Origin of the sequence: Pseudomonas sp., assembly GCF_046581935.1 — a bacterium.
In the GTDB taxonomy this organism is placed as follows: Bacteria; Pseudomonadota; Gammaproteobacteria; order Pseudomonadales; family Pseudomonadaceae; genus Aquipseudomonas.
This window is the reverse complement of the sequence record NZ_JAYGFK010000016.1, coordinates 56,185-168,979: the sequence shown is the minus strand read 5'-3', so window position 1 is coordinate 168,979 and position 112,795 is coordinate 56,185. Positions and strand designations below refer to the sequence as shown.

General features: G+C 59.1%; 108 protein-coding genes (2 of these 108 running past the window's edge). 52 read left to right on the top strand and 56 right to left on the bottom strand.

Annotation, left to right across the window (positions count from 1 at the left end):
* The 3 genes from VCA57_RS14790 to VCA57_RS14780 all read right to left on the bottom strand — a co-directional run.
* Window positions 1–1,635: the 5' portion of an acyl-CoA dehydrogenase C-terminal domain-containing protein gene (locus VCA57_RS14790; RefSeq protein WP_411185817.1), read on the bottom strand. It extends 138 nt beyond the left edge of the window; the window shows 1,635 of its 1,773 coding nt (coding positions 1–1,635); its start codon is at window positions 1,633–1,635; its stop codon lies beyond the left edge, outside the window.
* Window positions 1,636–1,753: 118 nt separating this feature from the next.
* Entirely contained in the window at window positions 1,754–3,124 is a 1,371-nt protein-coding gene (locus tag VCA57_RS14785) for a solute carrier family 23 protein (protein WP_411185816.1), read from the bottom strand.
* Between the two features lie 129 nt (window positions 3,125–3,253).
* Window positions 3,254–4,876, bottom strand: a complete 1,623-nt coding sequence (locus tag VCA57_RS14780; RefSeq protein WP_411185815.1) for an acyl-CoA synthetase — start codon at window positions 4,874–4,876, stop codon at window positions 3,254–3,256.
* A 235-nt stretch (window positions 4,877–5,111) separates the two neighbouring features.
* Between VCA57_RS14780 and VCA57_RS14775 the strand changes: the two genes are divergently transcribed.
* Complete coding sequence (locus VCA57_RS14775; RefSeq protein ID WP_411185814.1) at window positions 5,112–7,394, top strand: PAS domain S-box protein; 2,283 nt, start codon at window positions 5,112–5,114, stop codon at window positions 7,392–7,394.
* A gap of 26 nt (window positions 7,395–7,420) precedes the next feature.
* Window positions 7,421–8,062 (top strand): response regulator transcription factor, encoded by a 642-nt coding sequence (locus tag VCA57_RS14770; protein WP_411185813.1) that lies wholly within the window; start codon window positions 7,421–7,423, stop codon window positions 8,060–8,062.
* Between the two features lie 19 nt (window positions 8,063–8,081).
* On the opposite strand, the gene VCA57_RS14765 is transcribed toward VCA57_RS14770, so the two are convergent.
* The 5 genes from VCA57_RS14765 to VCA57_RS14745 all read right to left on the bottom strand — a co-directional run bounded on the left by VCA57_RS14765 (window position 8,082) and on the right by VCA57_RS14745 (window position 12,136).
* Entirely contained in the window at window positions 8,082–8,693 is a 612-nt protein-coding gene (locus tag VCA57_RS14765; RefSeq protein WP_411185812.1) for a class I SAM-dependent methyltransferase, read from the bottom strand.
* Window positions 8,694–8,712: 19 nt separating this feature from the next.
* Window positions 8,713–9,063 carry a DUF5629 family protein gene (locus VCA57_RS14760; RefSeq protein WP_411185811.1) on the bottom strand — a complete coding sequence of 117 codons (351 nt, stop codon included), beginning with the start codon at window positions 9,061–9,063 and terminating at the stop codon, window positions 8,713–8,715.
* A 19-nt stretch (window positions 9,064–9,082) separates the two neighbouring features.
* Entirely contained in the window at window positions 9,083–9,724 is a 642-nt protein-coding gene (locus tag VCA57_RS14755) for an oxidoreductase (protein WP_411185809.1), read from the bottom strand.
* Window positions 9,725–9,802: 78 nt separating this feature from the next.
* On the bottom strand, window positions 9,803–11,530 hold the full coding sequence (locus VCA57_RS14750; protein ID WP_411185808.1) for a C13 family peptidase: 1,728 nt from the start codon (window positions 11,528–11,530) through the stop codon (window positions 9,803–9,805).
* 150 nt (window positions 11,531–11,680) lie between these two features.
* A complete protein-coding gene (locus VCA57_RS14745) occupies window positions 11,681–12,136 on the bottom strand; it encodes a MaoC family dehydratase (RefSeq protein WP_411185807.1) in 456 nt (151 codons plus the stop codon).
* Window positions 12,137–12,352: 216 nt separating this feature from the next.
* Between VCA57_RS14745 and VCA57_RS14740 the strand changes: the two genes are divergently transcribed.
* The 3 genes from VCA57_RS14740 to VCA57_RS14730 are packed head-to-tail and all read left to right on the top strand — an operon-like array spanning window position 12,353 to window position 14,022.
* Complete coding sequence (locus tag VCA57_RS14740; RefSeq protein WP_411185806.1) at window positions 12,353–12,712, top strand: CidA/LrgA family protein; 360 nt, start codon at window positions 12,353–12,355, stop codon at window positions 12,710–12,712.
* Window positions 12,713–12,714: 2 nt separating this feature from the next.
* Window positions 12,715–13,425, top strand: a complete 711-nt coding sequence (locus VCA57_RS14735) for an LrgB family protein (protein ID WP_411185917.1) — start codon at window positions 12,715–12,717, stop codon at window positions 13,423–13,425.
* Window positions 13,426–13,434: 9 nt separating this feature from the next.
* Complete coding sequence (locus tag VCA57_RS14730) at window positions 13,435–14,022, top strand: LON peptidase substrate-binding domain-containing protein (RefSeq protein ID WP_411185805.1); 588 nt, start codon at window positions 13,435–13,437, stop codon at window positions 14,020–14,022.
* On the opposite strand, the gene VCA57_RS14725 is transcribed toward VCA57_RS14730, so the two are convergent.
* The gene (locus VCA57_RS14725) at window positions 14,016–15,332 is read right to left on the bottom strand and encodes a bifunctional DedA family/phosphatase PAP2 family protein (protein ID WP_411185804.1); all 1,317 of its coding nucleotides are present in this window, start codon (window positions 15,330–15,332) and stop codon (window positions 14,016–14,018) included. The two genes, VCA57_RS14730 and VCA57_RS14725, sit on opposite strands and share 7 nt — an antisense overlap.
* Window positions 15,329–16,045 (bottom strand): DNA-3-methyladenine glycosylase, encoded by a 717-nt coding sequence (locus VCA57_RS14720; RefSeq protein ID WP_411185803.1) that lies wholly within the window; start codon window positions 16,043–16,045, stop codon window positions 15,329–15,331. Before VCA57_RS14720 ends, VCA57_RS14725 begins: the two co-directional genes overlap by 4 nt.
* 109 nt (window positions 16,046–16,154) lie before the next feature.
* On the opposite strand from VCA57_RS14720, the gene VCA57_RS14715 reads away from it, so the two are divergent.
* On the top strand, window positions 16,155–17,009 hold the full coding sequence (locus VCA57_RS14715) for a class I SAM-dependent methyltransferase (RefSeq protein WP_411185801.1): 855 nt from the start codon (window positions 16,155–16,157) through the stop codon (window positions 17,007–17,009).
* Here VCA57_RS14715 and VCA57_RS14710 read toward each other — a convergent pair.
* Entirely contained in the window at window positions 17,006–18,241 is a 1,236-nt protein-coding gene (locus VCA57_RS14710; protein WP_411185800.1) for an alpha/beta fold hydrolase, read from the bottom strand. The genes VCA57_RS14715 and VCA57_RS14710 overlap by 4 nt on opposite strands.
* A 263-nt stretch (window positions 18,242–18,504) precedes the next feature.
* Here VCA57_RS14710 and VCA57_RS14705 point away from each other — a divergent pair, with 263 nt between their 5' ends.
* The 11 genes from VCA57_RS14705 to lipB all read left to right on the top strand — a co-directional run bounded on the left by VCA57_RS14705 (window position 18,505) and on the right by lipB (window position 28,703).
* Window positions 18,505–19,770: a glutamate-5-semialdehyde dehydrogenase gene (locus tag VCA57_RS14705; protein WP_411185799.1), complete on the top strand. Its 1,266-nt coding sequence runs from the start codon at window positions 18,505–18,507 to the stop codon at window positions 19,768–19,770.
* Window positions 19,770–20,444, top strand: coding sequence for a nicotinate-nucleotide adenylyltransferase (gene nadD, locus VCA57_RS14700; protein WP_411185797.1), 675 nt, complete (start codon window positions 19,770–19,772; stop codon window positions 20,442–20,444). Before VCA57_RS14705 ends, nadD begins: the two co-directional genes overlap by 1 nt.
* Before the next feature lie 40 nt (window positions 20,445–20,484).
* Window positions 20,485–20,856: a ribosome silencing factor gene (gene rsfS / locus VCA57_RS14695; RefSeq protein WP_411185916.1), complete on the top strand. Its 372-nt coding sequence runs from the start codon at window positions 20,485–20,487 to the stop codon at window positions 20,854–20,856.
* A 12-nt stretch (window positions 20,857–20,868) separates the two neighbouring features.
* Entirely contained in the window at window positions 20,869–21,336 is a 468-nt protein-coding gene (rlmH, locus tag VCA57_RS14690) for a 23S rRNA (pseudouridine(1915)-N(3))-methyltransferase RlmH (protein WP_411185796.1), read from the top strand.
* A gap of 13 nt (window positions 21,337–21,349) precedes the next feature.
* Complete coding sequence (gene mrdA, locus VCA57_RS14685) at window positions 21,350–23,239, top strand: penicillin-binding protein 2 (RefSeq protein ID WP_411185795.1); 1,890 nt, start codon at window positions 21,350–21,352, stop codon at window positions 23,237–23,239.
* Between the two features lie 38 nt (window positions 23,240–23,277).
* Complete coding sequence (rodA, locus tag VCA57_RS14680) at window positions 23,278–24,381, top strand: rod shape-determining protein RodA (protein ID WP_411185915.1); 1,104 nt, start codon at window positions 23,278–23,280, stop codon at window positions 24,379–24,381.
* A 17-nt stretch (window positions 24,382–24,398) separates the two neighbouring features.
* Window positions 24,399–25,409: a lytic murein transglycosylase B gene (mltB, locus tag VCA57_RS14675; RefSeq protein WP_411185913.1), complete on the top strand. Its 1,011-nt coding sequence runs from the start codon at window positions 24,399–24,401 to the stop codon at window positions 25,407–25,409.
* On the top strand, window positions 25,409–26,422 hold the full coding sequence (locus VCA57_RS14670) for a septal ring lytic transglycosylase RlpA family protein (RefSeq protein ID WP_411185794.1): 1,014 nt from the start codon (window positions 25,409–25,411) through the stop codon (window positions 26,420–26,422). The genes mltB and VCA57_RS14670 overlap by 1 nt, the downstream gene beginning before the upstream one ends.
* Before the next feature lie 121 nt (window positions 26,423–26,543).
* A complete protein-coding gene (locus VCA57_RS14665; protein WP_411185793.1) occupies window positions 26,544–27,704 on the top strand; it encodes a D-alanyl-D-alanine carboxypeptidase family protein in 1,161 nt (386 codons plus the stop codon).
* Window positions 27,705–27,774: 70 nt separating this feature from the next.
* The gene (locus VCA57_RS14660; RefSeq protein WP_411185792.1) at window positions 27,775–28,050 is read left to right on the top strand and encodes a DUF493 domain-containing protein; all 276 of its coding nucleotides are present in this window, start codon (window positions 27,775–27,777) and stop codon (window positions 28,048–28,050) included.
* Window positions 28,050–28,703, top strand: a complete 654-nt coding sequence (lipB, locus tag VCA57_RS14655; RefSeq protein WP_411185791.1) for a lipoyl(octanoyl) transferase LipB — start codon at window positions 28,050–28,052, stop codon at window positions 28,701–28,703. The genes VCA57_RS14660 and lipB overlap by 1 nt, the downstream gene beginning before the upstream one ends.
* Window positions 28,704–28,761: 58 nt before the next feature.
* On the opposite strand, the gene lipA is transcribed toward lipB, so the two are convergent.
* From lipA to leuS, 6 genes are all read right to left on the bottom strand, one after another.
* Window positions 28,762–29,814, bottom strand: a complete 1,053-nt coding sequence (gene lipA / locus VCA57_RS14650) for a lipoyl synthase (RefSeq protein WP_411185790.1) — start codon at window positions 29,812–29,814, stop codon at window positions 28,762–28,764.
* Window positions 29,815–29,944: 130 nt separating this feature from the next.
* Entirely contained in the window at window positions 29,945–31,222 is a 1,278-nt protein-coding gene (locus VCA57_RS14645) for a lytic murein transglycosylase (protein ID WP_411185789.1), read from the bottom strand.
* A gap of 70 nt (window positions 31,223–31,292) precedes the next feature.
* Window positions 31,293–31,451: an alternative ribosome rescue factor ArfA gene (gene arfA / locus VCA57_RS14640; RefSeq protein ID WP_411185788.1), complete on the bottom strand. Its 159-nt coding sequence runs from the start codon at window positions 31,449–31,451 to the stop codon at window positions 31,293–31,295.
* A gap of 75 nt (window positions 31,452–31,526) precedes the next feature.
* The gene (holA, locus tag VCA57_RS14635; RefSeq protein ID WP_411185787.1) at window positions 31,527–32,558 is read right to left on the bottom strand and encodes a DNA polymerase III subunit delta; all 1,032 of its coding nucleotides are present in this window, start codon (window positions 32,556–32,558) and stop codon (window positions 31,527–31,529) included.
* Window positions 32,559–32,597: 39 nt separating this feature from the next.
* A complete protein-coding gene (lptE, locus tag VCA57_RS14630) occupies window positions 32,598–33,209 on the bottom strand; it encodes an LPS assembly lipoprotein LptE (protein ID WP_411185786.1) in 612 nt (203 codons plus the stop codon).
* Window positions 33,210–33,281: 72 nt separating this feature from the next.
* Window positions 33,282–35,894: a leucine--tRNA ligase gene (gene leuS / locus VCA57_RS14625; protein WP_411185785.1), complete on the bottom strand. Its 2,613-nt coding sequence runs from the start codon at window positions 35,892–35,894 to the stop codon at window positions 33,282–33,284.
* Between the two features lie 199 nt (window positions 35,895–36,093).
* Between leuS and VCA57_RS14620 the strand changes: the two genes are divergently transcribed.
* Window positions 36,094–36,537, top strand: a complete 444-nt coding sequence (locus VCA57_RS14620; RefSeq protein ID WP_411185784.1) for a hypothetical protein — start codon at window positions 36,094–36,096, stop codon at window positions 36,535–36,537.
* Window positions 36,538–36,564: 27 nt separating this feature from the next.
* On the top strand, window positions 36,565–37,344 hold the full coding sequence (locus tag VCA57_RS14615; protein WP_411185783.1) for a YdcF family protein: 780 nt from the start codon (window positions 36,565–36,567) through the stop codon (window positions 37,342–37,344).
* 15 nt (window positions 37,345–37,359) lie between these two features.
* Here VCA57_RS14615 and VCA57_RS14610 read toward each other — a convergent pair whose 3' ends face one another.
* The 6 genes from VCA57_RS14610 to VCA57_RS14585 all read right to left on the bottom strand — a co-directional run bounded on the left by VCA57_RS14610 (window position 37,360) and on the right by VCA57_RS14585 (window position 44,246).
* Complete coding sequence (locus VCA57_RS14610; RefSeq protein ID WP_411185782.1) at window positions 37,360–38,331, bottom strand: peptide ABC transporter ATP-binding protein; 972 nt, start codon at window positions 38,329–38,331, stop codon at window positions 37,360–37,362.
* A complete protein-coding gene (locus VCA57_RS14605) occupies window positions 38,331–39,305 on the bottom strand; it encodes an ABC transporter ATP-binding protein (protein ID WP_411185781.1) in 975 nt (324 codons plus the stop codon). The genes VCA57_RS14610 and VCA57_RS14605 overlap by 1 nt, the downstream gene beginning before the upstream one ends.
* Window positions 39,306–39,315: 10 nt before the next feature.
* On the bottom strand, window positions 39,316–40,215 hold the full coding sequence (locus tag VCA57_RS14600; RefSeq protein WP_411185780.1) for an ABC transporter permease subunit: 900 nt from the start codon (window positions 40,213–40,215) through the stop codon (window positions 39,316–39,318).
* A 132-nt stretch (window positions 40,216–40,347) separates the two neighbouring features.
* Window positions 40,348–41,358 (bottom strand): ABC transporter permease subunit, encoded by a 1,011-nt coding sequence (locus VCA57_RS14595; RefSeq protein WP_411185779.1) that lies wholly within the window; start codon window positions 41,356–41,358, stop codon window positions 40,348–40,350.
* A gap of 225 nt (window positions 41,359–41,583) precedes the next feature.
* Window positions 41,584–43,182, bottom strand: coding sequence for an ABC transporter substrate-binding protein (locus tag VCA57_RS14590; protein ID WP_411185778.1), 1,599 nt, complete (start codon window positions 43,180–43,182; stop codon window positions 41,584–41,586).
* A 350-nt stretch (window positions 43,183–43,532) separates the two neighbouring features.
* Window positions 43,533–44,246, bottom strand: coding sequence for an SIMPL domain-containing protein (locus VCA57_RS14585; RefSeq protein ID WP_411185777.1), 714 nt, complete (start codon window positions 44,244–44,246; stop codon window positions 43,533–43,535).
* 240 nt (window positions 44,247–44,486) lie between these two features.
* On the opposite strand from VCA57_RS14585, the gene VCA57_RS14580 reads away from it, so the two are divergent.
* The 3 genes from VCA57_RS14580 to VCA57_RS14570 all read left to right on the top strand — a co-directional run bounded on the left by VCA57_RS14580 (window position 44,487) and on the right by VCA57_RS14570 (window position 47,343).
* Complete coding sequence (locus tag VCA57_RS14580) at window positions 44,487–45,740, top strand: ATP-binding protein (protein WP_411185776.1); 1,254 nt, start codon at window positions 44,487–44,489, stop codon at window positions 45,738–45,740.
* Window positions 45,741–45,752: 12 nt separating this feature from the next.
* Window positions 45,753–46,313, top strand: a complete 561-nt coding sequence (locus tag VCA57_RS14575; protein ID WP_411185775.1) for a response regulator transcription factor — start codon at window positions 45,753–45,755, stop codon at window positions 46,311–46,313.
* An 88-nt stretch (window positions 46,314–46,401) separates the two neighbouring features.
* Entirely contained in the window at window positions 46,402–47,343 is a 942-nt protein-coding gene (locus VCA57_RS14570; RefSeq protein ID WP_411185774.1) for an AEC family transporter, read from the top strand.
* 24 nt (window positions 47,344–47,367) lie between these two features.
* Here the strand turns inward: VCA57_RS14570 and VCA57_RS14565 are convergent, their stop codons facing one another.
* From VCA57_RS14565 to gatC, 6 genes are all read right to left on the bottom strand, one after another.
* Window positions 47,368–47,745 (bottom strand): carboxymuconolactone decarboxylase family protein, encoded by a 378-nt coding sequence (locus VCA57_RS14565; protein ID WP_411185772.1) that lies wholly within the window; start codon window positions 47,743–47,745, stop codon window positions 47,368–47,370.
* Window positions 47,746–47,748: 3 nt separating this feature from the next.
* On the bottom strand, window positions 47,749–48,846 hold the full coding sequence (locus VCA57_RS14560; RefSeq protein WP_411185770.1) for a calcium/sodium antiporter: 1,098 nt from the start codon (window positions 48,844–48,846) through the stop codon (window positions 47,749–47,751).
* A gap of 100 nt (window positions 48,847–48,946) precedes the next feature.
* Window positions 48,947–49,396 (bottom strand): septal ring lytic transglycosylase RlpA family protein, encoded by a 450-nt coding sequence (locus VCA57_RS14555; protein ID WP_411185769.1) that lies wholly within the window; start codon window positions 49,394–49,396, stop codon window positions 48,947–48,949.
* A 75-nt stretch (window positions 49,397–49,471) separates the two neighbouring features.
* Window positions 49,472–50,920 carry an Asp-tRNA(Asn)/Glu-tRNA(Gln) amidotransferase subunit GatB gene (gatB, locus tag VCA57_RS14550; RefSeq protein ID WP_411185768.1) on the bottom strand — a complete coding sequence of 483 codons (1,449 nt, stop codon included), beginning with the start codon at window positions 50,918–50,920 and terminating at the stop codon, window positions 49,472–49,474.
* 11 nt (window positions 50,921–50,931) lie between these two features.
* Window positions 50,932–52,383 carry an Asp-tRNA(Asn)/Glu-tRNA(Gln) amidotransferase subunit GatA gene (gene gatA, locus VCA57_RS14545; protein ID WP_411185767.1) on the bottom strand — a complete coding sequence of 484 codons (1,452 nt, stop codon included), beginning with the start codon at window positions 52,381–52,383 and terminating at the stop codon, window positions 50,932–50,934.
* Between the two features lie 15 nt (window positions 52,384–52,398).
* Window positions 52,399–52,686, bottom strand: a complete 288-nt coding sequence (gene gatC / locus VCA57_RS14540; RefSeq protein WP_160089142.1) for an Asp-tRNA(Asn)/Glu-tRNA(Gln) amidotransferase subunit GatC — start codon at window positions 52,684–52,686, stop codon at window positions 52,399–52,401.
* A gap of 264 nt (window positions 52,687–52,950) precedes the next feature.
* Between gatC and mreB the strand changes: the two genes are divergently transcribed.
* The 9 genes from mreB (at window position 52,951) to VCA57_RS14495 (ending at window position 64,158) form a co-directional block, all read left to right on the top strand.
* Window positions 52,951–53,988 carry a rod shape-determining protein MreB gene (mreB, locus tag VCA57_RS14535; RefSeq protein ID WP_411185766.1) on the top strand — a complete coding sequence of 346 codons (1,038 nt, stop codon included), beginning with the start codon at window positions 52,951–52,953 and terminating at the stop codon, window positions 53,986–53,988.
* 136 nt (window positions 53,989–54,124) lie between these two features.
* Entirely contained in the window at window positions 54,125–55,036 is a 912-nt protein-coding gene (mreC, locus tag VCA57_RS14530; RefSeq protein WP_411185912.1) for a rod shape-determining protein MreC, read from the top strand.
* Window positions 55,033–55,521, top strand: coding sequence for a rod shape-determining protein MreD (gene mreD / locus VCA57_RS14525; RefSeq protein ID WP_411185765.1), 489 nt, complete (start codon window positions 55,033–55,035; stop codon window positions 55,519–55,521). Before mreC ends, mreD begins: the two co-directional genes overlap by 4 nt.
* A gap of 45 nt (window positions 55,522–55,566) precedes the next feature.
* Window positions 55,567–56,187, top strand: a complete 621-nt coding sequence (locus VCA57_RS14520; protein ID WP_411185764.1) for a Maf family protein — start codon at window positions 55,567–55,569, stop codon at window positions 56,185–56,187.
* Window positions 56,188–56,249: 62 nt separating this feature from the next.
* Window positions 56,250–57,707, top strand: a complete 1,458-nt coding sequence (rng, locus tag VCA57_RS14515; protein ID WP_411185763.1) for a ribonuclease G — start codon at window positions 56,250–56,252, stop codon at window positions 57,705–57,707.
* 22 nt (window positions 57,708–57,729) lie between these two features.
* The gene (locus VCA57_RS14510; protein ID WP_411185762.1) at window positions 57,730–61,563 is read left to right on the top strand and encodes a YhdP family protein; all 3,834 of its coding nucleotides are present in this window, start codon (window positions 57,730–57,732) and stop codon (window positions 61,561–61,563) included.
* A gap of 73 nt (window positions 61,564–61,636) precedes the next feature.
* Window positions 61,637–62,485 (top strand): carbon-nitrogen hydrolase family protein, encoded by an 849-nt coding sequence (locus VCA57_RS14505; protein ID WP_411185761.1) that lies wholly within the window; start codon window positions 61,637–61,639, stop codon window positions 62,483–62,485.
* Between the two features lie 2 nt (window positions 62,486–62,487).
* Entirely contained in the window at window positions 62,488–63,945 is a 1,458-nt protein-coding gene (gene tldD / locus VCA57_RS14500) for a metalloprotease TldD (protein ID WP_411185760.1), read from the top strand.
* Window positions 63,946–63,948: 3 nt separating this feature from the next.
* Window positions 63,949–64,158, top strand: a complete 210-nt coding sequence (locus VCA57_RS14495) for a hypothetical protein (protein WP_411185759.1) — start codon at window positions 63,949–63,951, stop codon at window positions 64,156–64,158.
* Window positions 64,159–64,244: 86 nt separating this feature from the next.
* On the opposite strand, the gene yjgA is transcribed toward VCA57_RS14495, so the two are convergent.
* On the bottom strand, window positions 64,245–64,763 hold the full coding sequence (gene yjgA, locus VCA57_RS14490; protein ID WP_411185758.1) for a ribosome biogenesis factor YjgA: 519 nt from the start codon (window positions 64,761–64,763) through the stop codon (window positions 64,245–64,247).
* A 103-nt stretch (window positions 64,764–64,866) separates the two neighbouring features.
* Between yjgA and pmbA the strand changes: the two genes are divergently transcribed.
* Window positions 64,867–66,213, top strand: coding sequence for a metalloprotease PmbA (gene pmbA, locus VCA57_RS14485; RefSeq protein WP_411185757.1), 1,347 nt, complete (start codon window positions 64,867–64,869; stop codon window positions 66,211–66,213).
* A 180-nt stretch (window positions 66,214–66,393) separates the two neighbouring features.
* On the opposite strand, the gene VCA57_RS14480 is transcribed toward pmbA, so the two are convergent.
* The 10 genes from VCA57_RS14480 to VCA57_RS14435 all read right to left on the bottom strand — a co-directional run bounded on the left by VCA57_RS14480 (window position 66,394) and on the right by VCA57_RS14435 (window position 73,518).
* Window positions 66,394–66,666, bottom strand: a complete 273-nt coding sequence (locus VCA57_RS14480) for an HPr family phosphocarrier protein (protein WP_411185756.1) — start codon at window positions 66,664–66,666, stop codon at window positions 66,394–66,396.
* Between the two features lie 12 nt (window positions 66,667–66,678).
* Complete coding sequence (gene rapZ / locus VCA57_RS14475; RefSeq protein ID WP_411185755.1) at window positions 66,679–67,536, bottom strand: RNase adapter RapZ; 858 nt, start codon at window positions 67,534–67,536, stop codon at window positions 66,679–66,681.
* Between the two features lie 2 nt (window positions 67,537–67,538).
* Window positions 67,539–68,012, bottom strand: a complete 474-nt coding sequence (gene ptsN, locus VCA57_RS14470; RefSeq protein ID WP_411185754.1) for a PTS IIA-like nitrogen regulatory protein PtsN — start codon at window positions 68,010–68,012, stop codon at window positions 67,539–67,541.
* Between the two features lie 15 nt (window positions 68,013–68,027).
* On the bottom strand, window positions 68,028–68,336 hold the full coding sequence (hpf, locus tag VCA57_RS14465; protein WP_411185753.1) for a ribosome hibernation-promoting factor, HPF/YfiA family: 309 nt from the start codon (window positions 68,334–68,336) through the stop codon (window positions 68,028–68,030).
* Window positions 68,337–68,530: 194 nt separating this feature from the next.
* Window positions 68,531–70,051, bottom strand: a complete 1,521-nt coding sequence (locus VCA57_RS14460; protein WP_411185752.1) for an RNA polymerase factor sigma-54 — start codon at window positions 70,049–70,051, stop codon at window positions 68,531–68,533.
* A gap of 137 nt (window positions 70,052–70,188) precedes the next feature.
* Window positions 70,189–70,914, bottom strand: a complete 726-nt coding sequence (gene lptB, locus VCA57_RS14455; RefSeq protein WP_411185751.1) for an LPS export ABC transporter ATP-binding protein — start codon at window positions 70,912–70,914, stop codon at window positions 70,189–70,191.
* Between the two features lie 2 nt (window positions 70,915–70,916).
* Entirely contained in the window at window positions 70,917–71,459 is a 543-nt protein-coding gene (gene lptA / locus VCA57_RS14450) for a lipopolysaccharide transport periplasmic protein LptA (RefSeq protein ID WP_411185750.1), read from the bottom strand.
* Entirely contained in the window at window positions 71,446–72,015 is a 570-nt protein-coding gene (gene lptC, locus VCA57_RS14445; protein ID WP_411185749.1) for an LPS export ABC transporter periplasmic protein LptC, read from the bottom strand. Before lptC ends, lptA begins: the two co-directional genes overlap by 14 nt.
* 7 nt (window positions 72,016–72,022) lie before the next feature.
* Entirely contained in the window at window positions 72,023–72,544 is a 522-nt protein-coding gene (locus tag VCA57_RS14440; protein ID WP_411185748.1) for a KdsC family phosphatase, read from the bottom strand.
* Window positions 72,544–73,518 carry a KpsF/GutQ family sugar-phosphate isomerase gene (locus tag VCA57_RS14435; protein ID WP_411185747.1) on the bottom strand — a complete coding sequence of 325 codons (975 nt, stop codon included), beginning with the start codon at window positions 73,516–73,518 and terminating at the stop codon, window positions 72,544–72,546. Before VCA57_RS14435 ends, VCA57_RS14440 begins: the two co-directional genes overlap by 1 nt.
* Window positions 73,519–73,762: 244 nt before the next feature.
* Here VCA57_RS14435 and VCA57_RS14430 point away from each other — a divergent pair, with 244 nt between their 5' ends.
* The 10 genes from VCA57_RS14430 to hisC all read left to right on the top strand — a co-directional run bounded on the left by VCA57_RS14430 (window position 73,763) and on the right by hisC (window position 81,639).
* Window positions 73,763–74,572: an ATP-binding cassette domain-containing protein gene (locus VCA57_RS14430; protein WP_411185746.1), complete on the top strand. Its 810-nt coding sequence runs from the start codon at window positions 73,763–73,765 to the stop codon at window positions 74,570–74,572.
* A complete protein-coding gene (mlaE, locus tag VCA57_RS14425; protein WP_411185745.1) occupies window positions 74,572–75,369 on the top strand; it encodes a lipid asymmetry maintenance ABC transporter permease subunit MlaE in 798 nt (265 codons plus the stop codon). The genes VCA57_RS14430 and mlaE overlap by 1 nt, the downstream gene beginning before the upstream one ends.
* Complete coding sequence (gene mlaD, locus VCA57_RS14420; protein WP_411185744.1) at window positions 75,369–75,842, top strand: outer membrane lipid asymmetry maintenance protein MlaD; 474 nt, start codon at window positions 75,369–75,371, stop codon at window positions 75,840–75,842. The genes mlaE and mlaD overlap by 1 nt, the downstream gene beginning before the upstream one ends.
* 12 nt (window positions 75,843–75,854) lie before the next feature.
* A complete protein-coding gene (locus tag VCA57_RS14415) occupies window positions 75,855–76,487 on the top strand; it encodes a phospholipid-binding protein MlaC (RefSeq protein WP_411185743.1) in 633 nt (210 codons plus the stop codon).
* Window positions 76,484–76,792 (top strand): lipid asymmetry maintenance protein MlaB, encoded by a 309-nt coding sequence (locus VCA57_RS14410; protein ID WP_411185742.1) that lies wholly within the window; start codon window positions 76,484–76,486, stop codon window positions 76,790–76,792. Before VCA57_RS14415 ends, VCA57_RS14410 begins: the two co-directional genes overlap by 4 nt.
* Before the next feature lie 132 nt (window positions 76,793–76,924).
* The gene (locus VCA57_RS14405) at window positions 76,925–77,164 is read left to right on the top strand and encodes a BolA family protein (RefSeq protein ID WP_411185741.1); all 240 of its coding nucleotides are present in this window, start codon (window positions 76,925–76,927) and stop codon (window positions 77,162–77,164) included.
* 12 nt (window positions 77,165–77,176) lie between these two features.
* Window positions 77,177–78,442 (top strand): UDP-N-acetylglucosamine 1-carboxyvinyltransferase, encoded by a 1,266-nt coding sequence (gene murA, locus VCA57_RS14400; RefSeq protein WP_411185740.1) that lies wholly within the window; start codon window positions 77,177–77,179, stop codon window positions 78,440–78,442.
* A gap of 4 nt (window positions 78,443–78,446) precedes the next feature.
* Window positions 78,447–79,082, top strand: a complete 636-nt coding sequence (gene hisG, locus VCA57_RS14395; RefSeq protein WP_411185739.1) for an ATP phosphoribosyltransferase — start codon at window positions 78,447–78,449, stop codon at window positions 79,080–79,082.
* 121 nt (window positions 79,083–79,203) lie between these two features.
* A complete protein-coding gene (hisD, locus tag VCA57_RS14390) occupies window positions 79,204–80,514 on the top strand; it encodes a histidinol dehydrogenase (protein ID WP_411185738.1) in 1,311 nt (436 codons plus the stop codon).
* Between the two features lie 72 nt (window positions 80,515–80,586).
* A complete protein-coding gene (gene hisC, locus VCA57_RS14385; RefSeq protein WP_411185737.1) occupies window positions 80,587–81,639 on the top strand; it encodes a histidinol-phosphate transaminase in 1,053 nt (350 codons plus the stop codon).
* Between the two features lie 92 nt (window positions 81,640–81,731).
* Here the strand turns inward: hisC and algW are convergent, their stop codons facing one another.
* Entirely contained in the window at window positions 81,732–82,874 is a 1,143-nt protein-coding gene (gene algW, locus VCA57_RS14380; RefSeq protein WP_411185736.1) for a Do family serine endopeptidase AlgW, read from the bottom strand.
* Between the two features lie 110 nt (window positions 82,875–82,984).
* On the opposite strand from algW, the gene VCA57_RS14375 reads away from it, so the two are divergent.
* From VCA57_RS14375 to cysN, 3 genes are all read left to right on the top strand, one after another.
* Window positions 82,985–83,743 carry a Nif3-like dinuclear metal center hexameric protein gene (locus VCA57_RS14375; protein ID WP_411185735.1) on the top strand — a complete coding sequence of 253 codons (759 nt, stop codon included), beginning with the start codon at window positions 82,985–82,987 and terminating at the stop codon, window positions 83,741–83,743.
* 141 nt (window positions 83,744–83,884) lie between these two features.
* Complete coding sequence (gene cysD, locus VCA57_RS14370) at window positions 83,885–84,802, top strand: sulfate adenylyltransferase subunit CysD (protein WP_411185734.1); 918 nt, start codon at window positions 83,885–83,887, stop codon at window positions 84,800–84,802.
* Window positions 84,803–84,815: 13 nt separating this feature from the next.
* Window positions 84,816–86,717: a sulfate adenylyltransferase subunit CysN gene (gene cysN, locus VCA57_RS14365; protein ID WP_411185733.1), complete on the top strand. Its 1,902-nt coding sequence runs from the start codon at window positions 84,816–84,818 to the stop codon at window positions 86,715–86,717.
* 93 nt (window positions 86,718–86,810) lie between these two features.
* Here cysN and VCA57_RS14360 read toward each other — a convergent pair whose 3' ends face one another.
* Together VCA57_RS14360 and VCA57_RS14355 are read right to left on the bottom strand one after the other, a co-directional pair.
* Entirely contained in the window at window positions 86,811–87,338 is a 528-nt protein-coding gene (locus VCA57_RS14360; RefSeq protein WP_411185732.1) for a thermonuclease family protein, read from the bottom strand.
* Between the two features lie 187 nt (window positions 87,339–87,525).
* Window positions 87,526–87,963, bottom strand: a complete 438-nt coding sequence (locus VCA57_RS14355) for a YhcB family protein (RefSeq protein WP_411185731.1) — start codon at window positions 87,961–87,963, stop codon at window positions 87,526–87,528.
* Window positions 87,964–88,111: 148 nt separating this feature from the next.
* Between VCA57_RS14355 and VCA57_RS14350 the strand changes: the two genes are divergently transcribed.
* The 4 genes from VCA57_RS14350 to VCA57_RS14335 all read left to right on the top strand — a co-directional run bounded on the left by VCA57_RS14350 (window position 88,112) and on the right by VCA57_RS14335 (window position 93,024).
* On the top strand, window positions 88,112–88,741 hold the full coding sequence (locus VCA57_RS14350) for an alpha/beta hydrolase (RefSeq protein ID WP_411185730.1): 630 nt from the start codon (window positions 88,112–88,114) through the stop codon (window positions 88,739–88,741).
* Window positions 88,742–88,781: 40 nt separating this feature from the next.
* Complete coding sequence (locus VCA57_RS14345; protein WP_411185729.1) at window positions 88,782–90,128, top strand: tryptophan--tRNA ligase; 1,347 nt, start codon at window positions 88,782–88,784, stop codon at window positions 90,126–90,128.
* Window positions 90,129–90,306: 178 nt separating this feature from the next.
* Window positions 90,307–91,401 (top strand): cell division protein ZapE, encoded by a 1,095-nt coding sequence (zapE, locus tag VCA57_RS14340; RefSeq protein WP_411185728.1) that lies wholly within the window; start codon window positions 90,307–90,309, stop codon window positions 91,399–91,401.
* Between the two features lie 282 nt (window positions 91,402–91,683).
* A complete protein-coding gene (locus tag VCA57_RS14335) occupies window positions 91,684–93,024 on the top strand; it encodes a DEAD/DEAH box helicase (protein ID WP_411185727.1) in 1,341 nt (446 codons plus the stop codon).
* Window positions 93,025–93,089: 65 nt separating this feature from the next.
* On the opposite strand, the gene VCA57_RS14330 is transcribed toward VCA57_RS14335, so the two are convergent.
* The 4 genes from VCA57_RS14330 to VCA57_RS14315 form a co-directional block, all read right to left on the bottom strand.
* Window positions 93,090–93,452, bottom strand: coding sequence for a VOC family protein (locus VCA57_RS14330; RefSeq protein WP_411185726.1), 363 nt, complete (start codon window positions 93,450–93,452; stop codon window positions 93,090–93,092).
* 84 nt (window positions 93,453–93,536) lie between these two features.
* Window positions 93,537–93,992 carry a PAS domain-containing protein gene (locus VCA57_RS14325; RefSeq protein ID WP_411185724.1) on the bottom strand — a complete coding sequence of 152 codons (456 nt, stop codon included), beginning with the start codon at window positions 93,990–93,992 and terminating at the stop codon, window positions 93,537–93,539.
* 11 nt (window positions 93,993–94,003) lie between these two features.
* On the bottom strand, window positions 94,004–94,972 hold the full coding sequence (locus VCA57_RS14320) for a response regulator (RefSeq protein ID WP_411185723.1): 969 nt from the start codon (window positions 94,970–94,972) through the stop codon (window positions 94,004–94,006).
* Window positions 94,973–95,092: 120 nt separating this feature from the next.
* Entirely contained in the window at window positions 95,093–96,337 is a 1,245-nt protein-coding gene (locus VCA57_RS14315; protein WP_411185722.1) for a TIGR03862 family flavoprotein, read from the bottom strand.
* Between the two features lie 115 nt (window positions 96,338–96,452).
* On the opposite strand from VCA57_RS14315, the gene VCA57_RS14310 reads away from it, so the two are divergent.
* On the top strand, window positions 96,453–97,586 hold the full coding sequence (locus tag VCA57_RS14310; protein ID WP_411185721.1) for an aminotransferase class V-fold PLP-dependent enzyme: 1,134 nt from the start codon (window positions 96,453–96,455) through the stop codon (window positions 97,584–97,586).
* A gap of 148 nt (window positions 97,587–97,734) precedes the next feature.
* On the opposite strand, the gene VCA57_RS14305 is transcribed toward VCA57_RS14310, so the two are convergent.
* The 7 genes from VCA57_RS14305 to VCA57_RS14275 form a co-directional block, all read right to left on the bottom strand.
* On the bottom strand, window positions 97,735–99,357 hold the full coding sequence (locus VCA57_RS14305; protein WP_411185719.1) for a type I restriction-modification system subunit M: 1,623 nt from the start codon (window positions 99,355–99,357) through the stop codon (window positions 97,735–97,737).
* A complete protein-coding gene (locus tag VCA57_RS14300) occupies window positions 99,350–100,588 on the bottom strand; it encodes an anticodon nuclease (RefSeq protein WP_411185718.1) in 1,239 nt (412 codons plus the stop codon). The genes VCA57_RS14305 and VCA57_RS14300 overlap by 8 nt, the downstream gene beginning before the upstream one ends.
* On the bottom strand, window positions 100,585–101,898 hold the full coding sequence (locus tag VCA57_RS14295; RefSeq protein WP_411185717.1) for a restriction endonuclease subunit S: 1,314 nt from the start codon (window positions 101,896–101,898) through the stop codon (window positions 100,585–100,587). The genes VCA57_RS14300 and VCA57_RS14295 overlap by 4 nt, the downstream gene beginning before the upstream one ends.
* Window positions 101,891–104,926, bottom strand: a complete 3,036-nt coding sequence (locus tag VCA57_RS14290) for a type I restriction endonuclease subunit R (RefSeq protein WP_411185715.1) — start codon at window positions 104,924–104,926, stop codon at window positions 101,891–101,893. The genes VCA57_RS14295 and VCA57_RS14290 overlap by 8 nt, the downstream gene beginning before the upstream one ends.
* A gap of 182 nt (window positions 104,927–105,108) precedes the next feature.
* Entirely contained in the window at window positions 105,109–105,933 is an 825-nt protein-coding gene (locus VCA57_RS14285; protein ID WP_411185714.1) for a class I SAM-dependent methyltransferase, read from the bottom strand.
* A gap of 13 nt (window positions 105,934–105,946) precedes the next feature.
* Complete coding sequence (ampC, locus tag VCA57_RS14280) at window positions 105,947–107,113, bottom strand: class C beta-lactamase (RefSeq protein WP_411185713.1); 1,167 nt, start codon at window positions 107,111–107,113, stop codon at window positions 105,947–105,949.
* Window positions 107,114–107,170: 57 nt separating this feature from the next.
* Window positions 107,171–108,091: a histone deacetylase gene (locus VCA57_RS14275; RefSeq protein ID WP_411185712.1), complete on the bottom strand. Its 921-nt coding sequence runs from the start codon at window positions 108,089–108,091 to the stop codon at window positions 107,171–107,173.
* Window positions 108,092–108,273: 182 nt separating this feature from the next.
* Here VCA57_RS14275 and tesB point away from each other — a divergent pair, with 182 nt between their 5' ends.
* The gene (tesB, locus tag VCA57_RS14270; protein ID WP_411185711.1) at window positions 108,274–109,143 is read left to right on the top strand and encodes an acyl-CoA thioesterase II; all 870 of its coding nucleotides are present in this window, start codon (window positions 108,274–108,276) and stop codon (window positions 109,141–109,143) included.
* Window positions 109,140–109,727: an HAD family hydrolase gene (locus tag VCA57_RS14265; RefSeq protein WP_411185710.1), complete on the top strand. Its 588-nt coding sequence runs from the start codon at window positions 109,140–109,142 to the stop codon at window positions 109,725–109,727. Before tesB ends, VCA57_RS14265 begins: the two co-directional genes overlap by 4 nt.
* A 129-nt stretch (window positions 109,728–109,856) precedes the next feature.
* Here the strand turns inward: VCA57_RS14265 and cueR are convergent, their stop codons facing one another.
* Window positions 109,857–110,264, bottom strand: a complete 408-nt coding sequence (gene cueR, locus VCA57_RS14260) for a Cu(I)-responsive transcriptional regulator (protein WP_411185709.1) — start codon at window positions 110,262–110,264, stop codon at window positions 109,857–109,859.
* Window positions 110,265–110,448: 184 nt separating this feature from the next.
* A protein-coding gene (locus VCA57_RS14255) for a heavy metal translocating P-type ATPase (RefSeq protein WP_411185707.1) crosses the window boundary here: on the bottom strand, window positions 110,449–112,795 show its 3' portion. It continues 47 nt past the right edge of the window; the window shows 2,347 of its 2,394 coding nt (coding positions 48–2,394); the start codon falls outside the window, past its right edge; its stop codon occupies window positions 110,449–110,451.

Below are 112,795 nucleotides of genomic sequence, written 5' to 3'. Positions count from 1 at the left end.
TTCGCTGCACTTGGCCTGCGCCACGGCGGCCATGCGCGCCCACATCCAGGCGTAGGCGGTGTAGCCGAACAGGTGCAGGTACTCCACCGACGCTGCGCCGGTTTCGTGCGGGTTGCCCGCAGCACGTTCCTGCAGCCAACTGCTGGTGCGCTCCAGGCGCTCAACGGCATCCAGCAGCGCGGCGGCGTACGGCGCATCGGGCTGCTCGGCGAAGTGGCGAATCTCGGCGGTGAACTGGCGCAGCGCTACGCCGCCGTTGGCGATGATCTTGCGCCCGAGCAGGTCGAGGGCCTGGATGCCGTTGGTGCCTTCGTAGATTTGCGCGATGCGCACGTCGCGCACCAATTGCTCCTGGCCCCATTCGCGGATGTAACCGTGGCCGCCGAACACCTGCTGGCCGTGCACGCAGCTTTCCAGACCGTTGTCGGTGAAGAAGGCCTTGGCCACTGGCGTGAGCAAGGCAACCAGGGTTTCCGCCGCTTGCTGCTCGCTGTTGTCGTCGCTGAATTTGCTCAGGTCGAGCTGCTGGCCGACATAACAGGCAAACGCGCGGCCGCCTTCGGTAAGGGCTTTCATGGTCAGCAGCATGCGCCGTACATCGGCGTGCACGATGATCGGGTCGGCGGCTTTGTCCTGGGCTTCTGGGCCAGTGGCTGCGCGGCTTTGCAGGCGCTCGCGGGCGTAGTCGCGGGCCGCTTGGTAAGACGCCTCGGCGCAACCAATGCCTTGAATGCCGATGGACAGACGCTCGTAGTTCATCATGGTGAACATCGCCGCCAAGCCTTTATTCGGCTCGCCGATCAGGTAGCCGGTGGCACCGTCGAAGTTCATCACGCAGGTGGCCGAGGCTTTGATGCCCATTTTGTGTTCAATCGAGCCGCAGCTCACGGCGTTGCGCTCGGCCATGCTGCCGTCGGCATTGACCAGCAACTTGGGCACCAGAAACAGCGAGATACCGCGTGCGCCAGCAGGGGCTTCGGGCAGCTTGGCCAGCACCAGATGGATGATGTTTTCGGTGAGGTCCTGCTCGCCACCGGTGATAAAGATCTTGCTGCCGCTGATCTGGTAGCTGCCATCGGCTTGCGGTTCGGCCTTAGTGCGGATGATGCCCAGGTCGGTGCCGGCATGGGCTTCGGTCAGGCACATGGAACCGGCCCAGCGGCCTTCGTACATCGGCGGCAGATAGGTATTTTTCAGCTCTTCACTGGCGTGGGCGTCGATGGCCAGACAGGCCCCGGAACTCAGCGCCGAATACAGGGCGAAGCTGGAACCGGCGGCATAAAGCATCTCTTCAAATGCCACGGCGAGCATCTTGGGCATGCCCATGCCGCCGTAGGCTGGGTTGCCGGACAAACCCACCCAGCCGCCTTCGATATAGGTGGCATAGGCTTCTTTGAAGCCTGCCGGAGTGCGTACATCGCCTGCAATCCATTGCGCGCCTTCTTCATCACCGCTGCGGTTGAGCGGGGCGATCAGGCCGCCAGTCACCTTGGCGGCTTCTTCCAGAATGGCATCAGCGGTATCGGCGTCGACGGTTTCCGCTAGTGCCGGCAGGCGAGCCCATAGGCTCGGGGCATCGAACACTTCATGGAGGACAAAGCGCAGGTCGCGCAGCGGGGCGTTGTACTCAGGCATTGGCAGTTTCTCGCACAGATGCCACGCAGAACGTGGCGATTTAACGGCGCAGTAGGCGATTGCCTGCTGCGCTGTTGCAGGAATAAAAACGGCCCGCAATCAAGTGGGCCGTACACGATCAATCGGCTTCGGCGGGGCCTTTGACGGAGGTTTTTGTGGTGAATTTAAGCAAGTGGGTGCGCTCGACCAGGATGTACAGCGCCGCACCAGCAGCCAGGCCCCAGCCTGCGCCGTATACGGCGAGTACCACACCCATGGTGCCGGCGACGCCGCGCTCGGTGTTGTTGCTCAGCTGTTCAAAGCCGACCATCAGGCAGATATAGCCGGTGAGAATTAGGGTCAGCGACAGGGCAATCGGCAGGACCGGCTGGAAGAAGCTCACCAGCGGCAACATAAACAGCGCAATAAAACCGGTGATCCAGAAGGTACCTGCGCCGCTGTAGATCGAGTCCATGGCTTTGCGGCCGTACTTGTAACGCTCGGCCATAGTTGCCGCCACGGCTGTCCACAGTGGCCCGGCCAAGCCCGGATACGGCGCGAAGAAGGCATGCAGCGCGTTGCGCAGGGCGGTGACCAAATGCACACGGTCGATGTTGTTCTCGATCACTTCGTCAGTGCGCAGTTCATCGGCGCGCTGCATCAGCGATTGGCCGACGATGATGTCGCCAAACGCGATGACATAAGCAATAACCGCAGTGGGCACGGCCAGCAGGAACACATCTAAGCCAGGGAAGCCAACGCTAAACGGCAGGTAGTTCCACATCTCGGCGAAGGCTGGCGCGGTTATGCCGAATTTCACATCAGGCATCTTGTATTCGCCGACGGCGATACCGATGAAAATCGCGATCAACATACCCGGCACCATGCCGTAGTTGACGATTTTGCGCGCCAGCGGCAGGCGCTCGGTGAGGCCTTTGAACGACACTGAAAACATCAGGTATAGGCAGATCAGGCTGCCCAGCACCAGGGAGATCGGCGTGTTGGCCAGGCGACCACCGGTGGAAATTTCGCCCATCAGCGCCGCTATCCCTGCGCCGATGATGATGCCGCCTTTCATCGAATTGGGGATCAGCCTGACCAAGGTGCTGCCCAGGCGGGTGACGCCGAGAAACAGGAAGATCACAAAGACCAGAAACTGCAGGGCAAACAGCGCCTGAATCGCCTCCGGGCCGGGTTTGAAATTGCCGAGAAACAGCAATACAACCGGAATGCCGGGGGTGATCCAGCCGGGCACGAAGGGCACACCGAGCAGCGCCGGCAGCATAAAGCCAACACCACACACCACGACATAGGCGAGGGCCACGTCGTAGGGCAGGCCGAGGTATTTTTCCAACAGCGGGATCATCGCCAGGCTGACCACGAACATGATCAGCGCTTGCAGCATCTCCGCGGTTTCCCAGCGGTAGTGGACAAAGGGCAGGCGCACCTTGAACGGGCCGACTGGCCAGTGCGGTTGTTCGTCGCCGTCACGGCGCTTAAAAATTTGCATAAGGGTTCTCCGTCGGCCGCCAGGGCCGGTTTTATTGTTGTTGTGTAAACGGTGTGTGCTTGCCGTAGCCCGGGTGCAATCCGGGGAACCGGGTGAGTGGTTCTTGGATTGCAGCCGGGCTACGGAGAATCAGAGGGCCTTGGCCATATCACGCAGGACGAACTTCTGAATCTTGCCGGTGCTGGTCTTCGGCAGTTGGGTGAAGACCACGCTGCGCGGCACCTTGAAGCCGGCCAGGTGTTCACGGCAGAAGCTGATGATGTGCGCCTCGCTGACTTGCTGCTGGTCGGCCTTGAGGGTGATAAAGGCGCAGGGCGTTTCGCCCCATTTCTCATCCGGGCGCGCCACTACAGCGGCTTCGAGGACGGCGGGGTGACGGTAGAGCACGCCTTCCACTTCGATGGTGGAGATGTTCTCGCCGCCGGAAATGATGATGTCTTTCAGGCGATCCTTAATTTCCACGTAGCCGTCCGGGTGGCACACCGCCAGATCGCCGGTGTGGAACCAGTCGCCGGCAAAGGCTTCGGCAGTGGCGCTGGGGTTTTTCAGGTAGCCCTTCATCACGGTGTTACCGCGCATAAAGATCTCGCCGATGGTTTCGCCATCGCGCGGGGTCGGCTCGAGGGTTTTCGGGTCAGCCACCATTACCCCTTCCAAGGTCGGGTAGCGCACACCTTGGCGCGCTTTGATCACTGCGCGCTCGTCCAGTGGCAAGGCGTCCCATTCGGCATGCCAGGCGCACAGGGTCACCGGGCCGTACACCTCGGTCAGGCCGTAAACGTGGGTGACCTGGATGCCCATTTCTTCGACCGCACCAATCACTTTGGCAGGTGGCGCAGCCCCGGCAACCATGGCCTTAACCGGATGGTCGATGGCGGCTTTGGCTTCGGCTGGCATATTCACCAGGGCATTGAGCACGATCGGGGCGCCACACATGTGGGTGACTTGCTCGCTGCGAATCAGGGTGAGGATTTTCGCCGGGTCAACGCGGCGCAGGAACACATGCACACCCGCCAGAGCGGTGATGGTCCAGGGGTAGCACCAGCCGTTGCAGTGGAACATCGGCAGGGTCCAGAGATACACCGGGTGGTTGCCCATGGCCCAGGTCATCTGGTTGCCCAGCGAGTTCAAGTAAGCGCCACGGTGGTGGTAGACCACGCCCTTGGGGTTGCCGGTGGTGCCGGAGGTGTAGTTGAGGCTGATCGCTTGCCACTCATCTGCTGGCCACTGCCAGGCAAACTGCGGGTCGCCCTCGGCAAGGAAGGCTTCGTAGTCGAGGTCGCTGACGGCTTGGCCTTCGCCGTATTCCGGGTCATCCACATCGATCACCAGCGGCGGATGATCGAGCATGCCGACGGCGGCGTGGATCACGTCATAGAATTCGCGGTCGGTGATCAGCACTTTGGCCTCGCCGTGCTGCAGCATAAAGGCGATAGCTTCGGCATCCAGGCGCACGTTCAGCGGGTTGAGCACGGCACCGATCATGGGCACACCAAAGTGCGCTTCGAGCATCTGCGGGATGTTCGGCAGCATCACTGCCACCGTATCGCCTTTACCAATGCCACGGCCGGCCAATGCCGAGGCCAGGCGGCGGCAGCGCGCATAGGTTTCACTCCAGTCACGACGAATCGCGCCATGCACCACGGCCGGGTAGTGTGGGTAAACACTGGCGGTACGCTCGATAAAACTCAGCGGCGAAAGGGCGATATGGTTGACGGCGGCAGGCTCAAGGCCCTGTTCATAGATCGACATGCGAGTACCCATGGCAGGTTAGGTGCTCGGGCCAGTGTGCGTGGAGTGCTACGCATAGACCCGGTATTGTTCTGGATGTATTTATATATATCATCTGTGAAATATGGAAGTTAAACCATAGTTGTATAGTATATTTACCATATTAATTCGTAGTGTCTTAGCCCATGGTCGCTTTGCAATTGGCTGCTCGTGGCGTGATGCTCGCGGGCATTGGCTGTAAGGAATGTGAATCCGGATGAATGAGATATCTGTGCAGTTGCATAGCTGGTTGCACATGCAGCGTGAAAGCCTGCCCTTGGCGGTGCGGGCAGATGGCTTGCTGCGCGCGCTGCATGCCTGCCCAGAGGTGCGCCAGGCGTTCTTTTTGCGCTGGCAGGCGAACACGGCGATCTACAGTCATGAAGGCAGTGCGCCGCATTTGCCGCCAGGCTTTGGCGACCCGCTGCAGGCCAGTGACCAACTGCTGTTTGCACGCTTGCAGGAGCAGCCCCGGCTGGACTTGGCCGCGTTACGGCAGCTGCCGTGCTGGCTGGCCGGGCGGGTCCGTCGCGCCGGGCTTAATCATGGTCAAGCACTCGCCTTAGCGCTGGATGACGGCCAGCCCGGTTTGCTGCTGATTGAGTTGCACGAGCAGGCCGGTAGCGACTGGCTCGGTTTGGTTCATCAATTACTGCTGGCCTTGCTCGCCAGTTTGCCGCAGCAGGCGCGTGGCAGCTTGTTGCTGGGCAGTGATCCGCAGCCCAGCTTGCTGTTGGATATCGACGCGCGACCACTGCAACTGAATGCCGCCATGCAAGCGCTACTGGGCGAGCGCGAGTTGGCAGCCGTGACTGCGCTGCTGCCGGTCAACACCCCGCAACTGGTGCGCGCATGCTTGCAGCAGGGGCGGGCCATCGAGGCGGTCGAGGCGCAGCACGCCGGCCAGGTGCTGATGTGGATATTTATGCCCGACCCTGCCGAGCATCAGGTGCTGGCGCGCTGCCGCCCGGCCACCGCTCAGGTGCAGGCCGAACGTGAAGCGGCCAAGGCCAGCCGGCTGTACCGTTTGATTACCGAAAACACCACCGACCTGATTTCCCGGCACACCCCCGATGGCTGCTTTCTCGATGCCTCGCCAGCCAGTTGGACGCTGCTCGGTTACTGGCCGGAAGAGCTGCGTGGCACCTTGGTGCAGGCGTTGTTTCATGAGCAGGATCAGCCGTACTTGGTTGACAGCACCCGAGAGGCATTGGAGCAGGACGGCTATCACACCATGACCTATCGCATTCGCCATCGCGATGGTCATTACCTGTGGTTTGAAACCGCCAGCCGCGCCATCCGCGAAACCTATACCGGCGCGGTGGTTGAGGTGGTCAGCGTGTCACGGGATATCACCGCGCGGGTGCTGGCCGAAGAAAACAAGCGACGTCTGGCCGAAGTGGTTGAAGCCAACACCGACCTGGTGTTGTTTATCGCCCCCAATGGCCAACTGACCTACCTCAATCCCTCTGCGCGGCATGCTCTGAATATTGCCGAGCAGCAGCCGCTACCGGTGCTGGATCAGTTACTGGCCGAGGATGATCTGCTGCGGCTGCAACAAACCGGCTGGATCACCGCTGATAGCCAAGGCGTGTGGAGTGCTGAAGTACGCCTGTTACCGCTGGGCCAACGTGCGCCGCTGCCGGTTTCACTGGTGCTGCTGGCGCATCGTGGGCGTGATGGCGAGCATTACTACTCGCTGGTGGCGCGTGACATGACCGAGCGCGAATTGCGCGAGGCCCAGCAGCGTCGCCATCAAGATGAGCTGGCGCACACGGCGCGATTGGTGACCCTTGGTGAGCTGGCCTCTGGTATCGCCCATGAGATCAACCAGCCACTGGCGGCGGTGGTCAATTACGCCAGCGCCAGTCAGCGCTACCTGAAGGCGTTGGGCGCTAATCCCGAGGCGGCGGATAAAGTGGCCCAAGGGCTGGAGCGAATTAATGAGCACGCCAATCATGCCTCGGAGGTGATCAAGCGTTTGCGCGCCTTCCTGCGCAAAGGCCAGCGGCGAACTCAGGCGCTGGATATCGCCAACGTGGCGCGCGAGGCGGTGCGTCTGTGCCAATGGGAAGCGAGTAATTGGCAGGTGACCATCGCCGAGCACCTGACAGACAATCTGCCGCCGGTGTATGCCGACCGGGTGTTGCTGGAGCAGGTGCTGCTCAACCTGCTGCGCAATGCCATTGATGCCAACCGTGAGGCCCATCCGGGGCAAGTGTCGCGTATCGACCTCAGCGCCGTTGAGCAAGATGGCCAGCTGTGTGTGCGGGTGCGCGATCAGGGGCCGGGCGTGGCGCAGGGCGAGCTGGAGCATATCTTCACGCCGTTTTACACCAGCAAGGCGGAGGGGCTGGGGCTGGGTTTGTCGATGAGTCGTAGCATTATCGAAGGCTTTGGCGGGGCGCTGGAGGCGCACCCGGGGATGCCGGGTGGGCTGTGTCTGGAGTGTCGCCTGCCGCTACTGCACGGCGAGGACGGGGCTATAGCTGCGCAGTGAATGCATAACAACAAAGGGAGTGATGAATGAGCACGCAACAACCGCAACAGGTGTATGTGGTCGATGACGACCAAGGCATGCTCGACTCCACCGTTTGGCTGCTGGAGTCGGTGGGGCTCAAGGCGCTGCCTTTCACCAGCGGGCAGGCGTTTCTCGCCGCCTGTGATGAGCACAGCCAGGGCTGCGTGTTGCTCGATGTGCGGATGCCCGGCATGGGCGGGCTGAATGTGCAGGAGGCACTGCGTGCGCGGGCGATCAAGATGCCAGTGATCTTCGTCAGTGGGCATGCCGATGTGCCCATCGTGGTGCGCGCGTTTCGTGCGGGGGCTGTGGACTTTATCGAAAAACCCTACAACGAACAGCTGTTGCTCGACAGCGTGCAGCAGGCCCTTAGCCATGCGCCGGCGGCCGTGCAGGCGGATCTGCGCTTGCAGGGCGTCGAGCAGCGCCTGGCCAGCCTGACCCCGCGTGAACGTGATGTGCTGCTGCCGCTGGTGCGTGGTTACACCAACCGCGAGATGGCCGAGCAGTTGGCTATCAGCGTCAAGACCATCGACCTGTACCGCTCAAGGGTGATGAAGCGTATGCAGGCGGAAACTCTGGCTGATCTGGTCGGCATGGCTATCGCGGCGGGGCTGGTGGACGCTTTGCAGTTGCGCGACGTTTAGTGCTGCCTGCCTGTACTGCTCACGCCGCCCAGCCCTGGTAGATGTAAGTCATGGGCTTTGGGCCTTTGAGGTAGCGATTGTTCAGCTCGCCAATATGAAAGCCGCCGGCCTCGATCAGCGCCTTAATGTCGCGGTTGAGGTGGCAGCCACCGGCCAGCGGCTTCCACAGTGGCGTCAGGCGGTTTTGCCAGCGCAGCACGGGCAGCTCGGGCGCTTGCCCGTGCTCGCAGAACAGCAAGCGGCCGCCGGGCTTGAGCACGCGGCGCATCTCCTGCAGAGCGGCCACCGCGTCGGGGATGGTGCATAGGGTGAAGGTGCAGACGATGCTGTCGAAGCTGGCGTCGTCAGCTTGGATCTGCCCCAGTTCCAGGGCAATCATTTCCACCGGAATATTGATGGCAGCGGCGCGTTGTCTGGCCAGCTTTTGCATGGCTGCGCTGGGGTCGACGCCAATGATCACGCTGACCTTGCTGGCATCGTAGAAAGCCAGGTTGAGTCCGCTGCCAATACCAATTTCCAGTACCCGGCCCTGGGCGTGCGGCACCAGTTGCGAGCGGGCCTTCATCACCGCGCCCATGCCGCACGCGAAGTCGATCAGGTGCGGTAGCAGGTAGCGGTCATAAAGGCCCACGCGGGTGTCCTCGCTGGTTTTAGTCGGCGTCGTTGCTGGCGTCGTCCGGCAGGTCGCTGTTGTCGCCACTGACGGCGGCAAAACATTTGATCAGGTGAGTGCCGGCATTGCCGTTGACCCGCCAGGCATCGGCTTCACCGTCGAAGCGTGCCGCCACGACTTGCGCCAGGCTGAAGTGCCATTTGCGTAAGGCGCGGCCATCCATGCATTCGATGCTTAGCAGTGGCGCGTCGCCAGGCGTTTGGCTGCCGGCGAGGTGCTGCGCCAGTTGCTCGTTATCAAGCTGGAATTGCCAGGCATGCAGGTCGTCGATCTCCAGCATGTCGGCATGGCTTAGGGCGCTGATCAGGTCGTGCGGGGTGGTGCTCATAGGGCGATGGCTTCTGTGGTTAGCGGCCGAGGCGGCGCAGTTGGTCTGATTCGATAACGCGGGTGCCGGCGTCTTCTTCCAAGGCCAGACGCCACAAAGCGCGGGCCAGCACGGTGGCCTCAATGCCGCGGTATTTACCGGGTAGCCAGCGCATAAACAGTGCGGCCAGACGCTCGCCAAGGCGAAATTCCTGGCGCACGCCAAGCAATAACGAGGGCCGCACGATTGTTAGTTGTGGCCAGTCCTGCGCACGCAGGGCTTGCTCCATTTCGCCTTTGACCTTGTTGTAGAACACCGCCGAATTGGCATCCGCGCCAAGGGCGCTGATCACTAGCAGGTGGCGAGCACCGAGGGCGCGTGCACGCTCGGCAAAGGCGATCACCAGGTCGTAGTCGACGGCGCGAAAGGCCTCTTGCGAACCGGCTTGTTTGATTGTGCTGCCCAGGCAGCAGAAGGCGCTGTCGACCGGGCCGGTCAGTTGCGGCAGCAGGGCCAGCAGCTCGCCTTGTGGGTTTTCCAGATGGGCATGTTCGGCCAGCGGGCGGCGGCTGGGGGCCAGTACGCGGGTGACTGTCGGCTCGTTGAGCAGCCTGTCCAGCAGATGCTCGCCAGTCAGGCCGGTCGCTCCTGCGAGCAGTATGTGCTGGGGCGTCAAATACATAGCTGGGGTTCTCCGCTCATAAAAAATCAGCTTAACAGGCTGTTGGGCGTGCGCGTGACGTGCCGGTTACCCATGAGTTTAGGGGTTGACCGCAGATTGCGCTTCAAGTGCGCTGTTTAGCGCACGCTTGGCTTGCTGTTCGCGCAGTTTTCGCCATTGGGCGATTACCGCTTTGGCCGGCCATATCTGCGGCTCGGACGGCTCGAAACCCTGCTCTTTTTCACGCTCGGCGACACTGGCCTTGGCCAGTTTGAAGGCGCGCTGTAAGTCGTCGGTCTGTTGCAGCGCCTCGGCAAACAAGGCCCGGCCGAAGTAGGTGAAGTCGTTTTCCTCCGAGCAGCCGAAGGACACCCGGTCAGCCCGTGCAGCGGTGATTACCAGGGTTTTCTCATCCTGCAGCTTGGGGATAAAGCCGCCTGAGTAGCAGGCCGAGATCACCACGATCTTGTTGCGGTCCTTGAGGGGCGCGAGCAGGTTTGCCAGTTCGCTGGCGGGTAGGTCTTCGAGCTGCAGCCGTGGCTGATCTAGATTCAGTTCGTGTTGCGCCGAGCCGTGGCTGGTCAGGTAGATGAAAATCAGGTCTTCCTTGCCGCTGCGCTCGGCCAGCGCCTGGATGCTGCGGGCCAGGCTGGCGCTGGTGGCGAGCGGGCGATCTGCCAGGTGGTCGCGGTGGTTGACCAGGGTGATGCGGCCGTATGCGGCGAAGCGTTCCTGCAGCAGGTCGCCGACATAATCTGCCTCGCGCATAAACACGCTTTGTTTGCCATCGCCGGCCAGGGTCAGGGCATACAGCTCAATGGCCGGGGTCGAGGCGGGCAATTTGCCGATGGCAGCATCGAGCAGCCGGCCTTGCTCCAGCAAACCGATGGCCAGGGTGTCGGGTACGGCTTTGCCCTGTGCATCACGAATCAGCCGGCCGTGCTGCCAGGTGCCGTTCTGCTGGCTGCCGTCAGCTAGGGTCAGGCTGCCGTTACCCTGGTAATCGCCGTAGGCAAAGTGGCCCTGATACACACTGCCGTCGGCCAGGCTCAAGCGGCCTTCGCCGTGGTAGCGCCAATTGCTGAACTGGCCTGCGTAGTGGCTGCCGTCGCTACCTTTGAATTCGCCTTTGCCGGTTAGATTGCCGTCGATGAAGCGCCCACTCCAAACGTCGCCATCGGCGCTTTGGTAGCGGCCCTTGCCGTGAAACTGGTTGTTGCGGAATTGCCCGCTGTAAAGGTCACCATCAACACTCTTGAAACTACCCTGGCCGTTGAGCTGGTTGTTCCTGAAGGTGCCGATGTACTCATTGCCTTCAGCGTCGCTGAGCACGCCTTGACCATGCGGCTCACCCTGGCGGAATTGGCCCTGAAAGCTCGAGCCGTTGCTCCACTGCAATGTGCCCAGGCCTTGGTACAGGCCTTTGCTGAATTCGCCGCGATACTCCAGGTCTTTGCTCTTGAGGTGCCCCTCGCCGCTGGGGTTGCCATCGGCAAAACCACCTTCGTAGCGGCTGCCGTCGCTGTAGCTGAGGTTGCCCTGGCCGTGGAAGCTACCGTCCTGAAATTCGCCACGGTAAAACTCGCCATGATTGCTACGCCATTCGCCGGGGCCGTTGAATTGACCGTCCTTGAACTGCCCCTGGTAATAACTGCCATCGCGGTAATCCAGGCGGCCTGGGCCTTGCAACAGGCCATCAACCACCTCGCCACGGTAGCGGCCACCGTCGGGCAGTACAGCATTGGCAGGCAGCAGCGGTTCACCGTCGCCGCAGGCGACAAGCAGCAGAGCAAGGCTCATGGGAGCCAATAAGGAGAGGCGGTGCATGCGGGAAAGTCCAGGCTAGTGGGCGCAGTTGAGTATGCCTTAAAGCGCTTTCTGTGCCGTGATAGAGCGCGCTTGTCCGCGAGGCAAAATACCAGTGCAGAGAAAAGGCGCGCAGGCAGAGACCTGTGCGCCTTGGGCTGACAGCTGCAATCAGACGAAGCAGAGCGTCAGCGGTTCGGCGATATAGGCCGGTTTTTCCGAGCCTTCAATCTCCAGCACGACCTTGGCTTTGAGCAGCCATTGGCCAGGGTTCTTTTCGTGGGCATCGGTCAGGGTGACGACCAGGCGTACCTTGGAGTTGACCTTGACTGGCTGGATAAAACGCACGCTGTCCAGGCCATAGTTGACGGCCATCTTCAGGCCTTTAGGCATGATCATGATGCCTTCCATCAACTTGGGCACCAGTGACAGCGAAAGGAAGCCGTGCGCGATGGTGGAGCCGAACGGGGTTAGCTTGGCTTTTTCCGGGTCTACGTGAATGAACTGATGATCGCCCGTGCATTCGGCAAACTGGTTGATGCGTTCCTGGTCGATGGTCAGCCAGTCGGAACGGCCGAGTTCCTTTCCGATATAGCTGGGTAATTCAGCGGCGGGTACTGAAGTCATGGTTTCTCCTTGAAGACGCGGGTGTTGTTTTTGGGGGCGTGAATCCTTCTGGCCTAAGATCATCATGGGTTCGGCGGAGGGTCAAGTACCGGTTTGCGGCCCGGCGATGTGCCTGAAAACCCTGCGCAAGCGCTGTAAACCGGCCGTTTGCGGGCTGCTTCTGCTTATAATGCGCCGCTCTGTGCCTAGGATCATACGATTCGGAGATTACCCATCATGCTGCTACGCGGCCTTTCCTGGCTGGTGCTGTGTCAGTTGCTCGGTACCGCGCTGAATGTTTTGTTTATGCCGATGCTGCCGGGGCCGATCATCGGCATGTTGCTGCTATTTGGCTTTTTGTTGCTGCGTGGCGAGGTTGGCGAGCCTCTGCAGCAAGCTGCCAGTAGCCTGCTGAAATACCTGCCGTTACTGCTGGTGCCGCCAGCGGTGGGGGTGATGGCCTATGCCCAGGATATTGTTTCTGACTTCTGGGCGATTACCGGTGCGCTGCTGTTGTCGTTGATGATCTCTATCGTGTTTGCTGGTTGGTTGATGCAGAAACTGATCGACCGCCAGCAGCGCCGGGAGGACGTATGACGTTGGAATGGCACGCCGCTTGGCAGGCGTTGACTCACCATCCGCTGTTTGGCGTGGGTGTCACCCTCGGCGCCTATCAACTGGCGATTGCTGCCTACGAGAAAACCCGCTGGGTGTTCCTGCAGCCGGTGTTGGTGTCGATGCTTGCAGTGATTGGCATTCTCCTGGCGTGCGGTTTGACCTTTGCCGAATACAAGGAGAGCGCCGCCGCGCTGACGCTGTTCCTTGGGCCGGCCACTGTGGCGCTGGCAGTGCCATTATTTGTCAATCTACGGCGCATCCGCCAATTACTCTGGCCGACGCTGATTACCTTGTTGGTGGCGGGCGTGGTTGCCACCGCAATGGGGGTGACCTTGGCCTGGGCCTTTGGTGCCGAGCACATCGTACTGATGAGCATGGCGCCGAAATCGGTCACTTCGCCGATTGCCATGTTGGTGGCCAATCAGATTGGTGGTATTGCCGCCCTGGCGGCGGTCTTCGTGATGATCACTGGGATCATCGGCGCGATCATCGGTCCGTCTCTGCTCAAGCGTTTTGGCGTGCAACATCCGGCAGCATTGGGCATGGCTTTGGGTCTGAGCGCGCATGCGGTCGGGACTGCGCGGGCTTTGCAGGAGGGCGAGGAGTGTGGCGCGTTTGCTGCTCTGGCGATGAGCCTGATGGGCGTTTTCACTGCTGTGTTCTTACCGTTGGCCATCCTGTTCTGGCTCTGAGGATAAATCGTGACCTTGCCGCTGTTTCCGCTCAATACCGTGCTCTTCCCTGGCTGCATGCTCGACCTGCAGATATTCGAAGCCCGTTACCTGGATATGATCAGCCGCTGCATGAAGCAGGGCGAGGGCTTTGGTGTGGTGTGCATTGTTGATGGGGCCGAGGTTGGTGAGGCAGCCGGGCAGTTCTCTGCAGTCGGTTGTGAGGCGTTGATCCGCGACTTCCAGCAGTTGCCCAATGGTTTATTGGGCATTCGTGTCGAGGGTGCTCGGCGCTTTCGCGTGCAGCGCGCTCAAGTGCTGCCGGACCAACTGACCCTGGCTGAGGTGGAGTGGCTGGAAGAGCACCCAGAGCAGCCCTTGGCCGCTGAGCATGCCGATCTGGCGGCGTTGCTCAGCGCACTGAGCGCTCACCCGCTGGTGGCTGCATTGGGGATGCAGAGTGACGTAGTGAGCCAAGACGCGCTGGCTAACCAGTTGGCCTACCTGCTGCCGCTTGAGCCAGAGCAGAAGCTGCAGTTGCTTAGCTTGCAGGGCGCGGAGCCACGCCTGGAGCTGCTGCAACAGCTGCTGGAGCTGTTGCAGGGTAGTGCTCAGTAGCTATACCGCAGCAAGCCCGCCGACAGTTGCCAGGTTGCGATTCCACCGAGCAGGGCGATATTCGTCGGTAGCAGCAGCCACCAAACCTTCGCTGGCAACGCCTGCAGTGGCGCGCGCCATTGCACGATGGCCAGGCTCAAGGCGCAGAAACAGCCTGCCAGCACAGCCCCTGCGATGATGTCGCTGGGCCAATGCACGCCTAGGTATACCCGTGATGCGGCAATTGCTGTTGCCGGCAGGCAAGCCAGTAGCAGCCAGGTCAGGCGCATGCGCGGTGGTTGTCCACGGCCGGCGAGGATGCCGATAAGCAGGAAAAAGGCGAAGGCCGCCGAGCTGTGCCCGCTGGGGAAACTGAAACTGCCCAGCGGGTCCAGCAGCACATCTGGCCGACTGCGCGCGAACAGGGCTTTCAGTGCGCCATTGGCCAGGGCGGTACCCAACATGGCACCGATGGCCAGACACAGTGTGCGCCACTGGCGGCTGGCCAGCAGAATCAGGCACAGCACGATGGCGGCCGCCAACTGCGTGCGAAAGTCGCCCATTCGGGTGATCAGTACCATCAGGGTGTCTAGGCTGGTGCTGCGTTGCTCCTGCACCAGCGCCAACAAACCTTGGTCGAGTGGGCTGAGCTGCGGCCAACTGAGCATCAGGCCGATTAGCAGCGTCAAGCAGGCGCCCGCCGCCAGCAGGCTGGTATGGCGCTGTTTGCGCATGCTGCCTTGGATGCTCAACACCACTACGATGGCTACGCCGGCTGCCACTGCGCCGGCCTCTGGCCAGAACCCTTCGGGCAATGGCAGGCGTAAGGCGGCGCCGGTGGCCCAGCCGGGCAGCATATAGGCCACTGCCCAGCCCGCTGCGGCCAACAGGCTAACGGCGATAAAGCGCGGCAGCGGCATGCTCAGCATGCCTGCCACCATGGGCAGCATGGGACGTAGTGGGCCGATATAGCGCCCGACCAGCAGGCTGGCAACGCCATAGCGCTGGAAATAGCGTTCTGCCGCACTCAGCCATTGTGGGTGGTTACGCAGGATGGGTAAGCGGCGGATGTCTTGCTGGAAGTAGCGGCCGATGGCGTAGGACAGCGCATCACCGAGCAAGCCGCCGACATAGGCCAGCAACAGCGTTTCCCATAGTGACAAGGCACCGTTACCGGCGAGCACGGCAACCGCAAATAACAGGATGGTGCCGGGCACAATGATGCCGGCAATCGCCAGGCACTCGACGCAGGCAATCAGCAGGATCGCCAGGCCCAGCCATTCGGGGTTGGCGCTCAGCCATAGGGTCAAACTGTCGAGCCACTGGCTCATCGGTGGTCATCCTCGGGGTTGAGTAGGTAGAAATCCTTGCCGGCAATCTGTCCACGGCGCAGTGGGTTGCGCGTGCAGTAACGGGCAAAGGCCGCGTCGACAAAGCGGTACGGCAGTTGTTCATCACGGCCGCGGGGGATGCCCAGGCGTGTGCATTGCACGATTTGCTGGGGGCGCTCGCCAAGGTCTTCGACAAATAGGCGCTGCTCATCGAAGGGCTGCGCATCCCAATCCGGTACGTGCAAGCCAAGCGCTTTGCACAGTAGGGTTTGGCCGTTGCAGAGCTTGCTCAGGGCACGTGTTCGGCCCTGGGCATCAGGATTATTGGCCTGCATCAGTGCCAGTGCCTGTTCGCCGCTGTGTATGTCCTGCCATGCATAGGCGGATTTGATCAGCACAGCGTTGCCGGCACCCTGCGCGCTGAAGTTCAGCGAGTCGCCGCCGCGTGCGTAGTACATATAGATGTGCCCGCCATCCATAAACAGCGCGCGGCGTTTGTGGGTGTAGCCGAGGGAGGCGTGGCTGCCTTTTTCGGCCAGGTAATAGGCTTCGGTTTCGATGATTCGCGCGCTTAGCCAAAAATTACCGCACTTATGGCGAATCACCTTGCCGAGCAATTCACGGGCGAGCAGGCGTGCATCGCGGTCGAAGAAGCTGGCCGGCAGGGCGCGGCCTTGGGGCCAGGGCAAACTAAGGTTGGGATCGGTTGGCATGCAGTGTTGTGGGTGCTCGGCAGGACATAGGCTGGCGATTATGCGGCCTCACAGGGGCAGTAAGGAGGCGTTAATAGGCCTCGTGATCATAACAATAAGAGTCTGAATCATGCCTGAACGTGTACGTGCCAGCAGCGCCCATATCAGCCCCAGCGCCCATTACACCGGTTATGTGTGGTATCGCCACCAATTGGCAGATGCGGCTTTTATCACCGGGTTTGGGCGTTTTGTGCATGCTGTGCTTAGCCCGGTTACCTGGGCTGCGCGAGTCGGATTTGGTCTGGATCTCGAACAATTGTTGCTGCAGCGCCACTTGCAGATCGATGCTCGGCTCACTGCGGCGATCGAGCAGGAGGGCGTTTGTCAGGTGGTGGAAATTGCCTGTGGTCTGTCGCCACGCGGTCGGCGGTTTACCGCGCGCTATCCGCAATTGCGCTATATCGAGGCGGATTTGCCGATGATGGCCGCACGCAAGCGCTTGTTGTTGGGGCGCGAAGGTTGGTTGGGCGATCAGCATCAAGTGCGTGCGGTGGATATTTTCGCCACAGAGGGTAAGCAGCGGTTGGGCGCGTTGTTCGCCGAACTGGATCACAGCAAGTCGGTGGTAGTGATTACCGAGGGCCTGGTGAATTACTTTGAGTTGGCACTGATCGAGTCGTTCTGGACGCGGCTGGCCGAGCAGTTGCGCGAGTTCCCCCGGGCTATTTACCTCACCGAGCTGTATCCGGACCTGCGCGAGCACCCGCGTTACCGTCAGTTGCGCTGGGGTGTTGAGCTGGTCGGCCGGCTAACCCGTGGCAACTACCCGCTGCATTACCGTAATGATCAGGCGATTGTGCAGGGCTTCAAGCAATGCGGGTTTAGCCAGGTCACGGTGTTTGATCCGAGCCGCGCGAGCCAGGCCCTTGGGCTGGCACCCTCGCGCGGTGCCGGCTTAGTGCGGGTGATTGAGGCCAGTGTTTAGGCGCAGGCGGCGGTCGGTAGTGGCCGTTGCTGCGGCTGAAACTGCGCGGCTAGCGCTTGACTGGCTTGCTGCTCGCTATGCGAGAAGACAAAGGCCAAGCCTTGTGAGTCTTGGCGCAGCGGCAGTACGGGTTGGGCTGGAAGGTCTCTGCACAGCAGCTGCCAGCCGCGCGTGCCGAGCATCTGCGGCAGATCGCCGCGCAACAGTCCGCCAAAGAAGCCGAGTTGATTGACCTCCACAGGCCATTCGCCGCCATCTGCGTGCTGCAGGCGAGCGTGTCGCTGGCTGGGTGGTAAGCGTGTTTCGTGGCGTTTTTCCAGCTGCAGCAATTGGTTGTGGGCCAGCAGGCTGCTGCCGGTGCTGCGCATTGGCAGGGGTTCACCGCATAAAAACGGGTTGTACAGGCTGGCACATGCCTGGCGCTGCTCGAATTGTGCCAGGTGGTCGGCGTTGTGGATCAGCGCGCAGCTGGCTTGGTCGCAGGCGGCGGCAAAGTGCGCGTGCTCCCAGGGCTGGGTGAAATGGTCATATTCGCCTGCCAGCACCAATGTCGGGCAGCTGGGGTGGCGGTTGAACCCCCGGAAGTTCAGCAGGCGCTGGCTGTTTTGCTGGTAGCGCTCAATGTCCGTCGCAGACAGGCGCTGGATTTGCCGTAGCAGGGCTTTGCGAAAGACCGGTGCAACGCCTATTTGCTCCTGGCGTAACGGGTTGAGCAGGCTGGTCAGGGCTCCGTGAGCAAAGGCCTCACTGCGCCCTTCAGCCAGCAGCGCCAGGCCTTCCTGCAGTAGCAGGCGCGCACCAGGGCGGCCAAAGGCGGTAATGCCGGCCAGCAGCAAGCGAGCACAACGTTCGGGATGGCGGGCGGCAAATAGTGCCGCCAGGGCTGAACCATAGGACAGGCCGATAGGCATCAGCGGTGGCAGGTTCAGTTCTATGGCAAAGGCGGCGATCAGGTCTGCCAACTGCTCCAGGCTGACGTGAGGCACCAGTTGCAGGTTGCTGCCTTGGCTGGGCAGATCGAGGAGGATCACCGGGTGTTCGCCGAGCAGTTCGCTGACTTCATTGGCAAATGAGCGAAAGCTCTGGAATGCACCGCCGAGCAGCAGCACGGGGGGGCGTGGGTCATGGCTGCGGCAAGCGTAGGCCTGGTAATGCAGGTGCAGTTCGCCGAGGTGCAGTACCTGTGGCGCTTCGTTGAGTCGTGCGGCGCAGTAATCGGTTCGGTAATGCATGCTGATCCCACTCCGGCGGTCGGCCGCCTGTTTTGCTTTCAACTGCAAGGTAAACATTTGCGCGGTTTTTGTTTACCTAACCTTCGGGCGGCTGATGGGCTGTGGTGTCACTGTTTCTCTAAGGCGTGCGCCGGCCAAGGCTTGCGACGTTACCGCCGGCGATAGCGAACGGTGTGTTTACCGTCCGCCGCACAGCGCTGGGCGTGGAGCGGCGCGACCGTTATACTCAGCGACTTTTTTCAACCGCCAGACCTGCCAAAACCATGACTGAGTCCGTGCTCGACTATATGACCCGCCTGGGACAAGCCGCCCGCAGCGCTTCGCGTGTGCTCGCGCGTGCCAGTACCGCGCAGAAAAACCGTGCTCTGCAGGCTGCCGCAGCAGCGCTGGACGCGGCTCGCAGCGATTTGACCGCCGCCAACGAGCAGGACCTGGCCGCTGCGCGCGCCAATGGTCTGGAGCCGGCCATGGTTGACCGTCTGGCGCTAACGCCGGCGGTGATCGACTCGATGATCGAGGGCTTGCGTCAGGTCGCCACACTGCCGGACCCGATTGGCGAGATCCGCGACATGCGTTACCTGCCGTCGGGCATCCAGGTCGGCAAGATGCGTGTGCCGCTCGGGGTGATCGGTATCATCTATGAGTCGCGCCCGAACGTGACCATCGACGCCGCCAGCCTGTGCCTCAAGTCCGGTAACGCGACTATTCTGCGTGGCGGCTCTGAAGCCATTCACTCCAACCAGGCCATTGCTCGTTGCATTCAGCTTGGTTTGCGCGAGGCTGGCTTGCCTGCCAGTGCTGTGCAAGTGGTAGAAACTACTGATCGCGCGGCCGTTGGTGCGTTGATCAGCATGCCCGAGTTTGTTGACGTGATCGTGCCGCGTGGTGGCAAGGGCTTGATCGAACGCATCAGTCGCGATGCCAAGGTGCCGGTGATCAAGCATCTGGATGGCGTGTGCCACGTCTACATCGACGTGGCCGCTGATCTCGATAAGGCGATACGGGTTGCCGACAACTCCAAGACCCAGCGCTACTCGCCGTGCAACGCCATGGAAACCTTGCTGGTGCATAGCGCTGTTGCCGCTAAGGTGTTGCCGCCGCTGGCCGCCATCTACCGCGACAAAGGCGTTGAACTGCGTGGCGATGCCGCGACCCGCGCACTGCTTGGCAGTGATGTGTTGGAAGCGAGCGAAGACGACTGGTTTGCTGAATACAACGCGCCGATCCTGGCAATTCGTATCGTCGACTCATTGGATGCGGCGATCGAGCACATCAACCATTACGGCTCGCAACACACCGACTCGATCATTACCGAGAACTTCAGCGATGCGCGGCGCTTCCTCACTGAAGTGGACTCCGCTTCGGTGATGGTCAACGCCTCGACCCGTTTCGCTGATGGCTTTGAGTACGGTTTGGGTGCGGAAATTGGTATTTCCACGGACAAGCTGCACGCCCGTGGTCCGGTCGGCCTGGACGGCCTGACCAGTGAGAAGTACGTAGTGTTTGGCGACGGACATATCCGTACCTGATGGCCCGACGCGACAGCGGTCGACGTACCGACGCGCGACGCATCGGTCTGCTCGGTGGCACCTTTGACCCGGTGCACATTGGCCATTTGCGCAGCGCCGTGGAAGTCGCCGAGGCGTTGCAGCTGGATGAGCTACGGCTGATACCCAGCGCGCGGCCACCGCATCGCACGGCGCCGCAGGTTAGCGCCCTGGATCGCCTGGCCATGGTCCGGCTGGCAGTGGCGGATGCCGATGTATTACGGGTGGATGACCGTGAGCTGCAGCGCGACAAACCGTCCTACAGCATCGACACCTTGGAGTCGTTGCGCGGTGAGTTGGCGGCAGATGATCAGTTGGTTCTGCTGTTGGGGTGGGACGCGTTTTGTGGCCTGCCCAGTTGGCAGCGTTGGGATGAGTTACTGCTGCATTGCCACATTTTGGTATTGCAGCGGCCGGATGCTGATAGTGAAGCCCCGGAAGCGCTGCGTAACCTGCTCGCCGCGCGCAGTGTGAGTGATCCATCGGCCTTTAGTGGGCCGAGCGGTCAGATTGCTTTTATCTGGCAAACACCGCTGGCGGTGTCTGCCACCCAGATCCGCGCGCTATTAGCGAGCGGAAAGTCGGCACGCTTTCTGGTGCCTGACGTGGTACTGGCCTATATCCATGCCCACGGACTGTACCGTGGCGCGAATTGAACACGAGGCAAACGAGTTACTTATGACGAACGCAAAAACAATGCCGAGCGAAGACCTGGCCAAACTGGCCATCAGCGCTCTGGAAGAAATCAAGGCGCAGGACATCACCACCATCGATGTGCGCGGCAAAACCAGCATCACCGATTTCATGCTGATCGCTAGCGGCACGTCCAGCCGCCACGTCAAGTCGCTGGTCGACAACGTGCTGGAGAAGGTTAAAGAGCAGGGCGTACGCCCGATTGGCACTGAAGGCATGGACACCGGCGAGTGGGCGTTGCTCGATCTTGGCGATATCGTCGTGCACGTAATGCTGCCAACCGCGCGCCAGTTCTACGACCTTGAGCGCCTGTGGCAGGGTGCCGAGCAGAGCCGTGCGCAGTTCAGCGCAGAACCTGACGCCGAGCAGCAATAAGGATACGCAGCGGTGCGGATCAAACTGATTGCGGTCGGCTCGCGGATGCCGCGCTGGGTGGAAGAGGGTTGGCAGGAATATGCCAAGCGTATGCCCAGCGAGTTGTCGCTTGAACTGGTGGAAATTCCGCTGACCACGCGCGGCAAGAATGCCGATGTGGCGCGGATGATCCGTCAGGAAGGCGAGGCCATGCTGAGCAAGGTGCAGCCAGGGGAACGCATCGTCACCCTGGAAGTCGAAGGGCGACCATGGAGTACCGAGCAATTGGCGGTCGAGCTCGACAAGTGGCGCCTGGATTCGCGCACTGTCAATTTGATGGTTGGCGGTCCGGAAGGGCTGGCACCAGAGGTGCAGGCGCGCAGTGAGCAGCGCTGGTCGTTATCACCGCTGACATTGCCGCATCCCTTGGTGCGTATCTTGATCGGCGAACAGATTTACCGCGCCTGGACTGTGTTGTCCGGCCATCCATACCACAAGTAGTCAGCAGCCACCGATGCCGCAACCCATTCGTCTTAAAGATCACGAAAAAGACAGTCGCCTTATCCGTAGGCGGGTGGTGGTCGGTGCTATGACGGTTTTGTTGCTGACCTCGATGCTGCTGGCGAGGATGTATTACCTGCAGGTGGTGCAGTTCGATTACCACACCACGCTGGCCGAGAATAACCGTATCCACGTACAGCCGATTCCGCCAAGTCGTGGACTGATCTACGACCGTAATGGCGTGATCATTGCCGATAACCGGCCAAGCTTCAGTTTGACCCTGACCCGCGAGCGCGCCGGTGACTGGCTGCAAGTGCTCGATGCCATTGTCGAAGTGCTGGAATTGGGCCCGGATGAGCGCACGTTGTTCGAACGCCGGGTACGCCAGGGGCGGCGGCCGTTTGAGCCGGTGCCGGTGTTGTTCGAGCTGAGCGAAGAGCAGATTGCCCGCATCGCCATCAACCAATTCCGTCTGCCTGGGGTCGAGGTGGTGGCGCAGTTGGTGCGGCATTACCCGTTAGGTGAGCATTTCGCCCATTCGGTGGGCTATGTCGGGCGGATCAACGAGAAAGAGCTGAAAGAGCTTGATCCGGTGTCCTATAGCGGCACGCACCATATTGGTAAAACCGGCATTGAGCGCTTTTATGAAAGCGAACTGCACGGCGAAGTTGGTTATGAGGAAGTCGAAACCAACGCCCGTGGCCGGGTCTTGCGCGTGCTCAATCGTACCGACCCGAAACCTGGCAAAGACATTGTATTGAGCCTTGATGTGCGTTTGCAGGAGGCGGCCGAAGCTGCGCTTGGCGGACGGCGTGGGGCGATTGTGGCGATTCAACCGCAAACCGGGGAAGTGCTGGCGATGGTCAGTCAGCCCAGTTTCGACCCTAATCCATTTGTCACCGGTATTGGCTTCAAGGCCTATGCCGATTTGCGCGACTCGATTGATCGGCCGCTGTTTAACCGCGTATTGCGCGGCCTTTATCCGCCCGGCTCGACCATCAAACCAATGGTCGCGGTTTCTGGTTTGGATGCCGGGGCGATAACCCCTGAGACTCGGGTGTTTGACCCCGGCTATTTCCAGTTACCCAACTATGACCATAAATACCGTAACTGGAACCGAACCGGTGATGGTTGGGTGGATATGGATATGGCCATCATGCGCTCCAACGACACCTACTTTTACTCGCTGGCGCACAAGATGGGCATTAACCGCCTGCATGACTACTTGAGTCGTTTTGGCATTGGTCAGCGCGTTTCACTGGATATGTTCGAGGAGGCGTCAGGCTTGATGCCCTCGCGCGACTGGAAGCGCGCGCGTTACCGGCAGGCCTGGTTCCCCGGGGAAACGTTAATTCTGGGGATCGGCCAGGGCTATATGCAGGCCACCCCGTTACAGCTGGCTCAGGCAGTGACGCTGATGGCCACGCGTGGTAAGTGGATTCGTCCGCATCTGGCCAAAACGATTGAGGGGCTTAAGCCAGTCGACCCTGACCCGATGCCGGATATCGTATTGCGTGATCCGAAGTTCTGGGACAACGGCCGGCACGGCATGGAGCAGGTGATGCACGGCGCGCGCGGGACTGCCCGCAAAGTCGGTGACCAAGCGGTTTACCGGATTGCCGGCAAGAGCGGTACGGCCCAGGTTGTAGCGATCAAGCAGGGTGAGAAGTACGACCGCAGCAAAGTACAAGAGCGCCATCGTGACCATGCTCTGTTTGTCGCCTTTGCGCCGGTGGATAACCCGCAGATTGCCGTTTCGGTGATGGTTGAGAACGGTGAGTCTGGCTCTGGTGTCGCGGCGCCTGTGGTCAAACAGGTGATGGATGCCTGGTTGTTGGATGAAAATGGCCAGCTTAAGGCTGAATTTGCTCCGCCTGTGGCGGCTGAGGTCGCGGCACCATGAGCAGTAGTTTCGATCGTAATCTGTCCACCGAAGACTTGATGCGCCGCCGCGCGACCCTGCTGCAGCGCCTGCATATCGACGGTATTTTGCTGTTGCTGTTGCTGGTGCTGGCCTGCGGAAGCCTAGTGGTCCTGTATTCCGCCAGTGGCAAAGACGTCGATATGCTGATGAAGCAGGCCAGTTCCTACGGTATTGGCTTGGTTGGCATGTTCATCATCGCTCAGCTTGAGCCGCGCTTTATGGCGCGCTGGGTGCCGCTTGCTTATGTCGGTGGGGTGGCGTTGCTGGTGGCAGTGGATGTGATGGGGCATAACGCCATGGGCGCCACGCGCTGGATCAATATCCCCGGAGTGATACGTTTTCAGCCCTCGGAATTTATGAAGCTGATCATGCCGGCGACCATTGCCTGGTACCTCTCCAGCCGCAGCTTGCCGCCCCGCTTGAAGCATATCTGCATCAGCCTGGCGCTGGTCATTGTGCCGTTTACCCTGATTATGCTGCAGCCTGACCTGGGCACGTCCTTGCTGATCATCGCCTCTGGCGGCTTCGTGCTGTTTATTGCTGGCCTGCAATGGCGTTGGATTATTGGTGCGGTGGCTGCCGTAGTGCCGATTGCCGTCGGTATGTGGTTCTTCGTCATGCGTGATTACCAGAAGCAGCGCGTGCTGACCTTCCTCAACCCGGAAAGTGACCCGCTGGGTAGTGGCTGGAACATTATTCAGTCCAAAGCCGCCATCGGTTCAGGTGGTGTGTTTGGTAAGGGCTGGCTGCTGGGCACGCAGTCGCACCTGGATTTTCTGCCGGAAAGTCATACCGACTTCATTATTGCGGTGCTGGCCGAAGAGTTTGGGCTGGTCGGCGTGTGTTTGTTACTGCTGGTGTACATGCTGTTGATCAGTCGCGGCCTGGTGATTACCGTGCAAGCGCAGACGCTGTTCGGTAAGCTTCTTGCCGGCGCGCTGACCATGACCTTCTTCGTTTATGTCTTCGTCAATATCGGCATGGTCAGCGGCTTGTTGCCGGTGGTGGGGGTGCCATTGCCTTTCATCAGCTATGGCGGCACCTCGCTGATCACGTTGTTGGCAGGATTTGGGATTTTGATGTCGATCCACACTCACCGTAAGTGGATGACGCAGGCTTGATTGGGATTATGAATTCAATGCAAAACACGCGTGGCTGGATGAAACGTACTGCACCTTGGCTAGCGTTGGCTGGGGTGTGCGGGATGGTTCAACCAGTGCTGGCCGGGGACTATCAGCAGTCACCGCAGGTTGCTGAGTTTATTGGCGAGATGACCCGCGACTATGGCTTTGCCAGTGAGCAGTTGGTTGCACTGTTTGCCGGCGTTGAGCGCAAGCAGGCAATCCTTGACGCCATTTCGCGCCCGGCGGAGAAGGCTAAGCCGTGGAAAGACTATCGGCCGATCTTTATCACCGACAAACGCATCAGCAAGGGTGTTGAATTCTGGAAGCAGCATGAGGCGACCCTGGCCCGTGCCGAAGCCGAATACGGCGTACCCGCGCAGGTGATTGTGGCGATCATCGGGGTAGAAACCTTCTACGGTGGCAACACGGGTAGCTATCGGGTGATGGATGCCTTGTCGACCTTAGCCTTTGATTACCCGCCGCGCGCGCCATTCTTTCGCAAGGAGCTGCGTGAGTTCCTCCTGTTAGCGCGTGAGGAACAGGTCGAGCCGTTGAGCATGACTGGTTCGTACGCTGGTGCCATGGGCCTGCCGCAGTTTATGCCGAGCAGCTTTCGCGCCTATGCCGTGGACTTTGACGGCGACCGCCATATCAACATCTGGAGCAATCCGGATGATGCCATCGGCAGCGTTGCCAGCTACTTCAAGCGTCACGACTGGCAGCCTGGGCAACCGGTGGTCAGTGCTGCCCAGGTCAAGGGTGAGCAGGCCGAATTGGGGCTAACCGAGGGGCTGGACCCACAGAAAAACATGGCTGAGCTGCGTGCGCTAGGCTGGTCAAGTGCCGACCCGGTGAGTGATGATTTGCCAGTGACAGCATTCCGTCTGGAAGGAGCTGAGGGCGCCGAGTACTGGTTAGGCTTGCCTAACTTCTTCGTGATCACCCGCTACAATCGCAGTGTGATGTATGCCATGGCGGTCAATCAGCTGGCTGAAGCGCTGGTTGTTGCACGAGGTAATAACTGATGTCGCGTTTGCCTTTCAAATTGGCCCTATATGGCAGCCTGGCGCTGCTGTTGGCCAGCTGCTCGTCGAGTCGTGCGCCACAGCCGGTTGCGCCGATACAGGCGGGAAGCGGGGTTTCCGGCCCCGATGATTTCAACCGTCCACACAAGGATGGCGCGCCATGGTGGGATGTTGATGTCTCGAAGATTCAGGACGCCATCCCAATGCCGCATTACGGTCCGGTGAAAGCCAGCCCTTATGTGGTTCTCGGCAAGCAGTACTACCCTATCTCTGATGCGCGTCGCTACAAGGCGACTGGCCCGGCGTCTTGGTACGGCACCAAGTTCCACGGTCAGGCCACAGCCAACGGCGAGGCCTATGACCTGTACGGCATGACCGCAGCGCACAAAACCCTGCCGCTGCCCAGCTATGTGCGAGTGACCAACCTGGAAAACGGCAAGTCGGTGATCCTGCGGGTCAACGACCGTGGCCCGTTCTACTCTGACCGTATTATCGACCTGTCCTTCGCTGCGGCGAAGAAGCTCGGCTACGCCGAGAAGGGCACCGCCCGGGTTCAGGTGGAAGGTATCGATCCGGCCGAATGGTGGGCTCAGCAAGGCCTTCCTGTGCCGATGGTGCTGGCGCAGCCGCAGATGGCCAAGGTCTCGCCTGTACAGGCTGCCCAGTTGCAGGCAGCCAGCGCACCGGTCGAGCAGTATTCGCCTCCTCCCCAGCAGCACGCTGGCGTTACCTTGCCCGTGCAGGTTGACTCAAAAAAAAACGCTTCAGTCGGAGCCTCTGGCCTGTATCTCCAAGTGGGCGCCTTCGCCAATCCGGACGCTGCGGAACTTCTCAAAGCCAAGTTGAGCGAGACGGTGGCTGCCCCGGTGTTCGTCAGCTCAGTGGTGCTCAACCAGCAGATATTGCACCGCGTACGCCTGGGGCCTCTGAGCAGCCAGAGCGAGGCTGAGCAGCTGCAGAACAGCGTGCGCCTGGCCAATCTCGGCGAGCCGACCTTAGTTAAGGCGGATTGACGGGGCACTTATTGTTTCCCCGCGTGACTAAATAACCAGCTTGTCCGGTTAACCACTGGCCAGGCGCAGCACTGACTAAGCCCTTTGGGGCTGTTCCACCATCAGCAATCTAGAGAGACGGATGAATATCATCAGCTTTGCGCAACGCGTTTTCCTGTCACTTTCCCTACTCAGTGCATCGGCTGCTTGGGCCGATCAGCAAGTGATTCCTTCCGCGCCACAGCTTGCCGCCAAATCCTACGTGCTGGTGGATGCCGCTAGCGGCAAAGTGCTGGTGGAAAACAATGGTGACCAGCGTCTGCCGCCGGCCAGCCTGACCAAATTGATGACCGCTTACATTGCCACGCTGGAAATCCGCAAAGGCCAGATTGGCGAGCAGGATATGGTCACCGTCAGCGAAAAAGCCTGGCGAACCGGCGGTTCGCGGATGTTTATCCAGGTGGGTACGCAGGTCAGCGTCAGCGACCTGCTACACGGCATCATTATCCAATCGGGTAACGACGCCAGTGTGGCTTTGGCTGAGTACATTGCCGGCAGCGAAGAGGCTTTTGCTGACCTGATGAACGCCGCTGCTGAGCGTCTGGGCATGAGCAATAGCCATTTTATGAATGCCACTGGTCTGCCTAACCCCGAGCACTATTCCAGTGCTCACGATATGGCAATCCTGGCGCGCGCGATTATCAATGAAGACCCTAATCACTATGCGATCTACTCGCAGAAGGAGTTCTTCTGGAACAATATCAAGCAGCCCAACCGCAACCTGCTGCTGTGGCGCGACAAAACGGTTGATGGCTTGAAAACTGGCCACACCGACGAAGCTGGTTATTGCCTAGTGTCTTCTGCAGTGCGTGATGGCGCGCGGATGATTACGGCTGTATTTGGTACCAATAGCGAAACGGCGCGTGCCGCCGAAACGCAAAAGCTGCTGACGTATGGCTTCCGCTTCTTCGAAACGCGCACCTTTTACAAGCAAGGCCAAGAGCTGGCGCAGGCGCAGGTGTGGAAGGGCGCTGTTCGTCAGGTCAAGGCTGGTCTAGCCAGCGACCTGAGCCTGACCCTGCCGAAAGGCCAGCTGGATAAACTGCAGGCTGGCATGACCCTTAATCCTCAGCTCATCGCCCCGATTGCCAAGGGCGATGTGATTGGTAAAGTTGAGGTGAAGCTAGGCGACGAAGTGGTGCAAAGCACCGATTTGATCGCCCTTGACGCCGTAGAGGAAGGTAGTTTCTTCCGCCGCCTGTGGGATAGCATCAGCCTGTTCTTCTTCGGATTATTCAACTGATATCGTGACCAGTTCGCCTCTGCCGACCCGCAGGGGCGCTGCTGCCACGGCTTACGAGGCCGTTACTGCCATGAGTCAACCAGACGTTAAATCGCACACAATCGAATTTCCCTGCGCGGATTACCCTATCAAGGTGGTCGGTGATAGCGGTGAGCATTACAAAAGCACAGTGATCGAGGTTCTTAGCAAGCATGCTGAGGTCGATCTCAGTACGCTGGCTGAGCGCCAGAGCAGTAACGGTAAGTACACCACTGTGCAGCTGCACATCATCGCTACCGGAGAGGATCAGTTGCGCGATATCAATAGCGCGCTACGCGCGACCGGTATCGTGCACATGGTGCTGTGATGAGCTTGCCGCTCGGCTTTCGTGAGCTGGGCCAGGTTGACTACGAGCCTACCTGGCATGCGATGCAGCGCTTCACTGATGCGCGTGATGCCACTACGCCTGACGAAATCTGGCTGCTAGAACATGCCCCGGTATTTACCCAGGGGCAGGCGGGCAAAGCTGAGCATGTGCTGTTTCCTGGTGATATTCCGGTGGTGCAGGTGGATCGCGGTGGCCAGGTGACCTATCACGGGCCTGGGCAACTGGTGGCTTATCTGCTGCTTGATGTACGCCGTAGTGGTGTCGGTGTGCGCGAGCTGGTTAGCCGAATGGAGCGCAGCTTGATTGAGTTGTTGGCCAGCTACGGGGTTAGTGCCGCTGCCAAGCCTGATGCGCCTGGGGTGTACGTGGATGGCGCAAAGATCGCTTCCCTCGGGTTACGTATTCGTAACGGGCGTTCCTTCCATGGCTTGGCGCTTAACGTGGATATGGATCTGCAGCCCTTTAGGCGCATCAACCCTTGCGGTTATGCGGGCATGGCGATGACTCAGCTCGCTGATCAGTTGGGCGAGCCGGTCGCGCTAGCTGAGGTTAGTGCGCGGTTACGTGAGCAGTTGGTCAAGCATCTCGACTATGCGCAGCAGCAAACCTTGCCAGGTGTAATCGCCGTATAACCAGCCCCATACTTCGACTACAACCTAGCCTGCGCGATGCGTAGGCTAGGGCATGTAATCAATTCAGATTAAGGGTTGGAATCAGGTTGTTATCGAGCTGCTGGCCCGGTACTGGCACTGGAGCGGCCAGACCCAGGTTGTTCTTCTCGAACACCTTGTCTGCACGGTAACTGGAGCGTACCAGTGGGCCGGCAGCGACTTCCATAAAGCCCTTCTGCAGACCGATTTCACGGAAGCGATTGAATTCTTCCGGGCTGACCCAGCGCTGTACCTTCAGGTGGTGGCGGGTGGGTTGCAGGTACTGACCGAGGGTGAGGATGTCGACGCCAATGGCGCGCAGATCATTCATGGTCTCGATGATTTCTTCGTCGGTCTCGCCTAGGCCCAGCATCAGGCTGGTCTTGGTCAGCATGGTCGGGCGGTGACGTTTGGCGTGCTCCAGTACGCGCAAGGTTTTCTCGTAGCCGGCACGGGGGTCGCGCACTTCATGGGTCAGGCGTTTGACCGTTTCGACGTTCTGCGCAAACACCTCAAGGCCGGAGTCGGCAACACGTTCGATCGCTTGCAGGTCGCCGTCGAAGTCCGGTGTCAGGGCTTCTACCACCACCTGTGGGGTGCGTTCCTTGATCGCGCGTACGCAGGCGGCGTAGTGCGCCGCGCCGCCGTCGTCGAGGTCGTCACGATCCACCGAGGTCAGCACGATATAGCGCAGCGCCATCAGCTCGACCGATTTGGCGGTGTTCTGCGGCTCTTCCAAGTCCAGCCAGCCGTTAGGATTGCCGGTATCCACCGCGCAAAAACGGCAGGCGCGGGTGCATACGGAGCCCATCAGCATGATCGTGGCGGTGCCGTTGGACCAGCATTCGCCCATGTTTGGGCAGTGGGATTCCTGGCACACGGTGCTTAAGCGGTGTTCGCTGACATTGCGCTTAACCGCTTCGAAGCGGCTACCGCCGGGAGCCTTGACCCGCAGCCATTTAGGCTTGGGCTCGAATACTTGGGGTTCGCTTGAGGCGCGGCGCTTTTGTCCGTCCTTGATTGCGGTGATGCCTTGAGGCGTGCGGAACTTGTCGCCGCTGGCAACGTTTTGGGGCGAGGGGATATCGGACATCGGCAATCGGGCTCCGTGGACGAGGCGGCTTGTGGCCGCCGCGCAGTTTATCACACGCGCTGACTGTTCAGTCCGTAGCGCGTTGTGCGGCACACGCCATCAGCACGGTACAACGCTGCTGTGTTTGCGGCTATTTAAGCTGCTGGAGTAACTCATGGCTTGGGTAGCCATCTGCTGGCAGGCCTAAGCTTTGTTGGAAGGCGCGAACGGCTTTGCGCGTGTTGGCGCCGATAATGCCGTCTGCTGCGCCGGGCTCGTAGCCTTTGCTGGTTAGCAGTTCCTGCAACTCAATACGCTCGCTGCGACCTAGCTGCCGATCATCGCGTGGCCAGGTTGCCTGTACACCAGGATTGCCATCCAGCGCGTCTGACAGCAGGCCAATGGCCAGGGCGTAGGCGGTGGAATTGTTGTATTTAAGAATGCTGCGGAAGTTGTTCAGCAGCAGGAAGGCTGGGCCGCGATGGCCGGCCGGAAGGAACAGCGTGGCCTGGCTCTGCTCATTGGCATCGACTGTGCGCAGTGGCTTGACGCCGAGTGCGCGCCACTGCGCTAGGCTGCGACGTATTTCTGGGTCTGCTTGAGCGTAATCGAAGCCCTGCGGCAGGCCTACTTCAAAGCCCCACGGTTGGCCATTTTCCCAACCTGATGCATGCAGGTAGTGAGCGGCGGAGGCTAGGGCGTCAGGCGTTGAATACCACAGGTCGCGGTGGCCGTCGCCATCAAAGTCCACGGCATGTTGATTGAACGTGGTCGGCATAAATTGTGTTTGCCCCATGGCCCCAGCCCATGAGCCGAGCAGGCCCTGCTTCGGACCGTCACCGGCTTGGAGGATCTGCAGGGCGGCCAGCAGTTGGCTGCGCCAGAACACCTGGCGGCGGCCATCGTAGGCCAGTGTGGCTAGGGAACGGATGACATTATTGCTGCCAATATTGCTGCCGTAATTGCTTTCCATGCCCCAAATGGCGATCAACACTTCATGGTCAACCGAGTAGGCGCTACGGATGGCTTTCAGGGTTGGGCGATGTTGGGCTTTGAGCAGGCGCCCCTGGGCCACGCGGGATACGGATACTGCACCGTCGATGTACTCCCAGACTGGGCGAGAAAATTCCGGCTGGCTGCTATCGGCTTTGATGACATTTGGATCTAGGGTGATCCCGGCGAAGGTGCGGTCGAACAGGTCTGCATCGATTCCTGCGGCAATTGCATCGCTACGTAACAGCATGCGCCATTCTTCAAAGCTGAGCAGTGGCGTCGGGGTGTTTGCTTCTGTAGCGGTCGGGCTGGCGGCAGTAGCTGTCGTCTGTGCGGCGCTGAGTGGTTGTGCAGGTACTTCTGCGCAGGCGGTCAGAAGCAGTAGGAAGCAGGCGGTGGCGCTATGGGAAAGGCCACGAAGCAGCAGGTAAGGCATGGTTGTCTCGGCACGTTTCGCAGGCCGTAACCTTAGCACGAATGCTTACGTATGGGCTGCAGCGGGCGTTTCAGGCTGCCAGAAAGTATGAAGCCTCCCAGTTTTGCTGGGAGGCTCCGCGGCGGTAGCTGCCTTTGCCTTTGCTGGGTTTTTCCTGGCGTGAGCGAAACAGGGGCTGGGCAATTAGGGATTTGGCCTTGTTCGGCCTGTGCTTGGTTTTCTTCGCCATGGCTTTGCCTCTTGAGGTGGCCTGCAGCTCGCAGGCGGGCAAAGCATGACCCGCTGTGATTGCGATGTCCAGCGCTTAGCTACTGAGGCCCAGGCGTTGGCCACAGATACTTAGGGTCAGCATGCTCAGGCCGCGCCAGGGATCGCCGGATGCTTGGCCTTTGATCTGCGCGTCGATCTGTTGGGCATCAAGGAGCAAGGCGGCCCAGCGTGTGGCGGACAAGCGTTGCAGGGCCTTGCTGACCAGCGGCCGCCGTTTGTCCCAGACGGGAGGGCGAGCTGAGCTGAAGGCTTTTTCCAGGGGTATGCCTTGGGCGTATTGCTGAGCGATGGTGGCCAGTAAGCGGATTTCCCGCGCCAGCGCCCAAAGAATGACCGGGGGCTCTACGCCTTCGCCGCGTAATCCTTCGAGCATGCGTAGGGCGTGCGCGGCCTCGCCATTCAGTGCGGCATCGATCAGGCCGAACACATCAAAGCGTGCGCTGTCAGCAACCGAGGCGTGCACGGTGTCTACATCGATCTGATTGCCTTCAGCCAGCAGCTTGAGTTTCTCGATTTCCTGGGCGGCGGCGAGCAGATTGCCTTCTACACGTATGGCAATCATATCGACTGCTTCGGCGCTGGCGTTGAGGCCTGATTGCGCCAGGCGCTGGCGAATCCATTGTGGTAATTGGTTAGCATCCACCGGCCAAATCTGCACGAACTGCGTTTGTGCGCCGTCGACAAGGGCTTTGCCCCACTTGCTCTTCTGCGCACTGCCGTCGAGCTTAGGCAGGTTGATCAGGAGCACTGTGTCTTCGGCTGGGCGAGCCAGATACTCGAGTAGAGCGCTGCCCTTGTCGCTAAGTTTGCCGCTTGGAATGCGCAGTTCCAGCAGGCGCTTGTCGGCAAACAGCGAGAGGCTGGCTCCGGCCTGTAGTAGGTTGCCCCAGTCAAAGTTATTGTCGGCGTTGAACACCTGGCGTTCGCTAAACCCTTGCTGGCGGGTGGCGGCGCGAATGGCGTCGGCGGCCTCCTGGCAGAGCAGTGGCTCGTCGCCACTGACCACGTAGACCGGACTTAAGCTGCCTTGCAGGTGTTTGCTGAGCTGGGCGGGATTGAGTTTCATTGCGGTGCCAGGCGGGGCCGCTTGCGCGGCCCGGCGAGCTTACTGGGCGGGGATTGGTAGCTGGATCGGCGACTGCTGTGGTTGCGCTGCCTGTTGTTGGCGAGCGGCCTCAAGTGCGTCGGCTTCAGCTTTGGCTTTGGCTTCTGCCGTTTGCTGAAGTTGGTCAAGCTGGTCAGGGCTGACTTGCTGGAGGCGCAATACCAGTTGCTGGATTAGTTCGCGGTCCATTTCTTTGCGGATCTGCGCGGCTTCCTGATCGCCACCAATCAGGTTGTTATTGTCCTGGCTGTAATAGCTCTGGACTTCCAGTTTGTCACTCATTAGCAGGATGTTTTTGCTGCCACGGATTTCATATTCGAGAGTTTTGGTCAGTTCATATTCGGCAGTGCGGGCGGCGCTGGTATAGCTGGCGGAGCGACGATTTTCCTGTTCGCGGCTCAGCACCAGGCGATAAGGCGCGCCAGAGTAAACGTGAACGTCGTTATTTTGCAGCACTTTGCGGACTAGCTTGACGGTGTCGCCATAAGCGTCGCGTGCGCTGACGTCGAGCTCTTTGAGGGCGAACTGTACATCGCCAGTGCCGCGCAACTGAAAGCCGCATGCGCTGAGCAGGGTTGCTAGGCCAATTACCAGCAGATTCCGTTTGATCATCTTTTATCCCCTTGGCGTATCTTGCGGCGTGCCACTCTGTGGCTGCGCCGAGCGTTATCAGTTGGCGACTGTTCAGTTGGCAACAATGTTGACCAGTTTGCCCGGCACCACGATGACCTTGCGGATGCTTAGGCCTTCCGTGAAGCGCAGGACGTTTTCGTTGTTGCGGGCGCTGTTCTCGATTTCCTCGCGCGAGGCCGAGGCCGGCACTTCGATCTGGCTGCGCAGTTTGCCATTGACCTGGATCGCCAGGGTTAGGCTGTCCTGTACAAGGGCGGTTTCATCCACTTGTGGCCAGGAGGCGTCAATGATCGCGTCGTCGTGGCCCAGCTCTTGCCACAGTTGGTGGCTGATGTGCGGAGTTATCGGTGCCAGCAACAAGGCCACAGCTTCCAGGCCTTCTTGTAGCAGAGCGCGGTCTTGGCCAGTGGCTTGCGGCGCTTTTTCCAGTACGTTCATCAGCGTCATCACTTGGGCAATGGCGGTGTTGAATTTGTGGTGCTGGCCAATATCGATGCTCGATTGTTTGATCGCCAGGTGTGTCGCGCGGCGTATGGCTTTCTGCTCGTCAGTCAGGCTGGCGAGGTCGAGCGCATTGGTTGTGCCTTGGTTGACATGGCTTTGTGCCAAGCGCCAGACGCGGCGCAGGAAGCGGTTGGCGCCTTCAACGCCGGAATCAGACCATTCGCAGCTCATGTCCGGCGGCGAAGCGAACATCATAAATAGGCGGCAGGTGTCGGCCCCGAACTGATCGATCATCGACTGTGGGTCGACGCCGTTGTTCTTCGATTTGGACATCTTCTCGGTGCCGCCGATTTCCACCGGCAGGCCGTCAGATTTCAGCTTGGCGCTGATGACCTTGGCTTTGCCGTCGCGCTCAAGTTCAACATCGGCTGGGTTGAACCAGTCTTTGCCGCCGTTATCCAGCGTGCGGTAGTAGGTTTCAGCGACCACCATGCCCTGAGTAAGCAGCTTCTTGAACGGCTCATTGGACGACACCAGGCCTTCGTCGCGCATCAGCTTGTGGAAGAAGCGCGCATACAGCAGGTGCAGGATGGCGTGTTCAATCCCGCCAATGTACTGGTCCACCGGCAACCAGTGGTTGGCCGTTTCAGGGTCGACCATGCCGCCGGTGTAGTGCGGCGAAGCATAACGAGCGTAGTACCAGGACGATTCGACGAAGGTGTCCATGGTGTCGGTTTCGCGTTTGGCGGCTGCGCCACATTTCGGGCAGGTGCATTCATAGAATTCAGGCATGCGCGCCAGGGGCGAGCCTGCGCCGTCGGGCACGACATCCTCTGGCAGAACGACTGGTAGCTGGTCTTCCGGTACGGGTACGTCGCCGCAGGTGTCGCAGTGAATAATCGGGATCGGGCAGCCCCAGTAGCGCTGGCGACTGATACCCCAGTCGCGCAGGCGGAACTGGGTCTTGCGCGCGCCATGGGCGTTTGCTTCCAGGTCGGCGACGATGGCGTCGAAGGCGGCGGTGAAGTCGAGATTGTCGTACTTGCCGGAGTTGAGGGTGCTCAGGCCGCTCTTTTCGCCATACCAGGCTTGCCATTCAGTGGCGTTGAACGTCTGACCTTCGGCTGCGTACACCTGGGTAATTGGCAGGCTGTACTTATTGGCAAATTCAAAGTCACGCTCGTCATGTGCCGGTACGGCCATGACCGCGCCTTCGCCGTAGCCCCAGAGCACATAGTTGGCGACGAATACCGGCAGCTTGTCGCCAGTAAGCGGATGGATAACGAACTGGCCGGTCGCTACGCCTTTTTTCTCCATGGTGGCCATGTCGGCCTCGGCCACGGAGCCGGCTTTGCATTCAGCAATAAACGCGGCGATGGCCGGGTCGCTTGCGGCGGCGCGCTGGGCCAGCGGATGTTCTGCGGCAACGGCGACGTAGGTGGCCCCCATCAAGGTGTCGGGGCGGGTGGTGTAGACCTTCAGTTGGCCGTCGATGCCGACGCTGCTGAGGTCATAGTCAAACACCACGTCGGCACCAAAGCTTTTGCCGATCCAGTTGCGCTGCATGGTCTTGACCTGTTCCGGCCAGCCATCCAGTTCGTCCAGGCTACTCAAGAGTTCATCCGCATAGGCGGTGATCTTGAAGTAGTACATGGGGATTTCACGCTTCTCAATCACTGCGCCCGAGCGCCAGCCGCGACCGTCGATTACTTGTTCGTTAGCCAGTACGGTCTGGTCTACGGGGTCCCAGTTGACCGAGCCATTCTTGCGGTAAATCACGCCTTTTTCGAACAGGCGAGTGAACAGCCACTGCTCCCAACGGTAGTAGTCCGGTTTGCAGGTGGTGACTTCACGGGTCCAGTCCACAGCCAAGCCCAGCGATTTGAGCTGGGTCTTCATGTAGGCGATGTTTTCGTAAGTCCACTTGGCCGGTGCGACGTTGTTCTTCATCGCGGCGTTTTCCGCCGGCATGCCGAAAGCGTCCCAGCCCATTGGCTGCAGGACGTTTTTGCCTTGCATGCGTTGGTAGCGCGCGATCACGTCACCGATGGTGTAGTTGCGCACATGGCCCATGTGCAGCTTGCCGCTCGGGTAGGGGAACATCGACAGGCAGTAGAAGGTCTCCTTGCCTGGTTGCTCACTCACTACAAAGGATTTCTGCGCATCCCAATGGGACTGCGCGGCGGCTTCGATTTCACGGGGCGAATACTGTTCTTGCATGGCTACCGGCGCTTGGAATAAGGGCTTGCGGGAAACGCCGTAGCATACATGAGCCCCGCTTATTCAGGGAAACCTTGATTACGCTGGCCCCATCTTATGACTGGCGGGCTTCGCCGTTTGTCGCAACGGGCTGTTGATTAAGGGGTGAGCGCTAAGCTTGCACTATGGGGCGCATAGGTACTCCAGTATGAGGTGATAAATGGCAGAGTTAAGGCGCAGTGCTCCTGCTGGTGGTCTCTATGAGCGTTTGCTGCAACGTCTTGCTATGGCCTTGGATGAGGCGGACAGCTTGAGTGGGCTGTCTGCACAGCCGTCTCGGGATTTGGAGTTGCGTGGTTTGACTGCGGCGGAAATGGAGTTGATCCGCGCATACCTTGATCGTGACCTGAGCTGGCTGCGCGGCTGGCATGCGGCGGCCCAAGAAATGGCGCAGATCGAGCACTTACCCAGCGCGCGTAAGGGCTTGCGTAGCGCGAGCAAGATAAGTGCCGTGTTGCCAGGTAAGAGCAAGCCTTTGCTCAAGCGCCGCTTACAGTTGCACTGCGCGCTTTGCGCTACGCCAGCGGGCTGGCATTCCGGTAGTGGTGTACAGGCTTGCAAGGCGTGCGGTTCGCAGTTGTTTCGGGCGAGTAATCATCGTTAGGCTTGCGCGCACCACTGGAGGTGCGCCATGCCGATTCGCTACATCCTCAAACAGGTTTTTCTCCCGCCGGGTCTGTTTCTGCTTTTGCTGTTGGCCGCTTGGTGGCTGCGTCGGTGTTTTCCGCGCTTGGCTGCAGCTTGCTTCGTTGCCGGCTTAGGCGGCATGTGGCTGTTCAGCCTACCTGTGGTGGTCGAGTATTCGGCGCGAATGCTGGAAACCGAGCGTGCATTGAATGAGCCGCAATGGGCTGATTTGGCTCGGCAAGCTGATGTGATTGTGATCTTGGGTGGTGGGCGTGAGCAGGCTGACCCGGGCTGGGGGGCGGATCAACCTAGCCTGCTGGCGCTGGAGCGGGTGCGTTACGCCGCACGCTTGGCCAAGGCGTCAGGTTTGCCGCTGCTGACCACCGGAGGGCTGCACTACGGCGTGCCACCCAGCGAAGCGGCGTTGATGGCTGAGGTGCTGCAGCGTGATTATGCTTTGCCGGTGCGTTGGCAGGAGGGCGAGAGTCGCACCACCTGGGAGAATGCGATCTACACCGCTGAGCTGCTGAAAAAGGCCGGCATTAGCCGTGTGGTGTTAGTCACCCAGGCCTGGCATATGCCCCGGTCGCGCTGGAGTTTTGAGCAGGCGGGTTTGCAGGTGATCAGCGCGCCGATGGGCTTTCTGGGTACGCCCAATGGCCGCCCAGCAGGCGGCTGGTTGCCGGAAAGTAAGGCCGTCTGGCAGAGCGGTTTATTGCTCAATGAGGCCATTGGCTTGCTGGCATATCGCCTGTTTTATCGGGGCTCCGCTGAGTCGCAATAAGCCCCGTTTTGCATCCTAGCTATTGATCAACTCTGCATGGTGGCAAGCCACTTGCCGCGCATCCAGAAGGCGCAGGGCGGGCTGCTCGCTCTGGCAACGCTCGTTGGCGTGTGGGCAGCGTTGATGGAAGGCGCAGCCGCTGGGCAGTGAGAGTGGGTTGGGCAGCTCGCCACTGATCTTGATCTTCGGTTTGCTGGGGTCGGGATGGATGGTCGGCGTCGCCGACAGCAGCGCCTGTGTGTAAGGGTGCAGTGGGCGCTGGTAGATCTGCTCGCTAGGACCCATCTCCACCGGGCGGCCGAGGTACATGACCAGCACATCGTCGGCAACATGGCGTACCACCGAAAGGTTGTGCGAAATAAACACGTAAGCGGTGTTGAATTGCTCCTGCAGGTCCATAAACAGGTTGAGCACTTGGGCCTGGATCGACACGTCCAGCGCTGACGTTGGCTCATCCGCCACCAATACTTTGGGCTGCAGCATCATCGCTCGCGCCAGGGCTATGCGCTGGCGCTGGCCGCCGGAGAACATATGCGGATAGCGCTGGTAGTGCTCGGGGCGCAGGCCGACCTGCTGCATCATCGCTTGCACCTTTTCCCGGCGCTCCACGCTCGACAGCGGGGTATTGATCAGCAGCGGTTCGCCGAGCTGATCGCCGATCTTTTGCCGCGGGTTGAGTGAGGCGTAGGGGTTCTGGAAAATCATCTGCACGTCACGGCGCAGCTGCTTGCGCTGTGCCTTGTTGGCGCCGCTGACCTCTTGTCCGGCGATCTGCAGGCTGCCGGAGCTGGGCTCTTCAATCAGCGTCAACGCGCGAGCCAGGGTGGATTTGCCGCAGCCGGATTCGCCGACCACGGCCAATGTTTTGCCTGCCTGCAGCTCGAAGGACACGCCATTCAGCGCCTGTACCAGGGCGTTTGGCTGGAAAAAGCCGCGGGATATTTCGTAGTGGCGGGTAAGGTCTCGGGCAGTCAGGACGGCGCTCATCAGGCCACCTCCGCAGTCAGATTGAGCGGATAGAAGCAGCGTGCGGCGCCGCGTGCGTGGGCGTCCAGGCTTGGCCGCTGGCTGTGACAATCTGGCTGGGCGTGGGGGCAGCGCGGTGAAAGCAGGCAGCCAGCGGGGCGGTCGTAGCGCCCCGGGACGATGCCGGGCAAGGTCGATAGGCGACGTTGACCCTGGCTGTGCTCGGGAATCGCCTTGAGCAGTGCCTCGGTGTAAGGATGGGTTGGTGTGTCGAACAGCTGCGGCACGCTACCGATTTCCACCGCTTGGCCGGCATACATCACGCAGACTCGCTGTGCGGTTTCGGCGACCACGGCGAGGTCGTGGGTGATCAGTACCAGGCCCATATTCTGTTCGCGTTGCAGGTTGACCAGCAGGTCCATGATCTGCGCCTGAATGGTTACATCCAGCGCTGTGGTGGGTTCGTCAGCGATCAGCAGTTTGGGCTCGCCGGCGATGGCCATGGCGATCGCCACCCGTTGGCTCATGCCGCCGGAGAGTTGGTGCGGGTAGGCATTTAGGCGACTGGCGGCCGCAGGTATTTCGACTCGGTCGAGCAGTTGCAGCGCGCGCTGGCGAGCGGCTTGGCCTTTCAGGTTTAGGTGCTGGCGCAGCACTTCTTCGATTTGAAACCCCACGGTAAAGCTGGGGTTAAGCGCGGTCATCGGGTCCTGGAAGACCATCGACAGGTCTTTACCTACGATACTTCGTCGCTGCCGGCCCTTGAGCCGCAGCATGTCGGTACCATCGAACTGCAGATTGTCTGCGCTGACGATGCCCGGGGCGTCGATCAGGCCCATCAGCGCCATCATGGTCACCGATTTGCCAGAGCCGGACTCGCCAACGATGGCTAGCACTTCACCCTTTTCGACGCGCAGGTCGAGGCCGTCGACCACCGGTACGGCCTTGCTATCGCCGAAGCGCACGCTGAGGTTTTTGATGTCGAGTAGGCTCACACGAAGTTCCTCACTGCGCATTCTTGAGTTTCGGGTCGAGTGCATCGCGCAGCCCGTCGCCCATCAGATTGATTGCCAGCACGCTGAGCAGAATGGTCAGGCCGGGCAGGCTGACCACCCACCAGGCGCGCTCGATGTAGTCGCGCGCCGAGGCCAGCATGGTGCCCCACTCAGGGGTTGGCGGTTGCACGCCAAGGCCGAGAAACCCCAGGGCTGCGGCATCGAGAATCGCCGAGGAAAAGCTCAACGTGGCCTGCACGATCAGCGGCGCCATGCAGTTGGGTAGCACAGTGATAAACATCAGCCGCGGCAAGCTGGCACCCGCCAGGCGCGCGGCGGTGACGTAGTCGCGGTTCAGTTCGCCCATCACCGCTGCGCGGGTCAGGCGCACGTAAGACGGTAGCGAGACGATGGCGATGGCAAAGATGGTGTTGATCAAGCCAGGGCCGAGGATGGCGACGATTGCAACCGCCAGCAGCAGCGAGGGCAGGGCCAGCATGATGTCCATCAGGCGCATGATCGACGGGCCGAGCAGGCGCGGAAAGAAACCCGCGACTAGCCCCAGAAGGATGCCGGGCAGCAGTGACATCAGCACCGAAGCCAGGCCGATCAGCAACGACAGGCGCGCGCCGTGGATTAGCCGCGAGAGCAGGTCGCGACCGACTTCATCGGTGCCCAGCAGGAACTGCAATTGACCGCCCTCCAGCCAGGCCGGCGGGGTCAGCATAAAGTCACGAAATTGCTCGCTGGGGTTGTGCGGCGCAATCCACGGTGCAAAAAGCGCGCAGATCACCAGCGCGATCATAAATAGCAACCCGGCGACCGCCCCTTTGTTATGGGCGAAGGCCTGCCAGAACTCCTTGAGCGGAGAGGGGTAGAGCAGGCTCTGGTCGATAGTGGTGGTTGTCATGGGCGAGCCTCCTGAACGGGCCTGCGCAGGGTGGATGACGCTCTTTTCATCCACCGTTTGGGTGTAGCGATGGTGGATGGATAAAGCGCCATCCACCCTACGGAAACAATGCGGCTATGCATGAGACTGTCCTTAGCGCTGATGGCGAATACGTGGATTAGCCAGGCCATAGAGGATGTCCACGACGAAGTTGACCAGGATGACCAGGCAGGCGATCAGCAGGATGCCGTTCTGCACCACCGGGTAGTCGCGTGCGCCGATTGATTCGATCAGCCATTTGCCGATGCCCGGCCAGGAGAAGATGGTTTCGGTAAGCACTGCGCCAGCCAGTAGTGCACCGACTTGTAGGCCAAACACCGTGAGTACCGGAATCAGCGCATTGCGCAAACCATGCACGAAAACTACCCGCGCGGGCGATAGGCCCTTGGCGCGGGCGGTGCGCACATAGTCTTCGCGCAGCACTTCGAGCATTGCCGAGCGGGTCATGCGCGCGATAACGGCCAGGGGAATGGTGCCCAGGACAATGGCTGGCAAGATCAGATGGTGCAGGGCGTCAACGAATGAGCCCGGCTCGTCGCTTAGTAGGGTGTCGATCAGCATAAAGCCGGTAACCGGCGGGATGTCGTAGAACAGGTCGATGCGCCCGGACACCGGCGTCCAGCCCAGCCAAACCGAGAAAAACATGATCAGCAGCAACCCCCACCAGAAAATCGGCATGGAGTAGCCCGCGAGGGAGATGCCCATGATGCCGTGGTCGAGCAGTGAGCCGCGCTTGAGCGCCGCAATCACCCCGGCGATCAGGCCCAGGCTGCCGGCGAACAGCAAGGCCGCGAGGGACAGCTCCAGCGTGGCGGGAAACAACGTGGTGAACTCGCTCCAAACGCTGGTGCGGGTGCGCAACGACTCACCCAGGTCACCGTGGGCCAGCTTGCCGATGTAATCGAAATACTGGGCATACAGTGGTTTGTTCAGGCCCAGGCGCTCCATGGCTTGGGCGTGCATTTCCGGGTCGACCCGGCGTTCGCCCATCATCACTTCCACCGGGTCGCCGGGGATCATGCGGATCAGCGCGAAGGTCAGCAGGGTGACGCCGAAGAAGGTAGGAATCAGCAATGCCAAGCGGCGTGCAATAAAAGCCAGCATGCGGGTCAGTGCTCCAATCGAAGTAAGCGTGCATCAGGCTGCATGGCTAGATGCTGTTGTTGGGGGGTGTGCAATGGCTACCTCAGCAGCTGTTCGCTGGGTGTGAGTGGTGCATGGCCGCACGGCATAGGTTAAGCCGCTGAGCGGTTGATATCCGTGCGGTTCTCGGTCAGTACCCTGGCGAGCGGCTGGGTAAACCGCTCGCCAGGGTATTGAGGGCTGCCGTTACTTGACGTCGACACCGTAGAACGAGTTCAGCGCGAATGGGCTGATTTTGAAGTCTTCAACCTTTTTGCTCATGGGCTGATAGACCGTGGAGTGGGCGATCGGGGTGATCGGCACTTCGCGCTTGAGGATCACCTGGGCCTGCTTGTACAGCTCGGTGCGTTCGGCTGTGTCGGTTACTCGCTTGGCTGCCTTGACCAGCTTGTCGTAGTCGGCATCGCACCATTTGGAGAAGTTGTTGCCATCTACCGCGTCGCAGCCATACAGAGTGCCCAGCCAGTTGTCCGGGTCGCCGTTGTCGCCACTCCAGCCAATCAGCATCGCATCGTGCTCGCCGGCCTTGGCGCGTTTGAGGTATTCGCCCCATTCGTAGCTGACGATTTTGGCCTTGATGCCGATCTTGGCCCAGTCGCTTTGCAGCATCTCGGCCATCAGCTTGGCGTTGGGGTTATAGGGGCGCTGCACGGGCATGGCCCATAGGGTGATTTCTGTGCCTTCCTTGACCCCTGCGGCCTTGAGCAGCGCCTTGGCTTTTTCCGGGTCGTAGGCGGGGTCTTTTATGCTGTCGTTGTAGGACCACTGGGTTGGCGGCATGCCGTTGACCGCAAGCTGCCCGGCCTTTTGGTAAACCGCGTCGATGATCCCTTGCTTGTTCACCGCCATGTCCAGCGCCTGGCGTACTTCCAGCTTGTCGAACGGCGGGTGGGTGACGTTATAGGCGATATAGCCGACGTTGAACCCCGCCTGTTCCGGCATGATCAGGTTCGGGTCTTGCTGCAGCGATTCTAGATCCGCCGGACGCGGGAACAGGGTGACCTGGCATTCGCCGGCCTTGAGCTTTTGCATGCGCACAGAGGCGTCGGTGTTGATGGCGAAGATCAGGTTGTCGATTTTCACCTCATCCGGTTGCCAGTATTGCTTGTTGCCCTTGAAGCGGATCACCGCATCTTTCTGGTAGCGGTTAAACACGAATGGCCCGGTGCCAATCGGCTTCTGATTGATGTCAGCCGCTTTACCGGTCTTGAGCAGTTGGTCGGCGTATTCGGCGGACTGGATCGAGGCAAAGCTCATCGCCAGGTTCTGGATAAAGGCGGCATCGACTTGGTTGAGGCTGAACTTGACGGTCATGTCGTCGAGTTTTTCGATCTTGGCGATATTGGCGTCCATGCCCATGTCGGTGAAGTAGGGGAATTCCGACGGGTAGGCTTTGCGGAACGGGTGATCCTTGTCGAGCATGCGCTGGAAGGTGAACAGCACGTCATCGGCGTTGAAGTCGCGGCTCGGCGTGAAGTACTCGGTGGTATGGAACTTCACCTTTGGGCGCAGGTGGAAGGTGTAGCTCAGGCCGTCTTCGCTGATGTCCCACTTTTCGGCGAGGCCGGGAATCACGGCGGTGCCGCCACGCTCGAACTGGCTCAAGCGGTTGAACACGGTTTCCGCTGCGGCATCGAAGTCGGTGCCGGTGGTGTACAAACCTGGGTCGAACCCCGCTGGGCTGCCCTCTGAGCAAAACACCAAATTGCCGGCCGCGCTGGCCAACGGTGTGCTGGCGATCAGCCCTGCGGCGAGTAGAGCCTGGATAACGGCGTTCTTACGCATAGTGACCTCATGGTTGTTGTGGTTGTGATCCTGAGGGGCCTCTTATGGAGGCCTTGGGCGAACCTATGCAGGGCTTATGCCGTAGGCAGGCGACATGTCGCATTGAGAACAGGAATGACGGTCGAGCGAGATGTTGCTGTCGCATATCTATAACTATGCGCTGAATAGATAGCAAAACGCCGCTATCGTCGGATAACGGCGTTGCTTCTGTGCGTAACAGATGGTGCTCTTTTGGGGCTCGCACAGCGTCTTGCGGGCGAGAGCCGTGCAAGGCGTTACATAAGTAACAGCCTGCGCCGAGTTAAACCGGCGAAGGCCGGTTTTTAACGTCGCCGGCTTTGCATTGCTGCTTAGGGCATCAGCACTTCAATCACGCCATCAGCATTGATGCTGACTTGGCTGGTGCCGGCACCAAACTCCGGGGTGACCGCTGCATCCATCATTTCTGCGCCTTTCATGGCCTGCATGCGCATTGGCATCGGCGACTGGAAGCCGCCAGTGTTCAAGCTCAGGCTGACCAATTTATAGCCGCTGCCGCCAAGCGCTTCAGTTGTAAGTTGGGCGCGCGCTTTGAACGCCGCGACGGCATCTTTGAGCAGGGCATCTTCATGGGTTTTGCGGGTGCTGTCGGCAATGCTGAAGTTCATGCCGCCCATCTTCAGGGTTTGCAGCATCTCGCCAGTGAGTTTGGACAGTGCGCTGAAGTCGGCACTTTCCAGGCGCAGTTCCGCGCGCTCGCGCCAGGCGGTAATTTTCTGACCTTGGTCATCGTAAACGGGGTAGCTGTTACGGCTGCCGGAGGCAACGCTGACGCCCTTTACCTGGCGCGCCTGGGCAATGCTGGCGTTGAGGGTTTTGCTGATTTGCGCGGCCAGGGCTGCTGGATCGCTGTCCTGGGCTTCGCTGTAGAGGGTGACGTGCATCAGGTCGTGGGCGATTTCCTGATTGACCTCAGCACGCAACGCGACCTGGTTGTAGTGCGCATCTTCGGCCATAGCCGTGGCGCTCAATAGGGTGGTGGCGCTCAAGAGCATGACGGTGGCGAAACGTGACAATGGCAGCATGACGATTCCTTTAGGTGATGGGCGCATGACTTATGCGCGGCTTTCCAGGGGGTAGACGTAGCTATCTGACTAATCGGGTTAAACCGGGTTCCACTTTTTTCAAAGTGGCTCCGGCGTCGCCGCGAGTGAAACGGCAATAGACCCTAGCGCTGCGGCGTGTTGCCGCAGTTTGGCGCACGGAGGCTTGGTTATACTCCTGCCGCTCATGCAATGGGCATCTTTGCGTACCTTGGAGATTCTATGCTCGCACGTGTGCAGCTACTGTCGGCGAGCCGGCAAAACCTCTGGCGACTGACCCTGATCCGCATTCTGGTGCTGGCGGCGCAGGCCGGTTCCGTGGGGCTGGCGTACAAGTCCGGTGCCTTGCCGCTGCCATGGTTGCAACTGAGCATCACCCTTGGTGTCGCCTTGGTGCTGTGCCTGCTTACGGCGCTACGCCTGCGTGGTCCATGGCCGGTAACCGAGCAGGAATATGCCGTGCAATTGGGTTTTGACCTGATCATCCATAGCCTGCTGCTGTATTACTCGGGCGGCTCGGCCAATCCATTTGTCTCCTATTACTTGGTACCGCTGACCGTTGCTGCCGCGACCTTGCCCTGGTTTTACACCATCACCTTGTCCGGCCTGGCGCTGGGCGGTTACACCTTTCTGCTGGTTTGGTCGCACCCGTTGCAGCTGCCCACGGGCTCCCGGGAAAGCCTGCTGATTTATGGCATGTGGCTGAGCTTTGCCTTGGCTGCCGGGCTGATCACCTTCTTCGTGGCGAAAATGGCCGAAGAGTTGCGTCGCCAGGAAGAGCTGCGTGCTGAGCGCCGCGAGGAGGGACTGCGCGACCAGCAGTTGTTGGCGGTTGCCACCCAGGCTGCCGGTGCGGCGCATGAGTTGGGCACGCCGTTGGCGACCATGAGTGTGTTGATTAAAGAACTGCGCCGCGAACACCAGGAGCCGACTTTGCAAGAGGATCTGGCGGTCCTGCAAGAGCAGGTCAAACTGTGCAAAGAAACCTTGCAACATCTGGTACGCGCCGCCGAGGCTGACCGGCGTCAGGCGGTGGTCGAGCTGTCCTCGGTGGAGTGGCTGGAAACCACCCTCAATCGCTGGCACCTGATGCGCCCGGAAGCCAGTTATCGCTATCAGTGTTTGGGGCGTGGTACGCCGCCGCGCATGATGCCGCCGGCTGATCTGACCCAGGCCTTGCTCAATCTGCTGAACAACGCGGCTGATGCCTGCCCGGACAAGCTCGATATTCGCCTGGATTGGGATCATCAGTGGTTACGCCTGAGTATTCGCGACTTCGGTGCTGGCGTACCGTTGGCAATTGCTGAACAGCTGGGGCGGCCGTTTTTCACCACGAAGGGAAAGGGCTTTGGTCTGGGCTTGTTCCTCAGCCAAGCCAGCGTCACCCGTGCCGGTGGCACGGTTAAACTGTATAACCATGAAGAAGGCGGCACGCTCACCGAGCTGAAATTGCCGCGCGCCTATGGCCGAAGCTAAGGACGTACCCGAATGAGCGACGAAGTGCTTTTCGAAGGTGAAGAACAACCTCACCTCTTGCTGGTCGATGATGACCCCACATTTACCCGTGTTATGGCGCGTGCCATGAGTCGCCGTGGTCTGCGGGTTTCCACCGCATGCTCCGCCGAGGAAGGGCTGGCCTTGGCCGAGCAGGACTTGCCGGATTACGCCGTGGTTGACCTGAAGATGGCGGGCGACTCCGGCCTGGTGCTGCTGCCCAAGCTACTGGAGCTGGACGCCGAGATGCGCGTGGTGATCCTGACCGGCTATTCGAGCATTGCCACGGCGGTTGAGGCGATTAAGCGCGGTGCGTGCAACTACCTGTGCAAGCCGGCCGATGCCGATGACGTGCTGGCTGCGCTACTCACCCAGCATGCCGATCTGGACACCCTGGTGCCGGATAACCCAATGTCGGTTGATCGCCTGCAGTGGGAGCATATTCAGCGCGTGCTGAGTGAGCATGAAGGCAATATTTCGGCTACCGCGCGTGCCTTGGGCATGCACCGGCGGACCTTGCAGCGCAAATTGCAAAAACGCCCAGTACGCCGCTGAAGAGCGCAGCGTGCACATGCGCACGACGGTAGTAAGGTTATGCTTAGCAAGCTAACATATTTCGTCAGACAACCCCTCTGGTGTTTCCATGCTTGCCGTCATCCAGCAGACCCTTGCGATTACTGCGCCGGTATTCGCCATGCTATTTCTTGGCGTGGGCCTCAAACGCCTGCACTGGATTGATACGGCTTTTATCAATACCGCCTCAAGCCTGGTCTTTCGCGGCACCATGCCGACTTTGTTATTTCTTGGCATCGTCAAGGCTGACCTGAGTGCGGCGTTGCAGCCGGCGCTGCTAGTATTTTTTGTTATTGCCACTCTGCTTTGCTTCGCCCTTGCCTGGGCCTGGGCAATCTGGCGTATCCCTCGCGAGGATCGCGGCATCTATACCCAGGGCGCCTTTCGCGGTAACAACGGCATTATTGGTCTGGCGCTGGCCACCAGTCTGTATGGCGACTACGGTCTCTCCTTGGGGGCGGTGCTCGGCGGTGTGGTGATCCTCTGCTACAACGTGCTGTCGGCTATCGTGCTGGCCATCTACAGCCCTGGTGCCAAAACCGGTCCGCTGGCCATCGGCAAAAGCATCCTGGTCAATCCGCTGATCATCGGTGTGCTGCTAGCGATTCCCTTCGCCTACTGGCGGATTCCGTTACCCGCCTGGTTGCTTATCTCGGCTGAGTATTTTGCGCAGATGACGCTACCGCTAGCGCTGATCTGCATCGGTGGCACCCTCAGTTTGGCCTCGCTACGCCAAGGCAGTGGTACGGCGATTAGCGCAAGCTTGATGAAGATGGTCTGGTTGCCTTTGCTGGCCACCTTCGGCGCCTGGTTGTATGGCTTTCGTGAGGCGGATCTGGCGATTCTTTTTCTTTATTTCGCCAGTCCCACAGCGGCGGCCAGCTTCGTCATGGCCCGCGCAGTAGGTGCCAATCACGAGCTCGCGGCGGCGATCATCGTCATCACCACGTTGGCGGCCGTGGTCACCACTAACCTCGGGCTGCTGCTGTTGCAGTGGGGCGGCTGGATTTAGCGAGCGCGCTTTGGTTTTGTCGTATCAAGTCTGCTGAAAATCGTCGAGCACTTCCTGTGCCGCGCGAAAGGCATCTATAGCCGCCGGTACGCCTGCATACACCGCGCAATGCAGCAGCGTCTCGCGAATTTCTGCAACGCTGCAGCCGTTGTTTAACGCGCCACGTACATGGCCCTTAAGTTCTTGTGGGCATTTCAGTGCGGTTAGTGCGGACAGGGTAATCAGGCTGCGGGTCTTGCGATCCAGTCCTTCACGGGTCCACACCCCGCCCCAGGCGTGTTCGTTGACGAAATCCTGCAGTGGTTGGCTGAACTCAGTCGCGTTGCCCAAGGCGCGGTCGACAAAGACGTCGCCCATGACTTCTCGGCGCGTTTTGAGGCCTTGCTGGTGATTGTCGCTCATGGTTTAGATTGCCTCCTTGTGCTGTTTTTTCCAGGCGCGGCCAGCGATGACCAGCAATGTCACGGCGGTTAGCGGTAGGGCGTAACCAAGCATGGCGTGGCCGAATAGTTCAGCGAAGGGCTGGCCGGTAGACGACATCACTAGATAAACCGTATAGGCCGCGTAATAGGCGAGAAACAGCAAGCCCTCCCAGCGGTTGATGCGATAACCACTGAAGAAGATCGGCAGGCAGGCGACGGCCACGGCGATCATGACCGGGAAGTCGAAGGCCAGGGCGCTGGCGGCTACGCTGATGGCCTGTGGTGAGACCAGCGAGGCCAGGCCCAGTACGCAGAGTAGGTTGAAAATATTGCTGCCGACGATGTTGCCCACGGCGATATCTCGCTCACCCTTGAGGGCGGCCGTGATCGAGGTTGCCAGCTCTGGTAGTGACGTGCCGATGGCCACCACGGTCAGGCCGATTACCAGTTCCGAGATACCCAAGGCGCGCGCCAGCGTGACGGCTCCTTCGACCAGGAAGTTAGAGCCGCTGACCAGTAGCACCAGGCCGGCGATGATCAGGCCTAGGTTGATGGCCCATGCATAAGGTTTTGCCGGCTCATTAAGGCCGAACTCTTCGGCGAATTCGTCATCTTCGCTTGGGCTTTTGCTGCGCCGCGAGCTGATGATCAGGAAGCCGGTATAGCTAACCACCCCGGCAAACAGCAGGGCACCGTCGAGGCGGCTAAGGCTGCCGTCCCAGGCCAGGGCATACACCACCAGGCTGGCGCCGATCATGATCGGCACATCGAGGCGGATCAGTTGGCGCGAGACGATCAGGGGCGCAAACAGCGCTGTCATGCCGAGAATCAACAGGACGTTGGCGATGTTGCTGCCGATTACGTTGCCAATCGCTAGGTCGCCGCTGCCATTGAAGGCCGCCTGCACGCTGACTGCGGTTTCTGGCGCGCTGGTGCCAAAGGCCACGACGGTCAGGCCGATGATTAGCGGTGGAATGCCGAACTGTGCGGCCAGTTTGGCGGCGCCGCGCACCAATACTTCAGCACCGGCCACCAGCAGCACCAGGCCGGCGATCAGGTAAACAAAGGTCATCAGGGTCATTACAGGGGGCTCCAGAAAAGTGGCGCTAGTTTAATCATCGGCGATTACCTCGCTAGAGGCTGGTCGATGTGATTGTCGGGTTCTTTGTAAACAGCTGTGTTTACTCGACGAGTTGCTCCAGGCGCACCGGGGCTACGCCATCGCGCAACATATCCAGCTGTTCGGCGGCTTTTTGTGACAGGTCGATAATGCGCTTCTTGGCGTAAGGGCCGCGATCATTGATGCGCACCACTACGCTCTTGTCGTTACGCAGATTGGTGACCAGCAGCAAGCTGCCGAACGGCAGGCTGCGGTGTGCCGCAGTCAGTGCGTGCTGGTCGAAGCGCTCGCCGCTGGCGGTCTTGTTGCCGTGGTGGCGTGCGCCGTAATAGGAAGCCTGGCCTTCGGCGCGATAACCGTGTGGGTCGATCTGGCCATGGCTGGCGCAGCCGGCAAGCAATGCCAATGCGCTAAGTATCAGGCAGGTGCGGATCGGCGTGCAGGTCTGTAGCCCGGATGTAATCCGGGGGCGTGGTTGTTCCTGGGTTGCATCCGGGCTACGGCTGGACATTCGTAGATCCTCCTTATCGACAAACGCCGGGCAAGCCCGGCGTCGTTATAGTTGTCGCGAGAAAGCCGGGGCGGCTCAGCCTTCGAGCTTTTTCCTCAGCAGTTCGTTGACCTGGCCAGGGTTGGCCTTGCCTTTCGAGGCCTTCATGGCTTGGCCGACAAAGAAGCCGAACATCTTGCCGCGCTTGGCTTCGTCGCTGGCGCGGTACTGTTCGACTTGCTCAGCGTTGGCGGCCAGCACTTCATCGAGCATTGCTTCGATGGCTCCGGAGTCGGTGACCTGCTTGAGGCCTTTCTTCTCGATCACCTCGTCAGCGTTCGCGCCTTCACCGGCGGCCAGGGCTTCGAAGACCATCTTGGCGATCTTGCCGCTGATGGTGTTGTCCTTGATGCGCAGGATCATCCCGCCTAACTGCTCGGCAGAGACGGGTGATTGCTCGATCTCTAGGTTGTCTTTATTGAGCAGGCTGGACAGCTCGCCCATCACCCAGTTAGCGGCAAGCTTGGCGTCACCACACACGGCATTCACGGCTTCGAAGTAGTTGGCCAGTTCGCGGCTGGCGGCCAGCACGTCGGCATCGTAGGTGCTCAGGCCGAACTCGCGCTCGAAACGTGCGCGCTTCTCGACCGGCAACTCCGGCAAAGTGGCACGCACTTCGTCGAGGAAGCTCTGCTCGATCACCACCGGCAGCAGATCAGGGCAGGGGAAGTAACGGTAGTCGTTGGCTTCTTCCTTGCTACGCATGGAGCGCGTCTGATCCTTGTTCGGATCGTACAGGCGAGTTTCCTGCACCACCTTGCCGCCGTCTTCGATCAGCTCGATCTGGCGCTGCACTTCATGGTTGATGGCTTTTTCGATAAAGCGGAACGAGTTGACGTTCTTGATCTCGGCGCGGGTGCCGAACTCGGCCTGGCCTTTCGGGCGAACCGAGACGTTGCAGTCGCAGCGCAGCGAGCCTTCGGCCATGTTGCCGTCGCAGATGCCCAGGTAGCGCACCAGGGCGTGGATGGCTTTGACATAGGCCACCGCTTCCTTGGCCGAGCGGATGTCCGGCTCGGAAACGATTTCCAGCAGCGGCGTGCCGGCGCGGTTGAGGTCGATGCCGCTCATGCCCTGGAAGTCTTCGTGCAGGCTTTTGCCAGCGTCTTCTTCGAGGTGTGCGCGGGTGATGCCGATGCGCTTCTGGCTGCCGTCTTCCAAGGTGATATCAAGGAAGCCCTTGCCAACGATGGGGTGGTCCATCTGGCTGGTTTGGTAGCCCTTCGGCAGATCCGGGTAGAAGTAGTTTTTACGGGCGAAGATGTTCTTGCTGGCTATTTCAGCATCGATGGCCAGGCCGAACTTGCAGGCCATGCGCACGGCTTCGGCATTCAGCACTGGCAGGGTGCCGGGCATGCCGAGGTCAATCAGGCTGGCCTGGGTGTTGGGCTCGGCACCAAAGGTGATGGCGCTGGCGGAGAAAATTTTCGATTGGGTGCTGAGCTGGGCGTGAATTTCCAGCCCGATTACGGTTTCCCATTGCATCTGTTTATTCCTCAGAAGCCAGTCGGCGCTTGTGTGTGCCAGTCAGTGACCTGTTGGTACTGGTGGGCGACGTTGAGCAAGCGGCCTTCCTGGAAGTAAGGGGCGAGCAGTTGCACACCGACCGGCAAACCGTCGACGAAGCCCGCAGGCATCGACAAGCCGGGGATGCCGGCCAGGTTGGCGGTGATGGTGTAGATGTCTTCCAGATAGGCGGCGACCGGATCGTTGTTCTTCTCGCCAAGCTTCCAGGCCAGGTTTGGCGTGGTTGGGCCGAGAATCACGTCGACGTCGTTGAAGGCAGCGACAAAATCATTCTTGATCAGGCGGCGGATCTTCTGCGCTTTCAGGTAATACGCGTCGTAGTAGCCGGCGGACAGCGCGTAGGTGCCGACCATGATGCGGCGCTTCACTTCTGCGCCGAAGCCTTCACCGCGCGAGCGCTTGTACAGGTCTTCCAGATTTACCGGGTTTTCGCAGCGATAGCCAAAGCGCACGCCATCGAAGCGCGACAGGTTGCTGCTGGCTTCTGCCGGGGCGATCACGTAGTAGGCCGGAATGGCGTGCTGCATGTTCGGCAGGCTGATTTCTTTAACGGTTGCGCCGAGCTTCTTCAGTTCTTCGACCACCGACATCACCTTCTCGCCGATACGGGCATCGAGGCCAGCGCCGAAGTATTCCTTCGGCAGGCCGATGCGCAGGCCTGCGAGCGGCTGAGTCAGTGCGGCCAGGTAGTCATCAACCGGCTGATCAACGCTGGTGCTGTCCTTGCTATCGAAACCGGCCATGGCTTGCAGCATCAGTGCGCAATCTTCAGCGGTGCGCGCCAGCGGGCCGCCTTGGTCGAGGCTGGAGGCGTAAGCGATCATGCCCCAGCGCGAGACGCGGCCGTAGGTTGGTTTGATCCCGGTGAGGTTGGTCAGTGCGGCGGGTTGGCGGATCGAGCCGCCGGTATCGGTGCCGGTGGCCGCGGGCAGCAGGCGGGCAGCCACCGCTGCCGCCGAACCGCCGCTGGAGCCGCCTGGTACGCGGGTGACGTCCCACGGGTTTTTCACCGCGCCGTAGTGGCTGGATTCGTTGGCCGAGCCCATGGCGAATTCGTCCATGTTCAGCTTGCCCAGGGTTACGCTGCCGGCGGTTGCGAGTTTTTCGACCACAGTGGCGTTATACGGAGCCTTGAAGCCGGTGAGGATCTTCGAGCCGCAGCTAGTGAGCACGTCTTGAGTGCAGAACAGGTCTTTGTGACCAATCGGCGCGCCGAGCAGCGCGCCGTTTTCACCGTTGGCGCGGCGTGCGTCAGCGGCTTTCGCCTGCTCTAGCGCCAGCTCTTCGGTGACGGTGATAAAGCTGTTGAGCTGCGGGTCGAGCTGCTGGATGCGTGCCAGCAGGCTGCGGGTTAGCTCTTCTGCGGAAAACTGTTTGTCGGCGAGTCCGCGGGCGATCTCGGCCAGGGTAAATTGATGCATGGCTAGGCTTTTCCCTTACTCGATGACTTTCGGAACCAGGTACAGGCCGTTTTCCACGGCCGGGGCGATGGCTTGATAGGCCTCGCGCTGGTTGCGTTCGGTGACCTGGTCAGCACGCAGGCGTTGAGTGGCTTCCAGTGGGTGAGCCAGAGGTTCGATACCATCCGTATTGACGGCCTGCATCTGGTCAATCAGGCCGAGAATATTGTTAAGGGTCTCGGTGGTACCCGGAATATCAGCTTCATTCAGGCCCAGTCGGGCCAGATGAGCGATTTTCTCCACGTCGGAGCGTTCAAGCGCCATCAGGTTTCTCCCTATACAAAGCAGCGCAGTACGGGCTGCTTTGGAAATGTGAACATGTCGCCATGCGCGAGTGCGCAGGGAACAGATAGTGGCAGGTGGTGGTCAAAGGCCGCGATGACGGGCTTTAAAGCCCGGAAAAGCCGGCAATCTAACATATTGGTGCCTTGCTCAAAATCCCTGCCGTTGTTAGAGTTTGCCGCACTTTTTAGCAGCGCCTTTACCGCGCTTTGCCTTTACCCACGCGTTGCCTAGGGTCCCTATCCCATGTTCAAAAAACTGCGTGGCATGTTTTCCAGCGATCTTTCGATTGACCTGGGCACTGCCAACACCCTTATTTACGTGCGCGAGCGCGGTATTGTCCTGAACGAACCATCGGTTGTGGCCATTCGGACCCACGGTAATCAGAAAAGCGTTGTTGCAGTCGGTACCGAGGCTAAGCGCATGCTTGGTCGTACGCCGGGCAACATTGCCGCCATCCGTCCGATGAAAGACGGCGTGATCGCTGATTTCAGCGTTTGCGAAAAAATGCTCCAGTACTTCATCAACAAAGTTCACGAGAACAGCTTCCTGCAGCCGTCTCCGCGTGTGCTGATCTGCGTGCCGTGCAAGTCGACCCAGGTTGAGCGTCGTGCTATCCGTGAGTCGGCCCTTGGTGCTGGCGCTCGTGAAGTGTTCCTGATCGAAGAACCAATGGCTGCGGCCATCGGTGCCGGCCTGCCGGTTGAAGAGGCACGTGGCTCGATGGTTGTCGATATCGGTGGTGGTACCACTGAAATCGCCCTGATCTCGCTCAATGGTGTGGTGTACGCCGAATCCGTCCGCGTCGGCGGCGACCGTTTCGACGAAGCCATCATCACTTACGTGCGCCGTAACTACGGCTCGCTGATCGGTGAATCCACCGCTGAACGGATCAAGCAGGAAATCGGTACTGCCTACGCGGGTGGCGAACTGCGTGAAGTTGATGTACGTGGCCGTAATCTGGCTGAAGGCGTACCGCGCAGCTTTACCCTGAACTCCAACGAAGTGCTCGAGGCGCTGCAGGAATCCCTGGCGACTATCGTTCAGGCGGTTAAAAGCGCACTGGAGCAATCGCCGCCAGAGCTGGCTTCCGACATCGCTGAGCGCGGCCTGGTGCTGACCGGCGGTGGTGCGCTGCTGCGTGATCTGGACAAACTCCTGTCGCAAGAAACCGGCTTGCCGGTAATCGTCGCTGAAGACCCGCTGACCTGTGTGGCGCGTGGCGGCGGTAAGGCTCTGGATATGATGGATCGCCACACCATGGACTTGCTGTCCTCGGAATAAGAGGCGACCGCTCCAAGTCTTGAGCAGCAATCGGGCCCTGTCCGATTGCTGCTTTTGTTTTACTGCCTGACGCTGTGAGGAGCTGCCGATAAAACCGCTATTTGCCAAAGGTCCTTCGCTGGGTGTGCGCCTGTTGGTGTTCACCGTGTTGTCGGCTGCACTGATGGTGGTCGATGCGCGTCTTACCTTGCTGCAGCCGGTGCGTGCTCAACTGGGTTTGATCGTCGAGCCGGTTTACTGGGTCGGGCGTTTGCCTGTGCGCCTCTGGGAAAGCGCCACGCAAGAGCTGAGCAGCCGCAATGAGCTGGCTGCGGAGAACGAAAAGCTCAAGGCCGAACAGTTGATGATGCAGCGCCGCCTGCAAAAACTCGCCGCTTTGACCGAGCAGAACGTGCGCTTGCGCGAACTACTCAACTCGGCTGCGTTGGTTGACGATGAGGTGCTGGCCACCGAGCTGATCGGTATTGATCCCAACCCCTTCACCCATCGCATTCTGATCGACAAGGGTTCCAAGGACGGTGTGGTGCTGGGGCAGCCCGTGTTGGATGCCCGTGGTTTGATGGGGCAAGTGGTTGAGGTGATGCCTTATACCTCGCGCGTGCTGCTGTTGACGGACACCACCCACAGCATTCCCGTGCAGGTTAACCGTAACGGCCTACGTGCTATTGCCAGCGGCACCGGCAATCCGGAGCGCCTGGAGTTGCGCCATGTTGCTGATACGGCGGATATCAAAGAGGGTGATTTGCTGGTCAGTTCCGGGCTTGGCCAGCGGTTCCCCGCTGGTTATCCGGTTGCCATCGTCAGTGAAGTGATTCACGACTCTGGGCAGCCGTTCGCCATTGTCCGTGCAGTGCCGACCGCGATGCTCAACCGCACGCGTTACATGCTGCTGGTGTTTACCGATCCGCGCACGCCGGAGCAGCGTGCCACCGAGTCGGCGCAAGCCCAAGAAGCCCTGGATCGTGAGATTCAGCAGCAGGCGAAACCTGGTGGTCAGGCCCCAGTAGCACCAGCGGCCCCCGCTAACCCGTCAGAGGCAGCGCAATGATGGCCGCACGCTCAAGCAATATTTGGTTCGTCTGGTTGACCCTGGGCTTGGCACTGTTGCTCAGCGTGGCGAGTATGCCGAAGTTTATGGAGCTCGGGCGGCCGTTGTGGCTGGCGCTTTTTTTGACCTATTGGGTATTGGCTTTGCCGCAGCGGGTGGGCATGACGACGGCCTGGTGCCTTGGTTTGCTGGCGGATGTGCTCAATGGCAGTTTGCTTGGCCAGAATGCCTTGATTCTGACCCTGATTACCTTTCTGGTGTTGACCCTGCATCAGCGCCTGCGCATGTTCCCTATGTGGCAGCAAAGCACCGTATTGCTGGTGGTCTTTGGTTTGGCGCAGTTGGTCCAGCTGTGGCTTAACGCGCTGACCGGCAGCCGTCCTCCGACCTTGGCGTTTGTTCTGCCGGCGCTGGTCAGCGCCTTACTCTGGCCCTGGGTCTTCACTCTGTTGCGCGGGCTGCATCAGCGCTTGGGCGTCAATTAAGCAAGGCCGCGCGGCCTTGCGTTTATCCGACAGGGAGAAGTCAGCATGGCCCGCCTCTATCTTGCTTCCGGATCGCCACGTCGGCGTGAGTTGCTGGCGCAGATCGGTGTGCCCTTCTTCACGCAAATTGCCCCTGTTGATGAAAAAACATTGCCAGATGAGCCTCCGCTCGCCTATGTAGAACGTCTGGCGCGTGCCAAGGCGCAGGCTGGCTTGCTCGCGTTGAGTGATGCCGCCGATGCCGTGGTACTTGGCGCTGATACCGCAGTGGTGCTTGATGGGCAGGTGCTGGGTAAGCCTGCTGACCGTGCTGAAGCGCTGGAAACCTTGCAGGCATTGTCCGGGCGCAGCCATGAAGTGCTTACCGCCGTGGCGCTTGCCAGTCGCGAGCGGGTGGTGGCGCAGGTCGTCACCAGTCAGGTGACGTTCCGCCGGCTGAGCCTTGCTGAGATAGAGGCATACTGGGCCAGTGGTGAACCACAGGACAAAGCTGGCAGTTATGGCATCCAGGGATTGGCGGCGGTATTTGTCAGTCAACTGCAAGGCAGCTATTCGGCAGTGGTAGGGTTACCGCTGTGTGAGACAGCGGCGTTGCTCGCAGAATTTGCTATTCCGTGCTGGCAGACGTTGCCAGATCACAGTCAAGAGGTTGCGGGTCGTGGGTGAGTGATAGCCTTTAATCGGCGCAGTCCCTGGGCTTTCAGCTTTATCTCAGAAGAGATGAGCGCATGAGTGAAGAGATCCTGATCAACATCACGCCAATGGAATCCCGCGTGGCAGTGGTGGAAAACGGTGTGCTGCAGGAAGTGCACGTTGAGCGCACGCAAAAGCGTGGCATCGTCGGCAATATCTACAAAGGCAAGGTCGTGCGTGTGCTGCCGGGTATGCAGGCGGCGTTTGTCGATATCGGCCTGGAGCGCGCGGCGTTTATTCATGCGGCGGAAATTTCCAGTCGTGAAGGCTCAGCCGTGGAAAGCATTAGCGCCCTGGTGCATGAAGGTCAGAGCCTGGTGGTGCAGGTCACCAAGGACCCGATTGGCAGCAAGGGCGCGCGCCTGACCACTCAGCTGTCGATTCCTTCGCGTTATCTGGTTTATATGCCGCGCACGGCTCATGTCGGCATTTCCTTAAAAATAGAAGATGAAGCCGAGCGTGAGCGCCTCAAGCAGGTGGTTGCCGATTGCGTGGCGGCCGAAGGCATTGAGGAGTCCGGTGGTTTTATCTTGCGCACGGCGGCTGATGGTGCCGGTGCGGATGAAATCCTGGCAGATATCCGTTATCTGCGCCGTTTGTGGGGGCAAATCGCCACGCAAATGAAGGTCGCGCCAACGCCGCTGGTGATCTATGAAGATCTCAGTCTGGCACTGCGCACCCTGCGCGACCTGGTCAACCCGAAGATCGAGAAGATCCGTGTCGACTCGCGTGAGACCTTCCAGAAAATTACTCAGTTTGTTGATGAGCTGATGCCGGAAGTCGCTGACCGTCTGGAGCACTACCCGGGTGAGCGGCCAATCTTCGATCTGTACGGCGTCGAAGATGAGATTCAGAAGGCTTTGGAGCGTAAGGTGCCGCTGAAGTCTGGTGGTTACCTGGTCATAGACCCTGCCGAAGCGATGAGTACGATCGATGTGAACACCGGTGCATTTGTCGGCCATCGCACGTTGGAAGAGACCATCTTCAAGACCAATCTGGAAGCCGCCACGGCGATTGCCCGCCAGCTGCGTCTACGGAATCTGGGCGGCATCATCATCATCGACTTCATCGACATGGAAGATGAAGAGCATCAACGCCAAGTGCTACGCACTTTGGAGAAGCAACTGGAGCGCGATCACGCCAAGACCAATATCATCGGCATCACCGAGCTGGGCTTGGTGCAAATGACCCGTAAGCGTACCCGTGAAAGCCTTGAGCAGGTGCTCTGTGAACCGTGCAGTTGTTGTCAAGGGCGCGGCAAGCTGAAAACTGCGGAAACCACCTGCTACGAAATCTTCCGCGAGATTTTGCGCGAGGCACGGGCCTATCAGCCAGAAGGATATCGGGTGTTGGCCAATCAGAAAGTGGTCGACCGCCTGCTCGATGAAGAGTCGGGCAATGTGGCCGATCTTGAGGCTTTTATTGGCCGTACCATCAAGTTTCAGGTGGAAACCATGTACTCCCAGGAGCAATACGATGTGGTGTTGCTCTGATATGCGCCAAGGCTTGAACTGAATGGAACAATTAGCACGTGGCGTGGCTTGGCTGCTGCGGGCCGCACTGGGGCTCTGCGCCCTAATACTGGTGCTCGCCGCGTTGTATGTCAGCCTGGGCCGCGAGCTGGTGCCGCTAGTCGCTGAATACCGTCTTGAGGTTGAAGACAAGGCGCGTGAGGCGCTGGCCATGCCGGTACAAGTCGGCGCGCTAGAAGGCGTTTGGCAAGGTTTCTCGCCCGTGCTGACGGCCCATGATGTGACGGTGGGGGATGGCGTTGGTGCCTTGCAGCTGGATCAGGTGCGTGTGGTCCCGGATGTGCTTGGCAGTCTGCTGGCACGTAAGCTGCGAGTGGCCCGGCTTGAGTTGGACGGCTTGCAGTTGCGGGTGGCACAGGACGCCCAGGGGCAGTGGTCGCTCAAGGGCTTGCCGCAACGTAACCCGACCGCGCCGTTTGATCTTGCCCAGGTACTGCGCCAAGCGCAGGTGGTTAAGCGGCTGTCGCTGCTCAATAGCCAAGTCACCTTGCAAGCCTATGCGCAGCCTGCGCGCACGCTTACTTACGTCAACCTGAGCCTGCTCAATGGCAGCGTGCGCCAGCGGTTGGATGGTCGCCTGTTATTGCCCGATGGCCAGCCACTGGCCTTGCAAGTGCGTACACGTCTGCAGGCTGAGCATTGGCAGGACTCCCAGGCCGATGTCTACCTGAGCCTGCCGCAGAGCGACTGGGCTGCGTGGATACCGAAAGACCTCTTGGCGCAGTGGCACCTTGAGCAGTTGCAGTTAGGTGGTGAAGTCTGGCTGAGCTGGGCCAAGGGTGGCATGCAGCGTGCTGTCAGTCGCCTGCATGCGCCGCAGATCAAGGCTGGTTATGCCGAGCGTGAGTCGATTGCGCTGGAGAACCTGGCGTTAAATGCCTATTTCACCCGTACTGATCAAGGGTTCAGGTTATTGCTGGATGATCTGGCCTTTAGCCGAGGAGATAAGCGCTGGGGTGATGTCAGCCTGGCGCTGACCCAGCAGGCGGAAAGCCCGGAGCTACAAGAGCAATGGTTGCTCAGCGCTGATCGGCTCGACCTGGGGCCACTGCAGCCGCTGGTGGCTGCGCTGGCCCCGCTGCCGGATAACGCGCTGGCAGTGTTGGCGCAGCTTAAGCCGCATGGCGCATTGCGCAATATTCAGCTCGACTATCGACCTCGTCTAACCGACAACAAGCGTCTGCAGTTCGCCGCTAACCTAGAGCAGGTCGGCTTTGCTGCGTACCACGGCTCGCCGGCGGCGGAAAACGTCAGCGGCAGTATCAGTGGTGACCTGGGGCAGGGCGAGCTGCGCCTCGATAGCGAAGATTTTTCCCTGCATCTGGACACCCTGTTCCCCAAGCCTTGGCACTACAAAACCGCCAATGCCCTGCTCACCTGGCAGCTGGATGAACAGGCATTTACCTTGCGCAGTCCCTACCTGAAGGTGGTGGGTGAGGAAGGTCCTACAGCCGGGGATTTTCTGATTCGCTTGCGTAGCGACCCGGCTGAAGAGGATTACATGGATTTGCGCGTCGGCCTGCGTAATGGCGATGCGCGGTTTACCGAGAAGTACCTGCCGAGCCTCGCCCCAGGCATGAGCCATGAGCTGGATGCCTGGCTGAAAGCTGCAATACGTGGCGGTGCTGTCGATGAAGGTTATTTTCAATATCAGGGCTCACTGAACAAGGGGGCGGAGAAAGTCGCGCACAGCATCAGTCTGTTTTTTGCCGTGCACGATGCCGAGCTGGCCTTTCAGCCTGGCTGGCCCTCACTGCGTGAAGGGCGTGGGCGGGTGTTAATCGAGGGCAGTGGCGTACGTGTCGATCTGACCGAAGGGCGTATTCTGGATAGCCAGGTAACGAATGCGCAGGCTGTGATTGCCACGGCGTTGCCAGGTCAGCCGTCGCGCTTGTTGCTCAACGCCGACCTTAATAGCAGCGTTGCCGATGCGTTGCAGATTCTGCAACAAGCGCCCATTGGTACAGCACCTACGTTCGCCGGCTGGAGTGGTGAAGGTGCTCTGGCTGGTAAGTTAAAGCTCGACCTGCCGCTGCATAAAGGCTTGCCGCCTGAGGTGGTGGTGGATTTTGCCACCGAAGCTGCGCAGCTCAGCCTGCCTAATCCGCCGCTGCAGTTCAGTCAGTTGAGCGGGGCATTTCGTTACAACACCGCCAGTGGTCTCAGTGCGCCGGATATTCGGGCACAGGTACTTGGCCATGCGGTGCGTGGCAAGGCAGTGGCCGATGGCTCGCGTGGGCAAGCTCGGAGCCGTATTGAGGCCAGCGGTCAGATTGCGGTCAGTGAGCTGAGTAACTGGCTGGGCGTGACTCAGCCGCTGCCGGTCAGCGGTACGCTGCCGTATCGCCTACGCCTGAGTTTGGATGCGGCTGATAGCCAACTGCGCGTCAACTCCGGCCTCAAGGGGGTGGCGATTGCACTGCCGGCTCCTTTTGGTAAAGCCATCGACGAAGAGCGTAATAGTGAGTGGCGTATGAGCCTGGGCGGGCGCGAGCAACGTTATTGGCTGGATTACGCTGATCTGCTCAGCTTGTCTTTTGCTGCGCTTCCCGGGCAGATCAGTCAGGGGCGTGGCGAGCTGCGCCTGGCGGATGGTCCGGCCAGTCTGCCGACCAGTCAGGGGTTGCGCTTGCGCGGCCGGGTCGCCGAGTTGGATTGGCCGGCCTGGCAGCAGGCCTTAAAACCCTATACCAAGTTGCCGAAAAATGATGCTCAGCAGTTATTCAAGGATGCACAGCTGCACATTGGCCACTTTAATGGTTTTGGCATAAGCCTCGACGAGTTGGAGGTTGGGGTTAAGCGTGATGCTTCTACCTGGGCCATCAACCTCGACAGCCAGCGCCTGAAAGGGCAGGTTGGTTTGCCCGATGATGCCGCGCAGCCAATTGCTTTACAGCTTGATTATCTGCGCTTGCCCGCAGCCGAAACCAAGGTCGTAGGTGCTGCTGAGGTGGAGAGTAGTGATCCGCTATCGGCGTTTGATCCGCGCGACTTCCCGGCCATGGATGTGCAGGTTGCTTCGGTTTATCAGGGTATTGAGCCGCTGGGGCGTTGGGCATTCAAGGCGCGGCCGGTCAGTGGTGGTGTGCACTTCAGCGAATTGGACCTCAACCTCAAAGGGTTGCAGGTGGCGGGACGGGCTACCTGGCAGCAGACCGGCAATGGTGTGCGTACGGCTTATTCTGGTCGTTTAGCAGGGGCTGACCTGGCCGATGTGCTGATTGCCTGGGGCTTTGCCCCGACCGCCAGCAGCCGCGACTTTCATCTGGATGTGGAGGGTGATTGGCCCGGCTCTCCGGCCTGGTTCGCGATGAAGCGCTTTAGTGGCACGCTGGATGCGTCGTTACGTAAAGGCCAGTTCTCTGAAGTTGAGGGGCCTGCTTCGGCGTTGCGGGTGTTTGGCCTGCTGAACTTCAACTCGATTGGTCGTCGCCTGCGTCTGGATTTTTCTGATTTGCTGGGCAAGGGGTTGAGCTATGACCGTGTCAAAGGTCTGCTGGAGGCCAAGAACGGTGTCTTCGTCACCCGTGAGCCGATCACCCTGACAGGCCCGTCGAGTAACTTGGAGCTCAATGGCACCCTGGATATGGCCAATGATCGGATCGATGCCAAGCTGTTGGTTACCCTGCCGGTTACCAATAATCTTCCGCTGGCTGCGCTGATTGTCGGCGCTCCTGCCATTGGTGGCGCGTTATTTGTCGCGGACAAGCTGCTGGGTGACCGCGTGGCGCGCTTTGCCAGTGTGCAGTACGACGTCACAGGTCCATGGCAGAACCCGGATATCAGCTTCGATAAACCCTTTGAAAAACCTCAGTAAGCACAGGCCAGTGTGCAGCAGCCGGTATGACTTGTAAGCTGTTGCCCATCATCCTGCTTGAGATGCAACAGTCATGACCCTCGCAGTCATTCAAATGGTCAGCCAAGCCGATGTCCTGGCTAATCTGGCGCAGGCTCGGCAGTTGCTCGAGCAGGCTGCCGAGCAGGGCGCACGCTTGGCGGTTTTGCCGGAAAATTTCGCCGCCATGGGTCGGCGTGACCAGGCTGCGTTGGGGCGGGCCGAAGCGCTTGGCGAGGGTCCAATACTGCCCTGGCTAGAACAGGCCGCCCGCGACTTACAGTTGTGGATTGTTGCCGGCACCTTGCCCTTGCCGCCAGATGGTCAGCCCGATGCAAAGGCTCATGCCTGTTCTTTGCTGGTCGATGATGGCGGTCAGCGTGTTGCGCGTTATGACAAGCTGCACTTGTTCGATGTGGATGTCAGCGACAGCCACGCCCGCTATCGCGAATCTGACGATTACGCCTTTGGCGGTCAGGTGGTGGTGGCGGATACACCCTTTGGTCGATTGGGGATGACGGTCTGCTATGACCTGCGTTTCCCTGAGTTGTACAGCGCGTTACGTGCTGCTGGTGCGGAATTGATCAGTGTGCCGGCGGCATTCACCGCCGTTACCGGCGCGGCGCACTGGCAGGTATTGAACCGTGCACGGGCGATTGAAACCCAGTGCTATGTGCTGGCAGCCGGACAGGGCGGTACTCATCCGGGCGGACGCGAGACCTTTGGTCATTCGGCGATTGTCGACCCATGGGGGCAAGTACTCGGTGAGTTACCGCAAGGCCCCGGTGTGCTGTTGGCTGAGCGCAATGCCATGGAGCAGGCGGCGATCCGCCAGCGCATGCCGGTGGCGCGGCATAAACGATTTTTTGCAGCGGCCGAACCGCGGCTGCCAGGTTTGGAGTAGTTATGAGCGATATGTTGGTGTCCGTCAGTGAACATCTGCTGGGTCCGGGCGGTTTGACCATCGAGCATCTGCCTGGGGTTTTGGCTGATCTGGCTGGGCCGGGAATCGATGCTGCCGATTTGTACTTTCAGAGCCAGGTGTCAGAAACCTGGGCGCTAGAGGATGGCATCGTCAAAGAAGGCAGCTTCAACCTCGATCAGGGCGTCGGTGTGCGCGCGCAGTCTGGCGAGAAAACCGGTTTTGCTTACAGTAATGCGATCACTGCTGATGCCCTGAGTCAGGCCGCGCGTGCGGCTCGTTCGATTGCTCGGGCTGGGCAGAATGGTCGTGTACAGACATTCAGCAGTCCGCTGATCAAACCGCTATATGCCCAAGACAACCCGCTGGATGTACTGGGGCGTGCGGAGAAGGTCGAGCTGCTCAAGCGCATTGATGTCGCCACTCGCGCGCTCGATCCGCGGATCAAACAGGTTTCTGTCAGCCTGGCCGGTGTTTGGGATCGCATTCTGGTGGCCGCCAATGACGGCAGTCTGGGCGCGGATATTCGGCCGCTGGTGCGCTTCAATGTCAGCGTGATCGTCGAGCAAAACGGTCGCCGCGAACGTGGTGGCCACGGTGGCGGCGGGCGCACTGATTACCGCTATTTTCTTGAGCAGACCAGCAACAACGAAGAACGCGCCATGGGCTATGCCCGTGAGGCGCTACGCCAGGCGCTGGTCAACCTGGAAGCGATTCCCGCGCCAGCGGGTAGCATGCCAGTGGTGATGGGCGCAGGTTGGTCCGGCGTGCTGCTACACGAAGCGGTCGGTCACGGGCTGGAAGGCGATTTCAACCGTAAGGGCAGCTCGGCCTACAGCGGCAAAATCGGTGAGAAGGTGGCGTCGAGCCTGTGCACTATTGTCGATGACGGCACCCTGGCCGAGCGCCGTGGCTCGCTGAGCATGGACGATGAAGGCACACAGACTCAGTGCACCACGCTGATCGAGAACGGTGTGCTCAAGGGCTATATGCAGGACAAACTCAATGCTCGCCTGATGGGCGTCGCTGCCACCGGTAACGGCCGGCGCGAATCCTATGCGCACCTGCCGATGCCGCGTATGACCAATACTTACATGCTGGCCGGCGAGAGCGATCCCGAAGAAATCATCCGCTCGGTGAAGAAAGGCATCTATTGCGCCAACCTCGGCGGCGGCCAAGTGGATATCACCAGTGGCAAGTTCGTCTTTTCCACCAGCGAGGCCTATCTGATTGAAGATGGCAAAATCACCGCGCCGGTCAAAGGCGCAACCCTGATCGGCAATGGCCCGGAGGCGATGAGTAAGGTGTCGATGGTCGGTAACGACCTGGCGCTGGACAGCGGCGTTGGCACGTGCGGTAAGGACGGTCAGTCAGTGCCGGTGGGAGTTGGTCAGCCAACCTTGAAAATTGATGCGATTACTGTGGGTGGCACAGGGGCATAGGTTGTGGCTGAGCTGTTTGGCGAACTGCTGTTCGGCTGGTTCTTTGAGTGGCTGTGCTATTCGTTGGGCCGCTGGACGATTATCGTGTTTTCGCTTGGGCGCATTCGTCCAAGCAAGACCGTGCGCAGTGTGCGTTGGCTAGGTGCCCTAGGGTTTGTTGAAGTGGTTGCTGTGGTACTGGGTGGTTTTGTCTGCTGGCTCTACGGCGTTTAGGCTGGTGTCTCGCTGAAGCCCAATATTGCATTGGGCTTCGTCGCGCTCACCGCAACCTAGATATTAGGTTGCGGATTGCTACGGGGTCAGCGCAGACCGCGCTGGGTCTCATCCAGCTCACGGATGTATTTGAAGATTTTGCGTGAAGCGGCGGGCGCTTTGTTTTGTGCCAGTTCGTGTTGGGCCTGGCGGATCAGTTGGCGCAGGTGTTGGCGGTCGGCATCGGCATACTCGCCGACAAAGGCCTCCAGAGTGTCATCGTTGCCGTTGATCAAACGGTCGCGCCAGCGCTCCAGATTATGAAAGCGCTCGTTGTACTGACGCGTCGAGGCATCAAGCTGGTCGAGCAAGGTCAGGATGGATTCGACGTCCTGATCGCGCATTAACCGGCCGATAAACTGCACATGGCGCTTTTTTGCGGCATTGGCAGTGTGTTTAGGTGCTTCGGCAAGCGCGCGGCGCAGCTCGTCGGTCAGCGGCAGTTTGTTCAGTAGATCGAGTTTCAGGGTGGTCAGGCGTTGCCCCAGATCTTGTAGCGCATGAAACTCGCGCTTGACCTGGGTTTTGCTCTTCTCGCCGGAGAAGTCGTCAAGGTATTCAGACATGGTGGCGGTCCAGTGGAAAACGCCGACATGATAGCAGCAAGTTTCCAGCTGTAAGCGTCTGGCCTGCGTGGCCGCGCTTGCCGCTTATCGTTCAGGAGTTCTTATGAGTGCAGTAGACATCGTCGGCCCGCAGGCTGTGCCGCAATTGCAGGCCCAAGTCGAGCAGATAATTGCCGAAGCGAGAAAGCAGGGTGCCAGCGCCTGTGAGGTGGCCGTCTCGGTGGAGCAGGGCTTATCCACCACCGTGCGCCAGGGTGAGGTAGAAACGGTCGAGTTCAACCGTGACCAGGGTTTTGGTATCACGCTGTATGTTGGTCAGCGCAAGGGCTCTGCCAGCACTTCCGCCAGCGGCGAGGCCGCCATACGGGAAACCGTCGCCGCTGCGCTGGCGATTGCTAAGCATGCCTCCGAAGACGAATGTGCCGGCCTGGCCGATGCGGGCCTAATGGCTCGCGAGCTGCCGCCGCTGGATCTGTACCACGCCTGGTCGATCACTCCGGAACAGGCCATTGAGCAGGCATTGAGCTGTGAGGCGGCGGCTTTTGCCGCCGATCAACGGATCAAAAATGCTGATGGCACCACCCTCAATACCCATCAAGGCTGTCGGGTGTACGGTAATAGCCATGGCTTTGTAAATGGCTATGCCAGCACGCGGCACAGTTTGAGCTGCGTGATGATCGCCGAACAGGGCGGGCAGATGCAGCGCGATTACTGGTACGACGTTAACCGCCAAGGTGAATTGCTGGCTGATGCGGGTAGCATTGGCCGTCGCGCTGCTGAGCGGGCGGTCAGCCGTTTGGGCGCGCGCCCGGTGCCGACCTGTGAGGTGCCGGTGTTGTTTGCCGCAGAGCTAGCGGGCGGGCTGTTTGGCAGCTTTCTAGCGGCTATTTCTGGCGGCAATCTGTACCGCAAGTCGTCGTTCCTCGAGGGCGCGCTGGGGCAGCAGTTGTTTCCCGAGTGGCTAACACTCGATGAGCGCCCGCATATTCCGCGTGCGCTAGGCAGTGCTGCTTTTGATGGTGATGGTCTGGCCACCTATGCCAAATCCTTTGTCGAGCGCGGTGAGCTGCTGTCCTATGTGCTCGGCACCTATTCCGGGCGCAAGCTGGGTATGCCGAGTACCGCCAACTCCGGCGGTGTGCACAACCTGTTTGTCAGCCATGGCGATGAAGACCAGAAGGCTCTGCTTAAGCGTATGGGGCGAGGACTTCTAGTCACCGAGCTGATGGGTCAGGGCCTGAACATGGTTACCGGTGATTATTCGCGTGGTGCTGGCGGCTACTGGGTGGAGAACGGCGAAATTCAGTTTCCGGTGCAGGAAGTCACTATCGCCGGCAACCTGCGTGACATGTTCAAGCAGATTGTCGCAGTGGGTAATGATCTGGAGCTGCGCAGTAATATTCGTACCGGCTCGGTGTTGATCGAGCGGATGACGGTGGCCGGTAGCTAGGGTCTGTTGCCGTTTCATCGCGAGCCGCGAGTGAGCCCCTAAAGCCGTCTGGCACAAAAAAGGGCTGTCCATTGCCGTGGACAGCCCTTTTTATTTTTTGCCATACGTGGCGGCCACCTTGCTTAACGTCGCTACGCGACGTTAAAGATCTTTGCCGAACGTTTTTTATTGTCGGCGGTTTTATTCGCCTTCATCGAAGTAATTGTTGATTAGGTCGCTCAGTGCCTGCAGTGCTTCGCCATCTTGCTCGCCTTCGGCATGCAAGTGCACGACAGTGCCTTTGCCGGCGGCTAGCATCATCACCGCCATAATGCTTTTGCCGTCAACCAGGCTCTCTGCGCTACGACCCACTTTGATCTGGCAAGGAAAGCGCCCGGCAACGCCAACAAACTTGGCGGCAGCGCGGGCGTGCAGGCCAAGCTTGTTGATAATGACTATTTCGCGGGCGGGCATCGCGGCAATTCCTTAACTGAGGTCGCGGTGGCGAGTCTGAACGTTTTTCAGGATGGGTTTTAGGGCTTCCCCTAAGCGGTTGGCCAAGTAAACCGAGCGATGGTGCCCACCGGTACAGCCAATCGCTACCGTGACATAAGCGCGGTTGCTGGCGGCAAAGCGCGGTAGCCACTTGCTCAGGTAGGCGAGAATGTCCTGGTACATTTCCTCAACATCGGCCTGGGTTGAGAGGTAGTCTGCAACAGGCTGGTCGAGACCAGAGTAATCGCGTAAGTCTGGCTTCCAGTAAGGGTTGGGCAAGCAGCGCACGTCGAATACCAAGTCAGCGTCTACTGGCATGCCACGTTTGAAGCCAAAGGACTCCAGTAGAAATGCCGTGCCAGGCTCGGGCTGGTTGAGCAGGCGCAACTTGAGACTGTCGCGCAGCTGGTACAGGTTTAGGTGAGTGGTGTCGATCTTTAGGTCGGCGAGGTCGATGATCGGACCCAACAGCAGGCTCTCATCGGCGATGGCTTCTGCCAGTGAGCGTGTTTCGTTGGTCAGTGGATGGCGTCTGCGGGTTTCCGAGAAGCGTTTGAGCAGGGTCTCTTCGTCGGCATCCAGATAGATCACGTCACACTTGATATGCCGTGCGCGTACTTCATCGAGCAGTTCTGGGAAGCGCTTGAGCTGGCTCGGCAAGTTACGGGCATCAATTGATACAGCAACCAGCGGGTGCAACAGTTCTGTGTGTAGCAGTGCGCGTTCGGCCAGCTCCGGTAACAGCCCGGCCGGCAAGTTGTCGATGCAGTAGAATCCGTTGTCCTCAAGCACGTCGAGGGCGGTGCTTTTACCTGAGCCGGAGCGCCCGCTAACGATGATCAGGCGCATGCTCAGGCTCGGTTGAGTTGGCTTTGTACGTCCACTACGACCTGATACAGGGCCTCGCTGGTTTCGGCGTGGCGCAGGCTCGCGCGGACGTCATCACGATCGAGCATGCTGGCGATTTGCCGAAGCAGCTCCAGGTGCGCATCAGTTGCGGCTTCTGGCACCAGTAGGACAAACAGCAGGTCCACCGGTACGCCGTCAATGGAATCGAAATCGACAGCCGCATCCAAGCGCAGCAGGGCGCTGATGGGGGCGCTACAACCTGTCAGACGGCAATGCGGAATGGCGATGCCATTACCGAAACCGGTCGAGCCAAGTTTCTCGCGGGCTATCAGGCTTTCGAAAATATCTTGGCCATCCAGGTCCGGCAGCTCGCGCGCCACCAAGTTGGCAATCTGTTCGAGAACACGTTTTTTGCTGCCGCCCGGCACGTTCACGAGGGAACGGCCGGGGGTCAGGATGGTTTCAAGTCGGATCATAGGAGATAGACGACGTCAGCGGGCCATAGCGCCTTGTTGACGATCGAGCTGTTTTTCCTTGTGTTTGATGAGTTGTCGGTCGAGTTTGTCGGTTAGTAAATCTATAGCGGCGTACATGTCGTCATGCTCGGCGTTGGCGACGACTTCGCCGCCGGCAATGTGCAGGGTCGCTTCGATTTTCTGCTTGAGTTTCTCGACCTCCATAATGACTTGCACGTTGGTGATTTTGTCGAAGTGGCGCTCTAATCGGCCGAGTTTCTCGACGATGTAGTCGCGTAGGGCGTCGGTCACATCCAGCTGATGTCCACTGATGTTGACTTGCATACCGCTTTCTCCTTGTTGCCGTGTGTAAGAGGCAGGCGATAGGCCTGCCGCCGGAACACTGTGACGTGGAAGACTCTGTCAGAACGAGCTTGGCACTGACGTTGATTGCTTGCTGGCAGTATGGCCGCTTTTACAAAAAAGACGTGGCTAGGATTGTTCTGTGCAGTGTGATCGATCTTCCGTTTTCTACCGCCTTAGATTAATCGTTTACGCTCGCTGGAGGGCGCTATCCCGAGGGATTCACGGTACTTGGCGACCGTGCGGCGGGCTACTTGAATGCCTTGTGCCTCCAGTAAACCAGCGATCTTGCTGTCACTCAATGGCTTTTTCGCACTTTCCGCAGCGACCAGTTTTTTGATGATGGCACGGATCGCGGTTGACGAGCATTCACCGCCCTCAGAGGTGCTGACATGGCTGGAGAAGAAGTATTTCAGTTCGTAAATACCGCGCGGGGTGTGCATGAATTTCTGCGTGGTAACGCGAGAAATGGTCGATTCATGCATGCCCACCGCCTCGGCAATATCGTGCAGCACGAGGGGTTTCATCGCCTCGTCGCCGTAGTCGAGGAAGCCACGTTGGTGCTCGACGATCTGCGTAGCCACTTTCATCAGTGTTTCGTTGCGGCTCTGCAGGCTTTTGATAAACCAGCGTGCTTCTTGAAGCTGGTTGCGCATGAAGGTGTTATCGGCGCTGGAGTCGGCGCGTTTGACGAAGCCGGCGTACTGCGCATTGACGCGCAAGCGCGGCATGGCCTCTTGGTTTAACTCCACTAACCAGCGCTCGTTGTGTTTGCGCACAATTACGTCTGGTACTACGTATTCAGGTTCGCTGGACTCGATTTGTGAGCCGGGGCGCGGGTTGAGGCTCTGGATCAGGTCAATAACTTGGCGCAGCTCATCTTCTTTGAGCTTCATGCGGCGCATTAACTGGCTGTAATCGCGGCTTCCTAAAAGGTCTAGGTAGTCATTGGCCAGGCGCTGGGCCTCGCTAAGCCACGGTGTTTTCGCAGGAAGCTGGCGCAGCTGAAGAAGCAGGCATTCGCCTAGATTGCGTGCAGCGATGCCGGTGGGTTCGAACTGCTGAATACGGTGCAGTACGGCTTCGACTTCGTCGAGTTCGATATCCAGTTCAGGATCGAAGGCATCGACCACTTCTTCTAGGGTTTCGTCTAGGTAACCCTGCTCGTTGATGCAATCGATCAGGGTTACGCCGATTAGACGGTCCTTGTCGGACATGGGGGCCAGATTGAGTTGCCAGAGCAGGTGGCTCTGCAGGCTCTCACCACTGGATGTGCGCGTGGTGAAGTCCCACTCGTCGTCATCGTTGGTGCTGCTGGGCAGGCTGCTGGCACTGGTCTGGTAGATATCTTCCCAGGCCGTGTCGACTGGCAGCTCGTTAGGAATGCGCTCACCCCAGTCACCTTCTTCCAGATTGTCCACCGTCTGCGTGGACTCCTGATAGTTGGTTTCTTGGTAGGGTGCTTCGGGCTGTTCGCTCGTGTTGGCGCTAGCGCTTTCAGCGCCATCGGCCATAGGGTCCGAATTGTCGAAGTCATCGCCATCTTCCTGGCGTTCGAGCATCGGGTTGGACTCCAAGGCCTCCTGGATCTCTTGTTGCAGATCCAGGGTCGACAGTTGGAGTAGGCGGATGGCCTGTTGCAGCTGCGGTGTCATCGTCAGCTGCTGGCCCATTCTCAGGACTAGCGATGGTTTCATTGCAGACCTTATTTACCGGCGTCTGTGCGCAATCCACTACAGGGCGGTTTAAAAAATCGCCACTAGGAAGCAAATTATATGCCTGACTTTAAGGCTTTTGCCTAGCCTTGGCTGCAGTTGGCCAGAGAAAAGCTGTTTTACAGCCTGAATTCATGGCCCAGATAGACTTCTTTTACCGTCTGGTTGGCCAAAATAGTTTGCGCATCGCCCTCGGCGATCAGTTGGCCATCACTGACGATGTAGGCGGTTTCGCAGATGTCTAGGGTCTCGCGGACGTTGTGATCGGTGATCAGTACACCGATGCCTTTGGCTTTGAGGTGATGGATGATCTGCTTGATATCGCCTACGGAAATCGGGTCGACGCCTGCAAAGGGTTCATCTAGCAGGATGAACTTAGGGTTGGTTGCCAGGGCGCGGGCAATCTCTACGCGGCGTCGCTCACCGCCAGACAGACTCATCCCTAGGTTGTCGCGAATATGGGTGATGTGGAACTCCTGCAGCAAGCTTTCGAGTTCTTGCTGGCGAGCGCTGCGGCTGAGGTCTTTGCGGGTTTCCAGGATGGCCATGATGTTGTCGGCCACACTGAGCTTGCGGAAGATCGAGGCCTCTTGCGGCAGGTAACCGATGCCGGCGCGTGCGCGGCCGTGCATCGGTTGGTGGCTGACATCCAGGTCATCGATCAGTACGCGGCCCTGGTCAGCCTGTACCAGGCCAACAATCATGTAGAAGCAGGTGGTTTTACCTGCGCCGTTGGGGCCGAGTAGGCCGACGATTTGGCCGCTCTCGATGTTCAGGCTGACGTCGCGCACGACCTGGCGGCCTTTGTAACTTTTGGCCAGGTGTTGGGCTTTTAATGTGGCCATTATTACTGCGCCTGCTTGTCGGCTGGTTTGTTCTTCGGCTGGATCACCATATCGATGCGAGGGCGCGGCGCGGTGACGTTATTGCCTGTGGCGCGTCCGGCGTTGACGATCTGGCGTCGAGTGTCATAGACGATCTTCTCGCCTTCGAAGGTGTTGCCTTCTTGAATTACTTTGGCTTGATCGATCAGTATGACTCGCTCGTTAGCCATGAAGTACTGAATGGTTAGACCGTAGGCTTTGACGATCTGTTTGTCAGCCGATGGCTGTTGTTCGTAATAAGCTGGTTTGCCGACTGAGGTGAATACCTCAACATCGCCCTGGGCGTTTTGGGTGATAGTCACGGTGTCGCCAGTGACCTTCATTGTACCTTGAGTGATGACGACGTCACCGCGATAGACGGCAACGCCTTGCTTGTCATCAAGCTCTGCGCTGTCAGCCTGGATGCGGATTGGCTGTTCACGATCAGACGGTAAAGCCCAGGCGCTGACACTTCCGAGTGCGGCACTGAGGCTGAGTAGTAGGGGGAGGGTGTTAACGAGCCTCATGCTGACCTCTTACGTTGGACAGCAGGAGCATCCTGCCGTCATTCATGTACGCTTTCATTCCTTGTGCCGTGGTCACCCCATTGGCCGCGACAATTCTAACGGCTTGCTGGGTCTGCGCATATTCCTTCTCGGGGAATACGGTCAGGCGGCTGGTAGTGAGTATGGTTGGGCGGCCTTTGGCGTCAGTGCGGTCGACGCGGACCTGGTCAATCAGCTCAACTTCGGTGCCGCCTGGGGATACTTCGCCGCGATCACTGCGGATCTTCCAGGGCAGCTCAGTGCCGCGGAACAGGTTCATATTCGGCTTCGTCATCAGGGTAATGTCGCTGGCCTTGATGTGCTCGACCTTATCGGCTGTCAGGTCGTAGTGCAGTTTGCCGTCGGCTTGGTACTGCACGGTATAGGTGTTGGTGGCGTAAAAGTCGACGGCGTTGTTGGCTTCCGCTTTGGCGGGTTGCCCGTTAAAGCTTTCCGGGTTGAGGTTCCAGTAGCCGAGAGTCGCAACCAGCAGTGCGACAACGACGAGCAGGGCAATATTGAATAACTTGCGGGGCATTGTGGGCCTATAGATAAGCGGCTTGAGCGGCTTCAAGGGTGCCTTGGGCATGCATGATCAGTTCGCAGAACTCGCGTGCTGCACCTTCGCCACCTCGGGCTTGGGTTACTCCATGAGCGTGCTGGCGAACAAAGCTATCGGCGCTGGCGACCGCCATGCCCAGGCCTACACGGCGGATCACCGGCAGGTCAGGTAGGTCGTCACCTAAATAGGCAACTTGCGCATAGTCTAGGCCCAGTTTGCCGAGCAGTTCGTCCAGTACCACCAGTTTGTCTTCGCGGCCTTGATAAAGGTGTTGAATACCTAGGTTTTGTGCGCGGCGCTCAACAACTGGGGTCTTGCGGCCGCTGATGATCGCGGTGCGCACGCCTGAGTTGATCAGCATTTTGATGCCGTGGCCGTCGAGAGTGTTGAAGGTTTTGAACTCGCTGCCGTCGACAAGGAAATACAGCTTGCCGTCGGTTAGCACGCCATCGACGTCGAAGATCGCCAGTTTAATAGCTTGGGCGCGTTGCAGTAGGTTGCTCATCACATTACTCCTGCGCGCAGCAGATCACCAAGATTGAAGGCGCCGACCGGGCGGCCGCTGTTGTCTACCACGACCAGTGCGCTGATCTTGTTGTCTTCCATTATTTTCAGGGCCTCGGCAGCGAGCATGTCGGCGCGGGCCGTTTTTCCGTGGCGGGTCATGACGTCGTCGATGCATGCATCGCGTACGTCTATACCTTTATCAAGGGCGCGGCGCAGGTCGCCGTCGGTGAAGACCCCAGCAAGTTGACCATCGTGTCCCAGTACGGCGGTCATGCCGAGGCCTTTTTGGGTCATCTCCAGCAGTGCGTTGCGTAGGCTGGTGCCTTGCTTGACTTGCGGCAGGCTGTCGCCGGCATGCATGACATTCTCGACCTTGAGCAGCAGGCGGCGGCCGAGCGCACCACCCGGATGGGAGAAAGCGAAGTCCTCGGCAGTGAATCCGCGGGCCTCAAGCAGGGCGATGGCCAGGGCGTCACCCAATACCAGTGATGCCGTAGTAGATGAGGTCGGTGCCAGGTTCAGTGGGCAGGCTTCCTGGGATACACGTGCGTCCAGGTTGACTTCGGCGGCCTTGGCGAGCGGCGATTCCGGATTGCCGGTCATGCTGATCAGGGTGATGCCGAGTCGTTTGATCAGTGGTAGTAGGGTGACGATTTCCGCAGTGGAGCCTGAGTTGGAGAGTGCCAGCACCACGTCGTCACGGGTGATCATGCCCATGTCGCCATGGCTGGCCTCAGCCGGGTGTACAAAGAAAGCGGTAGTGCCGGTGCTGGCTAGGGTTGCCGCAATTTTGTTGCCGACATGGCCGGATTTGCCCATCCCGACCACTACTACGCGGCCTTTGCTTTCAAGAATCAGTTGGCAAGCACGGATGAAATCGCCGTCGATGCGCTGCAGCAGGTCCTGTATCGCCTCAAGCTCAAGGCGGATGGTGCGCTGTGCGGACTGGATCAGGTCGGTTGGCTGGCTCATCGAAACTCTGTGGTCTGCTGGTTAAAAGCTGTCGATTATAACGGTAATGCAGCGCCTGCCCAGTATTTCGACGGTGTACTACAGGTTGCGGCTGTGACGTGCTTGGCTGTAGCGCTAAGTTCAATCTTGGGTGGGCTATGTCGCAATGGTATAGTTCGCGCCCATTTCGGTGCGTTCGACGGCGATTAGTGCCCTTTTCTTTGGGTTGTGCGTCAGTCAGGCAGGCGTTAAGCAAGGAGTCCAGATGAGTGCCGAGAGCCCGTATGCAGTTGAGCTGAAGAGCGTGAGCTTTAAGCGCGGCGAGCGGGATATTTTTAAGAATATTGATATCCAGATTCCACGCGGCAAGGTGGTCGGCATTATGGGGCCGTCCGGCTGTGGTAAAACCACGCTGCTACGTCTGATTGCTGCCGAGCTCAAACCCTCTGAAGGGGAGGTTTGGGTCAATGGATTGAACGTGCCGAGCCTGTCGCGTAGCGAGTTATTCGATATGCGCAAGCAGATGGGTGTGTTGTTTCAGAGTGGCGCGCTGTTCACTGACTTGGATGTGTTCGAGAACGTCGCGTTTCCATTGCGTGTACACACTAAGCTGCCAGAAGAAATGATCCGTGACATCGTCCTGATGAAGTTGCAGGCGGTTGGCTTACGCGGTGCGTTTGAGTTGATGCCTGATGAGCTATCGGGCGGCATGAAGCGCCGCGTTGCGTTGGCCCGCGCGATTGCCCTGGATCCGCAAATATTGATGTATGACGAACCTTTCGTCGGTCAGGACCCTATTGCCATGGGGGTTCTGGTGCGCCTGATTCGCCTGCTGACCGACGCCTTGGGTATTACCAGTGTGGTGGTGTCTCACGATCTTGCAGAAACCGCGAGTATTGCGGACTACATCTATATAGTGGGCGACACTCAGGTGCTAGGGCAGGGGACTCCAGCTGAACTAAAGGCGTCGGACAGTCCGCGTGTGCGCCAGTTCATGCAAGGCACGCCGGATGGGCCTGTACCGTTTCACTTTCCTGCGGCCAACTACCGCGACGATCTGCTAGGGGGGCGCTGATGCGCAAGACATCTGTGCTCGAGCGGGTGCGTCTGTTCGGGCGCGCCGGTATTGATGTGGTGGCCACACTAGGGCGCTCAGCGGTATTCCTGTTGCGTGCTCTTTTGGGGCGTAGTGCTGCGGGTAACAGCTTTCAACTATTGGTTAAGCAGCTGTATTCGGTCGGTGTGATGTCTCTGGCGATTATTGTGGTGTCGGGCATCTTCATTGGTATGGTGCTGTCGTTGCAGGGGTTCAGCATTCTTGCTCAGTACGGTTCGGAGCAAGCGGTAGGGCAGATGGTTGCTCTGACCTTGCTGCGCGAGTTAGGACCAGTAGTGACGGCTTTGCTGTTTGCTGGGCGTGCTGGTTCGGCGTTAACGGCGGAAATCGGCAACATGAAATCCACCGAGCAGCTGTCGAGCCTGGCAATGATCGGTGTTGACCCGCTCAAATACATCGTTGCGCCGCGCCTCTGGGCCGGTTTTATCTCGATGCCGTTGTTGGCCATGATCTTCAGCGTGGTTGGTATCTGGGGTGGCGCAATGGTCGCTATCGACTGGCTCGGCGTCTATGAGGGCTCGTTCTGGGCCAATATGCAGAGCAGTGTTTCGTTTCGTGAGGATGTGCTCAATGGTGTAATCAAGAGCATCGTTTTTGCGTTCGTCGTGACCTGGATCGCCGTGTTTCAGGGATATGACTGTGAGCCGACTTCGGAAGGGATTAGCCGTGCCACTACTAAAACGGTGGTGTACGCCTCGCTCGCCGTATTGGGGCTGGACTTTATTCTGACTGCTTTGATGTTTGGAGATTTCTGATGCAGAACCGCACGCTGGAAGTGGGTGTCGGCTTGTTCTTGTTGGCTGGGTTGCTGGCCTTGTTGCTGTTGGCCTTGCGTGTCAGTGGTCTGACCGTTGGCAGCGGTGACAATACATACAAGGTGTACGCGCGCTTTGAGAATATCGCCGGTTTGACTGTGAGGTCGAAAGTCACCATGGCGGGTGTGACGATCGGCAAAGTGACTGCGATTGACCTGGATCGCAATAGCTATATGGGGCGTGTCACCATGCAGTTGGACAACGCCGTGGATAACCTGCCAGCGGACTCTACTGCTTCGATTTTGACCGCCGGGCTGTTGGGCGAAAAATACATCGGAATTAGCGTTGGTGGTGAGGAGGAGGTTCTCCATGACGGGAGTACCATTCACGACACGCAGTCATCGCTGGTGCTGGAAGACCTGATTGGCAAGTTTTTGCTCAATTCGGTCAATAAAGACCAGGCCAACAAATAAGGGGTTTTGCACATGATTAAAATACTGCGTAACGGTCTTTTCGTATGCTTGGCCGCTATCTCCTCCTCGTTGCTGGCAGCTCCAGCGGCTCATGAGGTTGTGCAGCAGACCACCACGACCCTGCTAGCTGACCTCAAAACCAACAAGGAGCAGTACCGCACTGATCCTGGTGCCTTCTACGATGCTTTGAATACGATCCTAGGGCCGGTTGTGGATGTTGAGGGGATTTCCCGTGGCGTGATGACTGTGCGTTATTCGCGGCAGGCGACGCCCGAGCAGATGCTGCGGTTTGAAGAAAATTTCAAACGCAGCCTGATGCAGTTCTATGGCAATGCGTTGCTTGAATACAACAACCAGGATATCCGTGTGCTGCCGGTTAGCGGTCAGCAGGACCCAGAGCGGACTTCGGTGAACATGGAGATCAAGGATGGCAAGGGAGCAGTCTATCCGTTGTCTTACACCATGGTTAGCCAGGACGGCACCTGGAAGATGCGTAACGTGATTATTAACGGCATCAACGTCGGTAAGTTGTTCCGCGACCAGTTCTCGCAAGCCATGCAGGACAACCACAATGACCTGGATAAGGTCATCGACAATTGGACTCAGACGGTTGCCAAGGCCCGGCAAGGAGCGAACGCGTCGTGAGCCAAGCGCGTATCAGTGAGGCTGAATCTGGGGTCTTGCAGCTGTTTGGGGTGCTCGATTACCAAAACGCCCCGGCCCTGCGAGAGCAGGGCGCGCGCTTGCTCAAGGCCAGTCAGCCTGATGTTTGCGTGATTGACTGCGCTGGTGTGGAGCGCTCCAGTAGTGTTGGTGTGTCCTTGTTATTGGCCTTTATGCGCGACACCAGCGCTGCCGGCAAAACACTCGCGGTGCGCAATCTGCCCAAGGATATGCGGGAAATCGCTAAAGTTTGCGGCTTGCTGGAAATCCTGCCGCTGCAAGCTTGAGCTTGCCGTGAGTAGTGGTGTCAGTCGGGCGGCAACAATGCGGGGTTCGCAGGCAGGAGCCTTTTTTGTATGATGCTCGGCCCACGAGCGTCTGCTCGGCTGTGTTAATTCATGCATTGATCGAGGTTGAGCATGCAGGCCTTAGAAGTAAAGAGTCTCCTTGAGGCTAAATTGCCGGATACCCAAGTTGAAGTTGAAGGCGAAGGCTGCAACTTTCAGCTGAATCTGATCAGCGATGAACTGGCGAGCCTTGGCCCAGTCAAGCGTCAGCAACAGATTTACGCTCACCTCAATGCCTGGATCGCTGATGGCAGCATCCATGCCGTGAGTATGAAATTCTTCAGCCGTGCCGATTGGGCCGCGCGCTCCTAAACCGAGAGAATCATGGACAAACTGATTATTACCGGCGGTGTGCGCCTCGATGGCGAAATCCGCATTTCCGGGGCGAAGAACTCTGCCCTGCCGATTCTCGCTGCCACCCTGCTCGGTGACGCACCTGTCACCATCTGCAACCTGCCACACCTGCATGACATCACCACCATGATCGAGCTGTTCGGTCGCATGGGTATCGAGCCGATCATCGACGAAAAACTCAGCGTGGAAGTCGACGCGCGGGCGATCAAAACCTTGGTTGCGCCTTACGAGCTGGTGAAAACCATGCGCGCATCGATTCTCGTGCTTGGCCCAATGGTGGCGCGTTTTGGTTATGCAGAAGTGGCCTTGCCAGGTGGTTGCGCCATTGGTTCGCGTCCGGTTGACCTACACATCCGTGGTCTGGAAGCCATGGGCGCGATCATTGATGTCGAAGCCGGCTATATCAAGGCCAAGGCTCCCGAGGGCGGCCTGCGTGGCGCGCACTTCTTTTTCGATACCGTTAGTGTGACCGGTACGGAAAACATCATGATGGCCGCCACGTTGGCCAAAGGCCGTAGCGTGCTGGAAAACGCCGCGCGCGAGCCGGAAGTGGTAGACTTGGCCAACTGCCTGATCGCCATGGGTGCGAAGATTTCCGGTGCCGGGACTGACACTATCACCATCGACGGTGTTGAGCGTCTGCACGGTGCGCGCTTCAGCGTGATGCCCGACCGTATCGAGACCGGCACCTACCTGGTTGCTGCGGCTATCACGGGTGGTCGGGTCAAGGTCAAGGACACTGACCCCACTACTCTTGAAGCGGTGCTGGCCAAGTTGCAGGAAGCCGGTGCTGAAATTACCTGTGGCAATGACTGGATTGAGTTGAACATGCACGGCAAGCGGCCGAAGGCCGTAAACCTGCGTACCGCTCCGTATCCAGCGTTTCCGACCGATATGCAGGCGCAGTTTGTTGCTTTGAATGCGATTGCGGAAGGCACTGGTGCTGTGATCGAAACCGTGTTTGAGAACCGTTTTATGCATGTGCATGAAATGATTCGCATGGGCGCGCAGATCCAGGTCGAAGGTAATACTGCCATTGTCACCGGCACCGAGAAGCTAAAGGGCGCGCCGGTTATGGCGACTGACCTGCGCGCATCGGCCAGCCTGGTTATCTCGGCACTGATTGCTGAAGGCGACACGTTGATCGACCGTATCTATCACATCGACCGCGGCTACGAGTGCATTGAAGAAAAACTACAGCTCTTGGGTGCCAAAATTCGTCGAGTGCCGGGTTGATACCATGCTGACTATTGCTCTCTCCAAAGGTCGCATTCTCGACGATACCCTGCCGCTGCTCGCAGCAGCAGGCATCGTGCCGACCGAAAATCCGGACAAAAGCCGCAAGCTGATCATCCCGACCACGTTGGATGATGTGCGTCTGTTGATCGTGCGTGCTACCGACGTGCCGACCTATGTCGAGCATGGTGCGGCAGACCTCGGTGTAGCCGGCAAAGACGTGCTGATGGAGTACGGTGGCCAGGGCTTGTACGAGCCGCTGGACCTGCGTATTGCCCGGTGCAAACTGATGACAGCAGGTGCTGTCGGCGCGTCTGAGCCGAAAGGTCGGCTGCGTGTGGCGACCAAATTCGTCAACGTGGCCAAGCGTTATTACGCTGAGCAGGGGCGTCAGGTCGACATCATCAAGCTGTACGGCTCGATGGAGCTGGCACCGCTGGTGGGTCTGGCCGACAAGATCATTGACGTGGTCGACACCGGCAACACCTTGCGCGCCAATGGCCTGGAAGCCCAGGAACTGATCGCTACGATCAGCTCGCGTCTGGTGGTTAACAAAGCGTCGATGAAGATGCAGCACGCGCGCATTCAGTTGCTGATCGACACCCTGCGCGATGCGGTTGAAGCGCGACACCCCCGCTGAGTCTTATGGCCGCCACTGTGCGGCCTAGCCTATCCGCGTTATAGCCAAAATTCTCAGGTGCCCGCGCGGAGTGGTTGTTACTCTACGGGCGCTTGAGCATTTGCCAATTAAGAGGCCCGCTATGACCGCTCCTATCGCTATCCGCCGACTCAATGCCGCTGACCAGGACTTTGCCCAGCATCTGGATCATCTGCTGAGCTGGGAAAGTGTCTCGGACGATGCGGTCAACCATCGCGTGCTGGATATCATCAAAGCCGTGCGTGAGCGTGGTGACGCCGCATTGGTCGAGTTCACCAAGCAGTTTGACGGCCTAGATGTGGCCTCCATGGCGGATCTGATCCTGCCGCGTGAGCGTTTGGAGCTGGCCCTGACGCGTATCACTGACGAGCAGCGCAGTGCACTGGAAAAAGCCGCCGAACGCGTGCGGGTTTACCACGAACGGCAGAAGCAGGAGTCCTGGACCTACACCGAAGCCGACGGCACGGTGTTGGGCCAGAAGGTCACGCCGCTGGATCGCGCTGGCCTGTATGTGCCGGGCGGTAAAGCCTCCTATCCGTCCTCGGTGCTGATGAATGCGATTCCGGCCAAGGTTGCTGGCGTGCCGGAAGTGGTGATGGTGGTGCCGACGCCGCGTGGCGAGATCAATGAGATTGTTCTGGCTGCTGCCTGCATCGCTGGCGTCGACCGGGTGTTCACCATCGGTGGTGCTCAGGCTGTCGCCGCGCTGGCGTACGGCACTGAAAGCGTGCCGCCGGTGGATAAGATTGTTGGCCCAGGCAATATCTATGTTGCCACCGCCAAACGCCACGTATTCGGCAAGGTTGGCATCGACATGATCGCCGGTCCTTCGGAAATTCTTGTGGTCTGTGATGGCCAGACTGATCCGGACTGGATCGCCATGGACCTGTTCTCCCAGGCCGAACACGACGAAGACGCCCAGTCGATTCTGGTCAGCCCGGATGCGGCCTTCCTCGACCGTGTCGCCGAGAGCATCGCCAAGCTGCTGCCGACCCTGGAGCGCGAGACGATTGCTCGCACTTCGCTTGAGGGTCGTGGTGCGCTGATTCAGGTTGCGGATATGGCGCAGGCCATTGAAGTGGCCAACCGCATTGCGCCGGAGCACTTGGAACTGTCGGTGGAAAACCCCGAGCAGTACCTGCCGCTGATCCGTCACGCGGGCGCGATCTTTATGGGCCGATATACCGCCGAGGCCCTTGGCGATTACTGCGCCGGTCCCAACCACGTGCTGCCAACCTCCGGCACGGCGCGCTATTCCTCGCCGCTGGGGGTGTATGACTTCCAGAAGCGCTCGTCGATCATTCATTGTTCGGCAGAAGGTGCCTCGGAACTGGGCAAGGTTGCCAGCGTACTGGCGCGTGGTGAGTCGCTAACCGCCCACGCCCGCAGCGCCGAATACCGCATCAAGCCATAACGGTTTCCGTAGGATGGGTGGAGCGCAGCGATACCCATCAACAACGCAACGAATTCGAGGAGAGAAGGGCAGATGAGCAAATTCTGGAGCCCCTTCGTCAAAGACCTGGTGCCTTATGTGCCGGGTGAGCAGCCGAAACTGGCCAAGCTGGTCAAGCTCAACACCAATGAAAACCCTTATGGCCCGTCGCCTAAGGCAATCGCCGCGATGCAGGCTGAGCTGAACGACAGCCTGCGCCTGTACCCGGACCCGAATAGCGACCGGCTGAAGCAGGCGGTGGCTGATTACTACGGCGTGCAAACCAACCAGGTATTCGTCGGTAACGGTTCTGATGAAGTGCTGGCGCACGCCTTTAATGGCCTGTTTCAGCACGGCCAACCGCTGCTGTTTCCGGATATCAGCTATAGCTTTTATCCGGTGTATTGCGGCCTGTATGGCATCGGCTCCGTGCAGGTGCCGCTGGATGAGCAGTTCCAGATTCGTGTTGAAGATTATGCGCGGCCCAACGGCGGCATCGTCTTCCCCAACCCGAATGCGCCAACCGGTTGTGCGCTGGGCCTAGATGCCATCGAGCGTCTGCTCAAGGCCAATAGCGATACCGTGGTACTGGTCGACGAGGCTTATATCGATTTCGGCGGTGAGACGGCGATCAGTCTGGTCGATAAATACCCGAATTTGCTGGTTAGCCAGACTTTGTCCAAGTCGCGTTCCCTGGCGGGTTTGCGGGTCGGGATTGCGGTCGGCCATGCGGATTTGATCGAGGCACTGGAGCGGATCAAAAACAGCTTCAACTCCTATCCGCTGGATCGCATGGCGATTGCCGGTGCGGCGGCGGCGTTTGCGGACAAAGCGTATTTCCAGCAGACCTGTCAGCAAGTGATCGACAACCGTGAGGTTGTGGTGGCTGGGCTGGAGAAGCTCGGCTTTGCGGTGTTGCCTTCAGCGGCGAACTTTGTCTTTGCCCGTCACCCGGAGAAAGATGCAGCGACCCTGGCCGCTGGCTTGCGTGAACAGGGCGTGATCGTGCGCCACTTCAAGCAGCAGCGCATTGCCCAGTTCCTGCGCATCACCATTGGCACGCCGGAACAGAATCAGGCGCTGTTGGATGCTCTGCAAAGCTTGTAAGTAGCCCACTGTAAAAAGCCGGAGCAGTTCTGCTGCTCCGGCTTTTTATTGTCTGTTGATTTGCTGGCGAGCCAGCGCGTAAGACATGGCGGTCAGTTCGCGTTGACGGGTGGCCTTACGCCGATTTCCGCAGTTAGTTTCAGCGGCTTGCCGTTGCGCAGGATGTCGATGCTGATTTCCTCGCCAGGCTTGGTGCGAGCCACCTGATTCATCGAGCTGCGGCCATCACCTGCTGCTTCGCCATCAATACTGAGGATCAGGTCGCCGGGCTGTAAGCCGGCCTTTTGTGCTGGGCCGTCACGGTAGATGCCAGCGACGACAATGCCGGGACGTCCATCCAGGCCAAAGGATTCGGCCAATTCTGGCGTCAGTGGTTGCACTTCAATGCCCAGCCAGCCACGAATCACTTGGCCATGCTCAATAATCGCCTGCATCACGTCCATCGCTAACTTGGTGGGGATGGCGAAACCGATGCCTTGCGATCCACCTGATTTGGAGAAAATCGCCGTGTTGATGCCAACCAGGTTGCCGTAGGCATCCACCAGTGCACCGCCCGAGTTGCCGGGGTTGATCGCCGCGTCGGTCTGGATAAAGTCCTCGTAGGTATTGAGGCCCAGCTGGTTGCGCCCGGTGGCGCTGATGATGCCCATGGTCACGGTTTGGCCGACGCCGAACGGGTTGCCAATGGCCAGGCTGACGTCGCCGATGCGGATATTGTCCGAGCGGCCGAGAGTGATGGATGGCAGGTTCTTGAGGTCTATCTTCAATACGGCGAGGTCGGTTTCCGGGTCGCTGCCAATTAGCCGTGCGAGGGTTTCGCGGCCATCTTTCAGCGCCACGACGATCTGGTCAGCATCGGCGACCACGTGGTTGTTAGTCAGCAGGTAACCTTCCGGGCTCATGATTACCGCCGAACCGAGGCTCGATTCCATGCGCCGTTGCTTGGGCAGGTTGTCGCCGAAAAACTTGCGGAACTGCGGGTCTTCGAACAGCGGGTGCGTGGGTTTGTTGACGAATTTGGTGGTGTACAGGTTGGCCACGGCCGGTGAGGCCTGGGTCACTGCATCGGCATAGGACACCGGCCCTTCTTGCATGCGGCTATAGAAGGGCGCTTGGCGCACATGCACATCCTGCCCCGGTAAACCGACCCATTGCGGGAAATACTGCATGACCAGCAGTGCCGATAGCACGCCGACCAGCAGGGGCCAGCCGAGGAAACGCAGGGCCTTGAACATCGATCCAATCCTGAGAGTTGCAGGGGGCAGGTGCGCCCCTTAAGGTGCGCCATTATAGAGAAGCGGCCGACAATAAAGCAGCGTCTCGCAACTATTGATAAGGAAACACTATGGCCATTGCTTTGGCGACTCTAGTAGGCGAAGCCGACCGTTATTTGAATGCCGCGCGCATCAGTGATTACTGCCCCAATGGCCTGCAGGTCGAGGGGCGTCCGCAGGTGCGGCGTATCGTCAGTGGGGTGACTGCCAGCCAGGCTTTGCTTGATGCCGCCGTGGAGGCGCAAGCCGACGTGGTGCTGGTGCACCATGGCTACTTCTGGAAGGGCGAAAATCCGTGCATCACCGGAATCAAGCAGCGCCGCCTGAAAACCCTGCTGGCCAACGATATCAGCCTGCTGGCCTATCACCTGCCGCTCGATGTGCATGCTGAAGTAGGCAATAACGTGCAGTTGGCTGCGCAACTGGGCATCACTGTTGAGGGGCCGCTGGAGCCAGATAACCCACGTACTGTCGGCTTGATTGGCTCATTGACTGAAGCCATGAGCCCGCGTGATTTCGCTGACCATGTACAGCGAGTGCTCGGCCGTGAGCCGCTGTTGGTTGCCGGCAATGAAATGATCCGCCGAGTGGGGTGGTGTACGGGCGGTGGTCAGGGCTATATCGACCAAGCGATTGCCGCAGGCGTTGACCTCTACCTGACGGGGGAAGCCTCCGAGCAAACCTTTCACAGTGCTCGTGAAAATGCCGTCAGCTTTATTGCTGCCGGTCACCATGCCACTGAGCGTTACGGTGTGCAGGCGTTGGGTGATTACCTGGCTAGGCGGTTTGCCATCGAGCATTTGTTTATCGATTGCCCTAACCCCATCTGATGCGCCGCAGAGGCCTTTCCTGCCGGTATAAAGCTAGATCGTTTCGATCTAACCGGCCCCCTGAATAGAAGAGGGTGCTGTGCTAGAGTGCGCGCTCGTCCACGGCCCGCCGGCCCAAACACATCGCATTCGTGAGTAGCCATGCTCGATAAACTGACCCACCTGAAACAGCTGGAGGCGGAAAGTATCCACATCATTCGTGAAGTGGCCGCCGAATTCGACAACCCGGTAATGCTCTATTCCATCGGTAAAGACTCTGCCGTGATGCTGCACCTGGCACGCAAAGCGTTCTTTCCGGGGAAGCTGCCGTTCCCGGTGATGCACGTCGATACGCGCTGGAAGTTTCAGGAGATGTACAGCTTCCGCGAGAAGATGGTTAACGAGTACGGTCTGGACCTGATTACCCACACCAACCCCGATGGCGTGGCGCAGGACATGAACCCCTTCACTTACGGTAGTGCCAAGCACACCGACGTGATGAAGACCGAGGGCCTCAAGCAGGCGCTGGACAAGTACGGTTTCGACGCCGCCTTCGGTGGCGCGCGCCGCGATGAAGAGAAGTCCCGCGCCAAAGAACGCGTGTATTCCTTCCGCGACAGCAAGCACCGCTGGGACCCGAAGAATCAGCGGCCCGAGCTGTGGAATGTGTACAACGGCAACGTCAAGAAGGGCGAGTCGATCCGGGTATTCCCGCTGTCCAACTGGACCGAGCTGGATATCTGGCAGTACATCTACTTGGAAAGCATCCCGATCGTGCCGCTGTATTTCGCCGCCGAGCGCGAAGTTATCGAGATGAATGGCGCGCTGATCATGATCGACGACGAGCGCATCCTCGAACACCTCACCCCAGAGCAAAAAGCCAGTATCCATAAAAAGATGGTGCGCTTCCGCACGCTGGGCTGCTACCCGCTGACCGGCGCGGTGGAGTCCACGGCAACCAGCTTGCCGGAGATTATTCAGGAAATGCTGTTGGCCAAAACCTCTGAGCGCCAAGGCCGAGTCATCGACCATGACTCCTCCGGCTCGATGGAAGAGAAGAAACGTCAGGGCTATTTCTAAGCAAGGGGTTAATATGTCGCATCAATCCGATTTGATCAGTGAGGACATCCTCGCCTACCTCGGCCAGCACGAGCGTAAAGAGCTGCTGCGCTTTCTCACCTGCGGCAACGTCGATGACGGCAAAAGCACCCTGATCGGCCGCCTGCTGCATGACTCCAAGATGATCTATGAAGACCATCTGGACGCCATCACCAAAGACTCGAAGAAATCCGGCACCACGGGTGAAGAGGTCGATTTGGCGCTGCTGGTTGACGGCCTGCAGGCTGAGCGCGAGCAGGGCATCACTATCGATGTGGCCTACCGCTATTTCAGCACCACCAAGCGCAAGTTCATCATCGCCGACACCCCCGGCCATGAGCAGTACACCCGCAACATGGCGACTGGCGCATCCAACTGCGACCTGGCGATCATTCTGATCGACGCCCGTTACGGCGTGCAGACCCAGACCAAGCGCCACAGCTTTATTGCCTCCTTGCTGGGCATCAAGCACATCGTCATTGCGGTCAACAAGATGGACCTCAAAGGCTTCGATCAGGGCGTATTTGAGCAGATCAAGGCCGATTACCTGAAGTTTGTCGAAGGCATTGCCTTCAAGCCAAGCTCGATGCACTTCGTGCCGATGTCGGCGCTGAAGGGCGACAACGTGGTCAACAAGAGCGAGCAATCGCCTTGGTACACCGGCCAGTCGTTGATGGAGATTCTTGAAACCGTGGAAGTGGCAGGCGACCGTAATTTCGACGATCTGCGCTTCCCGGTGCAGTACGTCAATCGGCCGAATCTGAATTTCCGTGGCTTTGCCGGCACCCTGGCCAGCGGCATTGTGCGCAAGGGTGACGAAGTCATCGCGCTGCCGTCGGGCAAGGGTAGCAAGGTCAAATCCATCGTCACCTTTGAGGGTGAGCTGGAGCAGGCCGGTCCAGGCCAGGCGATCACCATCACCCTGGAAGATGAGATCGACGTATCGCGTGGCGACATGCTGGTGCATGGCGACAACCGCCCACAGATCAGTGACAGCTTTGATGCCATGCTGGTTTGGATGGCTGAAGAGCCGATGCTGCCGGGCAAGAAATATGACATCAAGCGCGCCACCAGTTATGTGCCTGGCTCGATTGCCAGCATCGCTCACCGGGTTGATGTAAATACCCTGGAAGAGGGCGCGGCGAGCAGCTTGCAACTCAACGAAATCGGCCAGGTGCGCATTGCCCTGGATGCACCGATTGCGTTGGACGGCTACGCACACAACCGCACTACTGGTTCCTTTATCATCATCGACCGCCTGACCAATGGCACCGTCGGTGCCGGCATGATTATCGCTGAGCCAGTCGGCGCCCAGGGCTCTGCTGGTCATCACGGCGCGCTGGCTCATGTTTCCACCGAAGAGCGTGCGACACGCTTCGGTCAGCAGCCTGCCACCGTGTTGTTCAGCGGCTTGTCTGGAGCTGGCAAGAGCACGTTGGCCTATGCCGTGGAGCGCAAGCTGTTCGACTCGGGTCGTGCCGTGTATGTGCTGGATGGGCAGAACCTGCGCCACGACCTGAACAAGGGCTTGCCGCAGGACCGTGCCGGGCGTACCGAGAACTGGCGTCGTGCTGCGCATGTGGCGCGTCAGTTTAACGAGGCAGGCCTGCTGACGTTGGCTGCGTTTGTCGCACCGGATGCCGAAGGCCGTGAACAGGCCAAGGCGCTGATTGGCGCTGAGCGCTTGATCACCGTATACGTGCAGGCGTCGCCGCAGGTTTGCGCTGAGCGTGATCCGCAAGGGCTGTATGCCGCCGGTGGCGACAATATCCCGGGTGAGTCCTTCCCGTATGACGTGCCGCTGAATGCCGATCTGGTAATCGATACGCAGGCGGTGTCCGTAGAGGAGAGCGTCAAACAGGTATTGGCTCTGCTGCGTGAGCGTGGCGCGATTTAAGCCGCTGCCTCGTTATAAAAAACCCGCCTAGTGCGGGTTTTTTTATGGCCTGTCCCACCTGCGGACAGCTTGCGGGCCGTCGCTGCGTGAGGTCTAAAATTGTGAGAACGAGGTCTTCGGGCGAAGTTGTTGTTTGGCGTGTTGGTTGATCCTACCTGCATAGCGCCACTTCCACGGTGCGACGATGTCTTCGGCAGGTTGCGCCCACAGTCCCTTATTCATGTTGCGGGCGAAGGTTTCGGCGTCGCGTAGCTTTTCATCCTTGAGTTGTTCGCTGTACGCCCAGGCCGTGCCTTGTTGAACCAGTGTGTAGTTCACATCGAGTGTGCCGATAAATACGCGGGCCCAAGTTCTGCCGAAGCGATCAATGCTGTGCACTTTCAGCATGGCCGACTTGTCGTAAATTAACCCTGCTAGAGCCTGCTTGGCTTGTTGCCCGTAAGGTTGATTACGTTCGGGGGCATCGATTTCGGCCATGCGCACGCGAATCTGCGTGTTTGCAGCGGTTACACAGTCGAAGCTGTCGCCGTCGCTGATGGCAACCACCCGGCAGGTGAGTTGCTCTGCGTGAGCCAGGCCTACCAGTAGGCTGGGCATAATCATGGCAATCAGGGTTTTCATTGCGCTCTCAGAACTTAGCCGTAGTGCCGGCAGAGGGGCGGGGTGGTAATTGGCTCCAGTATGAAAGAAGCAGAAAAGAGCTTCTGCGGCCGAGGTCTCGACCATGGGAAAGAAAAAGCCCCACTGAATAAATCCAGCGGGGCTTCGTCGTGGTTTTGCTCAGAGCTGCAGGGTGTCCTACGAGCGATTACTTGTTCTTCAGGCCGTAGGTTGCGTCGAGCATGCCCGGCACATTGGCGCTTTTCGGCGCGTAGTCCTTAGGCATTTCGTTGTTTTTCGGCGGGGTCAGGCGCTCGCGTTTCTCGGTGCCATCATCAGCGTGCAGTGCTGCAAGCAGGCGTTGGCGGGTCAGCTCATCTAGGGCCAGGCGATTGGCACCATCAGACAGGTGCTCTTGCACGTCCTGATAGCTCTGGGTGAGTTTTTTCACCATGCTGGCGGTGGTGTTGAAATGGCTGACCACCTCACTTTGATAGCTATCGAAACGCTCCTGCATTTCGTCCAGTTGGCGTTGGGTACGGTTGGGGGCGGCGTTGGGGGCCAGCCGCGCAATCAGGAAGCCAATGGCAATGCCGGCTACCAGGGTAATGGCGGGTAGCAACCAGGCGGTAAGCGTCTGTTCCACGAGTCCTTCCTCTCTAAACGGCTTTGCTTTACGTTAACGGCTCGAACCTGCGCTGTATAGCCGAGATGTGTGCGGCAGTATGGCTGTTTATGCAGCGCAGGCTGTCAGCTAGACGAGTCGACCCACTGTGAGGTCACGGAGTTCCCTGTTGCTCACCCGCGAAACCCCCATAATGATTGCCGGCCCGAGTGGCCAACTTGAAGCCTTGTGGCTGGATACCCCTGACGCACGTGGCGTGGCGCTAATTTGCCATCCCAATCCGATACAGGGTGGCACCATGCTCAACAAGGTTGTTTCTACCCTGCAGCGCACTGCCCGTGACAGTGGCTTGGCGACGTTGCGGTTTAATTACCGTGGTGTCGGGGCCAGCGCCGGCAGCCACGATATGGCCAGCGGCGAGGTGGATGATGCTGAAGCTGTGGCGCTCTGGCTGCGCGAACAGTACCCCGATTTGCCACTGGCCTTGCTGGGCTTTTCCTTTGGCGGCTTTGTCGCCGCTGCGCTTGGTGCGCGCCTGGAGGCTCAGGGGGTAACGCCCGACAAGCTGTTTATGGTCGCCCCAGCGGTGCACCGGCTAACCGCAGATAATCCGCCGGCGAGCAATTGCCCATTGATCCTGATCCAGCCAGAAGACGATGAAGTGATCGACCCGCAGGTGGTTTACGCCTGGTCGGCGGAACTCGGGCGTGCCCATGAGCTGCTGAAAGTGGCAGAATGCGGGCACTTTTTTCACGGCAAGTTAACGGATCTCAAAGATCTATTACTGCCGCGTCTCTGACCCTGCAGGCTGTCTTAGCCTGAGTTGATAAGCGAACGTTATGACCACTCGTATCCTTACCGGCATCACCACCACCGGCACGCCGCACCTGGGCAACTATGCGGGGGCAATTCGCCCGGCCATCGTCGCCAGCCGCGCCGCTGATGCTGATTCGTTTTATTTTCTCGCCGACTACCATGCCCTGATCAAGTGCGACGAGCCGGCACGTATCCAGCGCTCACGCTTGGAAATTGCAGCCACCTGGTTGGCGCTGGGGCTGGATACCGACAAGGCAACCTTCTACCGCCAGTCGGATATCCCTGAGATTCCCGAGCTATGCTGGTTGCTCACCTGCGTTGCCGGCAAGGGACTGCTCAACCGTGCTCACGCCTACAAAGCCTCTGTGGATAAGAACGTCGAGCAGGGTGAAGACCCGGATGCCGGTATCACCATGGGATTGTTCAGCTATCCGGTTTTGATGGCGGCGGACATCCTGATGTTCAACGCACACAAAGTGCCCGTTGGCCGTGATCAGATCCAACACGTGGAAATGGCTCGCGATATCGCTCAGCGCTTCAACCACTTGTTTGGTAATGGCAAAGAGCTGTTCACCTTGCCCGAGGCGGTTATCGAGGAAGACGTGGCGACATTGCCAGGCCTCGACGGTCGCAAGATGAGCAAGAGCTACGACAACACCATTCCCTTGTTTGGCAGTGCCAAGCAGCTCAAGGATGCCGTAGCGCGCGTCGTCACCGACTCGAAGTTGCCGGGCGAAGCAAAAGATCCGGATAACTCACACCTGTTCACCCTGTATCAAGCCTTTGCCGCACCCACCCAGCAGGCGGATTTCCGTGCGGCACTGGAAGGTGGGTTGGGCTGGGGCGAGGCCAAGCAGGCGCTGGTTAACCTGCTGGAAGCCGAGCTGGGAGAAGCGCGCGAGCGTTACCACGCGCTGATCAGTAAGCCCGCCGACCTGGAGGATATTCTCCTGTCAGGCGCTGCCAAGGCGCGCAAGATCGCCACGCCGTTCCTCGGTGAGCTGCGTGAGGCCGTTGGCTTGCGCTCTTTCCGTAGCCAAGCAGTCAATACCGCAGGCGAGAAGAAGAAAGCCAGCAAGGGCGCGCGTTTTGTCAGCTTCCGCGATGACGACGGCAGTTTCCGTTTCCGCCTGCTGGATGCCGCTGGCGAACAGTTGCTGCTGTCCAAATCGTTTGCCGATGGCAAGGCGGCAGGCATGGTCAACAAGCGCCTGCAATCCGGCGAAGCGCTGGATGTGCGTGAGCAGGACGGCGGCTTCGGCGTCTGGTTGGACGGCGAATGTGTGGCGCATAGCCCGGAGTTTGCCGACAGCAGTGCCTGCGATGCGGCGATCCAGCGCTTGCGTGAGGCATTGGCACCTGCTGAATAAGCACTAGGCAGGATGAGGCACGCTAATCGGTTTTTCTTCGCTTAGCCGTGCTGGCTGATTGCCAACCAACGGGGGCGTCGCTAAAGTGACGCCCCCGTTTTACTTGCCCGGCGTAGAGCCTGCTTCTAATGCAGCAGGCTCTACGCGCAGCAGACTTTGAACAGGCTCTAAACGACTTATGACGCCCCTAGAACGCTACCAGGCTGACCTCAAACGCCCCGACTTTTTCCATGACGCGGCTCAGGAAACGGCAGTGCGCCATTTGCAGCGTCTTTATGACGACCTGATTGCCAGCGAAAACAGCAGCAGCGGTTTGTTCGGCAAGCTGTTCGGTAAAAAGTCGCAGGAGCCGGTCAAGGGCCTGTATTTCTGGGGTGGCGTCGGTCGCGGTAAAACGTATTTGGTCGATACCTTCTTCGATGCACTGCCGTTCGAGCGCAAGGTGCGCACCCACTTCCACCGCTTTATGAAGCGTGTACATGAAGAAATGCGCACCCTGAAGGGCGAAAAGAACCCGCTGACGATTATCGGCAAGCGCTTCGCCGACGAGGCGCGGGTGATCTGTTTCGACGAGTTCTTCGTCTCCGACATTACCGACGCGATGATCCTGGCGACTCTAATGGAAGAGTTGTTCAAGAATGGCGTCAGCCTTGTAGCGACCTCCAATATCGTGCCCGATGGTCTCTACAAAGATGGTCTGCAGCGCGCGCGCTTCTTGCCGGCCATTGCCCTGCTCAAGCAGCACACCGAAATCGTCAACGTCGACAGCGGCATCGACTACCGCCTGCGTGCCCTTGAGCAAGCCGAGCTGTTCCATTGGCCGTTGGATGCGGCAGCTGAAGAAAGCTTGCAGAAGAGTTTTTTCAGCCTGCTGCCCGAGGGCTGTAAGGTCGAGGAAAACGAGCCGCTGATGATCGAAAACCGCGCCATTGTTGCGCGCAAGGTGGGTGACGACGTGGCCTGGTTCGACTTTCGCGAACTGTGCGACGGCCCACGCAGCCAGAACGACTACATCGAGCTGGGCAAGGTCTACCATGCGGTGCTGTTATCTAACGTCGAGCAGATGAGCACCGCCAAAGACGATATGGCGCGGCGCTTTATCAACCTGGTGGACGAGTTCTACGACCGCAACGTCAAGCTGATCATCTCCGCCGAGGTGGAGCTGAAAGACCTCTATACCGGTGGTCGCCTGACGTTCGAATTCCAACGTACGCTCAGCCGGCTGTTGGAAATGCAGTCGCATGAGTTTCTCTCGCGCCCGCACAAGCCCTGAGAACCTGCTTACGATCTGCTGCGCGTCGGCCCTGCCGCGTTAAAAACAGGCTTGGAATGCTCATTTACACCAGTAAACTCCGCTTCCTCGCCTGTTTTTGCCTTGCATGGCTCTAGCTCGCGAGATCGTAAGCAGGTTCTGATCCAGCGCGTTTACGCTCGCTGCCAAAGCCCGGATTAATCCGGGCTTTGTATTGATGGCCTGCTGAAGACAACCGGGCCGTTTGCACCCAGGCAGGATAAACTCAGCGCCATCGACTTTTAGCCCTTTGTGGTACGCCCTATGACCTTTGCCTCTCTCGGCCTGATCGAGCCTTTGCTGCGCACCCTCGACAGCCTCGACTATAAAACCCCCACCGCAGTGCAGGCCCAGGCCATCGTGCCGGTCCTGCAGGGTCGCGACCTGATGGCTGCGGCGCAGACCGGCACGGGCAAGACCGCCGGCTTTGCCCTGCCGGTGCTGCAACGGCTGATGATGGAAGGCCCGCAGGTGGCCAGCAATTCGGTGCGCGCATTGGTGCTGGTGCCCACTCGCGAGCTGGCCGAGCAGGTGCTGCAGAGCTTTATCACCTACGGGCAGGACCTGCCGCTGCGCAGTTATGCGGTGTATGGCGGCGTCAGTATCAACCCGCAGATGATGAAGCTGCGCAAAGGCGTGGACGTGCTGGTGGCCACTCCGGGCCGTTTGCTCGACCTCTATCGACAGAACGCGGTGAAGTTCAACCAGGTGCAGACCCTGGTGCTGGATGAAGCCGACCGCATGCTCGACCTGGGCTTTGCCAACGAGTTGGAGAGCGTGTTCCGTGCACTGCCGAAAAAGCGCCAAACTCTGCTGTTCTCCGCGACCTTCTCCGAGGCGATCCGCAGCATGGCCGGCGAAATGCTCAATGACCCGCTGAGCATTGAAGTCAGTCCGCGCAATGCCGCCGCCAAGTCGGTCAAGCAGTGGCTGATCCCAGTGGACAAGAAGCGCAAGACCGAACTGTTCCTGCACCTCTACCAAAGTAAACGCTGGAGCCAGGCTTTGGTCTTCGTGAAAACCCGCAAGGGCGTCGATGAGCTGGAAGCCGAGATGCAGCGCCACGGCATCAGCGCCGATTCGATTCATGGCGACAAACCCCAGGCTACTCGCCAGCGGGCCTTGCAGCGTTTCAAGGATGGCGAGGTCAAGGTGCTCGTGGCCACCGATGTGGCGGCCCGTGGTCTGGATATCGACGACATGCCGCTGGTGGTCAACTTCGACCTGCCCATCGTCGCTGAAGACTATGTGCACCGTATCGGGCGTACCGGGCGTGCTGGTGCTGTGGGGCAGGCAGTATCACTGGTTTGCGCCGATGAAGTGCAGTTGCTTTCGGCCATCGAAACCCTGACGCAGCAGGTGCTGCAGCGCGTCGACGAGCCCGACTTTATCCCCGACCATCGTGTGCCGCAGACGTTGCCTGGGGGCCAGGTGGTGAAAAAGCCGAAGAAAGCCAAGAAGCCGAAAGTGGTCGGCGGCGGCAAGGGCGGTAGTTTGGGCCGCTGGATGGAAGCCGATGCGCCGGCAGCACCTGCGGTGAAAGCCGTGCGCAAGGTGCCGAGCTTTGGTGGTAAAGCGGGCAAGCCCGGCAAGTTTGCTAAGTAACCTCTGCCGCAAGGTGGAAAAGGCAGCCGTAGGGTGGACAACGCGAAGCTTGTCCACCAGATAGGCTAAATGTTCTGCGCAATGCGCCAGAGTACGCCGCTGGGGTCGAAGATCACGAAGTCGCGCATGCCCCAGGTTTGATCCTGTGGCGCTACCAGGCGCACCTCAAAGCGCTCGTCGAGCCGCTCATCTACGACCTTTTGCCACCATGCATCCACATCCTCGACCAACAGGTGCATAACGAAGTTCTCTGCCTGCTCTTTGACGTAAAAGTTCTGCAGCAGAAAGGCGCAGTGATCACCATGGCTGAAATAAGCCAGATCATCGCCGACCCAGCCAGGTTTGAAACCTAGCGCCTGATAGAACGCTTGGCTCAAAGCAAAATCACGGGCTGGCACGAAGGTTTTCAGTTCAACGCTTTGCAACATCGGGGGCGTATCCTGTACGGGCAATGGTCAGAACAGGCTGATAACGGATGCGCCGGCCCTCTGTGGGGCCTGGCGAGAGGCAGGTTAGCGACTTGCCTGGGCTGCAGCCAGTTGCTTTTTGTGGGTTGCGGCAGCGGTCATGTCGTAGATCACCACGCAGATATGCTCGACTTCACCCGCGCCACCGGCCAGCGGCAGTAGGGTGACGTTCTGGTACATAAAGTCTTCCTGGCCGGTGATCGGCTGGTAGTTCTTGAAGTGCATCAGGTAGGGGTGCTGTTCCCACAAGCTAAAGGCGCGGGTGCCCAGTTGCACCACGGTGTCGACCTTGCGCCGTAGCCAGGTCTCGTCGATTTCCGGGAACAGGCTGAACAGGGTTTTGCCGTGCACCTCATCCGGGCCCATGCCGGAGTGGTTTTCCATAAAGCTGTTCCACACCTCGACCTGGTATTTACGGTCGAGAACGATGACGCCGACATCGATGCACTGCACGATGTCGAGCAGCCAGTGCACTTCTTTAATATCAATCTGTGCGGGCATGAACGTACCGCCTAGTTCATCAGGTAGTTGATCTTGTTGGTCAGGCGCTTGATTGAGTCTTCGGTAAACAGCAGCAGCAGATCAAAGTGAATGTTGTGCGCCTCCAGGCTGTAACTCACTTCAATCGCCAGGGTTTTTCGCCAGCGTTTTTGGTTGAGGTGAATCAGTTGCTCTATGGAAGAGTGCTGGCCAAGCAGTTGCGGGTGGCCTTGGGAAAAACGCACGTCGATTTGCTCGGCAATGCCTGACAGGCACGCGCCGATCAGGATGCTGGCCAGATCCAGAAGCATCTCTGAGGTTTCCAGATCGTCCTTTGGCTGCCAGTTGAGCAGGCGTGCCATGTCGGCCACTTCTGAGTCATGAAACAGCAGCAGCGACTCACCTGCGATGCCGTCACCGATAAAGCCCTGACACACCGCACTCATGCGCTCACCTTGCATGGCATCGGTCAGGGTCATGTGCAGTTCGCTGACTTCAAAGATATTCACCTGCGGTACGGGCAGTTGCACGAATACCCCGAGTGCCTTGGCCAGTAGCGCCGCCGCACGGCCCATGGCGACGTTGGTCACTTCACGCAGGGCGTCGCGGAAATTGACTTTCAGCTCGTCCAGTACGGCGGTCTGGGTGGACGGGGCGGGTTTTGCATTGGGGTCAAACAGGCCGAGTTCGATCAGGGTGCTGCGCAGTATCTCGGGATCGGCTGGCTTCTTGATAAAAGCCAGGGCGCCGAGTTCTTTGACCCGCCGTACGGCTTCATCTTGCACGTCACCGGATACCACCACCACTTTGCAGGCCAAACCTTCGGCGCGCATAGCTGCCAGGGTTTCATAGCCATCGAGCACCGGCATGGTCAGATCAAGCAACATTACTTGGCCTAGCCCTTGGCGCAATGCTGCAAGCGCTTCTTGGCCATTGGTGGCTTGGCTGATGCTGACCGGCCATTCAGGTGGCAGCGCGCGGATCAATTGCTTGCGCGCCATATTAGAGTCGTCACAGACCACTAGAGGAATCAAGGCTAAGAATTACCTGTGCGCGTTGAAGAGCGCCGCTCTCGGGCGGTTTCGTTCAAGCATAGCCGCTTAGGCTGTGTGTGTTGCAGCTTATTCTGCTGGGTGTTGCAGCCAGCTGAGGATGCCAAGGGCGGCATTGCGCCCGCTGGCGAAGCAGGCGGTCAGCAGGTAACCGCCGGTGGGGGCTTCCCAGTCGAGCATTTCCCCGGCGCAGAAGGTGCCGGGCAATTGTTTGAGCATCAGATGGGGCGTCAATTGCTCAAACGGCACGCCGCCGGCGCTGCTGATCGCTTCGTCTAGCGGGCGTGGGCGGATCAATGTGATGGGCAGGGCTTTGATCGCACTGGCCAGTTGCAGTGGGTCGTTGAAGCACTCAGCGCTGGCTAATTCGCGCAGCAGGGCTGCCTTAACACCATCGATACCGGCTTGACGATGCAGGTGTTTGGCCATCGATTGCGAGCCGCGTGGATTGTTAAGCGCCGCTTGTAGCTTGGCCGTTGGGGTTTGTGGCAGCAGGTCGAGGTAAATAGTCGCGCTGCCGTGACGGTTGATGGTTTCGCGAATATCCGCCGACAGGGCATACACCAGGCTGCCCTCGATACCGCTGGCGGTTAGCACGAACTCACCCAGACGTGGGGTTGCGTCAGGCAGGCGCAGGCTGACATTTTTCAGCGGCGCGCCGGCGAATTTATCGCGCAGCAATGGGCTCCAAGCGCTGACATCAAAGCCGCAATTGCTTGGCTGCAAAGGCGCGATCTGTACGCCGCGCGCTTGTAACAGTGGCACCCAGGCACCGTCTGAGCCTAGCCGCGCCCAGCTACCGCCGCCCAGCGCGAGCAGGGTGGCATCAGCTGTTACGGCGCGCTCGCCGTCTGGCGAAGCAATGCGCAGGGCGCCTTGCTCATCCCAGCCCAGCCAGCGATGGCGGGTATGAAGCTGTACGCCGAGCTCACGCAGACGCTTGAGCCAGGCGCGCAGCAGCGGTGCGGCCTTCATATCGGAGGGGAACACGCGGCCCGAGGTGCCAACAAAGGTGTCGATGCCCAGGCCGTGAATCCAGGCGCGCAGGGCGTCAGCATCGAAGTCCTGCAGCAGCTTGGCCACCTCGCCTTGGCGCTGGCCATAACGGCCGATAAAGGCTGGTTTGGCTTCGGAATGGGTGATGTTCATACCGCCAACCCCGGCCAGCAGGAACTTGCGCCCTACCGAGGGCATGCCGTCATACAGTGCGACCTGCACGCCGCCCTGGGCCAATACCTCGGCCGCCATTAGCCCGGCAGGGCCGCCGCCGATAATGGCAACGCGAGGAGCAGGCGGTTGGATCGTGGCGGTCATGACGAGATCGGTGCAGTTAACGGGCTGGCATTCTAACCGAGGCAGCCTTGACCTTGTCATTTCGGCGAGCTTCGGGCAGGGTCGTGGTTGCGCTTTTTTCTGACTGGAGCCCTGTATGTCTGACCTCTACCCCAGCATCGACCCTGACGGCCTGATCGAATACTCGGTGGTCTACACCGACCGCTCCCTCAACCATATGTCGCAGGCGTTCCAGGGCGTGATGAGGGAGATATCCAGCACCCTGAAGCAGGTTTACAACGCGCAAGCCGTGGCCATCGTGCCGGGTAGCGGTACCTATGGCATGGAAGCCGTGGCGCGTCAGTTGGCCACTGGGCAGAAGTGCATGGTGATCCGCAATGGCTGGTTCAGTTACCGCTGGACGCAGATTTTCGAGATGGGCCAGATCCCCTCTGAATCGATTGTGCTCAAGGCCCGGCCGATAGCCGAGGGCAGCCAGACTGCGTTTAGCCCGCCACCGTTGACCGATGTGCTGGCGACCATCGCCGCAGAAAAGCCCCAGGTAGTGTTCGCCCCGCACGTGGAAACCTCCTCCGGGATGATCCTGCCCGACGGCTACCTGCGTGCCGTGGCGGATGCCGTACATGCGGTCGGTGGTTTGTTTGTGCTCGACTGCATCGCCTCCGGCACGCTCTGGGTGGACATGCAGGCCTGCGGCATCGACGTGCTGATCAGCGCCCCGCAAAAAGGCTGGAGCGCCTCGCCCTGTTGCGCCTTGGTGATGCTTAGCGAAGCCGCTCAGGCGCGCGTTGAGGCGACCCAGAGCACCAGCTTTGCCTGCGACCTGAAAAAATGGCTGCAGATCATGCAGGCCTACGAGCAGGGCGGTCACGCCTACCACGCCACCATGCCCAGCGATGCTCTGGCGCGTTTTCGCGATGCCATGCGTGAGGCCGCCGCCATTGGTTTCGCCAGCGTGCGCCAGCAACAACAGGAACTGGGTGATCGCGTGCGCGCCATGCTGGCCAGCAAAGGCTTTAAAAGCGTCGCCGCGCCAGGCTTCGAAGCTCCTGGCGTAGTGGTTTGCTACACCACTGATGCACAGATCAAAAACGGCAGCAAATTCGCCGACCAAGGCCTACAGATCGCCGCTGGCGTGCCGCTGCAATGCGACGAGCCAGCGGACTTCCAGACCTTCCGCCTCGGCCTGTTCGGGCTGGATAAGCTGGGCAATATCGACCGCAGCGTGGCGACCTTGGAACAGGCGCTGGATAAGGTGTTGGCAGAGTAGGTTTGGGCTTTGCGTAGTACGTGGATGGGTCGGGCCGCGCAGGTTGAGCATCGCGATACCCATCACTCTGTCTGGCGACGAAGCGATACCTGTCGATGGGTATCGCTGCGCTCAACGCCATCCTACGGTTGTTATCCCTGTCTGCGGCTCAGACTAATGGGGGCAGGCCCAGCTCTTTGAGGAAGGTATTGTGTTTGTCTCGTGCCTGCTGAATAGCTTTTTCCAGCTCAACCAGCTCGTCATGTACTTCCTCTAACTCAATCTCGGTCTCGGCACTCGCCGTGCTGATGTAGCGGGAAATATTCAGGTTGTAGTCGTTCTTTTCGATCTCCCCCATCTCCACGCGGCGAGCATAGCGGGGTTCCTCTTTGCGGAACTGATAGGTATCGATGATTTTGGCAATGTTCTCGTCGGTCAGTTGGTTCTGGCGCTTACCTTTGATGAAGTGTTCAGACGCGTTGATGAACAGCACGTCGTCTGGTTGCTTGCACTTCTTAAGCACGAGAATGCACACCGGGATACCTGTTGAATAAAACAGGTTGGATGGCAAGCCGATCACGGTGTCGATGTGGCCGTCTTTTAGCAGCTTGGTCCGAATTCGCTCCTCAGCACCGCCTCGGAACAGCACGCCGTGGGGCAGGATAATGGCCATCACGCCTTCGTCTTTTAAAAAGTGAAAGCCGTGCAGCAGAAAGGCAAAGTCGGCAGCCGACTTGGGGGCAAGACCGTGGTTTTTGAAGCGCACATCATCGGCTATGGCTTCTGTCGGGTCCCAGCGGTAGCTGAAGGGCGGGTTGGCGACGATCGCATCGAACGTTGGCTTTTTAGCAGGGTTTAGCTCGCGCAGAATGTCCCAATCGTTGCTCAGGGTGTCGCCGTGGTAAATATCGAACTCGGTATCCTTCACCCCGTGCAGCAGCATGTTCATGCGAGCCAGGTTGTAGGTGGTGATATTTTTTTCCTGGCCGTAAATCTTGCCAATGCCATGTGGCCCCATGCGCTTGCGCACATTCAGCAGTAGTGAGCCCGAGCCACAAGCGAAGTCCAGCACACTTTCTAGGCGCTTCTTGGTGCCGGTTTTTGGGTCTTGGCTGTCGAGGGTGACGATGGCAGATAGGATGTCGGAGATCTGTTGGGGCGTGTAGAACTCGCCCGCCTTCTTGCCTGAGCCAGCGGCAAACTGACCGATCAGGTATTCATAGGCGTCGCCCAACGCATCAATATCTGTGGAGAAGTCTGCCAGCCCCTCAGCGATTTTCTGGATGATGGTGCAGAGCTTGGCGTTGCGCTCCGTATAGCTTCTGCCCAGCTTGGGGGAACCCAGATCGATTTCCGAGAAAAGGCCCTGGAAGGTGCTCTCAAAGGACTCAGTCTCGATGTATTTAAAGCCTACTTGCAACGTGGCGAGCAGTTCATAGTCCTGGGTGCGGGCCATATTGGCGATGCTGTTCCACAGATGGGCGGGCTCAATGACGTAATGCACCTTACGGCGCATCTGCTTCTCAAAGGCCGGGATGTCAGCTTTGTTTCCCTCATACCAGACTTGCAGAGGAGTCGATGCTCCCTTTTTTAGCAAAACGTCAGTAAGCAACTCTGGATAGTCTTTTCCAAGTTCCTTCTTGGCCGCGATCTCGTAGTTGTCCGAGAGGTAGCGCAGGAAAAGGAAGGACAGCATGTAGTCGCGGAAGTCGTCCGCATCCATAGCTCCGCGCAGTTGATCAGCAATGGCCCAAAGGGTTTGGCCAAGTTGTTTTCTGTTGGTGTCATTCATGTGCTGGTTTCGCTTTTGGGCCTGAGGTGGGAGCAGCCGGCGCTGGTTCCGCACCCGATAGGTCAGGCAGGGCAAATTTAAAGGTGCTTATGAAGTCTTTGAGAATGCGGCGGAACAGGTCTTTGTTGTCCTCGCCCATTTCGGTCGGCTCATGGATGGCGTATTTTCCATGGCTCAGCAACTGGAGGGCACGGTTGTAGAGTGCTGTGTCTTTCTCACTCGCAAGCGCTTTAAGGCAGAAGGAAATATCGGCATGGCCAAAGAACGAGGCAGTTTTTTCCATGATGCTGCGCAGCGCATTGAAGTGAAAGGTGTAGAGCTTGCCGGAGTTGTGATAGGCGGCCACCTGCAGTTCGGCGAGTGCCGCAACGTGATGGAAAAACGGCGTGTCCTCGGTGGCCCGCAGGGTGAAGGCATCCTCACTATTAGCGCGGTGCAGGTAGTAGCGCTTGTGAGACACCTTCGGTTCTCCTTCCTTTGCCCTCCCAATTTCATTGCACATCACATTGAAAAAGAGGGCGTGGTGGGAAGAGAAAACGATCTTCACAGGAGCCGCTGCGCCATCCTGTGCTGTCCTGCTCGCTGCTCGACGAAGGAGTTTGGCGAGGTCGCAGGCGACGGAGATGGCGTTGTTATCGTCCAGTGATGAAATTGGATCGTCGATATAGACGTGCTTCACCGCCGGATAAGCGTCGGGATACTTCAAAAGCTGATCACAGATGGCCATGAAGACGCACCAGATGAAGATGTTCTGCTCACCACGGGATATTTTGATGTGTAACTGCTCCCCTTTGCGGAAGCTAACGAACACTGGCCGGTAAAAGGACTCGTTGCCCAGCTGCACTTCTTGGTACTTGAAGTCAAAGTCAAAGTCGGCATAGCGCTGCAAGTACTCATCAATAGCCGGCTCCAGAGGCTCGTTCTTGAATCCATCAAAGAATCGCGATGCCTGGTTTATTTCTAGACCGCGAGCAGTGTCATTCTCAATGTCATTGTCCCAAGTGAACAGATCCTCGGTGTAGGCATTGAAGTAAAGGGTATCCGCGAAGCCATCCGGATTCTTCTTCGTCTTACGCTTTCCGATGCCCTTGAATTCCATTGAGAGCCGCGTTTTCCCGGTCCGATTGTATGCATAGACGAGAATGAGATCGGTCCCTCCTAGATCGCCGCGCAGCTTCCTAGCGAGTGTCTTGAGGTTGGCATACCTGTTGATCTTGGGGTCGTTGCTCATGCCTCAACCACCGTCATGAACGGAAAGAGCTGCCGCATCAGCCCTTTTTTGTGATTCTTGAGGGTTTCGAGCTTTTGTGTTTGCGCAGTGATCAGGGCGTCAAGGCTGGTAAGGCAGTCTGCGATACGTTGTTGTTCGGCGGACTTGGGAACGATGAACTTGTATTTCAAAAGTTGACGGCCGTTTATTGAGTTAATCGTAGCGCCAAGGTCTCCTGCGACTTGCTTTTGGTATTTTGCCGTCTGGAACAGCTGGAAAACAAATTGGGGAGCTTGAGCGCGGAAAATTGTCATGAACGCGCCGTGTGTACATAACGGCATATCGCGAGGGATAAGAGCACTTTTGCCGATCAACGCTTTTGATCCGTTTCTGACACAGATCAAAATATCATTTGGCTGAGATAAATTTGCGCCCTTGATGGCTGGGTCAACAAAGACGCAATCATCAAGCGCTATCTCGCCATTTTTAACATTCGATGACCTCAGCACCAATAGACCAGACTCACGTACATCATCTGGACTATATGTCAGGCCGTTTATGAGCTCGCCCATTTTCCCCAAAATCGTTTCCTCCCACTGCCCGGCGTTTTGGAATTCAGGGAAGCGCATGCGGGGTTGGGTTTCTTCTTCTCGGGGGAAAAGCTGTTGCATCAGTCCTTTTTTATGTTTTTTAAGGGTATCCACTTTGCGGTCTTGCGTGACGATCAGCTCGTCTAACGAGATCAGGCAGTCAGCGATTTTTTGTTGTTCGGCTAGAGATCGCTCCCCTTTTGGTAACGGCACAGGCAAGGCAAGTAAATCTCTTTCATTGATGCTCAGTGACCCGTGAGCACGAGCCCCAACCTCAATAAAATTACGCAACCACTGTCCATGAAGGTTGCCGAGAAACAGGTAGTTCAAATATTGGGGGGCTGAAGAGAGCCCCTTAACGCGAAAGCAGGTGAATATGCTGTTTGGCACGGCAGCCAACTCGCTACCTACATACAGAGCGATGAACCCCTCTGGATATTCTTTAGTAGCGCTCTTGTTGTAGGCAAAGTCGTTTTGTTTCAAGAGCAAGTAATTTTTATAGGAGTTTCCGGCGATAATCCGTCCGAACTTTTCCTGCTGGCTCACCAAACCTACGCCAGATGTGATGCTCATTGGGATGCAGGTGTTGCTGCCTACTTTTTGGGTGCTGATAGTGACCAGCGAACCTAGCGTTTCTGTGGTCCAGTCACCTGCCTCACGAAACTCCGGAAACCGAAGCTTCGGCACTAGCGCGGGCTTTCTGTCTTTCCTCGTGTCGGTTGTTTGTGTCTTACTATTCATACGCGCTCAGTCCTGAAATTTCGCGGCCTTGGGCACGTTTGATAAGGAGTTTGTAGAGTTCTTTCATCAATTCCACTTCTGCTTCTGCACGTGCCTTCCAGCCCAGATCAAGCGCGGCCATAAGGTCGCTGAGTTGTTCGCCGTCGAAGATCATACGTTGCAGAATGCCCTCGACAAAGGCTTGCAAGGCGGCTGGGGCGAGCCTGTGTTTGATCGCAATATCCGCGATTTCGGCGGCGTCTTTGTTTTGCTTGAAGCGGCTATACCCGTCACGGATCGCGATTTCGCTTAGGCCCTCGCCGGCCTTGAGGGTGGCAATATAAGCGGCAATATCCTCGCGCTCGTTCATAAACTTGGCATCGGCCTGGATCAGGCCAATCAGTTGATCGCGGCTCATCTTCTGTTTGCTCGGCTCTTGCTGTGAGAAGCGCGACATCAGCCCCATGATGTAGTCGTAGTCAATCACGGCAGAGGCGAAGAGCACGAATTCGAAGTCGAGCTGGTCCACGGCTTTGCTCTTGTCACCTTCGCCCTTGTCGTTCTTGCCCTGCTGGGCCTTGAGATGTTGGGCCGTTTCCAGATAGGCACCGCGAAAGCCCAGCAGGCTTTCCTTGGGCAAAATCTGTTCAATGGCGGCGGCGTTGTCGGCGGTGAGGTCGGTGTATTGGTCGAGCTGGGTTTTTAGGCGCTGCACGTCTTTGAAGTGGCTGATAAACGCTGCACGAGCATCGTCGCCTTTTAGGTTGTGCACGGCCTCCGGCGCGCAGGCCACGCCTTGGGATTGCATAAAATCATCGAGCTTTTGCACTGCGGCCTGAAGTTTTTCAATCACCACCGGGGCTTTGTCTACCAGCCAAATTTCGCGGGCCTGTGGGCTGGGTGTTTCGCCAGAAAATAGGCTTATGGCTGTATCCACGGCCTCTTGTTGATGGCGGAAGTCGAGGATGTTACCGAACGGTTTTATCCCCGTAGGCTCCTTGTGAGGTAACTGGACGGAACTAAGTACGCGGTTGGTACGCGAGAAGGCCTGGATCAAACCGTGGTACTTGAGGTTTTTATCCACGTACAGGGTGTTCAGGTATTTGGAGTCAAAGCCGGTGAGCAGCATATCGACCACTATGGTGATGTCGATTTTCTGCGCATGCGGGTGGTCGGCATTGGGCCACTGCTGGTCTTTGATGCGCTTTTGCACATCTTGGTAGTAGAGATCGAACTCGCCGATGCTGTGGTTGCTGCCATAGCGCTTGTTGTAGGCGGCCAGGATGGCTTTGAGCGCGGCTTTTTTGCCTTCTGGGTCTTCTTCGTTGTCGTGCTTTTCTTGCGGCAGGTCTTCCTGAATTTGTTTGACGTCGGGATTGCCTTCGGCAGGCGGCGAGAATACGCAGGCGATGTTCAGCGGCTGGTAGTCCGGGTCGGCCAGTTGTTTGGCTTGTTGCACGTCGGCAAACAGGCTGTGGTATTCGATGGCGTCATTAATGCTGGCCGTCGCCAGGATGGCATTGAAGCGGCGCTGGGCGGTGGCCATGTCGTGCTTGGCGAGGATGGCTTCGACCACGGCGCGCTTGGCTAAACCTTCCCCAGGCTTGGGCGTTTTTTTGCCTTCTGGCTTGAAGTAGTCGATATGGAAGCGCAGCACGTTGGCGTCTTCAATCGCGTGGGTAATGGTGTAGGTGTGAAGCCGTTTCTCAAACAGTTCAACAGTGGTTTGGTAAGACGCCTGCTCGCCTTCCACTTTTACCCGTGATGAGTTTTCTACAAAGATGGGCGTGCCGGTAAAACCAAAGAGCTGGGCTTTGGGGAAGAATGCTTTGATGGCTTTGTGGTTGTCGCCAAACTGCGAGCGGTGGCATTCATCGAAGATAAACACAATGCGTTTGTCGCGCAGTGGGGCCAACAGCTCTTTGTAGGTCGGCTGGTCGTTGCGTTTGCGCTGTTTATTGCGTTTGCTGCTTTCATCCAGGGCGAGTCCGAGCTTCTGGATGGTGGTGACGATTACTTTGTCGGCGTAGTCCTCGGACAGCAGCCGGCGTACCAGTGCAGCGGTGTTGGTGTTCTCCTCGACGCAGCCTTCCTGGAATTTGTTGAATTCCTCACGGGTCTGGCGGTCGAGGTCTTTACGGTCGACCACGAACAGGCATTTCTCGATTTCTGGGTTGTCCTTGAGCAAGGTGGAGGCTTTGAAGGACGTGAGGGTTTTGCCGCTGCCGGTGGTGTGCCAGATATAGCCGTTGCCGCAGTTTTGCTCGATGCAGTCGACAATGGCTTTGACGGCATAGACCTGATACGGGCGCATCATCATGAGCTTCTGTTCGCTGGCGATCAGCACCATGTAGCGGCTGAGCGTTTGACCAAGCGTGCATTTGACCAAGAAAGTCTCGGCGAAGCGGTCGAGGTAGGTGATCTTTTTGTTCGCCTCGTCAGCAAACTGATAGATGGGTAGGAAGCGCTCATCGGCGTTGAACGAGAAGTGACGGGCGTTGTTGTTGGCGAAGTAGTAGGTGTTGTCGCGGTTGCTGACGATGAACATCTGCAGGAAGCACAGCAAGGTTTTGCTGTAGCCGTTGCCAGGGTCGTTTTTGTATTCGACGATTTGCTCCATGGCGCGGCGAGGGTTAACGCCCAGGGTTTTCAGCTCAACTTGAACGCACGGCACACCGTTGATGAGGATGAGCACGTCAAAACGGTGGTGGCTGTTGTCGGTGTTGATACGCAGCTGGTTGACCACCTCGAAGGTGTTTTTGCACCAGTCTTTGATATTGACCAGTGTGTAGTTCAGCGGGGTGCCGTCTTCGCGGGTGAAGGCATTGCGCTCACGCAGGGTGCGCGCCGCCGCAAACACATCAGGGGTGACAATCTCATCGAGCAGGCGGGCGAATTCGCCATCGGTCAGATTGACGCGGTTGAGCGCCTCGAATTTCTCGCGAAAGTTACGCTCTAGCGATACGCGGTCGGTGATATCGGGGCGGTAGGTGTACTTGAGCTCAACTAGCTTGTCGATAAAGCCCTGCTCGATTTTTTGCTCGCTCATTGCGGGTGCTCTGCGCTCTTTATGTGGCCCTAGTAAAACATGCCTATTGTGGATTGCTTCGGGCTAGTCGGGAAAGGGCCAGGATTTTTAGAGCAGGTTGAGCATCACGATACCCATCACTTTCCTGGCGTTGCAGCGATATCTGTCGATGGGTATCGCTGCGCTCAACGCCATCCTACGGTTTAGCCAGCCTTTACCGCTTGCAGCGTATAGCTCAGCGGTAGTCTTTCCGGCTGGTTGTTCAGCCGCCATTCGCCATCCTCACCCAGGCTCATCTGGCCTGGCAGGGCTTCCCAGGGGATGCTGGTGTGTTCTTCCAGTGCGGACAAGTGCATGCCGTGGCGCAGCAGTGCCGTAATGATTTCGCCCAGGCCGTGGTTCCATTCATGAGTGGTGGTGGCGGTCAGCGGGGTGTCGGTTGCTACGTAGGTGTTTTCGTCATCCCAGATCTGCGGCTCGTTATGTTCAAAGTAGGAATGGATCATCTGCAGGGCGTCCTCACAGTCCTGGTCGAGCGTCATTAGCACGGGGTGCATTTCTCGCAGAAACAGGCGTCCGCCAGGCTTGAGCAGGGCGGCGACATTGCGCGCCCAGTCATCGATGTGCGGTAGCCAGTTCAGCGCACCGATGCCGGTGTAGACCAAGTCGAACGAGTGCGCGCCGAGCACCTTAGCGGCGTCGTAGACCGAGGCTTCGACGTACTCGATGTATTCGCCACAGGTGCTCGCCAATCGGTTGGCCTGCTCCAGTGAGGCGGCGGAAAAATCTAGGCCGCTCATCTGCGCGCCTAGGCGAGCTAGCGACAGGGTGTCGGTGCCGATATGGCACTGCAGGTGCACCGCGTGCAGGCCGCGGATATCACCGAGGCGCGGCAGATCAAAACGCACGACTTCGGATAAATGCTCGGGCGAGGCGATAAACAGCTTAATTTGGTAATCGGGCGAAGCCGCATGCAAGGCGGCGCGTTCGTCCCAGTTGGCTTTGTTCAGGGCAAACGAGTCATCCATGGCGGTATTCCATTCAGTGTGTGGTGGCGTGCGTATCCAGTGCGCTCAGTAGGGCGTGTGCGGCTTTGATTCTGGCAGCGTTGGGGTAGTTTTTGTTGGCCAGCATGACCAGACCTAGCTGTTGGCTGGGGATAAATACAACGTAAGCGCCGAAGCCGTTGGTCGAGCCGGTTTTATTGAACAGGCTGTCGCCCGGCTCTGGTTCGGGTGGGGTTAGGCGCGTAGCGGGTTGCGATTCCAGAGCCATGGCTGGGGAGTTGCCAGCTTGCAGGCGCTCCAGGTTGATCGGGTAGGGGTAGCGTTCCCAGCCGAGGCCCTGAGTCATTTCGCCAACGCGGTAATAACCGGCGTGGGTAATGCCGATAGCGTGCTGCAGGTCAGGGTTGAGGCCAGCAGGGCTGATGTTGGCCTGAACAAAACGCAGCAGATCCTTGGCGTTGGTTTTCACCCCGTAGGCTTCGGCGTCGAGCATCCCTGGCGTAACTCGCAGCGGCTGATTGTCTTTTGTGTAGCCGTAGGCATAGCGCGGCATCTGCGCCGCAGGCACCTGGATATAGCTGTGCTGCATGCCGAACGCGGGGAACAGCGTGCCTTCCAATAGCGTGGCGAACGGTTGGCCCATGCTGCGCGCGGTCAGCATGCCGAGCAGGCCGATGCTGGGGTTGGAATAGCGTCTGTGGGTGCCGGCGATATGTTCGGGCCGCCACTGGCGGTAATAGGCGAGCATGCTGGCCTGGTCGGTCACCTTGTCGGGAAATTGCAGCGGCAGTCCTCCGGCGGTGTAGGTGCCGAGGTTAAGCAGGCTGGCGTGCTCCAGCGGGCTACCGCGTAGCTCGGGCCAATGCTGGCCGGCGCTGTCCGCGAGGCTCAGCTTGCCGGTGGTCTGGGCCAGGGCGGCGAGGGTGGCGGTGAAGGTTTTGCTGACTGAGCCGATTTCGAACAGGGTATCGCTGGTCACGGGCTGCTGGTCGTCCAGGCGTGCCACGCCATAGTTGAAGTAGTGCGCCTGGCCGTTGTGGCTGATCGCCACGGCCATGCCGGCGATGTCATATTCCGCCATCACCGGGCGGATGGTGGCGTCCACCAGCGATTGCAGCGTATCGGCTGCTGGCGCGGCACTGCTGATGCCGAAGGCGAGGGTGGCCAGCAGGGTTGGCAGTGTGCTGAGTTTTCCGTTCATGGCGTGCGAGATTCCTTGGTCGTGCTGATGCGCGATGTGACCGCGCACGTGTTGCTTTTATCCCAGCTCACGCGCCTGCCAGACCTTGGCGGCGCTGTGGTGCAGTATCCCGTGCCGTTTGGCCAGAGCCGTGCGGTCCTTGTCGTAGCCGCCGCCGATCACCCCAGCTACCGGGATGTCGCGGCCCAGGCAGTGGTTGAGTACGGCCTCGTCGCGTGCGGCGAGGCCGGCATCTGTGAGGTTGAGGTAGCCGAGGGCATCGTGCTGGTGCACGTCGACGCCGGCGTCGTAGAGCACGATATCCGGTTGGTACAACGGCAGCAGGTAGTTGAGGGTGTCGTTGACCACCTTGAGGTAGGCGTCATCGGCCATGCCGTTGGGCAGCGGGATATCCCAGTCGCTGGCGGCCTTGCGTGCCGGGTAATTTTTCTCGCAGTGCAGGGACACGGTGATGGCGTCCGGGGTGTTTTCCAGCAGGCGCGCGGTGCCGTCGCCCTGGTGCACGTCGCAGTCGAAGATCAGCACGCGCTGCGCTTTACCGCTAGCCAGCAGGTACTGACTGATTACCGCCAGGTCATTAAAAATGCAGAAGCCGGCCGGATAATCGTAATGGGCATGGTGGGTGCCGCCGGCCAGGTGGCAGGCAAGGCCATGTTGCAGGGCTTGTTCGGCCGCCAGCAGCGAACCGCCGACGGCGCGAATGGTGCGCTGCGCGAGGGCTGGGCTCCAGGGTAGCCCAAGGCGACGCTGTTCCTCATGGGCCAGCGCACCACTGGCATAGCGTTCGATATACGCCGGGCAGTGAACCAGGGCCAGCACCTCGGGCGGACACAGTTCGGGACGTAGCAGTTCGGCGTCCGTGCACAGGCCGCTGCCTACCAGGTGATCGCGCAGCAGGCGGAATTTCTCCATGGGGAAGCGGTGGTTGGCCGGGAAGGGCGGACTGTAATCGTCGTGGTAGACCAGCGGCAGGCGCATGTGGGAGAGCTCGTGCGAGAGTGCTCGCAGTATGGCGAGCGCTCCACGCGTGCTCAAGCCTGGCGGCCGGTTGGCTAAAATGCTGCCATGATTGTCTGCATCCATCTTTCAGACGGGCCGACAAGTGTTGGTAAAGTCTTTACCATCTCGCACCCGCCAGATGAGTTAACAGGAGAGCATGCATGAGTCAGGTGTTGAATGAGTTGGTCGCCCTGCTGACCCTGGAAACCATCGAAGAAAATCTGTTTCGCGGCGTCAGCCAGGATCTCGGCTTTCGCCAGTTGTATGGTGGCCAGGTATTGGGCCAGTGCGTGTCGGCGGCCAGCCAGACGGTGGATGCCGCGCGTCATGTGCATTCCATGCACGGCTACTTTCTGCGCCCTGGCGATGCCACGCTGCCGGTGGTTTATCAGGTGGAGCGGGTGCGTGATGGCGGCAGCTTCAGCACCCGGCGGGTGACGGCGATCCAGAAGGGCAAGCCGATCTTTACCTGCAGTGCTTCATTCCAGTTCGATGAGGAAGGCTTCCATCATCAGAATCAAATGCCTGATGTGCCGGGGCCAGAAGGGCTGAAGTCGGAGACTGAGTTGGCGGGTTTGATTGCCGATGCCTTGCCAGAGCGCATGCGCGAACGAGCGGTGAGCGAGAAGCCTATCGAGATTCGCCCGGTAACCGTCGGCAATCCCTTTGCACCGGAGCTCGGTGAGCCGGTCAAGCATGTGTGGTTCCGCGCCGCGGGTGAGTTGCCGGATGATCCACAACTGCACAAGTACCTGCTGGGCTATGCCAGCGACTTCAACCTGCTGACCACCTCGATGCTGCCGCACGGTGTATCGGTGTGGCAGAAGTTTATGCAGGTCGCCAGCCTTGATCATTCACTGTGGTTCCACGGCAACCTGCGCATGGACGACTGGCTGCTGTACAGCATGGACAGCCCCTGGGCCGGCAATGCACGTGGCTTCTCCCGTGGCAGCATCTTCAATCGTCAGGGCCAGTTGGTCGCCTCGGTGGCGCAGGAAGGCCTGACCCGCGTGCGTGAGGACTGGAAGTGAGCCTAAACGCTGCCCGCCATTGGGTGTTCGATATGGACGGCACCCTGACCATGGCGGTGCATGACTTTGAGGCGATCAAGCGGGCGCTGGATATTCCTCTGGAGGACGACATTCTGGGGCATCTGGCCGCCTTGCCGGAAGCGCTTGCCACAGCCAAACACGCCTGGCTGCTGGAGCATGAGCGCGAACTGGCGCTGGCTGCCGAACCTGCTCCCGGTGCGATTGAATTGGTGCGTGCGCTGCATGCGCGTGGCTGCCGGCTGGGCATCCTCACCCGCAATGCCCATGAGCTGGCGTTGCTGACCTTGCGTGCCATCGGCCTGGACGACTGCTTTGCCGTGGTTGACGTGATTGGCCGCGATGAAGCGCCGCCCAAGCCCGATCCCGGCGGCTTGCTGCACTTTGCCAAGGCTTGGCAGGTTGCGCCGACGGAGCTGGTGATGGTCGGCGATTACCGTTTTGACCTGGAATGTGCACGTGCGGCAGGGGCGCGTAGCGTCTTGGTCAACCTGCCAGAAAACCTCTGGCCTGAGCTGGTTGACCATTTCGCCGTGGATTGCCGGGCTTTGCAGCAGGCGATCTAAGAACCTGCATGTGATCTGCTGCGCGTCGGCCATCCGGCGTTAAAAACAGTTATGTAGCCCAGGTGTAATCCGGGGCCTGTGGATTGTGGCGCAGCTTCCCGGATTACATCCGGGCTACGGTTCGGCGGATTAGGTGTTGCTATGACCGCCACCGGACGCTAGATCCTTGAGAATCGGGCAGTCCGGGCGGTCGTTACCCTGGCAGCTGTCCATCAGCTCTGTGAGTGTGTCGCGCAGGCCGCTGAGTTCGCTGATCTTGCGCTCCAGCTCGGCGATATGGCTGGCGGCCAGGGCTTTAACGTCGGCGCTGGCGCGTTGCCGGTCCTGCCACAGCGCCAGCAACTGACTGACTTCCGCCAGAGAAAACCCCAAGTCTCTCGAGCGCTTGATAAAGGCCAGGCGGTGCAGGTCTTGCGCGCTGTACTGGCGGTAGCCACTGTCTGTGCGGTCGGCGGCGGGTAGCAGGTCGATGCTTTCGTAATAGCGGATCATCTTGGCGCTGAGGCCGCTCTGCTTCGCCGCTTGGCCGATATTCATGCTCGTCTCGCATAGGTTGTTCGTAGGATGGCGTTGAACGTAGCGATACCCATCAAGCGGTGCTCGTTGCATGGCATATACCGATGATGGGTTACGGTGCCTTTGTTCGTATGACCGTCTGGTAGCCCGGATGTAATCCGGGGAAACGACTTGCCGGACAAATCCCACCCGGATTGCATCCGGGCTACTCGTGATCATCATGCTTCGGCTTCCAGGTTTTCAGCAGCAGGGCATTGCTCACCACACTCACGCTGGAAAGAGCCATGGCCGCGCCCGCCAGCATCGGGTTGAGAAAACCGGCCGCCGCCAGGGGAATGCCGATCAGGTTGTAGGCGAAGGCCCAGAACAGGTTTTGCCGAATCTTCTGGTAAGTACGCTTGCTGATATCGAGGGCGTCGGGCACTAAGCGTGGGTCGCCGCGCATCAGGGTAATGCCCGCCGCCTGCATGGCCACATCGGTGCCGCTACCCATGGCGATGCCGACATCGGCCGCGGCCAGGGCCGGCGCATCATTGATGCCGTCGCCGACCATGGCCACCACCGCACCTTGTTTCAGCTCGGTGATGATTTTGGCCTTGTCTGCCGGCAGTACTTCCGCGTGCGCGGCAGTGATGCCAAGTGCTTGAGCGACGGCGTGCACGCTGCCTAGGTTGTCGCCACTGATCAAGTGGCTGTCGATACCCTGTGCAGTCAGAGCAGCAATGGCTTCTGCCGCGCCGTCCTTGAGCGTGTCACCAAAGGCAAACAGGCCCAACACTTGCGGTTGTGGTGCCTGCTCTATAAGCCACGACAAGGTGCGGCCTTCGGCCTCCCAAGCCTGCGCTTCAGCCATCAATGTCAGGTTTTGCAGCCAGTGTTCTTCCAGTAGGCGTTTATTGCCCAAGGCTAATTGCCTATCACCAACTTTTCCGGCGATACCGCGTCCGGCCAGGGCTTTGCTGTCGCTGACCTCAGCGAGTGTCAGCTGTTGTTCGCTGCAGGCGTCGAGTACGGCCTTGGCCAGCGGGTGTTCACTGCCGCGTTGCAGGGCTCCGGCCAGTTGCAGCAATTGACTGGTGTCGCCGTCGCAAGCTTGTAGGTGGGCGATACGCGGCGCGCCCGAGGTCAGCGTGCCGGTTTTGTCGAAGGCCACCAACGTTACTGAGTGAGCGACTTCCAGGGCTTCGGCGTCCTTGATCAGGATGCCGTGGCGCGCTGCCACGCCGGTGCCGGCCATGATTGCCGTGGGGGTCGCCAGGCCGAGGGCACAGGGGCAGGCAATCACCAGTACGGCCACGGCATTGAGGAGTGCTGTTTCGACGCTGGCACCGAGGGCTAGCCAGACCAGCAGCGTGGCCAGTGCGATCAGTAATACGCTGGGGACGAAAATACGGCTGACTTTGTCGACCAGTTTCTGGATTGGCGCCTTGGCCGCCTGGGCATCTTCGACCAGGCGAATGATGCGCGACAATACGGTTTCTGCGCCTAGCGCGGTGGTTTCGATCAGCAGGCGACCTTCACCGTTGATGGCACCAGCAGTGACGCTGTCACCGGGCTGTTTGGGCTGGGGCAGGCTTTCGCCGCTAATCAGTGCTTCGTCGGCATCGCTCTGGCCTTCCTTTACCAAGCCATCAACCGGGAAGCGCTCGCCAGGCTTGACCACGATGATGTCGCCTAGCTGCAGCTCACCCAGCGCTACCCACTGTTCATTGCCATCACGCAGCCGCAAGGCGCGCTCTGGGCGTAAGGCTTGCAAAGCGCGGATGGCACTGCTGGTTTGCCGTTTGGCGCGGCTCTCTAGGTATTTGCCGAGCAGAATCAGGGTGATGATCACTGCCGAGGCTTCGAAATACAGATGTGGCGTGCCGCCTGCCGGGCTGCTTGCCCATTGATACAGGCTCAGGCCATAAGCCGCGCTAGTGCCGATGGCCACCAGTTGGTCCATATTGCCCGCGCCGGCGCACAATGCACGCCAGGCCGCGCGATAGAACCGCGCACCAAAGATAAATTGCACTGGCGTGGCCAGGGCGAACTGCACCCAGGCCGGCAGCATCCAGTGCAGACCAAAGGGCGCGCCGAGCATCGGGATAACCAGCGGCAGGGTTAGTACGATGGCCAGAAGCAGCATCCAGCGCTCGTGTTGCAGGTGTTTGGCAGCCGTTACCTGGGTCGTTTGCGGGTCACTGACCTGGCAGGCTTGGTAGCCGGCTTGGCTGACAGCATGGATTAAGCTGTTTAAATCCGTGCCGCGCAGCACCTGTAATTGCGCGCGTTCGTTGGCCAGATTGACGCTGACCGAGAGCACCCCGGGCTGCGGCGCGAGTGCACGTTCGATACGCCCCGCACAACTGGCGCAGGTCATGCCGCTGATGGAAAGTTCCAGGCGCTCGCTGGGCACTTGGTAACCGGCGGCGCTGACTGCTTCGAGCAACGTTTTCAGGCTGTCAGCTGGTGCTTCAACACGTGCTTGCTCACTGGCCAGGTTGACGCTGATGCTACTGACGCCGTTCACTTTGGCCAGGGCGCGTTCAACTCGACCTGCACAACTGGCG

Excerpts from the sequence above, each read along its gene's own strand:
- VCA57_RS14785 (WP_411185816.1), bottom strand. The coding sequence starts at position 3,124 with ATGCAAATTTTTAAGCGCCGTGACGGCGACGAACAACCGCACTGGCCA.
- VCA57_RS14780 (WP_411185815.1), bottom strand. The coding sequence starts at position 4,876 with ATGTCGATCTATGAACAGGGCCTTGAGCCTGCCGCCGTCAACCATATC.
- VCA57_RS14775 (WP_411185814.1), top strand. The coding sequence starts at position 5,112 with ATGAATGAGATATCTGTGCAGTTGCATAGCTGGTTGCACATGCAGCGT.
- VCA57_RS14770 (WP_411185813.1), top strand. The coding sequence starts at position 7,421 with ATGAGCACGCAACAACCGCAACAGGTGTATGTGGTCGATGACGACCAA.
- VCA57_RS14760 (WP_411185811.1), bottom strand. The coding sequence starts at position 9,063 with ATGAGCACCACCCCGCACGACCTGATCAGCGCCCTAAGCCATGCCGAC.
- VCA57_RS14755 (WP_411185809.1), bottom strand. The coding sequence starts at position 9,724 with ATGTATTTGACGCCCCAGCACATACTGCTCGCAGGAGCGACCGGCCTG.
- VCA57_RS14750 (WP_411185808.1), bottom strand. The coding sequence starts at position 11,530 with ATGCACCGCCTCTCCTTATTGGCTCCCATGAGCCTTGCTCTGCTGCTT.
- VCA57_RS14745 (WP_411185807.1), bottom strand. The coding sequence starts at position 12,136 with ATGACTTCAGTACCCGCCGCTGAATTACCCAGCTATATCGGAAAGGAA.
- VCA57_RS14740 (WP_411185806.1), top strand. The coding sequence starts at position 12,353 with ATGCTGCTACGCGGCCTTTCCTGGCTGGTGCTGTGTCAGTTGCTCGGT.
- VCA57_RS14725 (WP_411185804.1), bottom strand. The coding sequence starts at position 15,332 with ATGAGCCAGTGGCTCGACAGTTTGACCCTATGGCTGAGCGCCAACCCC.
- VCA57_RS14720 (WP_411185803.1), bottom strand. The coding sequence starts at position 16,045 with ATGCCAACCGATCCCAACCTTAGTTTGCCCTGGCCCCAAGGCCGCGCC.
- VCA57_RS14715 (WP_411185801.1), top strand. The coding sequence starts at position 16,155 with ATGCCTGAACGTGTACGTGCCAGCAGCGCCCATATCAGCCCCAGCGCC.
- VCA57_RS14710 (WP_411185800.1), bottom strand. The coding sequence starts at position 18,241 with ATGCATTACCGAACCGATTACTGCGCCGCACGACTCAACGAAGCGCCA.
- VCA57_RS14705 (WP_411185799.1), top strand. The coding sequence starts at position 18,505 with ATGACTGAGTCCGTGCTCGACTATATGACCCGCCTGGGACAAGCCGCC.
- nadD (WP_411185797.1), top strand. The coding sequence starts at position 19,770 with ATGGCCCGACGCGACAGCGGTCGACGTACCGACGCGCGACGCATCGGT.
- rsfS (WP_411185916.1), top strand. The coding sequence starts at position 20,485 with ATGCCGAGCGAAGACCTGGCCAAACTGGCCATCAGCGCTCTGGAAGAA.
- mrdA (WP_411185795.1), top strand. The coding sequence starts at position 21,350 with ATGCCGCAACCCATTCGTCTTAAAGATCACGAAAAAGACAGTCGCCTT.
- rodA (WP_411185915.1), top strand. The coding sequence starts at position 23,278 with ATGCGCCGCCGCGCGACCCTGCTGCAGCGCCTGCATATCGACGGTATT.
- mltB (WP_411185913.1), top strand. The coding sequence starts at position 24,399 with ATGCAAAACACGCGTGGCTGGATGAAACGTACTGCACCTTGGCTAGCG.
- VCA57_RS14670 (WP_411185794.1), top strand. The coding sequence starts at position 25,409 with ATGTCGCGTTTGCCTTTCAAATTGGCCCTATATGGCAGCCTGGCGCTG.
- VCA57_RS14665 (WP_411185793.1), top strand. The coding sequence starts at position 26,544 with ATGAATATCATCAGCTTTGCGCAACGCGTTTTCCTGTCACTTTCCCTA.
- VCA57_RS14660 (WP_411185792.1), top strand. The coding sequence starts at position 27,775 with ATGAGTCAACCAGACGTTAAATCGCACACAATCGAATTTCCCTGCGCG.
- lipB (WP_411185791.1), top strand. The coding sequence starts at position 28,050 with ATGAGCTTGCCGCTCGGCTTTCGTGAGCTGGGCCAGGTTGACTACGAG.
- lipA (WP_411185790.1), bottom strand. The coding sequence starts at position 29,814 with ATGTCCGATATCCCCTCGCCCCAAAACGTTGCCAGCGGCGACAAGTTC.
- VCA57_RS14645 (WP_411185789.1), bottom strand. The coding sequence starts at position 31,222 with ATGCCTTACCTGCTGCTTCGTGGCCTTTCCCATAGCGCCACCGCCTGC.
- arfA (WP_411185788.1), bottom strand. The coding sequence starts at position 31,451 with ATGGCGAAGAAAACCAAGCACAGGCCGAACAAGGCCAAATCCCTAATT.
- holA (WP_411185787.1), bottom strand. The coding sequence starts at position 32,558 with ATGAAACTCAATCCCGCCCAGCTCAGCAAACACCTGCAAGGCAGCTTA.
- lptE (WP_411185786.1), bottom strand. The coding sequence starts at position 33,209 with ATGATCAAACGGAATCTGCTGGTAATTGGCCTAGCAACCCTGCTCAGC.
- leuS (WP_411185785.1), bottom strand. The coding sequence starts at position 35,894 with ATGCAAGAACAGTATTCGCCCCGTGAAATCGAAGCCGCCGCGCAGTCC.
- VCA57_RS14620 (WP_411185784.1), top strand. The coding sequence starts at position 36,094 with ATGGCAGAGTTAAGGCGCAGTGCTCCTGCTGGTGGTCTCTATGAGCGT.
- VCA57_RS14615 (WP_411185783.1), top strand. The coding sequence starts at position 36,565 with ATGCCGATTCGCTACATCCTCAAACAGGTTTTTCTCCCGCCGGGTCTG.
- VCA57_RS14610 (WP_411185782.1), bottom strand. The coding sequence starts at position 38,331 with ATGAGCGCCGTCCTGACTGCCCGAGACCTTACCCGCCACTACGAAATA.
- VCA57_RS14600 (WP_411185780.1), bottom strand. The coding sequence starts at position 40,215 with ATGACAACCACCACTATCGACCAGAGCCTGCTCTACCCCTCTCCGCTC.
- VCA57_RS14595 (WP_411185779.1), bottom strand. The coding sequence starts at position 41,358 with ATGCTGGCTTTTATTGCACGCCGCTTGGCATTGCTGATTCCTACCTTC.
- VCA57_RS14590 (WP_411185778.1), bottom strand. The coding sequence starts at position 43,182 with ATGCGTAAGAACGCCGTTATCCAGGCTCTACTCGCCGCAGGGCTGATC.
- VCA57_RS14585 (WP_411185777.1), bottom strand. The coding sequence starts at position 44,246 with ATGCTGCCATTGTCACGTTTCGCCACCGTCATGCTCTTGAGCGCCACC.
- VCA57_RS14580 (WP_411185776.1), top strand. The coding sequence starts at position 44,487 with ATGCTCGCACGTGTGCAGCTACTGTCGGCGAGCCGGCAAAACCTCTGG.
- VCA57_RS14575 (WP_411185775.1), top strand. The coding sequence starts at position 45,753 with ATGAGCGACGAAGTGCTTTTCGAAGGTGAAGAACAACCTCACCTCTTG.
- VCA57_RS14570 (WP_411185774.1), top strand. The coding sequence starts at position 46,402 with ATGCTTGCCGTCATCCAGCAGACCCTTGCGATTACTGCGCCGGTATTC.
- VCA57_RS14565 (WP_411185772.1), bottom strand. The coding sequence starts at position 47,745 with ATGAGCGACAATCACCAGCAAGGCCTCAAAACGCGCCGAGAAGTCATG.
- VCA57_RS14560 (WP_411185770.1), bottom strand. The coding sequence starts at position 48,846 with ATGACCCTGATGACCTTTGTTTACCTGATCGCCGGCCTGGTGCTGCTG.
- VCA57_RS14555 (WP_411185769.1), bottom strand. The coding sequence starts at position 49,396 with ATGTCCAGCCGTAGCCCGGATGCAACCCAGGAACAACCACGCCCCCGG.
- gatB (WP_411185768.1), bottom strand. The coding sequence starts at position 50,920 with ATGCAATGGGAAACCGTAATCGGGCTGGAAATTCACGCCCAGCTCAGC.
- gatA (WP_411185767.1), bottom strand. The coding sequence starts at position 52,383 with ATGCATCAATTTACCCTGGCCGAGATCGCCCGCGGACTCGCCGACAAA.
- gatC (WP_160089142.1), bottom strand. The coding sequence starts at position 52,686 with ATGGCGCTTGAACGCTCCGACGTGGAGAAAATCGCTCATCTGGCCCGA.
- mreB (WP_411185766.1), top strand. The coding sequence starts at position 52,951 with ATGTTCAAAAAACTGCGTGGCATGTTTTCCAGCGATCTTTCGATTGAC.
- mreD (WP_411185765.1), top strand. The coding sequence starts at position 55,033 with ATGATGGCCGCACGCTCAAGCAATATTTGGTTCGTCTGGTTGACCCTG.
- VCA57_RS14520 (WP_411185764.1), top strand. The coding sequence starts at position 55,567 with ATGGCCCGCCTCTATCTTGCTTCCGGATCGCCACGTCGGCGTGAGTTG.
- rng (WP_411185763.1), top strand. The coding sequence starts at position 56,250 with ATGAGTGAAGAGATCCTGATCAACATCACGCCAATGGAATCCCGCGTG.
- VCA57_RS14510 (WP_411185762.1), top strand. The coding sequence starts at position 57,730 with ATGGAACAATTAGCACGTGGCGTGGCTTGGCTGCTGCGGGCCGCACTG.
- VCA57_RS14505 (WP_411185761.1), top strand. The coding sequence starts at position 61,637 with ATGACCCTCGCAGTCATTCAAATGGTCAGCCAAGCCGATGTCCTGGCT.
- tldD (WP_411185760.1), top strand. The coding sequence starts at position 62,488 with ATGAGCGATATGTTGGTGTCCGTCAGTGAACATCTGCTGGGTCCGGGC.
- yjgA (WP_411185758.1), bottom strand. The coding sequence starts at position 64,763 with ATGTCTGAATACCTTGACGACTTCTCCGGCGAGAAGAGCAAAACCCAG.
- pmbA (WP_411185757.1), top strand. The coding sequence starts at position 64,867 with ATGAGTGCAGTAGACATCGTCGGCCCGCAGGCTGTGCCGCAATTGCAG.
- VCA57_RS14480 (WP_411185756.1), bottom strand. The coding sequence starts at position 66,666 with ATGCCCGCCCGCGAAATAGTCATTATCAACAAGCTTGGCCTGCACGCC.
- rapZ (WP_411185755.1), bottom strand. The coding sequence starts at position 67,536 with ATGCGCCTGATCATCGTTAGCGGGCGCTCCGGCTCAGGTAAAAGCACC.
- ptsN (WP_411185754.1), bottom strand. The coding sequence starts at position 68,012 with ATGATCCGACTTGAAACCATCCTGACCCCCGGCCGTTCCCTCGTGAAC.
- hpf (WP_411185753.1), bottom strand. The coding sequence starts at position 68,336 with ATGCAAGTCAACATCAGTGGACATCAGCTGGATGTGACCGACGCCCTA.
- VCA57_RS14460 (WP_411185752.1), bottom strand. The coding sequence starts at position 70,051 with ATGAAACCATCGCTAGTCCTGAGAATGGGCCAGCAGCTGACGATGACA.
- lptB (WP_411185751.1), bottom strand. The coding sequence starts at position 70,914 with ATGGCCACATTAAAAGCCCAACACCTGGCCAAAAGTTACAAAGGCCGC.
- lptA (WP_411185750.1), bottom strand. The coding sequence starts at position 71,459 with ATGAGGCTCGTTAACACCCTCCCCCTACTACTCAGCCTCAGTGCCGCA.
- lptC (WP_411185749.1), bottom strand. The coding sequence starts at position 72,015 with ATGCCCCGCAAGTTATTCAATATTGCCCTGCTCGTCGTTGTCGCACTG.
- VCA57_RS14440 (WP_411185748.1), bottom strand. The coding sequence starts at position 72,544 with ATGAGCAACCTACTGCAACGCGCCCAAGCTATTAAACTGGCGATCTTC.
- VCA57_RS14435 (WP_411185747.1), bottom strand. The coding sequence starts at position 73,518 with ATGAGCCAGCCAACCGACCTGATCCAGTCCGCACAGCGCACCATCCGC.
- VCA57_RS14430 (WP_411185746.1), top strand. The coding sequence starts at position 73,763 with ATGAGTGCCGAGAGCCCGTATGCAGTTGAGCTGAAGAGCGTGAGCTTT.
- mlaE (WP_411185745.1), top strand. The coding sequence starts at position 74,572 with ATGCGCAAGACATCTGTGCTCGAGCGGGTGCGTCTGTTCGGGCGCGCC.
- mlaD (WP_411185744.1), top strand. The coding sequence starts at position 75,369 with ATGCAGAACCGCACGCTGGAAGTGGGTGTCGGCTTGTTCTTGTTGGCT.
- VCA57_RS14415 (WP_411185743.1), top strand. The coding sequence starts at position 75,855 with ATGATTAAAATACTGCGTAACGGTCTTTTCGTATGCTTGGCCGCTATC.
- VCA57_RS14405 (WP_411185741.1), top strand. The coding sequence starts at position 76,925 with ATGCAGGCCTTAGAAGTAAAGAGTCTCCTTGAGGCTAAATTGCCGGAT.
- murA (WP_411185740.1), top strand. The coding sequence starts at position 77,177 with ATGGACAAACTGATTATTACCGGCGGTGTGCGCCTCGATGGCGAAATC.
- hisG (WP_411185739.1), top strand. The coding sequence starts at position 78,447 with ATGCTGACTATTGCTCTCTCCAAAGGTCGCATTCTCGACGATACCCTG.
- hisD (WP_411185738.1), top strand. The coding sequence starts at position 79,204 with ATGACCGCTCCTATCGCTATCCGCCGACTCAATGCCGCTGACCAGGAC.
- hisC (WP_411185737.1), top strand. The coding sequence starts at position 80,587 with ATGAGCAAATTCTGGAGCCCCTTCGTCAAAGACCTGGTGCCTTATGTG.
- algW (WP_411185736.1), bottom strand. The coding sequence starts at position 82,874 with ATGTTCAAGGCCCTGCGTTTCCTCGGCTGGCCCCTGCTGGTCGGCGTG.
- VCA57_RS14375 (WP_411185735.1), top strand. The coding sequence starts at position 82,985 with ATGGCCATTGCTTTGGCGACTCTAGTAGGCGAAGCCGACCGTTATTTG.
- cysD (WP_411185734.1), top strand. The coding sequence starts at position 83,885 with ATGCTCGATAAACTGACCCACCTGAAACAGCTGGAGGCGGAAAGTATC.
- cysN (WP_411185733.1), top strand. The coding sequence starts at position 84,816 with ATGTCGCATCAATCCGATTTGATCAGTGAGGACATCCTCGCCTACCTC.
- VCA57_RS14360 (WP_411185732.1), bottom strand. The coding sequence starts at position 87,338 with ATGAAAACCCTGATTGCCATGATTATGCCCAGCCTACTGGTAGGCCTG.
- VCA57_RS14345 (WP_411185729.1), top strand. The coding sequence starts at position 88,782 with ATGACCACTCGTATCCTTACCGGCATCACCACCACCGGCACGCCGCAC.
- zapE (WP_411185728.1), top strand. The coding sequence starts at position 90,307 with ATGACGCCCCTAGAACGCTACCAGGCTGACCTCAAACGCCCCGACTTT.
- VCA57_RS14335 (WP_411185727.1), top strand. The coding sequence starts at position 91,684 with ATGACCTTTGCCTCTCTCGGCCTGATCGAGCCTTTGCTGCGCACCCTC.
- VCA57_RS14330 (WP_411185726.1), bottom strand. The coding sequence starts at position 93,452 with ATGTTGCAAAGCGTTGAACTGAAAACCTTCGTGCCAGCCCGTGATTTT.
- VCA57_RS14325 (WP_411185724.1), bottom strand. The coding sequence starts at position 93,992 with ATGCCCGCACAGATTGATATTAAAGAAGTGCACTGGCTGCTCGACATC.
- VCA57_RS14320 (WP_411185723.1), bottom strand. The coding sequence starts at position 94,972 with ATGGCGCGCAAGCAATTGATCCGCGCGCTGCCACCTGAATGGCCGGTC.
- VCA57_RS14315 (WP_411185722.1), bottom strand. The coding sequence starts at position 96,337 with ATGACCGCCACGATCCAACCGCCTGCTCCTCGCGTTGCCATTATCGGC.
- VCA57_RS14310 (WP_411185721.1), top strand. The coding sequence starts at position 96,453 with ATGTCTGACCTCTACCCCAGCATCGACCCTGACGGCCTGATCGAATAC.
- VCA57_RS14305 (WP_411185719.1), bottom strand. The coding sequence starts at position 99,357 with ATGAATGACACCAACAGAAAACAACTTGGCCAAACCCTTTGGGCCATT.
- VCA57_RS14300 (WP_411185718.1), bottom strand. The coding sequence starts at position 100,588 with ATGAGCAACGACCCCAAGATCAACAGGTATGCCAACCTCAAGACACTC.
- VCA57_RS14295 (WP_411185717.1), bottom strand. The coding sequence starts at position 101,898 with ATGAATAGTAAGACACAAACAACCGACACGAGGAAAGACAGAAAGCCC.
- VCA57_RS14290 (WP_411185715.1), bottom strand. The coding sequence starts at position 104,926 with ATGAGCGAGCAAAAAATCGAGCAGGGCTTTATCGACAAGCTAGTTGAG.
- VCA57_RS14285 (WP_411185714.1), bottom strand. The coding sequence starts at position 105,933 with ATGGATGACTCGTTTGCCCTGAACAAAGCCAACTGGGACGAACGCGCC.
- ampC (WP_411185713.1), bottom strand. The coding sequence starts at position 107,113 with ATGAACGGAAAACTCAGCACACTGCCAACCCTGCTGGCCACCCTCGCC.
- VCA57_RS14275 (WP_411185712.1), bottom strand. The coding sequence starts at position 108,091 with ATGCGCCTGCCGCTGGTCTACCACGACGATTACAGTCCGCCCTTCCCG.
- tesB (WP_411185711.1), top strand. The coding sequence starts at position 108,274 with ATGAGTCAGGTGTTGAATGAGTTGGTCGCCCTGCTGACCCTGGAAACC.
- cueR (WP_411185709.1), bottom strand. The coding sequence starts at position 110,264 with ATGAATATCGGCCAAGCGGCGAAGCAGAGCGGCCTCAGCGCCAAGATG.